The organism is Vibrio sp. GLN_1 (assembly GCF_043106015.1).
Classification (GTDB): Bacteria; Pseudomonadota; Gammaproteobacteria; order Enterobacterales; family Vibrionaceae; genus Vibrio; species Vibrio parahaemolyticus.
This window is the reverse complement of record NZ_JBICMD010000004.1, coordinates 230686-346028: the sequence shown is the minus strand read 5'-3', so window position 1 is coordinate 346028 and position 115343 is coordinate 230686. Positions and strand designations below refer to the sequence as shown.

Genomic DNA, 115343 nt, shown 5'->3' with positions numbered 1-115343 from the left:
TCACGCCTTTACGGATATCGAAAGTTACGCTCATTAGGTCGTCAGCCATTTTGAAGTTTTCAGCTAGACGGAATACCGGAGTGTTACCGTGCATTTCGTTGAAAACAACTAGTGGCTCGTAGATGAAGTCGGTTGTTGTGTGCAAGTTAGTTGCACCCAAGAAAGGGTTAAAGTTACGAACGAAAGTTGTAAACTCTTTAGGGTGGATAGTCAGTTCACTGCGTTCAGCCGCAGTAGCTACCGATGCAAAACCTGTAGTAGCTGTTGCAATAATTGCTGTTGCTAGTGCTGTTTTTTTAATATTGGCAAGCATAGCTGTTCCTTACTATTTGCTTTCATTTCACTAAATGGAATTGAATGTCATCAATTGATAAACACTCTCCAAGACCTACCTCTTCGTTTTTCGTTACTTACGCTTTTCACATTAAGTCTCGTTAAGAGTGGCCTGTAGGCCTTAGGCAGGAGTAAGAAAACACCTTATCCATAAAATAATCAAACTCGATTCCCGTTAAAAACGTTAAAAATACACTCGTCCACGTCATAAACGTCATTTTGTTTGCTTTTAGCTCGTTCTTGGTTGAAAAATGAACATTGATATGTGTCGCAGTTTATATCCGCGTTTTGTTTGTGTGTTAGTGGGTGCTAACGTTTAGGTGTAAGTTTTTAAAGGGTTCTCTCTGTCTATCTAAGGTTCAGAGATCTAGCTCACATGCGCTGAAAGCGTTAATTAATCAGGTGAAATTTAATCTGCCGTTCTGTTGTGATTGACTTCGCAATCTCTGTCAATTGTTGGTCAATTTCCGTTTGGAATATGAAAAATCGTCTTTTTTACCAGCGAAATTAAGGGAGGGATTATGCTTTTTTTACAAGAAAAATGAAGTCTAATTTCCCATTTATCAAAGAAGAATGGCGGATTGATAAATAGTGCAATACAACACTTTTTAACTACGGTGTTTTTTCGTTTAAAGAAGAGGAGAGTTCCGTCGAAGCCGCTAGGAAATGAGCTCAATTAAGAAGAGTGCTTGAGGTCGTCGCTAAGATTAATGGTGTTTGTGAAAATGTCAGCTTGTACTAGTTCGTTGAGTGCATAGGAGCATACATTCACCGTTTACATGTCATGCATTTTGTGTTTGAGAGGGGAGAGTGCGTACCACCCATAGGCAGAAAACAATAGGTATAAAAAGCCCCGCATTGAGCGAGGCTTGTATTTTATGAGAGGTTTAGCTAGTGAGCAGTCTCTGCAATTTATCGCGCTGTGCTTCGATGTAAGCACGTTCAGGGCTCTGTTCTTTACAGTGTTCAAGAATAAACTCAATCGAACTCAGAACCGTTCTCCAGCGCGGTGTTTTAGGCAGAGTTTCGATACGCATGTATTTATCGAGCGTGCGGGTTTGCAGTGTGCTTCGGTCGAGGTAGACGCGCCACAGTCCACTTTGTTCGGCAAACGCAAATTTACTTTCACCCGTAACAGACTCCCAATAGTCCAATGCATGCGTCATGGCATCGACCAACACTTCACGCATCAAATCTTGCTTATCTTTTTTGTTGCCCAAAGCCTTATCAGCCAAACGAGTAAACTCTCCGCCAAGCTCTTTGAGTTTCTGCAACTGGTCTCTATCACCATCGAATGCATAACTTGAGAGTACTTCTACCGCAGTTTCTAGGTTATGAATACGCGCGGCGTTAGCTCCACCACCGACATTAAAGATGTACATCACATCTAAGCCGGAGCCTTCTGGCAGTTTTAGAATGTCGGCTTCAATGTTTTGACGAATATCCTCAATGTAGATATCAATCTTGCCGCAATAATGAGGCTGCTTCACCGTCAAATATTTTGGTGCGATCAGTTCGTCAGCTGACGAGCGTTTAAGTTGCTCTAAACTGCGTTTGAATAGCTTACAAGCCGCTTCGTTGGCAAAACGAATACGCTGATCTTCTCGCAGACAAATAATAGCTTCCGGTGCAGATTCTAGCTGTTCTAACAAACGACCTTGAGTTTCAAGAAGGCTTGCTTCGACGACAGCACGCTGTCTAAGCTCTGACTCCAGCACTTTGTTTTCCATATGGCGCATTTCCGCTTTACTTGCTGTTAAATGCGCTTGGATACGTGCCGCCAACTCTTGTTTGTTGAATGGCTTCGATAAGTAGTCATTCGCGCCTGCTTCAAAGCCTCTCACTCGGTCTTCTGTTTGGCTGAGAGCGGTGAGCATAATGATCGGTAGCTCAGCATGATCATAGGTTTCACGTAGTTCACTACATACTTGGTAGCCGCTCATGCCGGGCATCATAATGTCGAGTAACAGCAGTTCTGGCTTTTCTTGTTCAACCAGCGCCAGCGTTTCTGGGCCATCTGAAACGGTACGAACGCGGTATCCTTCTAGGCGCAAGAAGCTTTCCAGTACTCGCAAGTTAACGGGTTCATCATCTGCGACGTAAAGCAGTGGGCCATCAGGGTTCTCTGGTAGCGATAAGTCGTCGCCATTTTCCAAATTAATCTCAGGAATTTGAAAGTGCCCGCGCGCCACTAAGGTTTGAGTTGCTTGGATTTCCTCTTCGCTGGCCAATGGCAAGGTGAAACTAAACGTGGTGCCGACCATCGGCTGACTGCTTACGTAAAGCGAACCGCCCATCAACTCAATCAGTTGGCGGCTAATCGATAGTCCCAGTCCCGCACCTTGACGATAGCGACTTGCATCTTGACCAGCTTGAATTAAAGGCTCAAAAATATGCTCAAGATGCTCTGCTGGAATTCCCTGACCAGTATCGACCACTTGCACGCGGACGTGATCGTCAACAATGGTAGCGGAAATGACGATCTTACCTTCTGAGGTGTATTTAATGGCATTGCCAATCAAGTTATACAGCACTTGTTCGAGGCGTTGCGGATCGGCCGAAACGGCTTTAAGGTCGGCGGGTACTTGGTTGATGATGCGAATGGTCTTATTGCCTAGCAGGTGATTAGAAAGCTCAAGCACCAAGCGTGTTGCACTGGCTAAGCTTACTGCCGATTTTTGTATATCCATGCTGCCATAGCGCATTTTGTGGTAATCCAATAAATCGTCTACGAGGTTAGCTAAGCGTTGACCACTCTTGATAATGATATCAAGTTGGTATTTTTGACTGGCGGGAATGACTCCATTTGCTCCTGACACGAGGGTTTCTGCAATCCCAACCATGCCATGTAGCGGTGTACGCAATTCGTGCGAGGTTGTTGCGAGGAACTCATCTTTCAGTTTATCAGCCAGTTGCAACTCATCATTTTGCTTCTGAATCAGCTTGATGTTGCTTTCAAGTTCTTCGTTTTGCTGTTTGATGGTTTGGATTTTTTCTCGAATCGAGCGCTGCATACGTTCGAAGCTGATAGCCAAGCGACCGATTTCATCTTTACGTTCGGTATTGAATGTCGTTTCGTCGAGGTCGCCAGCGGATACTTTCTCCGCCGCCCAAGTCAGCTTCAGCAGTGGTGATGTAATGAAGTTGGACAAATAATGCGATGCAATCACCACAAGAATGATCGCGATTAGCATGGCGATAACGAAGAGCTTTTCCAGTTGATGAATGCGTGAAAACGCCTCTTTTTCTGGAAGTTGAACCACGAGCGCCCATGTAATGCCGCGTGTTTGAATTGGGGCAAATGCAGCGATAATTTCTTCGCCAAGTCCATTGGTGTAGGTGCCAACGTCGGTTTGTCCCGCTAAAGCTTTATCGATGACTTCAAGACTGTTTTGAATACTGTCTTGCTTGGTATTAATCGTACGTGGTTGCTGATCGCTGCCGACCAGTAGAGTGTTGATGGACGATTCACGGTTTTTATCTGCGATCAGCTTGGTAATGCCGTTGTTTGGTAAACGGAACATAGCATAGCTGTGCAAATAGCCTTGCTGAACGATAGGTGCACCAAGCCAAGCGACTTGTCGACCATGTTCCAGTTCAAAATCAGAAATAATGACGGGCGTATAATCTTCATTCACTTTGCGGCGTTCGTTGACGTCATCAGCTAGACGTTTAAAGGTTTTACCTAATGCCGAGTCTTTATAGCGCCCCGTTAGTAGGTTAGTACCGTAGTTGTCGTCTTTGTTAATGGAATAGGTTACGTTGCCGTTAATATCGACCAGCAAAATATCATTAAAATCTGAGCGTTTGAGTAGCTCCAGATACGCCCAGTGATAACGTTTGTGGAGTAAGCGATAACGTTCACTGCCGACATAATTTGAGGACTCCGGTAAAATCGATGTTTTGATTTGGTCACCGCTGCCTTCGATATAACGTTGCTGAGCATTTTCACGTGCTTCTTCAATATCATTGCCTAAACGGCTAAATGCATTGACGAGGCCGTAAAAACGACCACCACTGGCATACGCGAGCTCAGAGCGTACAAATCCCATGACTTCGGTTTCTTGCGCTTCGAAGTAGTCGAGGATCTGTTGTTGTTTGGTATCACGAACAGAAAGCAGATGTGAAGTGCTCTGTTCTTGCAGATCTTTACTATGGGATTGCAGGAAAAAAATCGCAGTGATGGTAAGAGGCGTAATGCTGAGGACAAGAAACGCAGTCATCAGCGTACTCTGAAGGCGCTTAAATTTCTGTTTTTTGTAGAATTTAAACATGGATAAGATTACAACTCGTAAAGGGCTTGCATGGGTTGAAGGTGCTCGCCTAGGTTCTCGTTAAAAACGGATAAGAAGTTAAATTCGATAGAATTAACAAAATTAACGAGTTTTTTTTCTTTGACAAGAAAGTTAGTTGCAAAGCGTGCAGAGTCACGCAGTTTTTCTTAAAAATGGGGCAATTTTAGGAAAGAAGCGCGCAGGTTCTTGCCTGCGCGGCTCACAATTACGATTTTTTCGCGTAGTAGATAGAGAACTTATTGGTCTTATTTAGCGTCTCGCAATTATTGAATGCGTTCTCAATAATTGGTGGGTATTTCAGGAAGCTGTTCGCAACAATGATCATCTCACCATGGTTTGAAAGATGTTGTGGCGCGTGACCTAACAGAGTTTCAGCCGCGTTGTAATTGGTGTCTAAACCACTGTGGAATGGTGGGTTGCTGATGATAAATCGGTAGTCATTGGCCGTATCTGAGTAAATGTCAGACGCAAACACGCGACCAGACAAACCGTTGGCTTCAAGCGTTGCTTGGCTTGAGGTGATGGCATACGCGTTGATGTCACACATCTCAATCGCAATTTCTGGGTTTGCTTTCGCCATGAACGCGCCTAAAACACCGGCACCACAACCAAAATCGAGCACTTTGCCTGACAAGTTAGGTAAGGTTTCCAGTAGTAGACGGCTGCCTAAGTCAAATTCACCATGACTGAATACGCCCGGTAAACTTTTTACTGTAAGTGACTGCTCACCAAGGGTTACCGTGTAAGACTTAAACCAATCTTCTTGATTGAATGGCTTTGGCTCATTTAAGCAATTACCCCAGTAGAAAGAGCAGCGGCGAGCTGAGTCGTATTTGTTCACAGGGCCATATTCTTTGAACATCTTTTCAATGCTCTTTACACCGGAACGGTTTTCACCGACAACCACAATCTCCGCGTTCACGCCCAGTTTAGCCATGAGCATGGCAAGCAAATATTCGGCTTCTGCTTTCGCTTTTGGCCAATACAGCAGGAGCATGTCGGCTTGAGTTTCCACATCAAATTCAGAACCAAAATGGCTTTTTATTTTGTCTGAGTGACGGATTTGACGGAAATAGCTGTAGTTTGAAGTAAAGACTTCGACCGATTCACAGTGTGCGGTCAGTTCCAGAGGGAACATATCTTCGACTTCACCTGCAACTAAAACATGTTTTCCGTTGAAGTACTCTAGCTGACGCTGAGCGATTTGGCTTGGAGCGATATAGGCAGACATAAATTTGGTTCATCAGAAATAATTAGGGCCAGATTTTCGCACAATCTGGCCCAAGCTTGAAGCTGTTGCTTACTATTCAGTAGCGGCTAGCTGTTGTCTTGTTGGTTGAGGAAGTCTTTGAATTCCTCTTCATAGATATTAAACAGCACCATGGTGACCGCAAAAATCAGCGGGCCATAAATCAAACCAATCAAACCAAATAAGTGCAGACCACCTAATAATGAGAAGAAAATCATTAAGGTATTCATGCCTGCGCTGCCTTGCATCAACAATGGACGCAGCAAGTTATCAATCGAACCGACGATGACTACACTCCATGCGGTTAGGAAGATTGCCCACGTCATATCACCGGTGAGGAACAAGTACGCGGCGGCGGGTATCCAGATCAACGCCGTACCGACAACTGGAATGAAGGAAGCAAAGCCCATCATTGTTCCCCAGAATAGGCCAGGGAAGCCAGCTAGCCACATACCGATACCGCCCGCTAAGCCTTGCGCGATAGCCGTTAAAAAGGAGCCCATGACTGCGGACTTCGAAACTTGTTCTATCTCGGTCAAGATTCTATCTTCTTGGCTACGAGAGAGAGGCAGAATATGTCGAATTGCCGAAATGATTTTGTCGTGGTCACGTAATAGGAAGAAAAGCACAAACAGCATCAGGAAAAAATCCATCAAGAAGTTTGTTGCATCACCCAGAATTTTCGCACTGATCGCGACAAGGTTTGAACCAAAAGTGGTAGCAAATTGCCCGATTTTTTCGGCGATGGCTTTTGGCTCGATTTTATCGAAAGGCAAGTACTCATTAACAATGGATAGACCTTTGATAACCCAAGGATGTTGGAAGATGTCTTGAATGCCACCATTGGTGACCCATTTGTACGTATTCTGAGAAAAAACGGAGCCTTGTTGAACAATTGCAGCAAACACAAACAGTAGTGGAATGACAATAATGAAAGTCAAAACTACGCACGTGAGCAGCGATGCCGAATTTTTGTGTTTTGGCATTTTACGCTCAAACCATTCATGCACAGGAAACATAAGCAGTGAGATAATGAAAGCCATTACGATCGAATTGATGTAAGGCTCGACCAATAAATAGCAAGCAAAAGCAGCGGCGAGTAGAGCGATCATTAATACACGATGACTCGACGTGATTTTTACGTTGTTTGGCATGAGATAAATCCAACTTACGGATGACGTTTACAATGGCTCGCGTTGATATCAGCGCGAAACCTTTATTACTTTGCACCGGCTTTCCTTTCAGCCTTATGACACAGCTGAATTGGGAAGGGGTAAATGACCTTGTTATAATGACTACAAATCAGATGGTTATCAATCAAGAGATGAAAAATGGGTTGTTGTAACGGCGATAAGAAATGTAAATCTGAGAAGAAAACCAAACGTATTCCGTGGTTTGGCATTGTTCTAGGCGTGTTAGCTGTCTTGGTAATTTTGAACTGGCAATAAAAAAGGACCTTCCGGTCCTTTTCTTATAACTTGCGTATAGCGCTTATTTTGCTTCTGCCGCAATGATTGCAAAACAGCGATCCGCAGCTTCTAGTGTCGCGTCGATCTCTTTTGAACCGTGCGCTAGAGACGTAAAGCTTGCTTCGAATGCTGATGGCGCGAGGTATACGCCGTGATCTAGCATTAAGTGGAAGAAACGCTTGAATCGTTCGATGTCGCACTTAGTTACGTCTTCGTAGCAAGTTACTGTTTCTTGGTCAGTGAAGAAGAAGCCGAACATGCCGCCCACTTGGTTAACAACTAGTGGGATACCGTGTTTCTCTGCTAGAGACTTAAAGCCATCTGCCAGTTGCTTAGTTTTAGAAGCTAGGCGTTTTTCATTGCCTTCTTCTTTTAGAAGATTCAAACAGGCAAAACCTGCAGCCATTGCCACTGGGTTACCAGAAAGCGTACCAGCTTGGTAAACAGGGCCTGTAGGCGCAACGTATTGCATCACTTCTTTACGGCCACCGAAAGCACCCACTGGCATACCGCCGCCGATTACTTTACCTAGCGTGGTTAGATCTGGTTTGATGTTGTAGTGTGCTTGTGCGCCGCCAAGTGCAACACGGAAGCCTGTCATTACTTCATCAAAAATCAGCAGTGCGCCTTCTTTATCACAGATTTCACGCAGGCCTTCATGGAAGCCTTCTACTGGTGGGATACAGTTCATGTTGCCCGCCACTGGCTCAACGATGATACATGCGATTTCACCTTTGTTCGCTGCAAACAGTTCGCGTACAGAATCTAGATCGTTAAATGTTGCTGTTAGCGTGTGCTTAGCAAAGTCTGCAGGAACACCTGGAGAGCTTGGTTGGCCTAGAGTTAGTGCACCAGAGCCTGCTTTTACTAGCAAACTGTCTGCGTGACCGTGGTAACAGCCTTCAAACTTCATGATCTTGTCACGACCAGTAAAGCCACGAGCGAGACGAATCGCACTCATGGTTGCTTCTGTACCAGAGCTTACCATACGGATTTGTTCCATTGATGGTACGAGTTCAGACACTAGCTCTGCCATCGCGATTTCCATCTCTGTTGGTGCGCCAAAGCTCAGGCCACGTTGTGCAGCGTCGATAACTGCTTCACGAATAACGGCGTGGTTGTGGCCAAGAATCATTGGACCCCAAGAGCCAACGTAATCAATGTACGCTCTACCATCGGCATCAAAAATCAGTGCACCGTCTGCTCGTTCGATAAATAGCGGAGAACCGCCAACGCCGTTGAATGCACGAACTGGTGAATTTACACCGCCAGGAATGGTTTGCTGAGCTTTTTGATACAGCTCTGATGATTTGGTCATGGGGTTATCCTCTTTTGATTGCTCGGACCAAGTGGGGCGCATTGTACCTAGCTATAATCAAGTTAGAAACGTTTTGCTTAATTTATGTGTTGTTTCGCAGTGTAATCTTACATATCAGCGACCAATCTAAAGAATCGGCGGCGAATACTTGAACGAGTTTGTCAGGTATTGGATAATCGTCCTCAATTAGCACAAATTTGACGTCTTGCTCCAGGCTTGACGCATTACACGAGTGAGAGAGGTCTTCGTGAGCGAAGTAAACGTACCATTATCTTTTTCTGATGCTGCAGCATCTCGCGTTAAGGCACTGATTGCAGAAGAAGAAAACCCAGCATTGAAATTGCGCGTATACATTACTGGTGGCGGTTGTAGCGGCTTCCAATACGGCTTTACTTTCGATGAGAACGTAAATGACGGTGATACAACCATCGAAAACAGTGGCGTAACACTGGTTGTTGACCCGATGAGCCTGCAATACCTGATTGGTGGCATTGTGGATTACACCGAAGGGTTGGAAGGCGCTCGCTTCTTCGTTAACAACCCGAATGCAACAACCACATGTGGTTGTGGTGCATCATTTAGCGTGTAATTGACGCGATGACAGGCAGCCAATTGGCTGCCTGAGTTTTACGTAGCAGGATGTCACGTAAACATGCTCTCAGCGCTCCGCAGGAGAGAATAATAAAAAGGACTTTGTATGTCTGGAACTTCGTTTGGGCGACGTTTTGTCGAACGTCCATGGCTAGTATCTCTCATCCTTATTTTGCTACTTGTTGCTTGGTTGGCTGCTGGGCAGCTCAAAGCACAAGGTGACCACACCTCATCCCCATCTCTCCAATCTGAAAACACGCCCTTAGCTAAGGTGATGTTTGATACTTTCACCGCAAAACCTACCAGTAAAACGATAGAACTTTATGGCCGAACCGCACCTAATCGCCAAGCTCGTCTTGGTGCAGAAGTGGCCGGCAAAATTGTCAGTCTCAACATCAATAAAGGGCAACTTGTTAAGCAAGGACAAGTGATTGCTAACATTGATAAGCGGGATTTGGACAGTCAGCTCAAACGCGCTCAGGCCATGCTGCGAGTGAAAGAAAAGGAGTTTAATGCCGCAAAATCGCTCAAAAGCAGGGGGTTACAAGGCGAGGTAGCCTTTGCGACTGCGGAAGCCGCGTTAGTCGATGCAAGAGCGAACCTCAATAATGTCCAAACCGCTGTCAAGAATACCGAAGTTAAAGCGCCCTTTGATGGCATTGTTGATCATCATTTTGTCGAAGTGGGTGACTTTGTCGGTGTGGGCGATCCAATAGCGACAGTGATTGATTTAGAGACTCTGGTCATTGAGGCCGACGTTAGCGAGCGCCATATCCAGTATCTTAAAGAAGGTCTTCAAGCGGATGTCAGAACTATCAATGGTCAGCATCACTTGGGGACTTTACGTTATATTGGTCGCGTTTCCTCCGTATCGACCAATACGTTTCCGATTGAAATCGAAATAGATAATCGTAATTCGCTCATCCCTGCGGGGATCAGTGCGGAAGTGCAGCTCCCTTTGAATGAAGTGCTAGCGATTAAAATTACCGCTGCAATGTTGGCGTTAGATGAAGAAGGGAATTTAGGTGTCAAAACACTGGAAGATGAACACGTTAAGTTTGTTCCTATCCAGTTAGTCAAAGCAGAAGAAGATGGCGTTTGGTTATCTGGGCTTGGCGAGCAAGCGGACATCATTGTATTAGGACAGGGGTTTGTTCGTGATGGCGATACCGTGATTGCGAATAAAGTCGGTGATGTCGCTGCCGATGCGGCCGAAAAATAGGGAGGCAGCATGTTTAGCATAATTGACGCTGCGTTATCCCGATCAAGAACGATGTTGACCTTGTTGGTGATGATCCTCATCGCAGGGGTCATTACTTACGTCACTATCCCAAAAGAATCTAGCCCCGATATCACTATTCCTATCATTTACGTCTCTGTTGGGCATCAAGGCATTTCTCCAACTGATGCTGAGCGTTTACTGGTTCGTCCTATCGAACAAGAACTGCGCTCAATTGAAGGGGTGAAAGAGATGACATCGGTTGCCTCCGAAGGCCACGCCTCAGTCACTTTGGAGTTTAGCGTCGGCGTGGATCTCGATAAAGCGATGGCGGATGTTCGCGACGCGGTCGATCTGGCGAAACCTAAGTTACCTGCAGACAGTGATGAACCTACGGTCAATGAAGTCACTTTTGCTTCAGAGGAGCCTGTTTTAACTGTTGTGCTTTATGGCACGGTGCCAGAGAGAACCATTGTTCAAATCGCACGAACGTTGCGTGACAGACTAGAAAGCTTCCGTCAGATCTTGGAAGTCGATATTGCTGGTGATCGTGAAGATATTGTCGAGATCGTGGTTGATCCCCTTCTAATGGAAAGCTATGGATTGGATCAGGCCGATATCTATAACTTGATCGCACTAAACAACCGAGTGGTTGCGGCTGGTTTTGTCGATACTGGATATGGGCGCTTTTCGGTCAAAGTTCCGTCGGTATTTGATTCTCTGAAAGATGTTCTCGAATTGCCCATCAAAGTGAATGGCAAAGAAGTGATCACCTTTGGTGATGTGGCCACAGTTCGCCGAGCGTTTCGTGACCCAGAAAGCTTTGCCCGCTTGGATGGTGAGCCTGCCATTGTGCTTGACGTGAAAAAGCGTGCTGGCGAGAACATTATTGAAACCGTCGCGTTAGTTAAAGAGGTGATTGCTCAAGGGCAACTGCGAGCAGAGTGGCCAAGTAATTTGCAGGTTAAATACACTTGGGATCAGTCGGATGATGTCAAGCTAATGCTTAGTGATCTGCAAAACAACATTCTCTCGGCAATCATTTTGGTGGTCATCGTTATTATCGCGATCTTGGGGGTAAGAACGGCTTTGTTGGTTGGGATCTCTATTCCAGGCTCTTTCTTAACGGGGTTGTTAGTCCTCTCGGTTTTTGGTCTTACCGTAAACATCGTGGTGCTGTTTGCCTTAATCATGGCGGTCGGCATGCTGGTGGATGGTGCAATCGTCGTCACTGAGTTTGCCGATCGGAGAATGCAAGAAGGCACGCCGCGTAAAGAGGCATACCGAGACGCAGCCAAACGCATGGCATGGCCGATCACCGCCTCTACCGCGACTACGTTGGCGGCATTTGCTCCGCTTCTTTTTTGGCCGGATATTACCGGTGAGTTTATGAAGTACTTACCGTTAACGCTAATCGCGACGTTAGCGGCGTCATTGGTGATGGCTTTGCTATTTGTGCCTGTTATTGGCGGCATTATTGGTAAACCTCAGGTTATCAATCCTAAAGCCCAACAAGAAATGGTGGAGTTGCACAACGGAAACTTTGAGAAAGCGACAGGAATTACCAAGCTTTATTACAAAACCTTGTTTGTGGCGATTCAACATCCTTGGAAAGTGCTGCTGATCGCGGTATTGCTGGCGGGTGGTGTTGGATTTACTTACAGTAAAGCGGGGTTAGGAGCTGAGTTTTTCCCTGAAGTCGACCCGCCATTTTTCACCGTAAAAGTACGCTCTTACGGGGATCTTTCCATTAATGAGAAAGATATCGTAATGCGAGAAATTGAAAAGGTCATGCTGGGTCATGATGAGTTTGAAAGTGTCTACACTCGCACTGGATCGAGCGATAATGGTGACGAAATCGGTCAGATTCAAATAACTCCTGTGGATTGGCAATATCGTCGTAAAGTCAAAACGATCATTGAAGAGCTAAAATCTACCACTGACCAATTTTATGGCGTTGAGTTAGAGTACAAATTCCCGGATGCCGGCCCTCCGGTTGAACATGATTTGGTGATTGAAGTTTCTTCTCGAAGTAGGAGTATAGGCGAGCTAGATGACGCCGCGAAGCTCGTTAGGCTTTGGGCTGATAGCAACCCAGCACTGACTAATTTGAGTGATACCACCAATAAAGAGGGGATTGACTGGCAAATTGACATTCGACGCGACGACGCTTCTCGTTTTGCTGCCGATGCAACTTTGGTGGGAAATACAGTTCAATTTGTCACGAATGGTCTGAAAATAGGGGGCTATTTACCTGACGATGCGGATGAAGAAGTCGATATTTTGGTGCGCTACCCACAAGAGAAGCGAGATATTGGTCGATTCGATCAGCTAAGAGTGAAAACCGCTGCAGGTTTAGTGCCTATAACCAACTTTGCTCAAATTAAGCCAGACCACAAGCAAGATACTATCCGTCGTGTTGATGGTCATCGAGTTATCAACATTAAAGCGGATATGGTGGAAGGCTACAATTTGGCGCTTGAGTTACCAAAAATTGCGGCTGAAATGGAACAGCTCGGTTTACCGGAAGGCGTTGAATATAAGATTCGGGGTCAAAATGAGGAGCAGGAAAACTCATCAGCATTCTTGCAAAACGCTTTTGTTGTGGCTCTTGGCGTCATGGCGCTCATTCTCATCACGCAGTTCAACAGCTTTTATCAGGCATTTTTGATTTTGAGTGCGGTGCTGTTTTCAACGGTCGGGGTTTTTGCTGGGTTGCTTATTTTCCAAAAACCATTCGGCATCATCATGTCTGGCATTGGCGTGATTGCCTTGGCTGGTATCGTAGTTAATAACAACATTGTACTGATTGATACTTATAACCAAATGCGAAAAAGAGGACTGGACAAAGCAGAGGCTATCCTGCGGACCGGTGTGCAACGTTTGAGACCGGTGCTATTAACCACAATTACGACCATTTTAGGGTTGTTACCGATGGTTCTAGAAATGAACATCGATTTAGTTAATCAAAAAGTCGAATTTGGTGCGCCGAGTACGCAATGGTGGTCTCAGTTAGCGACGGCAGTAGCAGGGGGATTAGCATTCGCTACGGTGTTGACGTTGGTGCTTACGCCTTGTTTGCTTATGTTGGGAAGAGATCATCTTGCTAAGCCCGAACCTGATGAAAGCGAAGAGGCAGCGTAATGCTGCCTCTTTTTACTTTTCCGTTTATCTCATTGCCAGTAACTTACTGTAACGATCCAGCTTGTCCATACTGACTTTTGCATTCGCCATGAAGGTTTGTCTTGCTTTACCTGTTAACGATTTGGATTGCGGCAAATTCACTGTTCTTGGGTTTTTGTGCACGCCATTTACTAGGAACTCATAATGTAAGTGAGGTCCTGTCACACGACCTGTTCCACCAAGCGTACCGATAGTTTGACCTTGTTTAACACGTTGACCCGTTTTGACTGTGCGCTTCGTTAAGTGCAGATACTTGGTAATGTATGTGTTGCTGTGCTTGATGAACACGTAGTTCCCGTTGAACTTGTTGTAAGCCGATTTTTGCACCACACCATCACCAGCGGCCCAAATTGGCGTACCAACAGGTGCTGCGTAGTCAGTGCCTCGGTGAGGACGTACTCGACCCGTCACTGGGTGAAGACGACGTGGGTTAAAGTTTGAAGTCACGCGACGGAAATCCAGTGGAGCGCGCAAGAAGGCTTTTTTCATCGCTCGGCCATTTTCATCGTAATATTTGCCCGTTTTCTCATCTAAAATAGCCGTAAACGTATCGCCCTGGTTTTTGAATATCGCAGCGATGATTTTTCCGCGACCAATGACTTCACCTTCTACAACTTCTTCTTGATACAGCACTCGGAAAGAGTCGTTTTTGCGAATATCGAGTGCGAAGTCGATATCCCAGCCAAAAATTCCTGCTAGCTCCATGATTTGGTTGCCATTCAAGCCAGACGAAATTCCTGCGTTCCAGAAGTTGGATTTGATGGTTGCCTCGGCGTAGTTGAATTGGTAATCGACCTCTTTTTTATCGACCTCAGAAACGTATTTGCCGTCTTGCAGTTTGATGCGAAAGGTTTCAAATGCGCTTAGCGTACGGCGCAGTTGAACCAAGTCGTTTTTCTCACCAAAACCAAATTGCAATTTATCGCCCGGACGAAGACGAGTTAACTGCTGTTCAATTTCTTTATCGGAGGACACTAACTCGTGCAGTAGACGAGCAGAGAGTCCCACTCGATTAAATAGAATGGCGGCGCTCTCGCCATTTTTTACTTTGTAAGTTTCCCAGCGCAAAACCGAAGACATCTGAGAAGATCCATTTAATGTCGTCAATTCAAGTGAGATCGGCACAGGATAGTGTTGACCAACTTTTAATCGGCTTTGTTGCGGGTTGAGGTCTTGCGGATCGGGCAGAAAGAACAGTGCAATGATGATCAGAGCACTAAAAAAACCGATCAATACTTTGTGCAAGAGTGGAAGTCGGACAAAAATCGAATGCATGAGGTACTTGATTGCTAAATTAAACGGAAAAAGTGACAACTACCTAGTCTAACGTGTTTCAAAATGCATCGCTATTCAAGTAATATGTTCAGCTATTATATTTTTGCCAAATCTGTGGGAGTGAACAAGAATGGCGAGCATTGAAGCTGCACTAGCCGAGATTAAGCGCGGTGTTGAAGAGCTGATTCCAGAAGAAGAGCTAATCGCAAAACTAAAAGAAGGTCGTCCTCTACGTATTAAATTGGGCGCCGATCCAACAGCACCTGACATTCACCTAGGCCATACGGTTATTTTCAATAAGCTTCGCTTGTTCCAAGAACTAGGTCATGAAGTGACGTTCCTAATCGGTGACTTCACTGCAATGGTTGGTGACCCAACAGGTAAAAACACCACTCGTCCACCGCTAAGCCGCGAAGACGTATTGCGTAATGCTGAAACGTACAAAGAACAGGTGTTCAAAATTCTAGATCCTGCGAAGACTAAAATTCAGTTTAACTCTGAGTGGCTGTCTGAGCTGGGCGCAGAAGGTATGATTCGTCTTGCTGCAAACCAAACCGTTGCTCGTATGCTAGAACGTGACGACTTTAAAAAGCGTTACGCAGGCGGTCAACCAATTGCTATCCATGAGTTCATGTACCCACTTCTGCAAGGTTGGGACTCTGTCGCGATGGAAACGGACGTTGAATTAGGTGGTACAGACCAGAAGTTCAACCTTCTAATGGGGCGTGAACTGCAAAAATCTCACGGTCAAAAGCCTCAAGTTGTACTTATGATGCCGCTTCTTGTTGGTCTAGACGGCGAGAAGAAGATGTCTAAGTCTGCGGGTAACTACATTGGTATCAGTGAAGCGCCAAGCGAAATGTTTGGTAAGATCATGTCGATCTCTGATGACTTAATGTGGAGCTACTACGAGCTGCTATCGTTCCGTCCTCTAGAGGAAATCGAACAGTTTAAAGCGGATGTTCAAGCGGGTAAAAACCCACGTGATATCAAAGTGCTACTTGCTAAAGAGATCATTGCGCGTTTCCACAGTGAAGCCGATGCTGATGCGGCAGAGCAAGAGTTTGTGAACCGTTTCGCTAAGAACCAAATCCCTGACGAAATGCCAGAATTTGACTTTGATGCAGGTACACCAGTAGCGAATCTTCTAAAAGATGCTGGTCTGTGTGCGTCAACGTCTGAAGCAATGCGCATGGTAAAACAAGGTGCAGCAAAGGTTGAAGGCGAGAAAGTTGCCGACGCTAAATTTGCACCAGAAGCTGGTACTTACGTATTCCAAGTTGGTAAACGTAAATTTGCACGTATTACGATCAAGTAATCCATAATTTTTACGTATGGAAGCGCCCAATGGGCGCTTTTTTTGTTCCTAAAATTGGCAAAAAAAGAACAAAGCCCACCTGTAAATATGGATTAACTTTGCTACTATACTTGCGCTGCCAATCAGGGCAGCGATATCGGAGATTTACATGAACAATACCGACCATCCTCCCAGTCGTTGGGTGAGTAAGATTAAGGGAGCGAAATAACCCGCTTCGGTATTGGCGATCTCCGTCTTACCCGAGTGGTGAGGCATCTTTTCTAATTTTCTTCTCGTTATTTCCTTCATACATTCTGAATAGACAGTGCTTTTGCATTGGTGAATTCGCGTGTTTGTGTCATCTATCGGCATAAAGGCGTGATGAGCTTGTGCTTGTGTTGTCGATGGTCGTTACCAATGCCAATCGGGAGATTCGCCATGACGGTAATGAACAACACTTTTATTGAAACAACACCAAACTTTTCTGAAGTAGAAATTGGTGCAGCTCGCAATGCGTTTTTGAAATACGATCAAGAGCAGCAACTTCATTTGCTCACCATCATGCCAATAGATGAAGCGGTGGGGATTTTGAAGCACTGTTCTGTAGGGTATGTGAACAGTTTGATGTCTCAACTTGAGCATGCGGGTCATGATAAGCGTGCGCGTCACTATGCGCACCAATTGGGTTTGCATGTGTCGGAAGTTGATACTCCTGACGGTTACTTATCAACAGGCGTACTAGAGCATGTAAAGCAGCGAATCGGCTGGATTATTGCTCTCGCTTTATTGGGGATCGTTTCTGGGCTGATTATTGCTCAGTATGAAGATACATTGAGCCAACTGGTTTTACTTGCAGTGTACATGCCGGTGATTGCGGCGGCTGGTGGTAATACGGGTACTCAAGCGGCCACATTGGTCATTCGTGCATTGGCCACAGGTGAGCTTAAAAAGCGTCAGTGGTTAGCAGTACTTTGGAAAGAAAGTCGCGTAGCGCTGTGTCTCGCATTAGCGATCGCAATAGTTATGGTGGGGCGCATTATGCTTTTTAGTGCCGGCCAATCTACGGGGGGCTTTGAACTGACAGACATCGCACTTGCAATCGCCGTTGCTTTGTTTATTCAAGTCTCAATTTCCACAACGCTTGGCGGTTTGTTGCCAATAATTGCCCGTGCTTGCAAGCTAGACCCAGCCGTATTGGTGAGCCCTGTGCTTGCATCAATCGTTGATATATCAGGTATGTGGATTTACTTTACTGTGGTGAATTACTTCTTAGGTATCGCCTGACTAAAATTCACGATGTCACGGTAAAATAACTGCTCAAAATGCGTAATAGGGGCGATGACAGGTTTGTTATCGTCCCTTTTTTCTGGAAAGTAGTCTGAGACAAACTGGACGAAAATAGTATTCGGCTGGCCATTTTTATCTAAACCATAACCCGCCATGTTGTAGGTTCCGTACAATGAACCACTCTTCGCAATCAGTTGACCTTTAATTGGGGCATTCCGCATGCTTTGGCGGTATTGCAGCGTACCCGACTCGCCTGATTTAGGCATGATGGCAATCAGCTTCAGTGTTTTTTCGTTTTTCCAGATATAACGTAGGATTTCTGCCATTTTGGTCGCAGAAATACGGTTGTTTCTTGAAAGGCCCGATCCATCTTCCAAGCGTGCGTTACGGATATCGATGCCAGTGTTGGCGAAAATGATCTGTTTGATCGCTTCTGTGCCATTGGTAAAACTTCCGGGTTGAACAAAAAACTTCGCACCCAATGTTTTCGTTAATGTGTCTGCGATCAAATTGTCAGAATGCTTGAGCATGTCATCAAGTAAATCGGGTAGCGGCTTTGACTGATGTAATGCCATCAATTTACGTTGTTTCTGTGGCGCTGAACCAATCTTAATTTTGCCTTTGAGCTCAATTCCTAATTGCTTGAGTAACGTACTGATATTTTGACTGGTATAACGTTCAGGATCTTGAACCGCAAATTTGAGAGGTAGCGGCTTTTCTCGTTCAACTAAGCATCCTTTTAATTCGTAGTGATTGTCTGGGTGAGCAAGCAGGTCTAAATCGCAATGGCGGCTCTTTTGAATCGTCTTAGAAACGGTTTCGACCGAACTTTTAACACGAATAGGTTGATGCTCAGGCACATAGACTCGAGTCCCGCCATCTTTTTGCGTATAGATAGAAGCTTGGACGCAGTTGTTGTTGAGTGTAATGCTAGAAGCCGGAGCGCTGTAGCAAACCCCCAGAATGTCCCACGGCCAACCCACCGCTCGGTCATACCCTGTAAAGGCACTGTTGTCTAACCACAAGTCACCGTTAATGCGCGTTAAACCATTTTTTTTCGCCAATGACAGCAACGCTTTCAAATCTTGTGTTTGTAGGGTGGGATCTCCGACAAAGTAGATAACGGCATCGGAATTCGAGGTTTCAAGCTTTGTTCGAAATGCAAAGCTGTCCCCTAACTCTAATTTAGCAGCTAAGGCTGTGACAATTTTTAATGTGCTCGCTGGTGGAAATAGTTGGTCTGTTGGACGGATACCATCGAGCGTGGAACTTTCGTTTAGTTTTTCTGCAACTAAGCTGATACGGGCGCCCTCTGGCAATACCTCTTGATGAGGATACGCATAAGACAATAGCGGAAAAATAAGAGAAGAAATGAGTAGAGGCCAACGTAAACGCATAGTGTGATTTTCTAGGGTTAGTTATGTGATTGAGTATACGCAAGTCCACTCAATATGCTAGGCGCATCCAAGAATGCTTTGTTCATCATTAATATTGAGACAAAGTGGTTAGAAGAACGCGCTATTAAGATGAAAAATGAAAGATAAAAAAATGCCCGCAATAAGCGGGCACTGAGTATTCAAGTCTAAAGACTGGAATTAGAAGTCGTAACGTAGACCTAGAGCTAGCTCGTCTTCTGCATCAGCTTTAGATGCTGTAGTGTTGCCACCAACTTTACCTAGTTTATCGCCAGAGTCGATTAGGTTGAAGTTGTATGAAACGTAACCACGGAAGTTAGGCTTGAAGTAGTAAGATGCATCAACAGCGAAGTTGTTAGCAGAAGTTTCGTTGTTAGTTTCTGCGTTGTTGTACGTTGTTGTGAATACTGTTTGACCTAGAGTGTAAGCACCAGCTAGTTCGTAACCAGTGTAGTCACCTTCAGTTTTCGCTTTTTCACCGTCAGTGAAGATACCAGCGAAGTATAGGTCACCCATAGTGTAAGATGCAGCTAGCATGTATTCGTTAGCTTCGTCTTGGTCTGCGTAACCAGCACCTAGCTCAAGACCTGTGTCTGCTACTGCGTAGATTGCAGATAGAGAGTAACCGTCTTGTTTGTTGTCTGAGTAGTGATCAACGCGATCGTTTTCACCAGCAGGAGTACCGTCTGCTTTTAGCTCTGTACGGTCAGCAAAGCGGTAGCTAGCTTTAACGCTTAGGTTTTCGAATTGACCTTTGTAAGACATCATGTTGTCTGAACGGTCAGCCACTGCTAGTTTGTCAGCTGCTGAGTTACCGTGGTAAGCCATGATATCTGTGAAATCAGTGATAACGCCTAGTGCACCTTCGTTTTTACCGTAAGTGAACTCACCCCATGCACCGCCAAGACCAGCGTATGCGTAACGAGTGTCTAGGTTGCTGTTTCCATCTACACCGCCGTTTTCAGCTGTAGTAAACTCACCTTCCCAGAAACCAACACCGTAAAGGTTGTCGTTGATAGCTTGAGTACCAAGGAAGTTTAGACGGATACGAGAGTTGTCTTGAGCGTCGCCATCTTTCATAGATAGACGTGCTTCAGCGCGGCCGCCCATTTCTAGAGAAGTGCCGTCTTGGTTGTAAAGTTCAGCTGCGTTAACGCCAGTTGCCATAGCTGCTGCAGATACAGAAAGAGCAATTAGAGTCTTTTTCATCTTATTTGTCCTAGTTAGCTGTCCATAATCATTGTTGTATGGGGGAGAGATGACCTCTCACAAGTCATTGGTCTATATTTGGCTTCATCTGCGAGAGTTTTCCGCAACTGTAAGCCTTTGATGTAACAACTTGCTGGACATGTTTTACTGCTAAAGTTTCATGATGAGTTAGTAAAATGATATAAATCATGCTGATGAACACTGTTCGATTGTGACTGGTTGTTTGTTAAGTGGTTGGTTTTAATGAGTTAATACTTCAATGACATTGGCCTGACATTGATTAGTTTTTATGTTTTTTGATGTTTTTAGTGTAATGAACAGTGTTGTTTTTCAATAAATTGCGATAATGATTGGATCTAAAATTGATTCGGTTCGTTATGCTGCAAAGGCATAGCAATGTTGAATTTCGAATTAAGATGATTTCGCTCAGGAGTTTGTTTACACTAGTTGAAAATACATCTTTAACCGCACTACCTAGTCCTACGACTGGGTGGGCTTTTTATTGTCCAAAGACCCATTTGGGCTTGAGGTTACATAATGGAAAAAGTTCCAATGACACTACGTGGCGAACAAATGCTACGTACAGAACTAGAACGTCTACTTAAGCTACGTCCTCAAATTTCAGAAGCGATTGCTGAAGCACGAGAACTAGGTGATTTGAAGGAAAATGCTGAATATCATGCCGCTCGAGAAGAGCAGGGTATTTGTGAAGCGCAAATCCGTGACATTGAATATAAGCTATCTGTTGCGCAAGTAATTGATGTAACTAAAATGGAAAACACTGGCAAGGTTATCTTTGGTTCAACGGTGACTTTGATTGATGTCGATACCGATGAAGAAAAGACATATCAGATTGTTGGTGACGATGAAGCTGATATTAAAGCTGGCCGTATTTCAGTGAGCTCTCCAATTGCTCGTGGCTTGATCGGCAAGATGGAAGGCGACGAGGTTGCTATCCAGACTCCTGGTGGAGCGAAAGATTTCGAAATTGACCGAGTTGAATACATCTAAGTGGCATCTTGAATGCCCACTATTTGTTAAATGCAAAAAAGGTCGCCAATGGCGACCTTTTTCTTCAACAACGTAAGTGAATTACTTACGAGGAATTTCGATTTTACGCTCTTCAGACTGGCGGTATAGCACAAGCACTTTACCAATTGTCTGAACTTTTTCAGCGCCTGTCTCACGTACGATAGCGTCAATGATTAGCTGTTTTGTTTCACGATCTTCTGAAGCAACTTTTACTTTGATCAGTTCGTGATGGTTTAGAGCGATTTCAATTTCTGCTAGCACGGCTTCTGTAAGTCCATTTGCGCCCATTAGCACAACAGGTTTTAAACTGTGAGCCAGGCCTTTTAGGTGCTGCTTTTGTTTGGTGCTTAGGTTCATTACGCGGCCAATTTTCTTTAAAATAAGGGTTGAAAAAAGCTATTTTAACGCCATCTATTGCTGAAGACTATAATTTATTGAGTAATAGGTTGTGCCTATTAAAACAATAGCTCCTATTTGCGCCTTGTTGGGATTAAAATGAGTAAACAAAAACATTCGGCTAGTTCTGGTCGTTGGTTGAAAGAACACTTTGATGATAAATACGCGAATGAAGCCCGTAAAAAAGGATATCGTTCACGTGCGTACTTCAAGATTGATGAAATCCAAACAAAAGATAAGTTGTTAAAACCTGGCATGACAGTGGTCGATTTAGGTGCTGCTCCGGGTGGATGGTCTCAATATGCTGCTAAAATAGTAGGAGATAGTGGTCAGATTATTGCTTGTGATTTACTTCCTATGGATCCAATAGCTGGTGTAAGTTTCTTGCAAGGTGACTTCCGAGACGATGCCGTGTTAGAGGCGTTGCTTGATAGAATTCAACCATCAATGGTTGATGTTGTAATGTCTGATATGGCGCCGAACATTGCAGGTAACAACTCTGTCGATCAACCACGCGCAATGTATTTAGTTGAATTGGCTTTAGATATGTGTCGACAAGTTCTAGCGCCTAATGGTAGCTTTGTCGTAAAGGTTTTCCAGGGTGAAGGCTTCGATCAATATGTGAAAGAAGTCCGAGACATGTTTAAAGTCGTAAAAATCAGAAAACCAGACTCATCGCGAGCTCGCTCCCGAGAAGTCTTTGTTGTAGCCACTGGTTACAAAGGTTAACTATTTTGCTCTTTCGGGAGCGTGTTAACACTATAGCTACAGTGAGTGAACTGTAGTACCCTACCTTTAATTACAATTAGTTATCGAGAGGCTTACACCTTGAGTGACATGGCAAAAAATTTAATTCTGTGGCTTGTTATCGCTGTCGTATTGATGTCGGTATTCCAGAGCTTTGGCCCTGGAGAAAGCAATGGCAGAACCGTGGATTACACCACGTTTGTACAGGAAGTTGGCCAAGGCCAGATTCAAGAAGCAACTTTTAAAGACGGTGAAATTAGCTTTGTTCGTCGTGGCGGCGGTGCCAAAATGGTCACTTACATGCCTGTGTATGATCAGAAGCTTCTAGATGACCTAATTAACCAAAACGTGAAAGTGCAAGGTACGCCTCCTGAAGAGCAAAGCTTGCTTGGCACAATTTTCATTTCTTGGTTCCCAATGATCTTACTGATTGGTGTGTGGATTTTCTTCATGCGTCAAATGCAAGGCGGCGGCGGTAAAGGCGCTATGTCTTTCGGTAAGAGTAAAGCTCGTATGATGAGCGAAGAACAAATCAAAACCACTTTCGCTGATGTTGCAGGCTGTGACGAAGCAAAAGAAGACGTAAAAGAACTTGTTGATTACCTGCGTGATCCGAGCCGTTTCCAAAAACTGGGTGGTAAAATTCCAACTGGTGTTTTAATGGTTGGTCCTCCAGGTACGGGTAAAACGTTACTTGCAAAAGCTATCGCAGGTGAGGCAAAAGTACCGTTCTTTACTATTTCAGGTTCCGATTTCGTAGAAATGTTCGTTGGTGTTGGTGCGTCTCGTGTACGTGACATGTTCGAGCAAGCGAAGAAAGCCGCGCCTTGTATTATCTTTATCGATGAAATCGATGCTGTAGGTCGTCAGCGTGGTGCTGGTGTAGGTGGTGGTCACGATGAACGTGAGCAAACACTGAACCAAATGCTAGTAGAAATGGATGGTTTTGAGGGCAACGAAGGTATTATCGTTATTGCTGCGACCAACCGCCCAGACGTATTAGACCCTGCATTGCTACGTCCGGGTCGTTTTGACCGTCAAGTAGTTGTAGGTCTTCCTGATGTACGTGGTCGTGAACAGATTCTAAAAGTACACATGCGCAAAGTGCCATTAGCTGGTGACGTAGAGCCTTCTCTAATCGCTCGTGGTACGCCAGGTTTCTCTGGTGCTGACCTAGCAAACTTAGTTAACGAAGCTGCACTATTTGCTGCACGTGGCAACAAACGCAATGTCTCTATGGTTGAGTTTGAGCTAGCGAAAGACAAAATCATGATGGGTGCAGAGCGCCGTTCTATGGTGATGTCAGAAGAGACCAAAGAGTCAACAGCTTACCATGAAGCTGGTCACGCGATTGTTGGCCGTTTAGTACCTGAGCATGATCCTGTGTACAAAGTGTCTATCATTCCACGTGGTCGTGCACTTGGTGTAACGATGTACTTGCCAGAACAAGACCGAGTAAGTATGTCTCGTCAGCACTTAGAATCTATGATTTCAAGCCTGTATGGCGGTCGTCTTGCTGAAGAGCTAATTTACGGTCCTGAAAAAGTATCGACAGGTGCTTCCAACGACATTGAACGTGCGACTGATATTGCTCGTAAGATGGTGACACAATGGGGCTTCTCTGAAAAACTTGGTCCTCTACTTTATGCAGAAGATGAAGGTGAAGTATTCCTTGGTCGTAGCGTAACGCAGACTAAACACATGTCTGATGATACCGCTAAGCTGATCGATGATGAGGTTCGTCAAATCATCGACCGCAACTACGACCGTGCGAAAAAGATTTTGGAAGACAACATGGACATCATGCATGCGATGAAAGATGCGCTAATGAAGTATGAAACCATTGATGCTCGCCAAATTGATGATCTCATGGAACGTAAAGCGGAAATTCGTGAGCCAGCAGGCTGGGGTGATAACCCAATGAATAAGCCAAAGGATGACGATAAGCCTCAAGCAACGCCTGAAGTGAAAGAGGAAGAGAAAGCAACGGATTCTGCGAATGCCGCAGAGCAAGTTACTTCTCAAGATTCTGCTTCAAGTGAAGTTCCAGAAAAGAAAGACTCTGAATAAAGAGTGTTGATAATAATAAACCCCGAGTTAGCTCGGGGTTTTTGTATTTATTATGATTATTACAGCAAATAACAAATCTCTCGACCTTTCTCGTCCACATGTAATGGCGATTCTTAATGTTACCCCTGATTCATTTTCTGATGGTGGTAAATTCAATTCTTTAGAACTTGCTCTTGCTCAAGTTGAAAAAATGATTACCGCAGGGGTTAGCATCATTGATGTTGGTGGTGAGTCTACACGCCCTGGTGCGCCAGATGTCTCTCTAGAAGAAGAGCTGCAACGCGTTGTTCCTGTTGTAAAGGCCATCCGCGAAAAATACGATGTATGGATCTCTGTCGATACCAGTAAAGCAGAAGTAATGCGTCAGGCTATCGCTGTTGGTGCGGATCTAATTAACGATATCCGTGCGTTACAAGAACCTGGTGCACTTCAAGTTGCGGCTGCATCAAAACTACCTGTTTGCTTAATGCATATGAAGGGGCAACCTAGAACTATGCAGGAAAGCCCTCAGTACGAGAACTTGATGGATGACGTTGCTCAGTTTCTGGAAGAGCGCATAGCTGCTTGTGAAGCTGTAGGTATCAATAAGTCTCAACTTATCCTCGATCCTGGTTTTGGCTTTGGCAAAACCATTGAACACAATTATCATATGCTAGCTCATCTCGAGAAGTTTCATGAGTTCGGTCTGCCTATCTTGGCGGGCATGTCTCGTAAATCAATGATTTTCAAGCTGCTTAATAAGCCCGCAGCAGATTGCACTAACGCCAGTGTCGTTTGTGCCACGATTGCTGCCATGAAAGGCGCGCAGATCATTCGTGTTCATGATTTTGAAGAAACTATTGAAGCAATGAAAATTGTCGAAATGACGCAAAACAATATTTAAAAATAATAAAGGTAAGTTTATGTCGAATAAAAGACGTTACTTTGGTACGGACGGTGTACGCGGTAAAGTTGGACAGTACCCAATCACTCCAGACTTCGTACTTAAGCTTGGCTGGGCTGCTGGTCGTGTATTAGCAAAACAAGGCACAAAGAAAGTTATTATTGGTAAAGATACTCGTATCTCTGGTTACATGCTTGAATCTGCACTAGAAGCAGGTCTTGCTGCCGCAGGTCTGAAGGCAACTTTCACAGGTCCAATGCCGACACCTGCTGTCGCTTACTTAACGCAAACTTTCCGCGCAGAAGCGGGCATTGTGATTTCTGCATCGCATAACCCATATTACGACAACGGTATTAAATTCTTCTCATCTGAGGGCACAAAATTACCTGATGATATCGAGCTTGCTATCGAAGCTGAATTGGACAAAGACATTGAATGTGTTGAGTCTTCTGAATTGGGCAAAGCGACTCGTTTAAATGATGCTGCAGGTCGTTACATCGAGTTCTGTAAAAGCACATTCCCATCGACACTAAGTCTCTCTAACTTAAAGATCGTCGTTGATTGCGCTCATGGTGCTACCTACCATATTGCTCCAAATGTCTTCAAAGAACTTGGTGCAGATGTAATCGCGATGGGTGTTGAGCCAAATGGTATCAACATCAATGAAGAAGTCGGTGCTACAGACGTTCGCGCGCTACAAAAACGCGTTGTAGAAGAGCAAGCTCATCTTGGTCTTGCATTCGATGGTGACGGCGACCGTATCATCATGGTTGACCATTTAGGTAATAAAGTCGATGGTGACCAAATTGCTTACATCATCGCACGTGATGCTTTGCGTCGTGGTGAACTAAAAGGTGGCGTGGTTGGTACGTTGATGACTAACCTAGGTATGGAAAATGGCCTGAAGCAATTAGGCATTCCATTTGTTCGTGCAGCTGTCGGTGACCGCTATGTAATGGAGCAATTGCTGGCTAAAGGCTGGAAGATCGGTGCCGAAAACTCTGGTCACGTTATCTTGCTAGATAAAGTAACAACGGGAGACGCGATTGTTGCAGCTCTACAAGTGCTTGCTTCTGTTGTTGGTAGTGATATGTCTCTGCACGACTTGTCGCAAGGCATGACGCTTTACCCACAAGTTTTAGAAAATGTACGTTTCGCTGGTGAAAACAACCCTCTAGAAGCGCAAGCAGTACTGGCTGCTGTAGAAGAAGTTGAAGCTGAACTAGGCGATAAAGGTCGCGTTTTACTACGTAAATCAGGTACAGAGCCTTTGATTCGCGTAATGGTAGAAGGTGAAGATGCCGAGCTTGTTCAAAGCTCAGCGCTTAAGATTGCGGATGCAGTAAAAGCAAGTTGTTAATCATTGCTTTAACGTATTTAAAGAAAGAAAAGGGCAAGTTTTGCCCTTTTTTTGAGCGCTTAACCCGCCAGCATTGATTTTTTACTAATTTTCCCTTGTCAGCGTTACTTGCTTTCGCTAGTATTGCTCCGCCTCCCGTTAGGAGGTCGCTAGCCTTGTTCATTAACGATGTTTCGATATTGAACGGCGCTGGCTCAACAATTTGGAACATAGGTGGAAAAAATGTTTTCAGTTCTACTTGTGATTTACCTGTTGGCAGCGCTTGGTGTGATTGGCCTTGTGTTGATTCAACAAGGTAAAGGCGCAGATATGGGAGCCTCGTTCGGTGCTGGTGCTTCAAACACAGTGTTTGGTGCTAGTGGCTCAGGTAATTTCTTAACCCGAACAACTGCTATTTTAGCAACCGTATTTTTTGTCGTTAGCTTGCTACTTGGTCGTATGTCTACACACAAGACCGAGTCTCAATGGGTAGACCCAACATTAGGTCAACCAGTAGTTGAGCAAGTTAAAGACGCAGCGAGTGAAGTTCCAGCACCTACTGGTGATGAAATTCCTCAATAAGCTGTAAGGTTTTGTGCCGAGATGGTGAAATTGGTAGACACGCTAGCATGAGGTGCTAGTGCCTTAGGTGTGAGGGTTCGAGTCCCTCTCTCGGCACCATGTATTTACAAACTTGTAAATCACTTGTTTGCGAGTATAATGCTCAGCAAGTCGGACGCGGGGTGGAGCAGCTTGGTAGCTCGTCGGGCTCATAACCCGAAGGTCGTCGGTTCAAATCCGGCCCCCGCAACCAATCTCCTTCTTTGAATAAAGAAGTTGCAGATTGGCAAGTTTGCGTAGTGCTAACCACACTACGAGTTAAGAAAAGTAATTTTGACTATTCTTAACGTATCAGGGTCCAGCAGCATAAAACCCCGACTATCGGGGTTTTTTGTTATCTGAGTTTTTTAAATGACTCAGGTCACTGCTTGGTTTTTTGATTGGGCTCTGAGCCCTTTTTTTGTTTCTGGAGTGGTTTAAATGACTGGTTTAGAAAGACAACTTACTGAAATGCTTGAAGCGCCAGTAGAGGCATCAGGCTATGAGTTAGTTGGATTAGAATTCATTCGTGCTGGCGCGCATTCAACGTTACGCATCTACATCGACCATGAAAATGGTATTAACGTGGACGACTGTGCAGAAGTTAGCCACCAAGTAAGTGCAGTGTTAGACGTTGAAGATCCAATTTCTGTTGCTTACAGCCTAGAAGTGTCTTCTCCAGGTTTAGAAAGACCACTATTCAAAGCAGCACATTACGAGCAATTTATTGGTCACGAGGTCAGCATCGTTTTGAAAATGGCTGTAGCAAACCGTCGTAAGTGGAAAGGCATTATCCACGGCGTGGATGGCGAAACAGTGACAGTTACTGTTGAAGGTCAGCAAGAAGAGTTTGCTTTAAGTAACATTTCAAAAGCTAACCTGATCCCTAAATTTTAGGTCCCTAAAAAAGTTTAAGCTTAGAGGCTAAATACAATGAGTAAAGAAATTTTAGCGGTAGCAGAAGCGGTATCGAACGAAAAAGCGGTACCTCGTGAGCGTATCTTTGAAGCTCTTGAGATTGCTCTAGCGACTTCTACAAAGAAAAAGTACGAAATCGAAATCGACGTTCGTGTTGCTATTGACCGTAAAACTGGTGAGTTTGTAACTTACCGTCGTTGGTTGGTTGTTGACCAAGTAGAAAGCCCAACGAAAGAGATCTCTCTAGAAGCTGCTCAATATGAAGATGATTCAGTTGAGCTAGGCGATTACGTAGAAGATGAAATCGAATCAGTAACGTTTGACCGTATTACGACTCAAACGGCTAAGCAAGTTATTGTACAAAAAGTTCGTGAAGCTGAACGTGCACAAATCGTTGAGCAGTTTATCGACAACGAAGGTGATCTAATCACTGGTGTTGTTAAGAAGGTAAACCGCGACACAATCGTTCTTGACTTAGGTAACAACGCAGAAGCGGTAATCCTACGTGATGACCAACTTCCTCGTGAAAATTTCCGTCCAGGTGACCGTGTACGTGGTCTTCTGTACAAAGTTGCTCCAGAAGCGCGTGGTTTCCAATTGTTTATCACTCGTTCTAAGCCTGAAATGCTTGAAGAACTATTCCGTGTAGAAGTTCCTGAGATCGCTGAAGAAATCATCGAACTGAAAGGTGCTGCTCGTGATCCTGGTTCTCGCGCTAAGATCGCAGTGAAAACAAATGACAAACGTATTGACCCTGTTGGTGCGTGTGTTGGTATGCGTGGCGCACGTGTACAAGCTGTTTCTGGTGAGCTTGGTGGTGAGCGTATCGATATCGTGCTTTGGGATGATAACCCAGCGCAATTCGTTATCAACGCAATGGCTCCAGCAGACGTAGCTTCTATCATCGTGGATGAAGATGCACACTCAATGGACATCGCAGTTGAAGCCGACAACCTAGCACAGGCTATCGGTCGTAACGGTCAGAACGTACGTTTAGCATCTCAGCTAACGGGTTGGGAGCTGAACGTAATGACAGTTGCAGATCTTCAGAAGAAACACGCTGAAGAATCACAAGCGTCTATCGAAAACTTCATGAAGTACCTAGACATCGAAGAAGACTTTGCTCAGCTGCTTGTTGAAGAAGGCTTCTCTACTCTAGAAGAAATCGCATACGTTCCAGTTAACGAGCTTCTAGAAATCGACGGCCTAAACGAAGAGCTTGTAGAAGAGCTACGTGGTCGTTCGAAAGACGCGCTAACAACAATTGCATTAGCACAAGAAGAATCTTTTGAAGGTCTAGAGCCTGCAGACGATCTACTAGGTCTTGAAGGTCTAGAGCGCGAAATGGCATTCAAACTGGCAGCTAAAGGTGTAGCGACACTGGAAGATCTAGCTGACCAAGGCATTGACGATTTAGAAGGTATCGAAGGCCTGACCGAAGAACGTGCAGGCGAGCTAATTATGGCCGCACGTAACATCTGTTGGTTCGGCGAAGAAGCATAATTTCGGCAAGGAGGAAAGCGGCATGACACAATTAACAGTTAAAGCACTGAGTGATGAGATTGGTACGCCAGTCGACCGCTTGATTGAACAACTTGCTGACGCTGGCATGAAAAAGGCGAGCTCTGACAATGTAACTGATGAAGAGAAGCAAAAGCTTCTCTCTCATCTAAAGAAAGAACACGGTGATAAATCTGGTGATGCAGAGCCGACTCGCCTAACGCTTCAGCGTAAAACTCGTAGTACACTTAGTGTGAATGCGGGTGGTGGTAAGAGTAAGAATGTTCAGGTTGAGGTGCGCAAAAAACGTACATACGTGAAGCGTAGCACAATTGAAGATGAAGCTAAGCGCGAAGCAGAAGAAGTAGCAAAACGTGAAGCAGAAGAAGCAGCAAAACGCGTAGCAGAGGAAACTGCTAAGCGTGAAGCTGAAGAAGCTGCAAAACGTGAAGCTGAAGATGCTGTAAAACGTGAAGCGGAAGAAAAAGCGAAACGCGAAGCTGAAGAAAAAGCGAAGCGCGACGCAGATACGAATGCACAACGTAATGCTGAAGAAAAAGCAAAACGTGATGCTGAAGAGAAAATTAAGCAAGAAGCAGCGCGAAAAGAGGCCGACGAGCTTAAACGTCGTCAGGAAGAAGAAGCTAAGCGTAAGGCTGAAGAGGAAAGTCAGCGCAAGCTTGAGGAAGCTCGCGAATTGGCTGAAAAGAATAAAGAGCGTTGGTCTGCTGCAGAAGAGAAAAAGGGTGATATGGAAGATACAGATTACCATGTAACGACTTCACAATACGCACGTGAAGCCGAAGATGAAGCAGATCGCAAAGAAGAAGCCGGTCGTCGTAATAAGAAGAAGAAAAAACCTTCGACTAAAGACGAGCAGGCACGCAATAGCGGTCGTAGCCAACGTGGCGGTAAAGGCGGCCGTAAAGGTAAGCTAGCTAAACCAACATCAATGCAGCACGGCTTTGATAAGTCGGCGACTGTTGCTAAGCAAGATGTTGTGATTGGCGAAACAATTGTTCTTTCAGAACTTGCTAACAAGATGTCGGTTAAAGCGACAGAAGTTATCAAAGTGATGATGAAGATGGGCGCTATGGCGACTATCAACCAAGTGATCGACCAAGAAACAGCACAGCTTGTTGCTGAAGAAATGGGTCACAAAGTTGTTCTTCGTAAAGAGAACGAACTGGAAGAAGCAGTACTATCTGACCGCGATACTAATGCTGAATCAGTACCTCGTGCTCCAGTTGTAACGATCATGGGTCACGTTGACCACGGTAAAACGTCAACACTTGACTACATCCGTCGTACACACGTTGCTTCAGGCGAAGCGGGTGGTATTACACAGCACATCGGTGCTTACCACGTTGAAACTGAAAACGGTATGATCACGTTCCTTGATACTCCTGGACACGCGGCGTTTACTGCTATGCGTGCTCGTGGTGCTCAAGCGACAGATATCGTTGTTCTTGTAGTTGCAGCAGATGATGGCGTAATGCCACAAACAGTAGAAGCGATCCAGCACGCGAAAGCGGCAGGCGTTCCTTTGATTGTTGCTGTGAACAAGATCGATAAAGAAGATGCGAACCCAGACAACGTTAAGAATGAGCTAGCTCAATACGACGTAATCCCTGAAGAATGGGGCGGTGAGAACATGTTCGTTCACATCTCTGCAAAACAGGGTACAAACATTGATGGTCTGCTAGAAGCAATCCTTCTTCAATCTGAAGTTCTAGAACTTACAGCTGTGAAAGAAGGAATGGCGTCTGGTGTGGTAGTTGAATCTCGTCTTGATAAAGGTCGTGGTCCAGTTGCTACAGTACTAGTTCAATCTGGTACGCTACATAAAGGCGACATCGTACTTTGTGGTCAAGAGTACGGCCGTGTTCGTGCAATGCGCGACGAACTAGGTCAAGAAATCACAGAAGCAGGCCCGTCTATTCCTGTAGAGATCCTTGGTCTTTCAGGTGTGCCAGCTTCAGGTGACGAAGCTACAGTAGTACGTGATGAACGTAAAGCGCGTGAAGTTGCTAACTACCGTGCTGGTAAGTTCCGTGAAGTGAAACTTGCTCGTCAGCAGAAATCTAAACTAGAGAACATGTTCTCTAACATGACTGCCGGTGAAGTCGCAGAGCTTAACGTTGTACTTAAAGCTGACGTTCAAGGTTCTGTAGAAGCTATCGCAGACTCACTACTGAAACTATCGACTGACGAAGTGAAAGTGAACATCGTTGGTTCTGGTGTTGGTGGTATTACTGAGACTGACGTAGTACTAGCAGAAGCTTCAAACGCAATCATTCTTGGCTTTAACGTACGTGCTGATGCATCTGCTCGTCGTGCAGTTGAAGCCGCAGCAGTTGACCTACGTTACTACTCAATCATTTACCAATTGATTGACGAAGTGAAACAGGCAATGGGCGGTATGCTTGCTCCAGAATTCAAGCAAGAGATCATTGGTCTTGCTGAAGTTCGTGACGTATTTAAGTCACCGAAACTGGGCGCAATCGCTGGCTGTATGGTTACTGAAGGTCTAATTAAGCGCAACAACCCTATCCGTGTTCTACGTGATAACGTTGTTATTTACGAAGGTGAACTAGAGTCACTACGTCGCTTTAAAGATGACGTTCAAGAAGTTAAGAATGGCTACGAATGTGGTATCGGCGTTAAGAACTACAATGACGTTCGCGTTGGTGACCAAATCGAAGTATTCGAAATCGTTGAAATTCAACGTACTCTAGACTAATTGACTAAAATTACTCATATTATCTTTGATAGATAAGTAGTAATTGGTTGTTGAATACACCATGGGGGGCTGGCTTTGACCAACCCCCCATTCTTTCTATATAAGAGAAAAGATATGTCAAAAGAATTTAGCCGCACGCAGCGTGTTGCACAGCAGCTGCAAAAAGAATTAGCAATGATCCTTCAACGTGAAGTTCGTGATTCACGTTTGGGTATGGTTACCATTTCCGATGTGGAAGTCTCTCGTGACCTTGCTTACGCAAAAGTGTTCGTGACTTTCCTATGTGTAGGTGAGCAAACACCAGAATCATGCCTAGCGGCACTACGTGAGCATGAAGTTCACATTCGCATGATGCTTGGTAAGCGTATTCGTCTGCGTCTAACTCCAGAAATCCGCTTCTACTACGACAACACGCTCGTAGAAGGTATGCGTATGTCTAACCTAGTAACCGAAGTGGTTAACTCAGACAAGCAGAAGCAAAAGAACTCTGGCCGTGAGGACGAAGAATAATGGCCCGTCGTCGTAAAGGTCGTCCAATTAATGGTGTTATCTTGTTGGATAAACCAACAGGTATCTCTTCCAATGATGCACTGCAAAAAGTAAAGCGAATCTACTTTGCTGAGAAAGCGGGTCACACTGGTGCGTTGGACCCTCTAGCGACGGGTATGTTGCCGATCTGTTTAGGTGAAGCAACCAAGTTTTCTCAGTTCCTACTGGATTCAGACAAACGCTATCGCGTGATCGCAAAACTTGGCGAACGTACTAACACTTCAGACTCTGATGGTGAAGTGGTAGAAACGCGTCCAGTAGATGTGACTCTCGAGAAACTAGAAGCGAGTATCGAGAAGTTCCGTGGCGAATCTGACCAAGTGCCTTCGATGTTTTCTGCTTTGAAGTATCAAGGCAAACCTCTGTACGAGTACGCTCGTAAAGGTATCGAAGTTCCACGTGAGTCTCGTAAAATTACGGTATACGAAATCATTCTTCACCGTTTTGAAGGTGATGAAGTTGAGATGGAGGTGCACTGTTCAAAAGGCACTTACATTCGTACTATCGTCGATGACTTAGGCGAAATGCTCGGTTGTGGTGCTCACGTAACTATGCTGCGCCGCACAGCTGTAGCCAAGTACCCTTACGAGAAAATGGTGACTCTTGAGCAGCTTAATGAGCTGCTTGAGCAAGCTCATCGTGAAGAAATCGCTCCTCGCGAGTTGCTCGATCCACTGCTTATGCCAATGGACACTGCAGTCGAAGACTTACCAGAAGTAAACCTAATTCCTGAATTAGCGGATATGGTTCAGCATGGCCAACCGGTTCAAGTATTAGGTGCACCAGAGCAGGGGCCTCTGCGCCTGACTATGGGCGAAGAGCGTTTGTTTATCGGTGTTGGTGAAATGAACGATGATGGTAAGATCGCACCAAAACGTTTAGTCGTTTTCCGCGACGAAGAGTAATCTCTATCTCACTTGAAAAATACCGGCATTTAAGCCGGTATTTTTATATTGCGCCTATAAGCAAACTTCCTTATAATTCGCGCTTCTCGTGTCGGCTGAATCAGAGATTGGCTGGCACAAACATTAACTTACTCTTATTAGGAGAGAATTATGTCTCTGAATGCAGAAACTAAAGCAGCAATCGTTGCAGAATACGCACAATCTGAAGGCGACACTGGTTCACCAGAAGTTCAAGTAGCTCTACTTACAGCTTCTATCAACCACCTACAAGGTCACTTCAAAGCTCACAAAGGCGATCACCACAGCCGTCGTGGTCTTCTACGTATGGTTTCTCGCCGTCGTAAGCTTCTAGATTACCTAAAAGGTAAAGATCTAGCTCGCTACCAAGACCTAATCAAGCGTCTAGGCCTACGTCGCTAATAAGCGACTGCATAGCAGTTTGTCAAAAAAGGGGCTTTATGCCCCTTTTTTGTTGCCCCTAATTTATTTTTTGACTGCTATAGCTTAGCCAAATCATCCTTAAGCCGTTATAATACTGGCGGCTTAATCTTTTGATACCGTTTTAGATGAGTGATTAGTCGCTGATTAGTCTGGTATATTAGATTTTTATTAAACTCATAGCATTACAGTCAACCTCGTCGACCAAAAGGTCGCGGCTATTAAAAAGAAATTTAGGTAAGTTTCTTTTCACTAGTCGCGATTCGTAATGCCTTGAGTGTTTATTAACACACCTAAGCGGCTATTTATCGGTGCGCTTAGAAACAAGGAATAACAATGTTCGAAAAACCAGTTGTTAAAACGTTCCAGTACGGTAACCACACGGTTACTCTAGAAACTGGCGTTATCGCACGTCAAGCTACAGCAGCAGTTATGGTTACAATGGACGATACAGCAGTATTCGTATCAGTTGTTGGTAAAAAAGAAGCAGTAGCGGGTCAAGATTTCTTCCCACTAACTGTAAACTACCAAGAGCGTACTTACGCCGCAGGTAAAATCCCAGGTGGCTTCTTCAAACGTGAAGGTCGTCCATCTGAAGGCGAAACGCTAACAGCTCGTCTAATCGACCGTCCAATCCGTCCACTATTCCCGGACGCGTTCAAAAATGAAGTGCAAGTTATTGCAACGGTTGTATCTGTAAACCCAGACGTTCAACCAGATATCCCAACAATGATTGGTACATCTGCGGCTCTTGCTATCTCTGGTATTCCATTCAATGGTCCTATCGGTGCTGCGCGTGTTGGTCACATCGATGGTCAGCTAGTTCTTAACCCTAGCCAAACTGAGCTAAACGCATCGCGTCTAGACCTAGTGGTTGCAGGTACAGAGTCTGCGGTACTAATGGTTGAGTCAGAAGCTGACAACCTAACTGAAGAAGAAATGCTAGCAGCAGTTGTGTTCGGTCACGATCAACAGCAAGTTGTAATCAACGCTATCAACGAGTTCAAAGCTGAAGTTGCTACTCCAGCTTGGGATTGGGTTGCTCCAGAAGAAAATACAGCACTTAAGACTAAGATTGCTGAACTTGCTGAAGCTAAGCTTGTTGAGGCTTACCAAATCACTGAGAAAATGGCTCGTTACGACCGCATCCATGAGATTGCAGCAGAAGTAAACGAAGCACTGCTTGCTCAAGATCCTGAAGCGGATACTAAAGAAATCCACACAATCTTCCACGATCTAGAGAAGACTGTTGTGCGTCGTAGCATCATCGCGGGTAACCCTCGTATCGATGGTCGTGAGAAAGACATGGTTCGTGCGCTAGACGTACGCACTGGTGTTCTTCCACGTACACACGGCTCTGCACTGTTCACTCGTGGTGAAACTCAGGCCCTAGTTACTGCGACTCTAGGTACTCAACGTGATGCACAAATCATCGATGAGCTAACTGGTGAGCGTAAAGATCACTTCCTACTACACTACAACTTCCCTCCATACTGTGTGGGTGAGACTGGTTTCGTAGGTTCTCCTAAGCGTCGTGAAATCGGCCACGGTAAACTGGCTAAGCGTGGTATTGCAGCTGTAATGCCATCTGTTGACGAGTTCCCATACACAGTTCGCGTTGTATCAGAAATCACGGAATCGAACGGTTCATCTTCAATGGCGTCTGTATGTGGTACATCTCTAGCACTTATGGATGCTGGTGTGCCAATCAAAGCATCTGTTGCGGGTATCGCGATGGGTCTTGTGAAAGAAGGCGATGACTTTGTTGTTCTTTCTGACATCCTTGGCGACGAAGACCACCTAGGTGACATGGACTTTAAAGTAGCAGGTACTAGCACTGGTGTTACTGCACTTCAAATGGACATCAAGATCGAAGGTATCACTAAAGAGATCATGCAAATTGCGCTTAACCAAGCACAAGGCGCACGTAAGCACATCCTATCTGTAATGGATGAAGCGCTTGCTGGTGCTCGTGACGATATCTCTGAGTTCGCTCCACGTATCCATACAATGAAGATCAGCGCAGAGAAGATCAAAGACGTTATCGGTAAAGGTGGTGCAGTTATCCGTGCTCTAACTGAAGAGACTGGTACAACTATCGAAATCGAAGACGACGGTACAATCAAGATTGCAGCAACTGAAGGTGCAGCAGCGAAAGAAGCTATCCGCCGTATCGAAGAGATCACTGCTGAAGTTGAAGTAGGCCGTATCTACACTGGTAAAGTTGCTCGTCTAGCTGACTTTGGTGCGTTTGTAACGGTTCTACCAGGTAAAGATGGTCTAGTACACATTTCTCAAATCGCTGAAAAACGCGTTGAGAAAGTGTCTGACTACCTGACTGAAGGTCAAGAAGTTCAAGTTAAAGTTCTTGAAATCGACCGTCAAGGCCGTGTACGTCTAAGCATGAAAGAAGCGGTAGAGAAGCCTGCTGAAGAAGCAGCGGCAGAAGCACCAGCAGCGAAAGAAGAGTAATCTGAAACTCGCCTTTCGGTCTTTTATTAGCTTAAGAGCCTGAAAGCATGCTATAAAGGGGAGCATTTTCGCTCCCTTTTTTTTGGCCTGTTTCGAGGAGTTTGACCTCAAATGAGGTTATTTATCCTATAGTGCATTAAGGAAACAGACCCAAGGCGGTCCAAACAGGAGTATCAATTAGTGAAATGGTTTCAAACCGCAAGTTTATGTGTTGCTATCGCGCTGACCGGTTGTGCAAATACTTCTCAGCATTCAGCTCTGAAGTGGCTTTACCCACCAATGGCTGTGCCTTTACAACCGAGCGTTCAACAAGAAGTTCAAATTGCGCGTTTATCACAACTACTGCAGCGCCCTGATCTCAGCGATGAAGTGCGTGCCAAAATGCACTATGAACGTGGTAATTACTACGACAGTGTTGGCTTGCGTGACCTTGCTCGTTTGGATTTCAACCAATCATTGCAGTTGAACCCAGCTCAGCCAGATATATTTAATCTTCTCGGCGTTTACTTTACTCAGGTTGGAGAGTTTGATGCGGCATACGAAGCATTTGATTCAACACTCGAACTTGCACCAGATAACTCTTACGCAGAGCGCAATCGGGCGATAGCGCTATACTACGGCGGTCGTATTGATTTGGCCTTGGAAGATATGACCAAGCATTATCAAGAGATGCCAAGCGATCCATTTCGCGCATTGTGGTTATACATCATTGAAGCGGATCAAAACCCTGAGCAAGCAAAAGCAAACCTTCAGCAGCGTTACCAACAAGATCGCAGTGAAGAATGGGGTTGGGTGTTAGTCGCTCTTATGCTACGCGATGTTTCTGATGAAGCGGCTCTTGCTGCGATTATGGATGGGACGCGAGAAAACTATCGCCTTGCTCAGCGATTGACGGAAACCTATTTTTATCTCGGTAAACGTCATCAATTGGAAGGTGACATCGCCAGCGCGATTTCGTTGTATAAGCTCGCCATTTCGTTGAATGTGTACGAGTACGTTGAGCATCGTTACTCTTTCTTGGAGTTAGCACAAATTTATGACCAACTTCAGCAAGATAGGTTGGCCAAGCTAAAAGCCGCCGAGCAACAAGAACAACAATAATAATAAAGCCGCTTCCATAAGCGGCTTTTTTACGCTTGATGATTGAGATAACTCGCTTTAGAATAGTTAGCCTTGCTAACTAATTGGTGAATCTTTATGGCTTTAGAAGAGAGTTTGATCGATTTGGAGCGTTTTTGCGCCAAAGCTTGGCGTGTTTACGCTAAAGAAGATCCATTGTCTCATCTTAGCTTTAACGAATTTGATTACTTACGCGTAATTCAGGTGTTTCCTGAAGGCGTTCGTATTACTGATCTTGCTGACGAGTTACAGGTAACCAAACCTTCTGCCTCCAATATGGTGGTGCGTTTAGAAAAGAAAGGGTTAGTGAAGCGTATTGCTTGCAATGAAGATGCTCGCGCAAAGCGTGTCTTATTGACGGAAGAGGTCGCTGAAAAAATGTCTTTAGAACAAATTGTTTATAAGGATATTTCGGATCAAATGATGCTAAAGCTAAACGAACAAGAAGCCAAACAATTGCAGTCGCTACTCAATAAAGCGCTTGGAAATTAATTCAAAAATTCATTTATTTAACTATTTAGTTAGCTTTGCTAACTATTGGTGAGAATCATGCAAAACTCCATTTATAAACAGTTTTGGAAATATACCATTCCAACTGTCGCAGCCATGTTGGTCAATGGGCTGTACCAAGTCGTCGACGGTATTTTTATTGGCCGTTACGTTGGCGCTGACGGATTGGCGGGCATCAATGTTGCTTGGCCAGTGATTGGTAGCATTCTGGGAATAGGGATGATGGTTGGTGTGGGAACGGGAGCCCTGACTTCCATCAAGCAAGGAGAGCAAGATCAACAAGGTGCGAAACGGGTCTTAACCACAGGCTTGCTATTTTTGTTGGCCTTGATGCCTATTGTCGCAACGATTCTGTTTTTCTTTGCTGATGACTTTATTCGTTGGCAAGGCGCTCAGGGGCGAGTGTATGAGTTGGGCTTGCAATATCTCCAGATACTAATCGTCGCGTGTATTTTTTCACTTGGCTCTATTGCGGTTCCATTCTTGCTACGTAACGACAACAGCCCTAACTTAGCCACAATTTTGATGGTGATAGGTGCAATCATTAACATTGTGTTGGACTATGTTTTCATTGCTTGGATGAATTGGGAGCTAACAGGAGCGGCTATTGCGACCGCATTGGCACAGATGGTTGTCACCGTGCTAGGTGTGGGCTACTTCTTCTCTTCTAAAGCGAAGTTACGTCTAACATTTAGAGAGTTGAAAGTGCAATTGGATGCTATTCCTAAAATTGTGCTTATCGGGACATCCAGCTTTTTTATGTACGCTTATGGATCTACGATGGTAGCTCTGCACAACGCATTATTCGCACAATACGGCAGCCCGCTTTTGATCGGCGCTTACGCCATTTTAGGTTATATTGTGACGGTATATTACCTCGTGGCGGAAGGCATTGCCAATGGTATGCAGCCTTTGGTGAGCTACAACCATGGCGCACGAAATCAAGATAACATTCGTAAGTTGCTACAAATTGCTATGGGGGCATCGGTTTTAGGTGGTGTTGTGTTCGTGGTATTGATGAACCTTTTCCCGTACCAGCTCGTATCCGTCTTTAATGACGCGGATCAGCAGCTTATCGAAAGTGCTGTGGTGGGAATTCGTCTCCACATGTTCGCACTGTTTCTGGATGGTTTCTTAGTGGTAGCAGGGGCTTACTATCAATCGGTCAACAAAGGCAGTAAGGCGATGTTTGTGACGGTAGGTAATATGCTTATTCAACTGCCGTTCTTGTTCATCATGCCAAAACTGTTGGGTGTGACAGGCATTTGGATTGCATTCCCGCTATCCAACATTGCGTTAAGTCTGGTTGTGATGAGTATGCTTTGGCGTGATATCAAAAAGTTGATGGTGGATAGGCCAGTAGAACCGAGCATCCAAGCGTCTTAAGTTGGTAGCAGAAAAGCGAGGCTAGTGCCTCGCTTTTTACTTTGTCGGAAGAGTTAAATGTTCTTCACTTCTAAGCCAGCCAATTGATGCCAGTAACCGTTGCATTGGCGGCTTGATAGTTTGTCTGGATTTGAGCCTTGCTCGTTAGAACGGAAGCGATCCAGTTCTGAGAAGGTACTTACGCCTAATGGACTCAAGCGAACCACATCAACGAGTCCTTGCATGCTTTGCAGATCGTTGATCAGGTTGTAACAGTAGCCCGATTGCGTTTGGATGCCATTTAAGTTGAAGACTTCTTGTCCCTCTTGGCTGCTTACTTGGATACCGGTTGGGTATTTGATGCAGCAAGTTTCGCAATCATCCTTCGCTTTATTTTCTGCACGCGCCGTGAAGCAGCGAGCCGAGTAGGCTAATGGCAAATAGCCGTGGCTAAAGACTTCGACTTCGAATTTGTTACGAATCCCTAAGTCTTCACATTGTGTCAGAGTATCGCTTAGCCATTCACGAGATAGCTCAACCGGCATACACCAACGAGTCATCCCTTGTTTTAAAAACAGGTTCAAGGTGTGTGCATTGTAAGTGTTAATTGCTGGGCCAACGACAAATGGGACTTTGTGTTCAGACGCCAGTTGAACTGCGGACACGTCATTTGCTTCAATCGCAAAGTCACCATTATCGATATACTTCTTCATGATATTGACTTCGCTTGGTGCTTCCAACAATGCCATGGTGGAAAGCACCACTTGCTTACCGGATGCCGATAGGTCTTTGGCAATATCGAACCAATGAGCAGGTTTCATCTCGCGACGTTTTGAACAAACGGTTTCACCCAAGTAGATAATGTCTGCCGAGCTTTCTTTTGCTTGTAAGTAAAATGCTTCGATATCTTGTTTTGGCCAGAAGTACAGCAGTGGGCCAAGTGCGTATTTCATTGAATTTTCCATCTTAACCTCTACTGCCATTTACGGTGGTATGCACCCAGCGTGGTTTGCGTACCTTCAGAAACGTTCGCCAGTGCGGCATCCCAAGCTGATTCGACTTGGTAAGCTTCTGGGTTTGCTTGGTAACGATCAATTGCTGCGCGCCAAGTGCGAGTAACTTGCTCCACATAGGCAGGGCTGCGTTGACGGCCTTCAATTTTTACCGACGCTACGTTTGCTGCAAACAGTTCAGGAAGCATAGAGAGAGTATTCAAACTGGTTGGTTCTTCCAGCGCGTGGTAACGTTTTTTCTCGCCTTCAATTTCAGCTTCAAAGCGGCCTTTACAAAGCGTTGGATAGCCTGCGTTTTCACCTGCGCAGTAACGGTCGATCAAAATGTTGTTTAATCGAGACTCCAAGCCTTGTTCAGTTTCTTGCCAGCGCACGTATTTCGCTGGAGAGCAGGCTCCGACCGTATTTGGTGATTCACCCGTCATGTAAGACGACAAGTAACAACGACCTTCAGACATGATGCACAGACTGCCAAACGCAAATACTTCCAGCTCGACATCACTGGTGATGTTGCGCGACAGTTGTTTTACCTGATGAATGGACAACACGCGAGGCAATACCACACGTTTAACGTTGAAGTTTTGCTTGTAGAAATCAATCGCAGCTACGTTGGTAGCAGAAGCTTGCACGGAAAGGTGCAGCTCAAGCTCAGGGTATTTGCGAGCAGCGTACTCAAGAACAGCAATGTCAGCGACAATCAGTGCATCTACGCCCAATTCCGCTGCGTTATCGACGGCGTTCGTCCAGCGTTCAAAACCGTTTGGATGGGCAAAGGTATTGAGTGCAACGTGGATCTTTTTGTTGTGGTCATGCACATATTGCACGGCCTTTTCTAGCTTTTTACCGTTGAAGTTCAAACCAGCAAAGTGACGCGCGTTGGTATCGTCTTTGAAGCCGATGTACACGGCATCTGCACCGCAATCAATCGCGGTTTTTAGCGCAGGCAGGTTACCCGCAGGACACAAGAGTTCCATATGCTCACAATCATAGAGAAGGAAAAGGTGCCCGCATTTTATGAAGAATTATGAATAGCTAATTTGACCTAAGTTAGGTTTAGCTCAATAAACTCAATATTTACCCCTTGAGAGTAGGGGTAAAGGTTTGATTTGGCGAAGTAGGGGGGATCAGTTTTTGTGGCGGCGGTTTTGCACAAACAACTCTTCGATTTCATGTTTTGGTTGAGGTCGGTAGAAATGAAAACCTTGAATCGAGTTACATTGAAGGTTGGAAAGCAAAGTAGCTTGCTGATGCGTTTCTACGCCTTCTGCAACGACCGTTAGTTCCAAAGATTTGCCCAAGTTGATGATGTTCTCGATGACGGTCACCTGTTTTGGCAGGGCATCAATGTCATTAATGAACGCACGGTCGATTTTTAGTTCATCAATCGGGAAACGAGCTAAATAAGACAGCGACGAGTACCCAGTACCAAAGTCGTCGATCGACAAAGCAAAGCCCAGCTTTTTAATCGCATTCAGCATTTGCAGCGTATGTTCGCTGTCACTCATCACCGCGCTTTCCGTTAGCTCAAACGTGATGCAACTTGGATCAAGTTCGGTTGTGCGCAGCAGCTTCTCCATAAAGTCGATCAACTGAGGGTTGCCAAACTGTTCTGGAGACAGGTTGATCGCGACGCGACCCGGCAAAATGCCTTGTTGTTTCCAGCGTTTTACGGTGTTGAATACATCACGCATCACCACGCGACCCAGATGCTCAATCAAACCTGCTCGTTCCGCCACAGGAATAAATGATCCTGGGCTAATGTAGCCCTCAACCGGATGTTTCCAACGTACTAAAGCCTCTGCGCCATTGATACTGAAATCACGGGCGTTCACTTTGGGTTGATACCAAACTTCAAGACCATTTTGCTGCAGGGCTTTTTGCAGTTCGATTTCGAGCCACAAACGCATACGCGCTTCTTTGTTCATTTGGTCATTGAATTTGATCAGACGGTTTCGCCCGCGATCTTTCGCTTCGTACATTGCGGTATCGGCATTTTGTAGCAAGATACGAGCATCCTGCCCATCTTCCGGATAGCGGACGCTACCAATTGAGCAGGCAAGACGTTTACTGAAGTGGTGCAGATCAAAAGGTTGGTTTATCAAAGAAATAATGCGATCTGATAACACTTCTGCCATGCGCGAGTTTTCTGGCTCAGGAAGGATGATGCCGAACTCATCACCGCCAAGATGGCCGATGATCGCTTGGTTTGGCAGCAGTCGTTTTAAACGTGCAGAAACTTCTTGGATGACTTTGTCACCGATGTGATGACCCAGCGAGTCATTAATGTTCTTAAAGTTATCGATATCGAGGTAAAACACCAATAGCGGTGTTTGGCTTTTGATCAGTTGTTCCAGGCGCTTGGTGAAACCAAATCGATTATACAGTTTGGTTAAAGAGTCGATATGAGAGTCTTCACTGGAGGCCGACGACAAGTGTTTTGGTGTGTCATCCGCATCTTGGATAAGAATAATTTGAGATTCACTGCCTAGAATTGCCGTCGAGTCCGCATGTAATTGGACTTTGCGCTCAAATCCGCAACGCGCGCTGGTCAGGCAAACAAACGGTTTGTCCGAAATAAGCGTACTGAGTCGGTGACTGAAAACTTTTTTGGTGTTTTCGTCGATGAACAGACGAGAGAGTTCTTCACCGAGCAGTTCGTGAGGGGAGTTAAGCCCAAGCAGACGAGCCGAGGCAGGGTTTGCTGAGATGATGATGTCATCTTCAATCAGCAGCAGGCCATCGGGCAATAGTTGGGTCAGCTTGGCAAATTTGTTTTCGGCTTCTTCCAGAGAGCGGACAAGAATTTGCTTTTCGGAGGTGTCGACGGCGTGAAACACTACGAAACGTACCTCGTTACCTTCATACACTGGTGACAAACTAAAGTGAAGGCTGGTCTCTAAATCGGTTTCATCTAAGGTAATTTCAGCTTCGACATGCACGCCTTTGAATGCGCGTTGGTAGTAAGGTGCCAGCTTCTTATAAAACTGCTCACCTAGCACCTGGCAATCGTTTAACCCGATGATTTCTTCATGATTTAAGCCTGCAATATCGCAATAGCGGTCACTCACCATTCGATAATTGTGTTTTTTATCAAGAATGGCAAAAAAGAAAGGGCTATTTGAGGTTAGCGTGGCAAACCAATGTTGTAATTGCTGGGAAGGCATTAGGGTATTACCGATCTCCAATGAGCCAGATTAATTCGTCCGTGTAATCAAAAGCGCTACCCTGGCGAACATGCCGCCGTGCTTCTCAAGCCTGCATAGTGAGTCATTTTTAAGTGGTTGACTCGGCTTTATTCTGTGACTTGATATCACGAGGATACGCTCGGATAACTATAACTTTGAAAATACGGTTATTAAAGCGTTTATCAAGCTGTTCGCATCAATAATACACGTAAGGTCAAAAAACGACACGTTAGTGGACAATAAACCACCAACTGAAAACAAACAGTTTATTGATACATAACAGGTATCGCGGTGGTGCGATTGCGTAATATGAGCGACCTAATGACAAAGTAACGGATAATGAACGTGTTAAACAAGATTCGCAGTCAACTAGTAAAGAACGCAGCCAACATTTTGCGTTCTCCAGTCCAGTTATTACCACAAACAGTTCAACAAAAAGCCTTGCTTGAAGGGCTGAAAATGGTATTCAAAGAAGCGTTAGAAGATGGCGACTTTGAATTCCTTGAAGACAAGTGGTTAAAAGTTGCGATTAAAGACTTGAACTTAGCATGGTACATCAGCTATCAAGATGAAAAATTAGTCGTCGCTGAAAAACCAGTTCAGGAAGATGTGAGTTTTAGTGGTAATCTAAACGACCTAGTACTGATTGCTGGTCGTAAAGAAGACCCTGATACGCTGTTCTTCCAACGTCGCCTTTCAATTGAAGGTGACACTGAGCTTGGCTTAGAAGTGAAAAACTTGATGGACAGTGTCGACTTAGAGCAGTTACCAAAAGCAATGCAAGTAGCGCTGAACCAACTGGCTGACTTTGTCCAAAAAGGGGTTCAAGAGCCTGCACAACAACCCGGAGTAGCGAATGCTTATTCGAACTGAAGCCCCTGCGGACATTCTGACCATTGACCGCCTATTGAAACATGCGTTTCCAACCGATGCAGAAGCCAACTTGGTGATGCGTTTACGTGAAAACGGCAAGCTGACCTTGTCGCTGGTGGCGTGTACGGATGAAGGTGAGGTAATTGGCCATGCTTTATTTAGCCCAGTTACATTAAATGGTGAAGATTTGTCGTGGCAAGGGCTTGCACCATTGGCTGTTCATGAGAACTATCGCCGTCAAGGCATTGGTGCTGAACTCATTAAAGAAGGTTTCGAATCTCTGCGTGATTTCGGTTATCCAGTCTGTGTCGTGTTGGGTGAACCTAACTACTATGCACGACAAGGTTTCAATGCTGGTGAAGAGATGGGCTTTGAATGCGCTTGGGAAGTGCCTGAAGGTGCGTTTCGAGTAGCTGAACTCATCGAAGGCCAATGTGCAGGACGTTCTGGACGTATTGATTACGCGTCTGAGTTCTCAGAGCTTTAAATACTGAAACAGCCCGCTGAAATAGCGGGCTGTTTGCTTTTCATCAGTCAATCGACAAGCATGACGTTTATTGAGCGTTTTTGGTTCTTTTTTTGCCCCAGATTTCGACTTTTGCTTTTTTGCTGACACCCAACACGTCGAGCTTCATATTTCCCCAACTGCTGTATTTCATTTCAAGGTGCTTAAGTTTCGCGTCCTCCGCTCCTGGTAGTGTCCAAGCTCGCGTTGACATTCCGTTGGTGAGCGTGCCCATTGATGTGAGTTTTTTCTCGCTGCCGTCGGTCATGGTGACTTTGATGTCTTTTAAATCGACTGTGCCTTGAATGCACTTTATTTTGATTTTACTGAAGTTACGGTTTTTGAGAAGACTATTTGGCGTAACGGTGTCTGTCTCCGTTTGGAAGTTGACGGTCTTGGTTGCGATCAGCTCCCAGTCATCATTATTGCTGCTCGCAAATGTGGAAAAACTGATGGTCGCTACCATCATCACAGTAAAGAGTGATTGGAAAAGCTTCATAACACCTCTGACTTTTTGATAGGATTGCCTCGTTCAAACAGGTGACGAAAAATGTCAATTAACGAGAAACAGTATTTACACGAAATGGGAATCACCTCGTGGGAGTTGATTCATCCAGAAAGGTTGGCAGGCTATCAACCGCCAACTATAGATTTGCCAAGTTCTTGCAAACTTCTGCTGGTCTCACCTATCTGTCCTACGAATGAGACAGCGATACTGTTCGAGAAGATACTTAAAAGTATGAAGTTAACGCTTGAACAAGCCATGCATATCGAGCCTGAGCGCCTTGCAATGCTTGGTGAACATCAGTTGGAGTGGGTATGGTTTGCAGGCTGTGAAAGTAACAGCATGGAAAATGCTAAGCAGCTAACCTCGCCGTTATTGCAAGACATTGATGGCAACAATGAACAAAAACGCGCACTTTGGCAGCAAATTTGTTCTTACTCGTAACGTTTGTAAAAGATCGAATACCAAGCTCTATTGTGGCGCGGTATTTCGACCTAATAGGTTAAATCATGACGATTGAAATTCTCCCAATGTGCAGTGAGCATGTGGAGCAAGTTTGGCAAATTGAACAGCAAGCGCATTCTCACCCATGGGCAGAGTCGTTAGTGCGCGATTTGTCGAGTCGCGGTGCGTGCCATCACGTGATGGTCGAAGACGGCTCGGTAGTTGGCTACTTTTATGCACAAAATATTGTGGGTGAAGTGACGTTACTCAATATTGCGGTTGCCCCTGCGCTACAAGGAAAAGGCTACGGTCAAAAGTTATTGGATGCCTTTCTGAATCACTGTGAGCAAGCCAAAGCAGACAGCGCGTGGCTAGAAGTAAGAGAAAGTAACCATCCTGCGATTCATATTTATGAGCAAGCTGGTTTTAACGAAGTGGATCGTCGTTATGATTATTATCCAGCTAAAACAGGCAATGGAAAAGAAGACGCGATCATCATGAGTTATCTCTTCTTTAACTAGACGCACTACTCGGGAAGTTGCCCCTAAAGCAATAATAGGCGAGAATACCGCGCAAAATTGAATCTACAAAAAGCGTGTTTGCTTTTCAGCAGGCATTCAGACATCAAAGAAGACCAGTTTCATGTCAAATACACCTTTTCTAAGCGAAGTTTCTAAACGTAGAACGTTCGCTATTATTTCTCACCCGGATGCGGGTAAAACAACCATTACCGAAAAAGTCCTTTTATTCGGAAACGCGATCCAAAAAGCAGGTACTGTAAAAGGTCGTGGTAATGCACAGCACGCAAAATCTGACTGGATGGAAATGGAAAAGGAACGTGGTATCTCGGTAACCACTTCTGTGATGCAGTTCCCGTACAACGATTGCCTAGTAAACCTGCTTGATACTCCAGGACACGAAGACTTCTCCGAAGATACTTACCGTACTCTGACGGCAGTTGACTCGTGTTTGATGGTTATCGATGCGGCGAAAGGTGTCGAGGATCGTACTCGTAAGCTAATGGAAGTAACACGTCTACGTGATACGCCAATCGTAACTTTCATGAACAAACTTGACCGTGACGTTCGTGATCCAATGGAAGTATTGGATGAAGTAGAAAACGAACTGGGTATGATGTGTGCACCGATCACTTGGCCAATTGGCTGTGGTAAAGAATTTAAAGGTGTTTACCACATTCACCGTGACGAAACGATCCTTTATGAATCTGGCCACGGTCATGAAATTCAAGAAGTTCGCATCATCAAAGGTTTGGATAACCCAGAACTTGATGAAAAAGTTGGTGAAAGCCTAGCGGCAAGCGTTCGTGAAGAGCTTGAGCTTGTAATGGGTGCATGTCCTGAGTTTGATAAAGAACTGTTCCTAACGGGTGAACTGACACCAGTTTATTTCGGTACTGCCCTAGGTAACTTTGGTGTTGACCATATGCTAGACGGTCTGACTGAATGGGCGCCAGCGCCGAAAACACGTCAAGCGGTTGAGCGTGATGTTGAAGCGACAGAAGACAAGTTCTCTGGCTTCGTATTCAAGATCCAAGCAAACATGGACCCTAAACACCGTGACCGTATCGCATTCATGCGTATCGTATCGGGTACTTACACTCAAGGCATGAAGATGAACCACGTTCGTCTAGGCAAGCAAGTAAGTATCTCTGATGCGGTAACCTTTATGGCGGGTGACCGTTCACGAGCAGAACACGCTTACGCGGGTGACATCATTGGTCTGCATAACCACGGCACTATTCAAATTGGTGATACTTTCACGCAAGGCGAGTCACTGAAGTTCTCTGGTATTCCAAACTTTGCGCCTGAATTGTTCCGTCGTATTCGTTTGAAAGATCCATTGAAGCAGAAGCAGCTACTAAAAGGCTTGGTTCAGCTTTCTGAAGAAGGTGCGGTACAGGTATTCCGTCCACTGCAAAACAACGATCTGATCGTTGGTGCGGTAGGTGTGCTTCAGTTTGACGTGGTTGTGGCTCGCTTGAAGTCAGAATACAACGTTGAAGCAATCTACGAAGGCGTTAACGTAGCGACTGCTCGTTGGGTTGAGTGTGGCGATGCGAAGAAACTGGATGAGTTCCAGCGTAAGAACCAAGCGAACTTAGCATTGGATGGTGGTGACAACCTAACGTACATTGCCCCAACTATGGTTAACTTGAACCTTGCAAAAGAACGCTTCCCAGACGTTGAATTCCGTGCGACTCGCGAGCACTAATCAACCGCCGCGTTAAAGCAACTAGATTTTAAATCGCCCTTGGCTATAGACTTAGTCAAGGGCGTTTTTATATAAGGAAGAAAAATGAACTGGTTCAAACGTGGGTTAAAGCGTTACGACGATTGGTGCAAACAAATGGGATTAACGCCCGATCAAAAACGCAGCTGTGTCCCATATCGAAAAGATCCTGCCCATCAAAACGAAGAGAAGGGCGAAGCTCTGTCTTTTTCTGACTCTCCGTCTGCTGGCGTCGATAAAAAGTCTCAAGATGAAGTTCTTTGATACGCACTGCCACTTTGATTTTGATGTGTTTCAAGATGACTTTGTGCATCAACTTGAGCTTGCTCAAACGCAAGGCGTCGCAAGAATTCTGATTCCTTCCGTCGGCCCGCAAAATTGGGCTCGTATTCAAACGTTGGCAGAGAAACACACCAACTTGTATTACGCGCTCGGTTTTCATCCGTATTTTCTAGAGGATAATGTTGAGCTGCACCTTGCAGAGCTAGAACGTTATCTCAACCAAAAATCGCCACAGTGTGTGGCAATCGGAGAGTGCGGACTAGACTTTGCAGTTAACGTAGATCCTGAGCTACAAGAAAGGGCGCTTGAAACTCAATTTGAGCTGGCAAGGCGTTTCAATCTTCCTGTCATTTTGCACAGCCGGAAAGCACACAATCGACTCATTCAAATGGTCAAAGCGGCGAAGTTACCTCGTGGTGGCGTTTTGCACGCGTTTGCTGGTAGTTATCAGCAGGGGATGGAGTGGGTCAGATTAGGTTTTTTCATCGGTGTTGGTGGAACCATTACCTATCCGAGAGCCCATAAAACTCGCGACGCGATTCAAAGATTACCACTCGAAAATCTGGTTATAGAAACGGATGCTCCAGATATGCCTATACTTGGTTATCAAGGGGAGCCGAATCACCCTGCCAAACTCATTCATGTATTCAATGAGCTCGCAGAGTTGCATAGTGTGCGAAAGCAATCGATTGCCACTCAGCTGTGGGAAAATAGCAATTTTGCTTTCTCTATCTGTGAATAAAATCTAAAGATGTAGTCTGAAATAGAAAACGTTTCCCTGCTTATTGTGAGATAACTCACAAAGGTGGGTGAATCAATGATGAATCTTATAAGAAAGTGTGAGGGTGGCATTACTTTAATTGATTCTGCGTGAGTATAATTGCCCCCGCTTTATAGCTCCATTTTGTAACACGCCAATAAATAACTTATAAGGAAGTCATAAACTATGAGCCTGTTTATGAGCCTAGTCGGTATGGTAGTGCTTCTTGCTATTGCATTTGCATTTTCTAATAACCGTAAAGCTATCAATCTAAGAACTGTGGGTGGCGCATTCGCTATCCAATTCGCATTAGGTGCATTCGTACTTTATGTACCTTGGGGCCGTGATCTACTGAACGGTTTCTCTACTGGTGTTTCTAACGTTATCAACTACGGTAACAATGGTTCATCGTTCCTATTCGGTGGTCTTGTTTCTGACAAGATGTTCGAAGTATTCGGCGGCGGCGGTTTCATCTTCGCTTTCCGTGTTCTTCCTACACTGATCTTCTTCTCAGCACTGATTTCAGTTCTTTACTACGTTGGCGTAATGCAGTGGGTTATCAAGATTCTTGGTGGTGCACTTCAAAAAGCGCTTGGTACTTCTCGTGCGGAATCAATGTCAGCAGCAGCTAACATCTTCGTAGGTCAAACTGAAGCACCTCTAGTAGTTCGTCCATTCGTTCCAAAAATGACTCAATCTGAGCTATTCGCGGTAATGTGTGGTGGTCTAGCTTCTGTAGCTGGTGGTGTACTAGCAGGTTACGCATCTATGGGTGTTCCTCTAGAGTACCTAGTAGCAGCATCATTCATGGCGGCACCAGGTGGTCTACTGTTCGCTAAGATTCTTCACCCAGAGACTGATCAGCCTCACGAAGATATCGAAGAAGCAATGGACGGTGGCGACGACAAACCAGCTAACGTAATCGACGCAGCAGCGGGCGGTGCGGCTTCTGGTCTACAACTTGCGCTAAACGTAGGTGCAATGCTAATCGCATTCGTTGGTCTGATTGCTCTAGTTAACGGTATGCTAGGTGGCATCGGTGGTTGGTTCGGCATGCCTGAGCTAACTCTAGAACTAATCCTAGGTTACGCATTCTCTCCACTAGCATTCCTAATCGGTGTTCCATGGAACGAAGCAGTTGTTGCTGGTTCATTCATCGGTCAGAAACTAGTTATCAACGAATTCGTTGCTTACTTGAACTTCACACCTTACCTAGGTGACAGCGCTCAAGTAGTAGCAGCAACTGGTGAAGTAATGTCTGAGAAGACAACAGCTATCATCTCATTCGCACTATGTGGCTTCGCGAACCTTTCTTCTATCGCGATCCTACTTGGTGGTCTAGGTAGCCTTGCACCAAACCGTCGTTCAGATATCGCTCGCATGGGTATCAAAGCAGTTCTTGCAGGTACGTTGTCTAACCTTATGGCAGCGACAATTGCAGGCTTCTGTCTAAGCCTTGCAGCATTTTAATTAGAATCGGTTCTTAATATATAGACGCCGTTTTAAACCATGCCCTGTAGCAAGAGATTGCTGCGGGGCATTTTTCGTTTTTCAGGACCAAAATTTTTACGCTGAGTAAACCCAAGGCATTGGTTTACGCAGCCAATGGAATAGCGGCTTGGAAATTTTGAGATACAAACCGTTTGCGCTCTATTTGGTGCTACAGTTTTGCGGTGAATATCTATAATGTAGTAATCACGAGATCATGGTTACGATAACCACTTAATCATAGAGTGAATATTACATACTCGATGGGCAAATGAATTGCCCTGCAATATCAGATCTAATAGGCGTTTCGCTGTGTGATGTGATATTAAAGACACCGCAATCATAGATTGTTGTGCCATAGGCCAAACTGGTACTGTGCGGTGACAAGGATAGCAATTGGCATATGAATTTTTCGCTGTATATGCCGAGTCTTCAGGGAACCAAGTCCGTTCATAAATAGACTGTTTAGCCAATTTCTCACACTATCTCGACTTGTTGATTATAGTTAGAGAAGTGATGTGAGGCTGAGTAGTGAATTTTTTGAATATTGATCGGAGATAGAAATGAGCGATTTAAAAGCAGCAGCGCTACGTGCACTAAAACTTATGGACCTAACTACGCTGAATGATGATGACACTGATGCAAAAGTGATCTCACTATGTCATGACGCGAAAACAGCAGTAGGCAACACAGCTGCAATCTGTATTTACCCTCGCTTTATTCCTATTGCTAAGAAGACACTTCGTGAGCAAGGTACGCCAGAAGTTCGCATTGCAACAGTAACGAACTTCCCACACGGTAACGACGATATCGACATCGCTGTTGCTGAAACAAAAGCGGCTGTTGCTTACGGTGCAGACGAAGTTGACGTAGTTTTCCCATACCGCGCGCTAATGGCGGGTGATGAGAAAGTAGGCTTCGAACTAGTTAAGCAATGTAAAGAAGCTTGTGGTGACATTCTTCTTAAAGTGATCATCGAAACTGGTGAACTAAAAGAAGAAGCACTAATCAAGAAAGCATCTCAAATCTGTATTGAAGCCGGTGCTGACTTCATTAAAACTTCAACTGGTAAAGTGCCAGTAAACGCAACACCAGAATACGCTCGCATGATGCTTGAAGTTATTCGCGACATGGGTGTTGCAGAAACTGTTGGTTTCAAACCAGCAGGTGGTGTGCGCACTGCTGAAGACGCAGCGGCATACCTAGCAATGGCTGACGAAATCCTAGGTGACAACTGGGTTGATGCTCGTCACTACCGTTTTGGTGCGTCTAGCCTGCTAACCAACCTACTAAATACATTAGAAGTATCGGACGACGTCGCTGATCCAACAGCGTACTAATTCCAATAATACGTCTGAACGGTAGCACCTAAAAGGGTGCTACCAAACCTCTTCTATCCTACTACAACCATGGCTCAAAAGAGCTTGGGAGGCACTAATGTATTTACCACAAGAAATCATTCGTAAAAAACGTGACGGCGAAGTCCTAACAGCCGACGAAATCAACTTCTTTATTCAAGGCGTAGCGAACAACACGGTATCTGAAGGTCAGATTGCGGCGTTTGCTATGACGATTTTCTTTAATGAAATGACCATGGATGAGCGCATCGCCCTAACGTGTGCAATGCGTGACTCAGGCATGGTTATCGACTGGAGCCACATGAACTTCGGTGGTCCAATTGTCGACAAACACTCAACCGGTGGTGTGGGTGACGTAACTTCTCTGATGCTTGGCCCTATGGTGGCAGCATGTGGCGGTTTCGTACCTATGATCTCTGGTCGTGGCCTTGGCCACACAGGCGGCACGCTAGATAAACTTGAAGCGATTCCTGGCTACAACATCACTCCAACGAACGAAGTTTTTGGTCAAGTAACCAAAGATGCGGGTGTGGCGATCATCGGTCAAACGGGTGATCTTGCTCCGGCAGATAAGCGCGTGTACGCGACTCGTGATATCACGGCTACCGTAGACAACATCTCTCTGATCACGGCATCGATCCTGTCTAAGAAATTGGCAGCGGGTCTAGAATCTCTAGTGATGGACGTAAAAGTCGGTTCTGGCGCATTTATGCCAACTTACGAAGCGTCTGAAGAGCTAGCAAAATCTATCGTTGCTGTAGCAAATGGTGCAGGCACGAAGACTACCGCAATCCTTACGGACATGAACCAAGTACTGGCTTCTTCTGCGGGTAACGCGGTGGAAGTTCGTGAAGCGGTTCGTTTCCTAACAGGTGAATACCGCAACCCGCGTCTACTTGAAGTGACGATGGCATCATGTGCTGAAATGCTCGTGCTTGGCAAACTGGCTGAGAACACTGACGACGCACGCGCGAAACTGATGGAAGTGCTAGACAACGGTAAAGCAGCAGCTTGCTTCGGCAAAATGGTTGCGGGTCTTGGCGGCCCAGCTGACTTCGTCGAAAACTACGATAACTACCTAGAAAAAGCAGAAATCATCAAGCCAGTTTATGCGACAGAAACAGGTATTGTCTCTGCAATGGACACGCGTGCTATCGGCATGGCTGTGGTTTCTATGGGTGGCGGTCGCCGTGTTGCAACTGATGAAATCGACTACGCGGTAGGTTTTGATAACTTCATCCGATTGGGTGAAGTTGCTGATAGCGATAAACCTCTAGCAGTTATCCACGCTCGCAGTGAAGAGCAGTGGGAAGAAGCGGCAAAAGCACTACGCAGTGCAATCAAAGTGGGTGGTGAATACACGCCAACTCCTGAGGTTTACCGTCAAATTCGTGCAGAAGACATCTAAAAGATTAAGTAATTACATAAGGCCTACTCAACCATAATAATTCGCCGAGTGGGCCTAAGGAAAGAGCAATGAAAAGAGCATTTATTTTAGTACTAGACTCATTCGGTATCGGTGCAACTGCTGATGCAAAAGAATTTGGTGATGTAGGTTCAGACACTCTAGGTCATATTGCTGACCAGTGTGAAAAAGGCTTAGCAGATAACGACAAACGTCAAGGCGCACTTCGCCTTCCAAACCTATCTAAGCTTGGTTTGGCGATGGCACACAAAGAATCAACAGGTCGCTTTGCTCCTGGCCTAGACGCTGAAGCAGAAATCATCGGTGCTTACGGCCACGCTGCTGAGCTTTCTTCTGGTAAAGACACTCCGTCTGGTCACTGGGAAATTGCTGGCGTACCAGTTCTGTTTGACTGGGGCTACTTCACAGATAAAGCAAACAGCTTCCCTAAAGAGCTGACTGACCGCATTCTTGAGCGTGCAGGTCTAGATGGCTTCCTAGGTAACTGCCACGCATCTGGTACTCAAGTTCTTGATGACCTTGGTGAAGAACACATGAAGACTGGCCAGCCAATCTTCTACACCTCTGCGGACTCTGTATTCCAAATCGCATGTCACGAAGAGACATTCGGTCTAGATCGTCTACTAGAGCTTTGCCAAATTGCTCGTGAAGAACTAGAAGATTACAACATCGGCCGTGTAATTGCGCGTCCATTCATCGGTCCTGGTAAAGGTCAATTTGAGCGTACGGGTAACCGCCGTGACCTATCTGTAGAGCCACCATCAGCAACGGTTCTACAAAAGTTAGTCGAAGAAAAACAAGGCAATGTGGTTTCTATCGGTAAGATTGCAGACATCTACGCAAACTGCGGTATCACCAAGAAAGTGAAAGCGACAGGTATTCCTGCATTGTTCGAAGCAACGCTAGAGCAAATCAAAGAAGCGGGTGATAACACCATCGTATTCACTAACTTTGTTGATTTCGACTCCGCTTACGGCCACCGCCGTGATGTAGCGGGTTACGCTGCGGCGCTTGAGTACTTTGATGGTCGCATCAACGAAGTGCTCGAACTGATGGGTGAAGATGACGTGCTAATCCTAACGGCTGACCACGGTTGTGACCCAACATGGCCAGGTACTGACCATACTCGTGAGCACATTCCAGTATTGGTTTACGGTCAAAAAGTGCCAGCTGGCTCTCTTGGCCGCCGCGAAACGTTCGCAGATATCGGCCAAACATTGGCGAGCTACTTCGGTACTTCTCCAATGGATTACGGTAAGAATTTCCTATAATTAGGATATTAAAAACTAGGAGCTGAGTGCTCCTAGTTTTATGTTTGCAGTATGCAAGTACTGCTTGTCGGAAATGAGAATACTCTGGCTTACATCGCCTTAAGCGCGGAGCGCTAGAGAAAGGTTAAGGAAAAGAAAAATGGCAACTCCACATATCAATGCTGAAATGGGTGCATTCGCAGACGTAGTACTGATGCCAGGTGACCCGCTACGTGCAAAATACATCGCAGAAACCTTCCTTGAAGATGTTGTTCAAGTGTGTGATGTGCGCAATATGTTCGGTTACACAGGCACTTACAAAGGCCGTAAAATCTCTGTGATGGGCCACGGTATGGGTATCCCATCATGTTCGATTTACGCGACTGAGCTAATCAAAGACTTCGGTGTGAAGAAAATCATCCGTGTCGGTAGCTGTGGTGCGGTGAATGAAGACATCAAAGTACGTGATGTTGTGATCGGCATGGGCGCGTGTACGGATTCAAAAGTAAACCGCATTCGCTTTAAAGGCCATGACTTTGCGGCTATCGCAGACTACAAAATGGTTCGTGCAGCAGAAGATGCAGCAAAAGCACGTGGTATTGATGTGAAAGTCGGCAACCTATTCTCAGCGGAGCTTTTCTACACGCCAGATCCAGAAATGTTCGACGTAATGGACAAGTACGGCATTGTTGGTGTTGAAATGGAAGCGGCGGGTATTTACGGCGTAGCAGCAGAGTACGGCGCAAAAGCTCTGACAATCTGTACGGTTTCTGACCATATCAAAACTGGCGAGCAAACCACATCAGACGAGCGTCAAACAACATTTAACGACATGATGCTAATCGCGTTAGATTCAGTATTGCTAGGCGACGCAGAATAAGCGACAAAGATTCGTCTTCGCTTTCAAGAACTAAAAAAACAGCCCGCTCAAAGCGGGCTGTTTTTTTATTTGAAGTTGGCTGTTGGAATTACTTGGTCAGCAGCAAGTTTTCGGCTTTTTTACGGCGGATCGGCTGTCTACGTAAAATCATAATAAACAACATGCCACACACAAAACTCATCAAGACCATCATGTACATGTAACGATCACTCTTACGATAATGGTGATCAGAAATCGCCGTCACTCGGCCTGTCTCAAACGTCACACGTACAAAACCAATCACAGCACCATCAGCTAGGACTGGCTCGACCAATTGCTGGCGACCAATAGATGCGGTGGCCAGTGGGGTATCTAATCCTAGGACTTCACGGACAGACAGCGCCTCGTCACTCGATGCCAATCGCACACCTTGTGAGTCATAAATCGTGGCATCAAATACCAAACGGTCTTGCGCGAGCTGGTTGGTCAGTTTGAGCAATCGCTCTTGGTCTTTGGTTAATATCATTTCGCTGGCAGACAAAGATGCCTGCGAGATCAAAACCTTGGTGAGTGTTTCAAGCTGCTGCGCTTGAATCTTCTCGTTGCCCTTACTGATCACAACACTGTTTTTTATGGTGATGAATAACATCACGCACAGTAGGATTAGTGCCAGAATTCGCAGGGCATTCCTTACTGAGAACAAGGATTCACTCATGCTCTTTACTCATCCATTTAAAACAAAACAAAGACTTGCCTTTTTAGTTTGTTGAGGTAACGTTTTAGCAAAGTCATAAGGGATTATATACATGGACGCGTCAAAAAGCTTGCCTATCAGAAAACATACGACACTTTTAAACCGACTGCCCGAAACTCGATTTGCTACCCAGTTAGATAAAGCGAAAGCGAATTGGGTCGTTTTTGCTGAATATCTTTCCCCTCGCCACTTTGAAGATATCGACTTCTTTACTGGTTTCTATAACCCGGTGTTAGAAACATGGAAAGTCGGTCAGTATGAAGTAGCATTGATGGCGGGCGAATTAACATCTCAACACGAAACCATCTTAAAAAGCCTCAACATTGATTATGCTTCTCTGAATGAAGTGCCGGATCTCTCTGCGCCTGGCTTAGTGGTGTTCGATATGGATTCCACAGCGATTCAAATTGAATGTATTGATGAAATTGCCAAACTGGCTGGAGTAGGGGAAGAAGTCGCCGAAGTGACTGAACGTGCGATGCAAGGTGAGTTGGACTTTGAACAAAGCTTGCGTCAAAGGGTTGGTAAACTAAAAGGCGCAGATGAAGCAATTTTAGAACAAGTGCGTTCTGAGCTTCCATTCATGCCAGACTTTGAAGCGTTGATTGCGACCTTTAAAGCGCTCGGTTGGAAAACCGCCATTGCATCTGGTGGGTTCACTTATTTCTCTGATTACATCAAAGAGAAAGTCGGTCTGGACTTCGCTCGTTCAAATCAGCTTGAGATCATTGACGGAAAGTTAACTGGGCAAGTGATTGGTGACGTGGTATCTGCGCAAACCAAGTCCGATATTTTGGTTGAACTGGCGGATGAATACGAAATTGAACAGCATAATACCGTTGCCGTTGGTGATGGTGCCAACGACTTAGTGATGATGTCCGCCGCAGGCCTTGGTATTGCCTACCACGCGAAACCTAAAGTAGAGGCACAGGCACAAACCTCGGTGCGTTTTGCTGGGTTAGGTGGGGTGCTCTGTATTTTGTCTGGCGCACTCGTGAAGCAGCAAAAAATCAGTTGGAAAGCGAAGCCTTAATAGAATCAGAAAGAAAAACACCGCCTATCTTGGCGGTGTTTTTTTATTCCGTTAGTTCAAGTCGCACGACGACTTCTTCGGTTATGTCTTCAAACTCGCTGTAGCCAACCAAAGCCGTCAGCTCCTTTTCTAGTTTACTGGCTTGATGAACGCCAAACTGAGTAAGGTCACTCAAGTCCTGTCGTAGCAGCGACGTCATAGGATCAAAAATGGGTGCCGTGGACATTCGAAATACATAGAAATCGCCCATCATGCGCGCTTTTTTGATGAATTGAATTCGCTCTTTCACGCTATTAAATTCTTGGTGCAGTTTGGATTCGATAGCCGTGATCTTATTGCCGATTTTCGCCGCACTAATGTAGATGTCTTGGTGTTTTGCTTGTGCTCCGTCGACACGCTTAATTGGTTCTGCGATCAGCGTGCTAGAGCGGCCTTTAAAAATTGGCTCTAAAGAGAATTTTTGGTCGTGACCTAAGCGTGCAAACAACTCAATGTGTTTTGGTAACGGCAGGTTCATCCCAACCACCGGAGTTTTTAGTGCCGATGCTGTGCTTTTGCTGATAAAGATAGGTGTGCTTAACGTCCTTGATAGCAAAACGCTGTGCAGTCTTTCCAGTAATGCGTTGCTTGGTAACATCTCTTTTTGTGGGATCAGCTTATCTTGGTTGTGTTCAATGATGCTGTTGAAGAAAGCGATCACACGGATCGTTTTGCTGTTTTCATCAATAACCAATTGTACGCAGCAACCGTCAGGGCTGACTCGAATAACGCGATATGGAACGGCCATGAGAGGCAGCTTTTTATCGTAAAGTTGTAACTCACGAAAGTTAACTTGCACTTCTTGTCCCGAGCGTAACATCGTTGGCTCATCTAAACGAATCCCCAAGCCTCGCTTAGAAATATCAACGGTTGAACCTGCTGCTTTTAACTCACCCGAACTGAGTTCAAGCGGCGTTTTGAATCGATAGCGTGGTTCTTTACGGCGCGATTGAGCATCGAAATAGATACCTTTAGGGTTGCCAGTGATTTTTCGAGGATGACGAAAGGCATTTAACGTGTTGGCTGGCAAACGTGGCTTTTCTGTTAATAGGTAATCTTGCCCCGACTTTTCGTCAGCGATTTCTTGCAAAATTCCGATATGAGTCAGTGACTGAGAGGTTTCGGCTAACTCTGGAGAGAATAGTGCGAGATCTTCTTTCTCTTGCTCAGATAACTCAAAAATAGAAATTCGAAACGCACGCCAACTTTCTCGCTTAGCCCCTAAATGCCAAAACAGCTGGCGTTGTTCGCGAGTCGCTTCGGGTCTAAGCATCGAGTAGAAGTACGTTTTGTTTTCATGTTCATGAGTAAATGAGTACAAAACGTTACTGGTGCCTTTCACGCCTTGTTTGATCAAAGAAGCGACGCGTTGCTCGTTAAACAAGGAGCCAAACACTTGTTGATTTCTCTCATCGTGCCAGTACTGCCACAATTTTTGGTTGTTTGGTGTCAGCATTGCTAGCTTGAGTTCGTTACCATCAAAAAACAGTGGTAAGTTGCTCGTGTGTTTGAGTGCAATGTGCTCATAACCGCGTGTGCGTGCACGAATGATTTTATCTTGGTTGTCATGACGAGCGCGTTTGGCGGCACTGTTTAATGCTTCGTCGATGACGCGCGCAACGACATTGGTTTCCGTTAGACGAATGGTTCGTAGATAGCGCACTGCATCATTTTCATAGCAATCGTCTACGGCCAATACTCGATACGACAGTGGCTTTTCGATGCCTGCAACTTGCGACTTGCCTGCAAACTCGGTAAACGAAACTTGAATGATTTCACCAAGGTTGTATTTAAATGCGCTCGGGACTTTAAATTTTGCCCCAGAGCTCGACAAATCGATGCTTAATCCATGAAGGATTTGCCCTTTGGTGCGGCGAATTTCTACCTGAGACTGAACCTTCAACCGCTTTTCTTGGCGTTTTAAGTCGTAACCGAGGTGAACCGGTTCTGCGAGAAAGGGGCTTTTAGGATCGGTTAATGAATGAGACTTTTCCTGTGTGGCGAGCTTGCTCATCACACGAAAGTTATTGCGCGTGTTGACCAATGCTTCCCACATGCCTTCGGTGTAGGTGCCAAACTTTTTAATGTTCTTGTGATAAGCATTAAAAGCGACATCGTCCAACCAATGCGAAATGCCATCTAAAACATATTCACGACATTCGCCTTTGACGCGACCACGTAAATCAATGCTCTTCTTACATGGTGCCATAAGACGGTTCAGTTCCATCTTCACTAAGATTTTGGCCGACGGCGGCTCTTCCTCGGTCAATTGACCAAGGACAAAATCAAAATCTTCAGAACCATAAACGGGAATGAGTCTTTCAGCGAGCGAGAGAATTTCAGATTGCTGCATTATTTCTGTTAGAGTATGTCGTTACTTTAATTTGTATCGACTAAGTAAAGTAAAACTTAAGTATATCAATAGTTCATTTCATATTAGATCTGACTTGGCTGTGCTTGGTCACATTTGTAGAAAAAATCGAGGCATCATGGCGAAAGCAAAACGAGCGTATGTTTGTAATGATTGTGGCGCGGATTTTCCACGTTGGCAGGGACAATGTAATGCGTGTGGTGCATGGAATACGATCACAGAGGTGCGCATTGCTGCTTCGCCAACCGTTGCTCGCAATGAACGCTTAAGCGGTTATGCTGGTTCGGCGACAGAATCGAAAGTCCAAGCCTTATCTGAAATCGATCTGCAAGAAGTGCCGCGATTCACTAGTGGTTTTAAAGAGCTCGATCGTGTGCTTGGTGGTGGTGTTGTACCTGGTGCGGCGATTCTGATAGGTGGTAATCCTGGAGCGGGTAAGTCGACGTTGCTTCTTCAAACTATGTGTACGTTATCAGGGCTGATGCCGACACTTTACGTTACGGGTGAGGAATCGCTTCAACAGGTTGCGATGCGCGCGTCTCGTCTTGGTCTGCCAAAAGAGCACCTGAAGATGCTATCAGAAACCAACGTCGATAAAATTTGCCAAATTGCAGAGAAAGAGCAGCCCAGAATTATGGTGATTGACTCGATTCAGGTTATGCACGTTTCTGATGTTCAATCGTCACCGGGCAGTGTTGCTCAGGTGCGAGAATCTGCGACGGCACTGACGCGATACGCAAAACAGAACAATGTTGCGGTATTTATTGTTGGCCACGTAACGAAAGATGGTACTCTTGCCGGCCCTAAAGTCCTTGAGCACATTATTGACTGTTCTGTCTTGCTTGATGGCGGAACAGATAGTCGTTTCCGTACACTGCGCAGCCACAAAAACCGTTTTGGTGCGGTAAATGAATTAGGCGTGTTTGCGATGACGGGGCAGGGACTGAAAGAAGTAAGTAACCCATCGGCGATTTTCCTTTCTCGTGGCGAAGAAGAGACGTCAGGATCTTCGGTCATGGTTGTGTGGGAAGGTACACGTCCTCTATTAGTAGAGATTCAAGCGCTGGTGGACTACTCGCAATTGGCAAACCCTCGTCGCGTAGCGGTTGGTTTGGAGCAGAATCGTCTCTCCTTATTATTAGCCGTACTGCATAAGCACGGTGGTCTGCAAATGGCCGATCAAGACGTGTTTGTGAATGTGGTCGGTGGCGTTAAGGTAACAGAAACCAGTGCGGATCTTGCTTTAGTGATGGCGTTACTATCAAGCTTTCGCGATCGTCCGTTGCCAAAAGATGTAGTGGTATTTGGCGAAGTTGGTTTGGCTGGCGAGATTCGTCCGGTACCTAGTGGCCAAGAGCGTTTGAACGAGGCATTTAAGCACGGCTTCAAAAAGGCAATTGTCCCGGCTGCTAATATGCCAAAAGGTGGCATTCCGGGGATGCAAATCCACGGCGTTAAGAAGTTGTCAGAGGCTATTGAGGCTTTTGACGAGCTGTAATGCTGAAAAAGAATGGTATTTGTGGGCTCACAAACTGTTCATTCCGTCCTGAATATAGAACGAATAAAGTACATAAATCGCTATGTTTGACTATCCTTTGAGGACGGAAAATTCACGTTAAAATTTTTTTTCTTCCATCTGCACGCAAGGGTATCAGTATTGACAGAATGTGATATACTCTGCGCGCACTTTATACCTTATTAACAGAGTAAGACAATGACTGATTTATCAAAATACAGAAACATTGGTATTTTTGCTCACGTAGACGCGGGTAAAACTACCTCTACAGAGCGTATCCTAAAGCTAACTGGTAAGATCCATAAGATCGGTGACACTCACGACGGTTCAACTACTACTGACTTCATGGAGCAGGAAGCTGAACGTGGTATCACTATCCAGTCTGCAGCAACAACTTGTTTCTGGAACGATCACCGTCTAAACATCATCGATACTCCTGGACACGTTGACTTCACTATCGAAGTTTACCGTTCTCTAAAAGTACTTGACGGTGGTATCGGTGTATTCTGTGGTTCTGGTGGTGTTGAGCCTCAGTCAGAAACTAACTGGCGTTACGCTGACGAATCACACGTATCTCGTCTGATCTTCGTTAACAAACTAGACCGTATGGGCGCAGACTTCTACAAAGTTGTAGACCAAGTACAAAACGTTCTAGGTGCAACTCCTCTAGTAATGACTCTACCTATCGGTATCGAAGAAGATTTTGTAGGTGTTGTAGACGTACTAAGCCAACAAGCTTACGTATGGGACGAGTCTGGCCAGCCAGAGAACTACGAAGTTCAAGAAATCCCAGCAGACATGGTAGACAAAGCAGCTGAATACCGTGAAATGCTAATCGAAACTGCTCTAGAGCAAGACGAAGATCTAATGATGGCTTACCTAGAAGAAGGCGAAGAGCCATCTGTAGAAGACATCAAACGTTGTATCCGTAAAGGTACACGTGACCTAGCATTCTTCCCAACTTACTGTGGTTCAGCGTACAAGAACAAAGGTATGCAACTTATTCTTGACGCGGTAGTAGATTACCTACCATCGCCAACAGAAGTTGATCCACAGCCTCTAACTGATCCTGACACAGGTGAAGCGACTGGTGAAGTTGCAACTGTATCTGCAGACGAGCCACTAAAAGCGCTTGCGTTCAAAATCATGGACGACCGTTTCGGTGCTCTAACCTTCATCCGTATCTACTCTGGTAAGATGAAGAAAGGCGACACAGTTCTTAACTCTGCAACTGGTAAAACAGAGCGTATCGGCCGTATGGTTGAGATGCACGCAGACGAGCGTAACGAGATCGATTCAGCACAAGCTGGTGACATCATCGCTGTAGTTGGTATGAAGAACGTTCAAACTGGTCACACTCTATGTGATCCTAAACACGAATGTACTCTAGAACCAATGATCTTCCCTGAACCAGTAATCTCTATCGCTGTTAAGCCTAAAGATAAAGGCGGTTCTGAGAAGATGGGTATCGCTATTGGTAAGATGGTTGCAGAAGATCCATCATTCCAAGTTGAGACTGACGAAGAGTCTGGCGAAACTATCCTAAAAGGTATGGGTGAACTTCACCTAGATATCAAAGTTGATATCCTAAAACGTACTTACGGCGTTGAGCTAGAAGTAGGTGCTCCTCAGGTTGCTTACCGTGAAACTATCACTCAAGCAATCGAAGACAGCTACACTCACAAGAAACAGTCTGGTGGTTCTGGTCAGTTCGCGAAAATCGACTACCGTATCAAACCAGGTGAAGTTGGTTCAGGCTTCACGTTCAAATCAACAGTTGTTGGTGGTAACGTACCTAAAGAATTCTGGCCTGCAGTTGAGAAAGGCTTCGCTGGCATGATGGAAACTGGTGTTCTAGCTGGCTTCCCTACTCTAGACGTAGAAGTTGAACTATACGACGGTGGTTTCCACGCAGTTGACTCTTCAGCTATCGCTTACGAAATCGCTGCTAAAGGCGCATTCCGTCAGTCTATGCCTAAAGCTGGCGCGCAACTTCTTGAGCCAATCATGAAAGTTGACGTGTTCACTCCAGAAGATCACGTTGGTGACGTAATCGGTGACCTTAACCGTCGTCGTGGTATGATTAAAGACCAACAAGCTGGTACTACTGGCGTACGTATCAAGGGTGATGTACCTCTATCAGAAATGTTTGGTTACATCGGTACTCTACGTACAATGACATCTGGTCGTGGTCAGTTCTCTATGGAGTTCTCACACTACTCACCATGTCCAAACAACGTTGCTGAGCAAGTAATTGCTGACGTTAAAGAGCGTAACGCTAAGAAGTAATTCTTAAGTTAACTCTATGATTTTAAAGCCCCGCCTCGTGCGGGGCTTTTTATATCTATGGCCGAAAGTTGTTTGAAGAGTCATCACCGAACTTGGTCGTTCTCTTGCTGTTTAGCAAAACTCCTTTTGAAGTAAGACTGCTTATTTATCGAGCTCGATAATTTCAAAATCTTGTGTCACTGACTTTTCAAATGTGTCTATCTCTTCTTTTAACCACTGGGCAAATAGTTGTGCTTTTGGTCGCTTCAAGTAACCCTTGGGTGCACATAGGTAGTACGCAAATCTAGGTTTTATCGCGATGTCGCCAATACGAACCAGTTTACCCGTCCGAAAATATTGATACGCCAAGCTGTGTTTGACGAGCGCTACACCTTGTAGGGATAACGCAGCTTCCAACACTAAGTGCGAGCCACTGTATTTTAAAGCGGGCTTTGCCGCTGAGTGCCCAAGTCTTGCTAGCCACATGTTCCAGTCGAGATCGGGCCAAACGTCTTCGATGAGCTCTGCTTTGCTTAAATCTTCGATGCTATAGATGCCATGTTCCTTCTGATACATCGGATGACATGCTGGGTAAAAGGCTTCGTCCATCAGCCACTGCGATTCTAAATTTGGGTATTTTCCTAATCCGTAGCGAACGCACAAATCTATCTGACTATCTTGAAAAGAGACGAGATCATTTGTGGGCTCTAGTAATAGGGCAATATCAGGATGACGTTGACGAAAGGCGGTGATTTTAGGCACCAACCAATGGTGGGCAAAGGAGGGCAGTGTTGATATTGAAAGATGGTTCGGGTTTGGATCCTGGTTGACAAGGCGTACGCCTTGCTGCAAATGGGCAAACCCTCTTTCTGCCTGAGTAAATAGCAGTTCCCCTTCTGGCGTCAGCACAATTTTTCTGTGTTGACGAACAAACAAGTCCGTCCCTAAAAACTCCTCAAGCTGACGAATTTGTTGGCTGATGGCTGCGGGGGTAACAAATAGATTCTTGGCTGCGGTTTTAAAACTGCCTTCCTTTGCTGCGATGAAAAAATAGTACAAGCCCTGTAATGGTGGCATCCGATCTTTCACATTAGTTTTCCTTAACTCAATGGCAGATTCTATCGTTTGAGGATATCAGCGTAGTCTCCGATTATTAACTGGTCAATATTGTAATAGGAAGCCGCAACATGGAAAACGTGACGCAAACTTGTGAACAAGTGATCCCAGTCAGTCGTCAGACTTGGTTACAGTTAATTTATTCTAAACTGGTTGTTTGGCGAAGGAACTATCGGACGCGCCGACACTTGAAGGACTTACCTGAACATTTGTGGGATGACATCGGATTAGAAGCGAATGAGATTCGTAATGAAGTCAGCAAACCATTTTGGAGAGAGTAGTTTGAAGCAAGAATAAAGAGCACTCCCCAATGGCTTTGAGGAGTGCTTTGCTTGGTTACAAGTCTTCTTCCCACAAGACTAATTCATCTTTCGGCCAGTTGTGGCCAAGCTCGTGGTATTTTTGTTCCAATACATGACGTTTGATTTTAAGTGTTGGTGTCAACACACCATTTTCAATACTCCATGGCTCTTTGATCATCAATACGCCTTTGATCTGCTCATGAGAGGCCAATTCTTGATTCATGCGCGCAATGACTTTTCTTGTCGTACGAGCATAACGCTCCTTGTCGAAATGAGGAAAATCATGCGGCACCACGAGAAGAATAGGGCCAGGTAAACCTAAGCCAATCAGGCACATCATTTCTACACGGCTGTACTCGAAGAGTTTTTTCTCAATCGGTACTGGAGAGACAAATTTGCCCTTGGCGGTTTTGAACGTGTCTTTTTTGCGACCTTGAATGGTGAGGTAGCCATCTTTGTCAATTGCGCCAATGTCGCCGGTGTGCAGCCAACCGTCTGAATCAAAAGATTCTTGAGTTGCGATGTCATTCTTGTAGTAGCCAGAGAACAATCCTTTACCGCGCACCATGATTTCGCTGTCATCGGCAATTTTTAACTCAATGCCGGGGCCTGCGTTACCCACGGTACCAATTTTATCTGCCCTAAATGGGTAGTTTATGGTGCTGTAAGCGAAGGATTCCGTCATCCCCCATGCTTCGGTGATGTTTAGGCCAACGCTGTGGTACCAATCTAATAGTGCGGGTGATACCGGAGCAGAACCACAACCCAAAACTCGCGCTTGATCTAACCCCAGCCCTTCGGCGAGCTTTTTCTTAATCAGCGAATTTACGAACGGTATTTTTAGTAAGAAATTCAATTTTTTCTGTGGAAGTTTGTCTTGAATGCGTTGCTGGAACAGAGTCCATAATCTCGGTACAGAAATGAACAAGGTTGGGCGGTGCATTTTCACGTCTTCGATAAAAGTATCGAGCGACTCTGGGAAAGCCGTTGGCACGCCACCCATGATGGATGAACCAAAAATATAAACGCGTTCAGTAATATGTGCCAATGGTAGGTAGGAAAAGAGTCGGTCGTTAGCTTGAATACCGATGTGGTTGATCAGCTGTTGTACCGACCAACTAAACGCTCCGTAAGTCAGCATTGCGCCTTTTGGCAAACCTGATGTGCCGGAGGTATACACCAATGACATCAACTTATCATCGTAGTGTTGTGGACGCTCTTCACTTGGCACGGCATCCGCAATCAATGCGTTGAACTGGTATTGGCATTGTGGTGCTGAATCATACGGCAGCGCGATGCTGATAAGCTCTGGCATGGCATCAATGACTTGCTGAGTTGCTGCTGGGTCATCAAGCTTCCCCCCGATCAGCGCCTTACTTTCACTGTGAGTTACACAGTATTCAATCGTGTCGGCCCCTGCGGTAGGGAAAATAGGTACGCTTACGTAATCCCCTAGCATCATGGCCAAATCGCAGATAAACCACTCTGCGCAGTTTTTCGATACTAGTGCGACTTTATCGCCAGGCTGAATACCCAGCCCACGTAGTGCGCTGACGAGCTTGAGAGCCTGATCGGCGACTTCTGCGTAAGTAAACTCGACAAACTGTCGGTTAATGATTTGTTTTAGGTAGACCTCATTCGGGCGCTCCGCTGCCCATTTAAGAATCATTTCATTTGGTGGTGGGAGAGCGCAACCAGCAGTGCTATTTATTTTCGGCTGATTCATGTTTGGTGACTCCATGTCTTCTCGTTGTATTTATAATTGTTAATGCATTGTTAACTTTAGCATGTTGAATTACGACACGGGAACGCATTTTGATGAATTCTGTGGAGATCATAGCGATTTGCAATTGACGATTTTTTCTTCATCTCTAGTTGATGTCAAAGATAAGCGATTTATTTTAAAAACATTATTGCGAAATCTGAGAATCTATTCTAATCATTTATAAATGAGTAGTTTAATGTTGAATCACGATTCGGATACTTGTTGGAAGTGTTCTCATTATTGGCTCTACTATGAAAAGTAAGAGGCTTCTCTTTAAGGTGCAGCCCAAGTTTGCTTGGATTAGATCATTAGAAAAAGGAAAATGTGATGTTAAGGAAGAGTTTGTTAGGGAGTTATCTTTGTAGCTTATTTTTAGTTGGTCAAGCGTACTGTGCCGAGGGCGATGATATACCTCAGAGAGCACAAACAGTTGGTGATGTTATTGAGCGTCCAGGGGTCTTAACTCCCAAAGGGAAGTGGTCGTTTGATTCGTCTCTAAGTTATACGCAGAACTCTTCAAATAAAGTTTCTGTTGTTGGGTATACGGTGTTGCCAACGTTGATCGTTGGTCGCATCGAGGTTAGTGATTCGGATAGAACCACGGTAACAGTTGGATTAACCGCGCGTTATGGTTTAACAAATGCTACAGAATTAGAGATTCGAGTACCATACGTTTATCGTAATGATCAAGTTTCTACAAGACCTATTCAAGATGGATCTAATAGCAATGTGGTCAATACTACGGTAGATGGTGGCGGTCTAGGGGATTTAGAGTTTGCTTTGAGACACCAGTTTAACTTTGAATCTGCACCATACTGGGTTGGTGGTTTGAGAATAAAGTCAGACACAGGCCGCTCACCTTATGATGTGTCCATTGAAGATGGTAGCAACTCATTTAGTGATGTACCTACTGGCTCTGGTTTTTGGAGCTTTGAACCAAATTTGTCTCTTATTCATCCTGTTGATCCTGCAGTTTTGTTTGCTAGCATCAGTTACATCTACAACTTAGAGGATACTGTTAAGGTTGGTGACACAAAAGCTGATGTTGAACTAGGAGACACTATTTCTCTTTCGGGAGGGATGGGATTTGCTGTAAACCCTGATCTTTCCTTCTCATTAGGACTGAGTCATAAAACTATCTTGAAAAGCAAGGTGAATGGAAGCTCAGCAGATGATGCAAAATTGCTTCAACTAGATGCACTTACTTTTGGAATAAATTATGCGTTTAGCCAAAGATCGTCTATCAATATCAGTGCGCAGGCTGGGCTAACTGAAGATACTCCTGACTTTCAATTGACGGTTAGAGTACCGTTCAATTTATGATACTTAATTTCTGATAGCGTTTATGTATGTCGATCTAATTGAAGTACCATCGATGCACTTTTTACGTCAGGTTTACTAAGGTCTCATGTTGACCTTAATTTAGAGCATTTAATTTACAAAAACTAAGCATGTTAAATTGAGTTAGTGGTTATTTCTTCTTTAACGTTTAATCTACGATTTGAAAAAGTACTTATATTAGAAAAAATTTAATTAGGAACTGATATATCATATTTTTTAAAGTTATAAAATATATGACATAATAAGTAGTAGTCTCGGTTTATAGGCTAAATGACATTTTTATTGCAAATGATTCAATAAAGCATCTTCGAGTTGTTGGTTTGCTTTGATTTCCCGTATTACCCCATTTACTTGAGCATCAATGTCTACGAGCGTGCTAAGTCCAATAATACTGTTATCTTTCGTGTTTTGAATAATATTGATAATGCTTGAATTTATAAAGTCTGAACTTATTATATTAGGATTTTGAGACGAAGGCATTTTTGGTGAATCTATAGAATCATCTCCAATAATATTTCCTTCACCAAATTGTATGATGTTAACAATACCCTGGTTGAAAACATCTCCACTTTGATTTTCACTATTTGCGCTAATGTTTTTTAAATTACCATTTTCAATTACTAAGTTGGCAATATTTGTGTTCAAAATATCATCGCCATTTATAGTCGTAGTAATGCTTAATCCAATATTAATAATATACTCGTCCGTAATTTGGAAACCACCTCGATATTCTTCTAAAGATGAATTTGAAAGAGGAGTAAGCTCTTGTAGGCCAACATCTTTAGCATCCACATTAAAATGAGGTATTAGCATACAAAGCACTAACAAAAATTTATTGTAGTTCATAATGCAGGCCTTTCAGGTTGTTAGATTCTTAAAGTTATTTAAAATACTGTTAGATTAATTTTCACCGGAAACTGGTAGAGTAATGCTAAATACCCCCAAGGAATCTCTAGACACGCCTGTTTCTAATGGTGATCTTTGATATACGGTGAAATTATCATTGGTTATAAAGCTAGACCGTCCCATTTCCGCTTCGTTACGGACCAGTAACACAATTCCTTGGTAATATTTTTCAAACTCATCCAGTTTCATTATCATGGTTCCTCTAGAAGGGTCTCCTAGAATAACTGAGTGATTGTTTATACCTCTGATTACAACAAAATGCATATACCCATCGAAATTAACGAGAGTAATCCCAGGGACACCGACTTCTTTAATTTTCTCCAGTCCTACTTGAAAACCGTCAGAACGTAACCCTATGGAATCCAAGTAAAACTTCATTTCCAACAAAGAAAAACCTTTCTCTTTGATTTTTTCTTTATCACCTTTTTCAAACATGCTTTTGAAGATATCTTGTTCAGATGACTCTGTTGCATAATGAAAAGTGAGAAGAGAAGCCAGGGCGGCAGAGCCACAGCTGAAGTCATACTGTTGGCGAAAAACATCACCAAACACTATTTCTTTGTAGCTTTTAACAGGAACAGAGTAATGTGCTCGGTAAGGTAGCAGTTCTAATGAAATGGCTGATGCTGAATAAACGAGCATCAGCCAAATTAAGTTATTTAATACTTTCATATTGTTTACTTGAGTGTCAGGTTAACGACGGTAGAGTTCTGGATTAAAACGTTGTTTCCGCTGTTCTGAATTACGTTGGATATACCCGAACTGTCTGCGAACGCTCCACTTGATAGTATATTGTTACCACTCACGGTGTTTGACGCGACATTATCTGACGAAATACCATTGATATCTGATTCTGCATAAACCAAGTCGAGTTCAACATTTTGTCCACCTCTTGATTCATTCATGATATCCAAGCTAACTTCTCCGCCAGATAATGCAATGTCATCAGCGAGTGCAGTGCAGGCAACTATCATACTCAAAGTACAGATTGCCAAACGCATCGCTTTCTCCTACTAGTCGGTTACTCACCCCCAGTAAACACACTTGCATTAGTTGTAACAGATTGTTGTACAAGTGAATTTGAACCAGCATTCTGACCAACGGTAGTAATACCAGCAGCACCACCAAGACCACCAAGGGTGTTAATGTTTTCAACTCGAACTCGAGTATCATCTGCGTTAGTTGCATAAATAACTGATGCACCTGTAACACCACCCATTAGGCTTGAGCTCGCAACAACCATATCTGTATCCATATGGACTTGATTGAAGCTATCAACATTTGTTGAGCTCGAGTCACTTTGATAGTTACTATTGTCGTTAAAGCTGTTCGAGTTTGTTGTGCTTGAATCAGCGTAGCTACGGTTATCACTCTGGTTACGGTTGTCGCTTTGATTACGATTATCGCTGTTATCATTAAAGCTACCGTTGACGCTAGAGTCACTGTTGTCGTTGTGGCTTCTATTTGTATTGATACTTGAATCACTACTATCACTAGTTAAGCTCACATCAAGATCAGCACTGGTACTATTATCGTTGTGGCTTTGAGCGGTGTTCATGCTCGAGTTTGAATTGTCGCTGTTGTCATTAAAGCTGTCATCAACGCCAAGAGTTGCACTGTTGTCAGTATCGCTGTTATCGTTAAAGCTATCACCGATACCCAGTGAAGCACTGTTGTCACTGTTGTCGTTAAAGCTATCGCCAACACCCAATGAAGCACTGTTGTCACTGTTGTCGTTAAAGCTGCCTGATAAACCGATAGCAGTATTGGCGCTGTCAGTCCATTGCATATTATCGTTGCCATCATCGATCTCATTCGCGATTAGAGAGCCACTAAATAAAATTGCTGACATTGCTAAAGCAAGCCCTGTTTTGTTTAGAGTCATAACGATTACTCCATTTCCTATATATTCCTGATTAAAAATGACTGCATTTAACTTCTTGCTGCTTCCTTCAAATGTTGTGGGAAGCGATGAAATTATAAGAGAGGATCAGTGAAAGCTGTTCTCATTATTGAGAATGACACAGACTGGAAGGGAGTATTTAGGTGCGTCTCTTTAAGGTATTAAGGAAAAAAATAACATAATCAGAATGTTATTTTTTGTATTTACTTTAAGTATTCATCAAGTATGAAATGAAGCCAATATAAAGAAGTAGTTCGTTCTATTGCACTGAGCGGAGCAGTCATCCATTTTTTATAAATGGCATTTTATCCAATTATTATCTTTATTATTTAATATTATAAATCATGTCCTTATGCTAGCACAGGTTGAAAAGTATGGATAAAAATATAATAGGTTCATACTTTTTAAGTCTTTTTCGGTGCTGAAAAGCAATGCGATATCATTCTGAAGTGCTATATTTTCTACTTAAAATGAAGATAAATTCTCTTTGCTATCCCCAATTTATTTTTAAACAGGGGTTGGTGAAACAGGTAAGTTAATGTGGTGGGACTATGGAAAAGAAGCACTTGATACTGCTAGCTGAGAGTAATTTGCAAAGTAACTTAATAAAAAAACAGCTGTCTTCCATTCATGATGTCGATGTAAAAATAATGCAACCAGATGAAGTGGTGTTCAGAAGTCACTCACTCAGTATCGATTTGATGTTTATTGATTACGATTTTATGCGTCAGCTTGAAATGCAAGGAAAGTTACCAGATTTTGATCTATTTGGGTGGTCCTTTATGCTCCACAACGTCCCTTGTGAAAAAGTACAAACGGACTTACTGCATTGGAAGTTGTTAAAAGGAATTTTGCTCCGAAGCGCATCAGTGACACATATATGTGATGGCGCGGAATACGTACTGAAAGGTGGGTTGTGGCTGCCAAGAATGTACTTAGAGAAGTTAGTCCTCAATTATCGGCATGCAAATTTGTCCGAAGAACAGCAGTATGATGAGTTAACATGCAGAGAGAAGCAGATTCTAGAGCTACTTGTGTACGGCATTTCAAATCAACAAATTGCTTCAAGGCTTTTTTTATCTGAAAGTACAGTGAAAAGCCATATATACAAGTTGTACAAAAAACTCGATGTCCATTCTCGTCATGATGCGGTTAAGTTGGTACGAATGAACAATGGCTTAACCGCAAGAAGTTAAGTTGTAAAGCATACAAACCATTGATTAATGATTTTTTGATTTAAGGGTTGACGTGTCAGACAGGCATATCGTAGAAGTGATAAGGTCACATCCGCAACATTGGTGAGAAAAGGTTTAGGATATCTCAGGGTTCTGCTCGATATTGATAACTTAGAATGCATAGCACTCGCATTTTGAGAACATTTTGGTTTGATAATTAATTTCAAGGATATGCGTCAAGATAAAGTGTATATAAACGCATGACTTTTGCAACATAAAGGCGCGTTTCGGGAATTGGTAATTTCTGTGTGAGTTCAAAATATAGCGCTTCTTCACTCATTTTATTCACATTGCGTGAAAACATGAGTAACGAGTTAGTCCTGCTAAGCGTTTGCATTACGCGAGATAAACCACAATTATAGGCAGAAATCACGACAAGCCGCCGCTTTGTGTCGGACGTTATCGCTTGCAAATGAACATTGTTTAGAATGTGCAAATAAGCACTTCCTATATCTATGTTTACCTCGGGCCGATATAATCTCTCGCTCTCTACCTGATGTTCATCGTGGTATTTTTGTGCTACTTCTAACGCTGCACCTTGAGGCATTATTTGCATTAACCCAATGGCGCCTTTATCAGAGCGTGCTTTAGGATTAAACGCACTTTCAGCGTCAATAATGGCAAATATTAGCGCAGGTTCGATTTGCCACTTTTCTGCCGCTTGAGACACTAATGGAACGTATTCCCAAGCAGAAAGGAGTCTTCGTGAAAATTTTGGAGCGCGATTCTCTAGTATTTTTGCCTGGCCTTTTCCTTTAAGCTCAACCATCTGAGTAGCTGATAGAGACGGGGGCAGGGGAGGGAGAGTTTTACTTTCAAGAAAACTGTGTTGTTGCTTCTGGATTTCATCATGATCCAGTGTGGTTATTTTTGCTTGGGTAAATAGCGCGCAGCTAAGTAGCGTTATAGTCATGGATAAACGTCGTCGCCATTGTATGAGCTTGTTTAGCCTTGATAGGGGGAGTTTACTCCCATTTAAAACCATGTCTAATTACCTTACGTTTTTGTCCACCAATAACCAAATATTGAGATCTTGTTGGCTTATTGCTAAACGTGAGGGATGTTCCCTTTTAGCCTGTCATGCAACCATTGATTGTATTTACTGTACTCCGTATGAAGTGGCCAAATCAAAGAAGCGTATATTTGCTTGCTAAATAGACCCGTCTCATTGGGATATAGGGTCAGAATCTCAGCATATGGATTCTGTTCAAGAGCGTGCTGTGGTACAAAAGCAATGCCTTTTTGCGCGATACAAAGCTCAATCATTAATCTAATATCATCAAGCACCCAAACTAGATTATTGGCTACATTCGATAAATTTAGGATGTATTCGTGACCATCTAATAATAGTAGGCGAGATTTGTACGGTTTCGATACTTTGAGTTGTTGGGGATGTGTGACCCAATGACAATGTACGCAAAATAGCTCATCAATATTAAAGTTACGAGTAGTTCGGTGGTAAGGGTTGCCAATTGCTATGTCGATTTCATGTCTATCAATACAATCGACGAGCATGTGGCTAGGCATTGTTACAATGGTGAGCGCGAGCTCAGGAAAAGTATCGCACAAGGCAATCAAGGTCGATCTTACCTTAGGGCTAAAGACTAAAGGGTCAACTCCCAAACGTAAGCGCAATGATTGGCAATGCATTAATGACTCGGCGACGTGGTTCAAATCTCGGTATTTATTGACTAGAGGTGATACTAGTTGGTAGAGTTTTTTCCCCTGCTCCGTGAGCCCAATCTGTTGCGATTCGCGGTCAATCAAACGATAGCCAAGCATCCCTTCAAGGCTTTTAACTGCACCGCTTACGGTCGATTGTGATTTGCCCAACTTCCTCGCTCCTGCGCTGAATGAGCCACACGTTACCACTGCATGAAAAGAGATTAGATTGTCGAATGCTAGTTTCATCTTGTTTCTCCTGTATCTATTGTAAGCGTAATGGATATTATTCTAATCGAATAATTTCTGGTTTTTTTTGTGATCAATACCTTTTTTTATGTCATAGATATGTGACCTTTTTTTCTATTGCTTAACATGATTTGGTTCAAAGTGGCCTTATTGTCACTATATATTTATGATATTTAATATTTTTAGATATTCGTGGAATAAAAATAGTGAATTTCTATCGGTTTTACCGATGTGTCTTATTTATGAAACGGTAGCCTTCGAGCTAAGCTCATAGAGAAATACAATTTTATGCACACAAGGAAGAGGGTAACACCATGATTACTAAACTTTATGTAACCGCAAGCAACTACCTAAACAACCTAAGAAATGACGAGCGTGGCGTGACCGCGATTGAATATGGTCTTATAGCTATTGCTATGGCAACCATGTTGGCTTTAGTTTTTTACAACACTGGCAGCTTAGTTGATGAGCTTAAAATTGGCTTCGATAAAATCACTTCAGCGCTAAATTCAGCTAATAACTAGCCGCGACTGTAAACCAATATTAGTTAACCCTGTGTTACTGATTTATGTCCTACTGGCTCTGCTCTGTGCGATGGTATCGTTTTCTGACCTTCGCCATCGCACAATAAAGAATCATCACGTAGGCATGATTGCGCTCTTGGCAATCGTTATTGGCAGTGCGGACTATACACTCGACAGCTCTTGGATACTGGGTATTTGTTGGTCTGCGCTGCTTGTTCTTCACATTTTTAATGTAATGGGAGGGGGAGATGTAAAACTCATTGCAGCCTTTTCTTTGGCACTTCCAACCGCTTTTTTGCTGCCCGCTTTAATGCTTGTAGCTGTGTTTGGGGGCGTACTTACCACATTTTACCTGTGTAAACGTTGGTGGATAACTAAGAAAAGCGCGCAAGAGCATGTACAAATCGGCCTCCCTTACGGCGTTGCAATTTGCTGTGGCTTTTTCACAGCACTTCTATTGAATTCAGCCGTTTAATCGGTGGGAGGAGCGTATGCGATCTCGTATCGGGTTAGTGTTGGCACTGTTAGCACTGGTGATAGGTGGTTACGGGCTGTTTAGCCAAATGTCGACCCAAGCACCACAACAGGAAACCGTGGCCCAAGATAATAACTCTAATCAACCTCAAGTGCACTACGTTCAGGTATGGCGCGCCAAACACGATCTCACACGTGGCAGTGCCATCGGAATAGAAGACGTAGAAAGAGAGCAAATGCAGCTCGACATGGCATTGGAAGAGGGGATCAATAGCGATATTCAACTCGATTTTTCACCTTCTACGCTACTTATCAATGATGTGCCTCAAGGCAAAATTGTGTTTGCCGAATACCAAGTGGATGAGAGTGACCCAAGGCATATTGATGTGCTCATTACTGCAGGTAAGGAGCCGTATTCACTTTTGGTCAGTACACGTAACTTAGTCAAAGGTTATATTCGTCCTGGGGTGTATGTGGATGTGCTGTCAGTCGGTTCACCTCAAGAAAATCTTTCCGACGAGCGCAGGACGAGTATCGATTTTAACGGTGTGAGTGCGCGCCACATCTTACGTAACGTCAAAGTGCTCAGTGTGGGTAATTCCAAAGAGCCTGTGGACTCGCCTGTTAAATCCAACGTCAGCAGTGATGATGAAAAGCAGATCGTCATCGTGGTCGAAGTGGAGCCCAGTGATATCGCTAAATTATCCATTGCGCAAAAAACCATGTATCTCGAAGTATACAGAACACATCAATATCAAGAGCCAGTGTTCGCAGAAGTGCGTGACGTGATTGGAAATTACAGCGGTGTTGCCGAGTTAAGAGGCTCATCTCGACAATCAGCACAAGGAGAAGAGCTGTGATGGTAGGAATAATTAGAAACACTTGGCAATTTGGGTTGAGTGCATTGCTCTGCGTGTTGTTTAGCGCATCCCTGTGTGCTGCAGAGCAATACATTACCGTGGGGGATGGTCAGCACATCGCGGTAGAGGAAGCTATCTCTACCATTTTTATCAGCGATCCAGAAGTCGTGGATTACAACGTCGTAAATGAAAATACAGTAGTTGTGTTTGCCAAGTCTGTCGGGCAGGCACGGCTTATCGTTTACGGTAATTCGAAAAAAGTGCTGCTCTCGCAGAGGATCATCGTTGATGTGGATCTCTCGCTCGTGCGTCGTCAAATCAAGCTGATGTATCCAGATCTAAATGTCAAAGTCGAGTCGGTGGGGCAGCAAGTTGCAGTAAGCGGTATCGTCGATTCTGAGCAACAACGTGATGATATCTATCGCATGGTGGCGACACTACTGGGGCGTAAGAAGGTAGAGAAATGGGAAGATACCGACATTATTGAGTTTAAGGGCGATGGGTTTGATGTACAGGAACCTCAAAGCATGATCTTTGCTCGTAACATGACGTGGGAAGGCATTTTGGAGTTGCTAGAAGTTGCCACGGATCAGCAAGTTAACGTTAAGATCTCTGTAGCACAAGTGACTGAAAGTTTCTCGAAAACTGTAGGTGTTGATTGGTCTTCTGTTGGAGCTGATGTGGGGGAGTTCTTATTCCAACAATTTGATGCCGCAGATTTAACAACATTGATTACAGCACTCGGAAATGAAAACGTAGCGCAAATTTTGGCTGAACCCAATCTTACTGTGATTTCTGGTGAGTCGGCAAGCTTTTTAGTTGGAGGTGAAGTACCAATTGTCGTTAGTACTAATAGTAACATCAACATCACCTTTAGAGAGTTTGGTATTAAGCTTGATCTCACTGCCAAGGTGCTGCATGAAGACAAAATCCGTATGCGCTTGATCCCGGAAGTTAGTGAAGTGGAAAGATACATTCGTGCTGCAGGTATAGAAGTACCGCAGTTTGCTACTCGACGAGCCATGACCACCATTGAGCTAGGTGATGGCGACAGCTTTGTCTTGGGGGGCTTAATGAGCAGTGCCGATCTTGAAGAGTTACAGAAAACCCCTCTACTGGGTGATGTGCCTATCTTGGGAGCGGCATTTCGGAAAGCATCCACAGACCGACGCCATACAGAGTTGATCATTGTTGCCACAGTCAATCTTGTTAAGCCAATAAAGAATAAAGAGATTCAACTTCCATACATCAGAAAAACCTCAACTCTGCACCGTTGGTTTAACGTGGATACTAATGACGTTGGCAATAAAGGCAATGACCCCACCATCAAATTGCTTTCTCAGGGAGGATTCATCCAATGAGACGAACATTAATGACATTGTTAGGTATCATTCTACTCACTGGCTGTGCAGAGCGTTACTTTTCGGGCTCTGGCGTAGAGGCCCTAATTTACCCAGAAACGCATGTGTATCAATTAACGATAAAATCGGTATCGGAATCTGCAGAGCAGCTCGGAGACATCATCGACAAAGTCAGTGAGATCGATTCCGGAGGCCATTATTTATTGGAATATCGCAACAGCAAAGGGAAAAAAGTGGTACAGCATACCCTGAAAACGAGAGCTACATTACCTTTGCGTGCGGACTCGTTCGAACTAAAGCCTAATAGCACTATAGATAGCGATCTGCTACTAACAGTTACTTACCATGCCATGATGACACAAGCGTGTAAACCGGCAGAAATTGAACGCGCTAACCCAAGCCGAAATTGCTTTTCTGAAGTGGCTAGGATGAAGCAAGTCTCTCACAAGGAACGCATCGTGGAGGGGTTATAATGTTTGATTTAGGAAAATCTCTTAATCAAAGCAAACCAGCGGTCTTAGAAGGTAGTCATGGCCCTGTAGGTTGTGTTCTGCTCTATCAAAGTGACGAATGTGTTGCCTTGGTAAAAGAAATGTTTGAGTTTGAAGGTTGGGCAGCACCGACCTGCATCAAGCAGAGTGCGGTGCCGAAAAACTTTTATTCAGAGCAAAGCGGAAATATGGTCATTTTGGAGCTTTCTGAATCGCAGGATATTGTTACTGATGCGCAAAGGTTGACTAACCAAATGCCGACTCACAAAGGTATTGTAGTGATAGGTACGGAAGATTCGATCAGTGTATTACGTCAGTTAAAGGATATCGGGTTTTACTACCTGTTTTGGCCAATCAATAAGCATGAGTTTGCAGATTTCATTATGAACGTGCACCGCAATTTACAAACCTATACAGGGGTGAGTAAGCAGCGTCGGGCAAAGCGTGTGGCTGTTGTTGGTAGTAAAGGTGGAATTGGAACCTCTTTCATCGCGACCGAGATCAGCTCTAAATTGGCATCGAACGATATCGATAATATTCTTGTCGACCACCAGTACAACAACAGCAACATTGATGTGTTACTGGCGTTAGACGACTTTAAACCACGTTCGATAGACGAGTATGCCGTTCCAATACATGAACTTGATACAGAAGGTGCCAACAGCTATCTAACGAAAATACGTAAAAACTTGCGCTTACTGTCGTTAGGCAGTGATCGATCTCAAGCAGAGGTTTTTAATTACAGTCAGGCATTGTGTGAGTTACTCAGTCGTAATACCAATTTCATCATTGAGGACTTCTCTGGCAGTATTGATTTTCACGTCGAACCCCATATGTTGATAGAAAACTACGATGTGGTCGTCGTGATTTTTGAGCCTTCCATTTCATCGATTCGGAATGCTCGAACCCTACTCGAACAGCTAGAAAATAAGCAGCTCTCGATGAGCAAACGGATTCGTATTATTACATTGGCCAATCATCACCGACCAGAGAACAACTTTGTCATTGAGCAAAAAGAGCTAAAACGATACTTAGGTTCGGAGGTGAATCTTAATATGGCCTACTGTCGTTCATTGTCGCATCTATTGCTCGAAGGCAAACGCGCTCACAAACACGATCGCAGTATTAGCCATACTATTGATGATCTCACACGTCTTATTAACGGGCAGCCAGCTCAGCACACTGGCGGTTTTCTCGCTAGGTTGGGGGTCAAATGAGTTCTAATAAAGAGGTTTATTCAGCGTTTAGAGCACAGATCTTCGAGGCACTTGATGTCGAAGCGATACAATCTCTTGCGCGCCCTGAGATCGAGGGGCAAATTCGCAATGCGGTAGATGTGTTAGCGACTAACTTTGATCGCCCCGTGACTAGTATGATGAAAGCAAGCCTTGTGAAAAGCATGCTAGATGAGTTGTTCGGTCTCGGTCCAATCCAGCCGTTGGTGGATGATAAAGCGATCACTGACATCATGGTCAATGGGCCGAATAATGTTTTTTATGAAAAACATGGAAAACTAGAAAAATCGGACATTACGTTTATCGACGAAGATCAAGTACGTACGATAGCCAAGCAAATTGCCGCGCGCGTTGGACGTCGTGTGGATGAGCTCTCTCCCACAGTGGATGCCCGTCTTAGTGATGGTAGCCGGGTTAATGTAGTGATTCCGCCGATAGCGTTAGATGGCACCGCCATCTCTATTCGTAAATTCCGTGAGCAAAATATAGGCTTAGAGGAGTTGGTCGAGTTTGGTTCTATGTCCATGGACATGGCAAGGCTCTTGTCTATCGCGTCTCGCTGCAGGATGAACATCTTGATCTCTGGGGGGACTGGGTCCGGTAAAACTACACTACTCAATTCGCTCTCTCAATATATTGGTGAAGATGAGCGCATTGTAACCATTGAGGATGCCGCAGAGCTGCGCCTACAGCAACCGAACTTGGTACGCATGGAAACCCGAGCTGAGAGCATTGAACATACAGGGCTAGTGACGCAACGGGATCTTGTGATCAACGCGCTACGTATGCGACCTGACCGTATCATCCTTGGTGAGTGTCGTGGCTCAGAGGCGTTCGAGATGTTGCAAGCGATGAATACAGGCCATGAAGGTTCCATGTCTACTTTGCACGCAAACTCACCACGAGATGCGATATCTCGTGTCGAATCGATGGTGATGATGGCGAATTTAAACCAACCGTTAGACGCTATTCGTCGTGCTATTGTCAGCGCTATTGAATTGGTGGTGCAAGTTAGCCGCTTGCGTGATGGTTCGCGAAAAATCACGAGCATATCAGAAATCATTGGACTAGAAGGTGATAGCGTGGTGATGGAGGAGATCTTTCGCTTCCAATATGAAGAAGTTGGGTATGGTGAAGCAGTCCGAGGCCGCTTTATTACTGAAGGCTTAATGCAACGCTCCGAGTTGGTGAAAAAAGCCCACTTTTATGGTCTCTATGACGAGCTAATGAAAGCGTTTCAAGGAGAAAGAAAATGATCTTATGGATATCTTTCATACTATTTTGTGTCGCGATTTTGTTCTTATTGAGTGGCAAAAAGAGCAAAGTAGAAAACTATTTCCCAGAAGTGGAGGTGGAGGAAGATATCATTACCGCAATTAACCTTAATGTGTTAATCGAACAAAAGCCGTGGCAACGTTTTAAAAACATGGTATCACCGGCAATAAAAGTGCTCGGACCCAGAGCATATGTGATCATTTTTATTTTCTTGTGTCTCTCGGCTTATATCAGTTATTACGTCGTGTATCAGTTACTGAATGTTGATTCGCGCTTGATGTCGTTTCTCATTTTTACTTTTTCAGTATTTTGGGGATATTTCTGGCTGCAAAATCGACGTCGTTTAGATTTTGAGAAAAAATTCCCCGATGCGTTGAATATTTTAATGAGTGCGGTGACCGCCGGTGAAAGTTTAATGCATGCCTTTTCGTTTGTAGGCGAGAATATGGATGGCGAAGTTGGACGTGAATTTAGGGAAATGGGTGAGCGACTTAAATTGGGAGAAAACCCAGAGAAAGTATTATTGCGCTCGTGCAAAGCATTCCCTTACCCTGAGTACGTTTTTTTTACCATTACGGTACGTGCCAACCTGAACCGAGGAGGACAGTTAAAACATGTATTAGCGCGTTTAATTCGAATTTTAGTTGATGCAAGAACACTAGAATCGAAAAAAATGGCAATGACGTCAGAGGCAAGAATTTCAGCCAAAGTGGTTGCAGCGATTCCTTTGGTGTTCGCTATCATTATTAGTCAAATTAATCCCGACCATATTGAATTTGTGCTCAATGACCCACGTGGACAATTAGTATTGTATTATGTTGTCGGTAGTGAGTTGATCGGTCTGTTTATTGTTTGGCTTCTGGTAAAAGGAGTTAGGCGATGATTTTAGCAATAAGTGTGTTTTTAATTGTTTGCGCGCTGACTTTTGTCTTTTATGATTATTACTCGACACGCAAGCGTGAAATCGCACTAAATAAATATTTAAAACACCAATCCAAAAAAATGAAAAAGCAAAAAATGGAAACATTTATCGTTGCATTTGGGGAGAGTGGTAAAAAAGACTTAGAACAAAAATTGTTAAACGCGGGTTATTACAATAAGCAGCTAGCGAAGTACTACTTTCCTTTTAAAGCTTTTCTCTTTGTGGTGGCATCATTAGTCATTTTCTTTATTGATGTGGCCATTAATAGCAAAATCATTTTGCTCCTCATCGCAGTGGTAACCATTATTGTGTTACCTGACTTTTTACTCGAGTTACGCCGACGTTGGCTTGTGCGTAAAATTTCAAAAAACCTTCCCTACGTGCTCGATATTATGTCGGTGTGTGTGCAAACGGGTATGACCATTGAGGCATCTTTTGCTTATTTGGCCAAAGAGCTAAAAATCTTCGATAAAGATCTGTGCTATCAAATCAATAAGACGTCCGAGTCAGGGAAAGTACACGGGATTGAAAAAGCCTTGCATGATCTGTCGCTGCGCTTGCCTGCACCAGAGATCAATAGTTTTGTGCTTACCATTATCCAAAACTTACATTATGGCGCCTCTGTTGCTGGTGTATTAAGTGACTTGGCTGAAGACATGCGCCGAATTCACTTACTCGAAGTAGAAGAGCGAATGGGGAAACTATCAGCCAAAATGAGTGTGCCTCTTATTTTGCTGATCATGTTTCCAATCGTTATTTTTATCCTCGCTCCGGGTTTCTTGCAAATCGATTTCTCGACACTTTCAGGGAGTGGGTAATGAAAAAAATCGCATTGATGGCTTTAACACTTTTTTCTCTCATGGGGTGCAGCTCGACGGCGTACAACGAAGAAAGTACTGTTGAAAGCATGAAACGTGTACAAAATCATGCAGGCCTTATTGAGCATTACAAAGCACGCTTAGAACAAAAATCCAACGATGTACAAGTGATGCAGGATCTCGCTTTTGCTTATCTGGCAAAAGAGGATGTGGAGTCTGCAAAATTTTATGTTCAGCACTTATCTGAATTAGGAGTTGAAAATGCGCGACTTGCACAGCTAGGTGGGCAAGTTCATAGCCTCGAAGGCGAAGATGCATTAGCGTTGGAACAGTACCAACGTTCCATCGCTATGGGTAATAGTAGCGGAGAAATTCAGGTACTAACCGGCATTGCGTATAGTAACTTGGGTGAGTTCTCTTTGGCTATACGGGCTTTTAATCAAGCTCGCCTGAAGGGGTTTAATGATGTAGCCATTAAGAATAATCTCGCTGTGGTCTATTTAGCTCAGCAGCAATATCATGACGTAATCGCGCTGCTTGCCCCTGTTTATCAGGAGAACCAAAGCAATGAAAAAGTACGTTCAAACTTAGCCATTGCCTTTTTCAAGGTAGGAGAAGTATCGCAAGCCAAAGAGTTACTTGAGGGCACTTTTTCTGATACGCAAGTTGCGCAAATATCCAAAACGCTTCATCGATAAAAAGCGATAACGATAAGAAACGAAATCTATTAAAAAGTTACATCATTGAAATATGGCATGGGATACAGCGAAAGCCACAAAAGTGACACCGATAATTAGGGTGGACAATATGAAACGATTATTGACTCAATTTCAAAGAAATGTAGCCGCTAAATCTCGATCTAAGAGTAAGTCATCATCAAGGCGTTCACGGAAAAAAATACAAGGGGTTACGGCTGTAGAGTTTGCGCTCGGTGCATTGGTGCTAGCGATTTCACTGCTGATGTTGTTTGAGATGGGACTACGTATTTATACAATGAGTGTGGTTGAGTATGCCTTAAGAGAGACGGTGCGAAATACTAAGATATTTGAGGGTGGGAGTAACTATAGTAGCTATAATAATACATTGAGAGCAGCGTTAAATGAGAGCGGAACACTTTGGTCTGCGCTGACTCCAGCGGACAATTTTAGTATTTCGGGTAAGTACTACTTAACCTATCCGGATCTGATCGCAGATAGCAGCTTTTCAGATGCGGAAATGATGGAAGATGATTTGGGCTATCAGATTGCTGAGATTACGTTAACGTACAATTACCGTCCGGTTTTGAATGTGTTTTCTAGTGCCACTGTGCCTATTGTCAGAAGCACTTTGATCAATTTAGAGCACGAGGGTTGGGAGGAATAACCATGAAATTGCGTTCCCGACAAAAAGGCTCCTTCGCCATTGAGCTTTTCTTTGTGCTTATAGCGATCGTCACCATTTTTTATTTTATGACTGATCTGAGCGATAAATTGATGACAAGAGCAAAACTTGATCGCAGTAGTTTTGCCTTAGTAAACATACTAAAAGAGCGCACTCGGTATTACGATGAAAGAGTGAATTTAAATGCAATTGATACCTCCCACATGCAAATTTTGGCAGCGCGTTTGCTCGGTACTAGCCCCGATAGTATCGCTATTAAGATAGAAGCATTGCACAATAAAACCGTTTGGGAGCAGTTTGTAAGTACGGAATACGAGAACTTAGGCTGTAATGCTGTAGCGTTGAATGAAAAAGCTGATCTTGTCCCAGTTGAAAATAGCGTCGTCTTTCCTCTCTACCAAGTAACGCTGTGCCAAAAGGAAACGTCTTGGTTCGCGACGCTTTGGGGGAATAGCGGCGGGTCCACAATGACAATCTCATCCAGTTCTGTTGTGGTGGGGAGGTAACAATGGGTTTCATGAATAAGCCACAGTCTTGTCGCTCAACGTATTTTAGTAAAGCTACAGGTCGAGTCCTACTGGCAAGACGGTCCATGCGTCACCAAAAAGGGGTTGCCGCCATTTGGTTTGCAATTAGCCTTGTCCCTGTACTTGGTATCACGTTTTTTGCCGTAGAGGGCACTCGTTATATTCACGAGACAAGCCGTTTACGTGATGCTGCACAAAGTGCGGCGTTGGCGATTACGATTGACGATAAAGCAAACCAAGCGGACGCCTTAGCTACTCGATATATTCAAGATTATGTGCGGGATATTTCCCATGTCGATATTACTACGCTCAGAACATACCAAGAGCCGGATGAGGACGCTGGAGTCTTAGAAAAAATTCAATATTCAGTACAAGTGACCACAACCCATAATTCTTGGTTTGCCAGTAATTTGATCCCCTCATTTAAAGCGCAGGAGAAACTGGCAGGACAAGCCGTTGCAGCGAAGTATCCGTACTATTTGGGTGACAAAATCATTGACTTGGTTTTAGTGAGTGACTTTTCGGGCTCAATGAATTGGAAGTGGCAAGGTAAAGTCAAAATCAACTTACTAAAAGGAGCCGTTGAGCAGATATCTGACCGTATTTTAGTCCCGAGAACCGGTGAAACCGAGGTGCTCAATCGGGTGGCGATTGTGCCGTTTAACTTGAGGGTACAAGAGAAAATGCAGGGCTCTCTTTTTTCAAGTAGTCAAGTCAGATACAGAAACGATGTGAGAACAAATGTCTCATCGGTAACCTATGAACAAGTGGACTGGTCAGCTTGGGCTAGTTCCTCTGAGAGAGATGTAGAGCGTTGTGCCGCTTGGTGGAGTTGGTGGTGTAATAGCCAGCAAAAAGAACAAGCACGACGAGTTCTCGACGTATTAGATCAAAATGGCAGCAGCAACTATCTGGAGGTGCCGGTTTACATTGATTACGCTACATCGGTGAATGATATGTTTAACGATAAGGTGTCGGATCCGAACTTTAATTTCCATTTTGATTCCAACAACAACAACCTTTATAGAGATAGCTTAACAAGCCCTGGCAAGAATGGCTTTTATACTATTCCGCTTACTGCGGACAAAAGTAAACTTGCAGAAATGCAAGGAATGCGAGCCGGAGGTGGTACGGCTGCTTATCAAGGTTTATTGCGTGGTTTTCAAGCCATGGATAAAGGGCGTCCCGCCAGTGGAAGTACTGAGGATGAGATTGAACAATATAACGAGCGGCTGAAAATGCTGATCGTGATCAGCGATGGTGAGGAAGACCCATTTGGAAATATTTTGCCAAACCTTGTTGAACAAGGCATGTGCGATAAAGCGCGAGCGCACTTTGAATCAGCGAAGGGCTACTTATACATTGGCGTAATTGGGGTGGATTTTCAGGCATCGGCACAAAGCGGCTTCCAAGATTGCGTGCTGAACCCAGATGAAGACATTATTGATGTAACAGAAACGGAAGATTTTATTAAAAAAATCGAAGAATTAATTCAAAAAGGATCTCGTGGTACTGGTGAATCGAGACTATATGGGTGAAAGATATGACCAATAAAAAAGTAATGGCAGTAATGCTGGTGGTCGGTTTTACAACGTTAAATGCCAATGCCAATGCCAATGCCAATGCCAATGCCAATGCCAATGCCAATGCCAATGCCAATGCCAACGACATCAGTTCAACATTAACAGAGTACTGCGCCACTGCGTTTTATGAATATTCGCATTCAATCACAGTCGGAGAAGTGACGGGCGTTGGCACACATCGCAATGGTTTTTTGCAAGTGACCGAAAAAAGCGATGACCAAGCTCTTAAACAGGCACTGATGAAAAAATCATCACTGTTAACCGATCCGAGTGAATGTTTAACCTATATCTCAAACTTAGGTATTGCACAATTTAGTGGTGAAGTGGGTGACAAGGGACAACTGGTTGCACGGGTTCACTTTGCTTTTGATCGTTTCAATCTTTCATCATTGGCTAGAGATGTGTTAAGCAGTGTGGCGCGTCAATTGGCTCTAAGTAATTATCGAGTGACGGTTGAAGGGCATACTGACTGGATCGGTACCGATACTTACAACCAAGAGCTTGGCTTGAACCGCGCGCACAGCACCGCCAATGAATTGGTGAAATATGGGGTGAAACGGGAAAATACAGAGCTGAAGTCATTTGGTGAATCTGAACCGATTGCTAGCAATGAAACCCCCCAAGGACGCTCTAAAAACCGCCGAGCGGATGTCTACATACCAGCTGAAGAGCGAGAGTCACCAAGCCATAAAGCTATCCCATAACCGCTATATTACCCCCCCCCCCCGCGCTTCTACACGGGCGGGGGAGTTTTTTCCTTACTTCAACACATACTTCTATTAGAACTGGCGCTTTGGGGATCAATCTCAAACCGCCATGGTATTGCGTTTGATGAACCAACCAACTATCTTCCACAATAAAACAGTTAACAGCGTCCCCACATAGCCATCAATGGCGTAATGCCAACCTAAATGTACCGAGCCGATTTGTATCAGGATAGCAAAAGCGTAAGCAAAGTAACCGAGCTTTTTATTCAGTCTGCAAATGGACAACGCCATCAATACAGACATAGATACGTGCATACTCGGCATCGCGGAAATACCAGAGCCAAAACTATTGGCATTCTCTAGGTATTCATGCCACAGGTAGTCTTGTGTCGACAAAGACCATAAAGGGGATGCGCCAATGTTCTCCAGATACAGACTTTGAGCGGTGAGTAATTTCATCAACGGTGCGTACTGAGCGTCACCGGTCAAAAGTTCCATATAGCAAGGGCCTGCAGAAGAAAATAAGGTAGCGAACCATATACTATTTATCATCCATAGCAGTGCGAATGTGAGCAGAAATTGCAATCTCAATAATGGAAGTTTGTAATAGATGCAAAAAAAGAATGCGCTCCCCCACATTAGAAAAAACCATAGGTTGTAAGCAAAATTGATACTAAGTGAAGCCCACGGGCTAGAGAACAAGCTATGAGTCAATTCCCATGGTGCAACGCCAAAATGAAGCAGCCTATCAAGCTCAGCAAAGGTATGATCCCATTTGAATGGATTTATGAGTGGGATAAGCGATTTCAGAAACGTATGGTTAGTTACAATAAAATTGATAGCGAGCAACGATAAAAAAATAGAGATGGTTCGGTATAGAGGGAAAAATAGTTGATGAACTTTTTTCTTAAAACGATTCAAAGGACGCTTTTCTCGTTGGACCAGTAAATAGAAATAATAATACATACCTGCCCCTAAAATAGCGGCGCAAGTCGTAACTGTGAAGAGGTGGTAATAAGTAGAAAATGAGTAATTGATAGGGGAATCAAGGTACCAAGAGCAAAAGTAAATAATGGCAGTAGATCCGAAACTGTATAGATAAAAAATGATATCAGTACTCAGTTCATCCTTTACTGATTTTATCCAAGATGACGTTTTTTGCTGCCAACTGAGGTTGAGCTCGTAATTATTCTCTTGTTCCATCGATGCTCCCATCTTCTTATTTTTTATTAGAGGTATAAGTTTAGCTGAGAAAACGGGCATTTGTATTTAAGTGCCCGTTAAGAGTTTGTCGTTTAAGATTTTTAAATCATGCTCGTGACAAGGCCTGCCGCCACAAAAAACACGATCATCCACAGCACCGAAAGGTTGAGCTTTTTGTGTAGATAGCAACCCGCAACCACTAACGCCATGTCGATGGGAGCAACAACTGCGCTGCTAAATACTGGCTGGTAAAGTGCCGCGAGTAGTAACCCTACTACCGAGGCATTGACACCGTTGATAGCGCCGGAGACCCGCGGTTTGCCTGCCAGTGCTAGCCAGTTTTTAAGAACACCAAGCAGTAAAAGAAACCCTGGGAGGAATACGCCAAGCGTTGCGATCAGCGCGCCTAAAATTGGCGTATCCGAAAGCTCATAACCAATAAAAGTCGCAAAGGTGAACATTGGCCCCGGTACAGCTTGTGCAGCGGCGTAGCCTGTTAAAAATGCATCTTGGCTGAGCTGGTCGCCAACAATGTTTTGCAGAAGCGGCAGCACCACATGACCGCCACCAAACACTAAACTACCAGCTTGGAAAAAATCACTAAACAGCCCAAGCAAAGGCAATGAATGAGCTACTAATGGTAAGCCGAGTAAAAGCAACGCAAATAGAGCCAATGGCGCGATAGACGGTTTAAACGGCTCGGCTGATAGCGCGGAGTCTTTCTTCAGATATCGCGTACCGACAAAACCTGCTGCGACCAACACGAACATTTGCGTCATGATGCTTGGCGCCACCAGCAACGCAATTGCAGTAGCGACGCACAACCCCGCAGTCAGTTTGCTTTGGCAGAAGTTTTTGTACATGCCCCAAGTCGCATCCGCCACGACCACGACTGCGAGCAGTTTTAGGCCGTGAACGATGTTTTGGAACACTGCGGTGTCGGTGATTTGGCTGCTCACCATCGCCAGCGCCAACATGATGATCACCGAAGGAAGCGTGAATCCGACAAATGCTGCGCATGCGCCACCTAAACCGCCACGTTTATAGCCTAAAGCAAAGCCAACTTGGCTTGAGCCCGGTCCCGGCAAAAACTGACTGAGCGCGACAATTTGCGCGTACTCGCTGTCATCAAGCCATTTCAGTTTCTCAACAAAGGTTTGGCGAAAATAACCAATATGAGCCGCCGGGCCGCCGAAGCTGAACCAACCCAGCCAGAAAAAAGTTTTGAAGATGGTGAACATGTCGAGCCTGTTTATCTAAAAAGCATTGTTGCTAATTTATCGGATGCTCTAAAATGACTCAAATTGATAGATTTAATTTCATTTATGAATGAAATGGGATGAAGGTGTTGAGGTGAAAGAGGACATTCAGTGGCGCAACATTGACTTGAACTTATTGGTGACGTTTTCCTACTTGTATCGACATCGAAGCGTTAGCATCGCGGCAGAGAAAAGTTACGTTAGCCAGTCGGCGATGAGTCATAGTTTGTCTCGTTTAAGGTTGTTGTTTGACGACCCGCTTTTTGAGCGAAAAGGACACAAGATGGAGCCCACCGAGCACGCTCACCACATCGCGCCAACCGTGCATCATTTGCTTGACTCTATCGCCAAAGACTTGCTCACTAAGTCAGCCTTCCAACCTGAAAATTACGCGGGTGTATGTCGCATTGGGTTAACGGATTATGCCGAGTTTATTTTTGCTCCTCGGCTTTATGACGAAATACGCCAGCGCGCACCAGAGGCCCAGATCAGTTTTATTAACGTCAATCGTAGCAACTACGTGGCATTAACTGAGCACGAAAAGCTCGATGTCATTATTGGCAGCATGCCAGTGTTGGATGACAACTTTGAGAGCTTGTACTTGTACACGGAAAAACACGTGTGTATGTGTGATAAACAGGTATTGAAAGGGGAAACACAGCTGTCTCTGGAAGCGTTCGCGAACATAGAGCAAGCTCTGGTAAGTCCCGATGGGAGCTTAAAGACACAAGTAGACCAAAAGCTCGCAGAACATGGCTTGAGCCGTAAAGTCACCGTGGCGTCGCGCAACTTTCTCACCATTCGGCATCTATTGAAAAAGCGCGATCTCATTGCCATCGTGCCAGAAAAAATGGCGTTGGCGGAGGGCTTTTCGGACGATCTCATTACTATTAAGCCGCCGATCGCCGTTGCGGATTTTGATATTGCCATGCTATGGCATTCCAGCCGAAACAATGAAGACAAAGGCATTTGGCTACGCGAGTTGGTTTCTTCGACCATCACCTCTCACATATAAAAAGGGCACCAAAGGGTGCCCAGAATGTTTGTCATTGAGAGTCTGTGTTATACCGCTTGCGAAGCTGGCGCGGCTTCTTTTATACGTTCTTCCTGATTCAATGATTTTTCGTATTGGCTGTACTTCCACCAAGCAAAGCCAAGGAAAATCACGATACCGCCAACGTTGTAGAAAATGATGGTCATGATGTCGGCCCCTGTAGGGAAGGTCGATGCTAAGAAACCAACCGTAAAGATAGCGATCAGTACCGATACGGTAGCGATGCCCATTTTGCGTGAGCCCATTTTGAAATCACGCTCGACGTGATCCAGTTTCAAGCGCAGATTCAGGTACGCCAACATGATGAACAGCGGTGGTAGCATCGAGGCGGCTGCCGTCATGTTGATCACGGTGTTCATCAGATCTTGAGCGGTGTTAGAACCTAATGTTGGGATGATCATCAATGGGATAACGATAAGGAACTGATACCAAGCTGCGCGAGCTGGCACGCCGTTTTCGTTCAGCTCTACGGTTTCCTTACCAAAAATGCCTTCTGGAATCTCAGAGAAGAAGATTTTCACTGGCGTTGCTGTCCACATCAGTAGAGAGCCAAACATAGCGGTGAAGGATACCAAGCCTACGAAGCGGTTCATCAATATTTCTGGCAAACCAAAGTACGCAGCCAAACCTTCAAATACTTGAACCGATCCGCCCGTGTATTTTAGGGTTTCGCTAGGAACAAATACGTTAATCAAAACAGACGCAACTGAGTAAAGCACGCCGATAAAGATACCTGCGATGATGATGACTTTAACGAACGATTTCGAGCCGCCTTTCACATCGTTTACGTAAACCGCGACTGATTCCGCACCGCCTGCCGCCATAAAGATCCATGTAGTAATGCCTAAAAATGCCCAGCTGAAATCAGGGATCATCGCTTCTACAGTAATTGGGTCAGCCGGTTCTACGCCGCCGATCAACGCAGCGCCAGCCAGTAAAATGTACGACATTGTCAGTAGCAGCATGAGGGAGGAGGTCACCGACGTAATTGGCCCCAACATTTTCGCGCCGTTTGTCGATACGTAGGTCGCAAACGCAAACAAAATCATACTGAGCACGGTAGTGGTGAATGGCGTCAGAATGTATTCATAGCCCAAGAACGCGTAAGACGCATAAGCGATAACACGCGGCAGCAAGGACGTGAAGAAGAATAGGTTAACGAACCAGTAAGTGTAGGCAGAGATAAACGCCCAGCGACCGCCAAGTGAGCTTTTTACCCATGCGTAGACCCCCGCTTCAGAATCTTTATTCAGAGATACGAATTCTGCGATGATCAAACAGAAAGGGATGAAATAAAAAATGGTCGCCAGGAAGAACATTGGCGCAGACGCTAGACCGATCTCGATGTTGTTATTGATTACGTTATTAAAGCTAAATACTGCGGCAAAGGTGAGGGACAACAACCCGAATTTGCCTATCGTATTACGTTTGGATTCAGACATGTTCTATCTCCGGTGAATCACGTTGGAATTGTAGGGAGGAAGGGCTTGTAATGCTGTGACCACAGCCCTTCTCTTGTTTTATTTATTTAGGAAGTAGCCATCTTCGATGGTCACTTTGAGCACCACTTTTCTTACGCGGTTGTCTCCGTGGAAGCGGTACGCTTCACTGTTTTCAAAAATCGCCACTTGGCCTTCGCATAGCTCACGTGTTTCACCCTGACCAGAAAAAAATTCGCGGTCGGTTTCATCACGATAAGCTTGTTCTAGTGTCAACGCGGTTTTATCCGCGAACTCAACGGTTTCTCGACCTTCGAGGTAGTAATGCACATCGAAGTAACGACGGTTACCGATGAACATTTCGGTTTGTTTCGCGATGCCATCTTCAACCATGTAAATCAGTGAATCGCCAATCGAGTGCATCACGCCATTTTTGATGTTGCCGATGTTACCAATGGCTTCCACACAGCGGTTCCATTTACGACCGTTGCGATATACCTGTTTGAATTGCTCTAAGCTGGATAACACGATCATGGGTTACGCCTCGTTGACTGATTGAGTATTGGTTTGAGTGAAAAACGCGTTGTCGAAATCATGGTTTGCCATCACTTGTGCGTTGCAATCGCCTGCTTGCAGTGGCATCAGCGTCAAACCGTAACGGAACTCGTCCATGTACACGCGGTAAGAGTCGAGCACTTCGCTGCCCCATGAGTTCGAGCCTAACCCCATCACTTGATGGTCAAGGTTAAGGGTGATGTAGCCACTCTTTTCTAGCTCGATCGTATGTTGCGCTTCATGCAGATTTTGGTTGGTGTAGAACCACGCGCTGAAGTTGATTTCTTGCTGAGCTTTCACCAATAACCCTGTGCCATGACGGTTCGTGAGCGATGCCCAGCGCACGTGTTGGCGGTTGCCGTTGTTTTGCGGGAACGGGTAGTTCTCGAACATGTCTTCTACGGTGCTGTGGTAAACATCAATGAGGTTAGCTTGGCGACTGTCTTGGTAGTTTTCTTCTGGGCCGCGACCGTAGTAGCTCACTTGGTCAAAGCTGCCGTTGATGCCCAAATCCAAGCCGATGACCGGAATCACGTGAGGGTAGTCGCCGTAGCGCTCGCCACTCAGTTCCACGTTCAAATGGCCTTGAGCATTGATTTGATAGCGATAGGTACAACGCATGCCAAAATCAAAGACCGGCGGCGCAATGATGCTGGTGGTTGTAATCAAGACGGAATCATCAGTTGCTTCCACAGCAAGTGTGCGGAAGTGCTCCTGCATGATTTGCAGATGCGTTGGGTGCCACAAACCTTCATACTCTTGTTTGTGGTTATCAATCATCGGTTTGAAGAAGTTCAGTCTCGGCTCAGATTGAATGATCTCTTCGCCATTTACGCGCCAAGAAGTCAGCTTGCCGTTTACTTTCGAGAAAGTAAGCGTGAAGTTATGGCCTTCAATTATGTGTTCCAAACGGCTTTCGTTAATCACCAAAGGTTGTGCGTTGCGATTGATGAACGCAGGTGCAGACGCGGTGTTTTCTTTCAGTTGGAACTGATACACCGCAATTTCATGGTTGGCTTCGCTGTAAAGTGTGCGACTGTCTTTGCGTACGGTGAAGTTAACAAAGGCTTCGCGCTCATCCAATTCTGGCAGGTCGATGGTCACTTCACGTTCGCTGTTGGCGACCAAAGCTTCGACTTTAAACTGCACGCTTCGCAAGGTTTCACCTTCGGCACGCACGTCAGCAGTAATGGTGTAATCATCGAGGTTGGAGAACCACAATTTGTTCTCAACGATAAAGCGGTCATAGCAACCTTCAACGGCGCGGATTTTCACCGGTGCAATGACTTGTTTGTATTCTTTCAGGCCAGGGCCCGGGGTTTGATCTGGGTAAATCAGACCATCCATGCAGAAGTTGTAGTTGTTTGGGTAGTCGCCATAATCGCCGCCGTATTTGTAGAACTCTTGGTCGTGCTCATCACGTGCTAGAATGCCGTGATCACACCATTCCCAAACGTAGTGACCTTGAATGTGGTCGTGCGCATAGAACACGTTTTGGTATTCGGTTAAACCACCCGGCCCGTTCCCCATCGCGTGTGCGTATTCGCAGATGATGCGTGGCTTCTCGTGTGGGTGTTCGCCAAAGTAATTCATCAGTTGAGCGCGTGAGTACATCGTCGAAATCACATCGACGACTTCAGCATCGCGGTCTTCTTCGTAGTGAACCAAACGGGTGTCATCAATTGCTTTGGTCGCGGTATACATCGCACGGATGTTGCAGCCATAACCCGATTCGTTACCGAGTGACCACATGATGATAGAAGGGTGGTTCTTTTGCGCATGAACATGGCGCACTGCGCGATCGACAAACACCGCTTCCCATGCTGGATCGTTGGTGATGCGGCTCAGGTCGCCAACGTTGGCAAAGCCGTGGGTTTCCACATCGGTTTCTGCCATCACAAACAGGCCGTAAATATCACACAACTCGTAGAAGCGTGGGTCGTTCGGGTAGTGTGCGGTGCGAACCGAGTTGATGTTGTGTTGCTTCATCAAAATCAGATCTTTTTCCACGCGGTCCATGCCCACTGCGCGACCTTTTAGGTGGTCGTTGTCATGACGGTTTACACCATGCAGCATCACGTATTGATTGTTGATGTAAAACAGGCCATTGCGAACTTTGATGTCACGGAAACCCACGCGTTGTGGGATCACTTCCACTACGTTGCCTTGGTGATCTTTTAAGGTGATGAACAAGTGGTAAAGGTAAGGATTTTCAGCCGTCCAATGCGTTGGATTCACCATATCAATCGCAAAGCTTGTTGAGTGGTGGTTTTGGATAGTCAGTGAATCGCATTGACCACTGGCTACGACAGTGCCTTTGTCATGCAGCGCGTATTCCAGCGTGTAGCCAGACGCGATAGCGGTGGAAAGGTTTTCCAATTCGATTTGAGCACTGAGCGTCGCACTTTGGTAATCGTCGGCGAAATCGGTGCGAATTGTTAGGTCTTGGACGTGAACCTGCTCTTTGCCCACAAGGTAAACATCGCGGAAGATCCCCGCCGTCCACCACATGTCTTGGTCTTCAATGTAAGTGGAATCGGCCCACTGCATCACGCGTACAGACAGCAAGTTTTCGCCTTGTTGGACGAACTTGGAAATGTCGAATTCCGCTGTGAGTCGGCTGCCTTTACTAAAGCCGACGTACTCGCCGTTTACGTACACTTCAAAGTAGGTTTCCACGCCATCGAACTTGATGATGGTTTGTTGGTTATCCCACTGTGGACCAAGTGTAAATGTGCGTTGATAAGCGCCCGTTGGGTTGTCGGTTGGTACAAACGGGACGTCGATCGGGAATGGGAAGCCTTCATCGGTGTATTGCAGATCGCCGTGGCCTTCCATTTGCCACATGTTTGGGACGGTAATGTGTCCCCAGTCGTTCATTGTTTGTGAGTAAAACTCATCAGGTACCAACATTGGGTTGGTGAAATAACGGAATGTCCATTGGCCGCTGAGCAACATAAAGCGGCGACTCAGTTCACGTTGAAAGGTTTGTGCGCTCTGAACAGAGTCGTAGGAGAAAAAGTACGCACGCGGTGCCATACGATTCTCGTGTAAGTGTTGGAAGTTTTCCCAATTGTTCACGTTTTGATCTCCCCTCGGCTTGGTGCGCTTATGTTGGAGTGCGGATTGGTTTCATCGCGGCTCAACATCAGTGCAAAAACAACGGCCGATGTATTGTGAAAAATGTTTATGAATAATCTGAGAAAGATATTAGTAAAAGTTTTACTAAAATGAATTAGTGAAAACGTTTTACTTTAACTTGGTCACGTTTTAAATGACCAATGTTGAGCAAGATGTGATCAGAGTAAAGGAATGCGTTCTAGATTGTTTTGGAAAGTAAAAACAGTAAAAATTCGGTAGAAAATAAAAGAAGAAATAAAAAGCACTGAAAATTCAGTGCTTTATTTGAGCAATTTTGAGGGTGTTTTTATCGAGTTGTGCCGCGTAGCTTGAGCTTGCTTGGAACATACACCTGAAGGGGCAGTGCGCGTCCGTCACGGTATTTTTCTACTAACAAGTTCACGCCTTGAATCCCCATCATTTCAGAATGAATACGAACGGTAGATAGAGGAGGGAAGGTAAAGCGCGCGGTAGGAATGTCGTTCACGCTGATCAGCGCAATATCATCAGGAATGTTTAAACCAAACTCATGCACTGCTCGTAAAACACCAATCGCAATGGAGTCCGAAGCAATGAACATCGCTTTTGGGAAATCGCCTTTGGCCAGCATCTCTTTCGCTAAGTCATAACCGGACAAGCTAGAGAAATCGCCACGATAAATGTCGTTTTCAGAAACCACACCTTTTAGACTGCCGTAGTCCACAAACGCATTTTCACGAATGTCTGCGGTGTTGGGTTCGTCTTGTCCACCAATAAATCCGATACGCTCGTAGCCTTGTTGTACAAAGAAATCAACCACTTGCTTGCTGATTCTTACAAGGTCGATATCAACGCAATCGTAAGGACTAGTTGGATCTGAAAAGTCAATGTAACAGATGCTATCGGCTAGGCGTTTAGGTAACTTATTGACCACCTTTTGGTCGACTTTCCCGATTAAAAGGACACCCGTGATCTTTTGCGTTTCAACATCAATTTCGCTGTTGTAGCAATTGGTTAGCGTAATGCCGAGTTTGTCGCACTGAGTTTCAATCCCATGACGAATCGACAAGTAGTACGGGTCATTCACTTCTGCTTCTTGTTTGTAATTGTACAAGGCCAAAAAGTGATGTTTTTGCTTGGCTTCTTTGGTGGCTTTCTTCGAACTGCTGGTGCGGTACTCCAGCTTTTCTGCGATTTCTAAAATGCGGCGTTTGGTTTCTTCTTTAACGCTCAACGTCGGATCGTCATTCAAAACTCGCGATACAGTTGCAAGTGAGACGCCCGCTTCAGTGGCGATATCTTTTAGTGTTGCCATGTACATTTCCCGTTGGCATTGCTCACAGTCCAAGTGAGAACTCAATAATCTGGCTATTGTAAACAGCTACTTAGGGATGCACAAACTTTTAGTAAAATCGTGCGATCCATGAAAGAGAGCGGTATCTGCTCGACTCATCTTCACTGCTCATCATCTTCCTGGTTTAATTTAACTAAAGCCAGCATCTAAAATAAGGATTTTGTGTAATTTTGTGGAAACGTTTACACAATTTGAATTCGATCACGGATCTGGATCGAGATTGGTTGCTAGACTTTTAGCCAGTTAAGAAATGGGCGTACCGATTCGATGCAATAGCGATTGGCTTTTAGCGCATCAGAGTGAGGTGTGAACAGAAAGCAGCAAACGTGGAGAAGCAAAAAGTGAAAGTTCTTGTCACAGGCGGTATGGGATACATCGGTAGTCACACTTGCGTTCAGATGATTGAAGCGGGAATGGAACCTATCATCGTTGATAACTTGTGTAACGCCAAACTGGAAGTGTTAAACCGTATTGAAGCGCTGACTGGCAAACAGCCTGAGTTCCACCAAGGTGACATCCGTGACGAAGCCTTTTTGGATACGGTATTCGCGCAGCACGACATCCAAGCCGTGATCCACTTTGCTGGTCTCAAAGCAGTTGGCGAATCGGTGGCAAAACCACTTGAGTACTACGACAACAACGTCAATGGCTCATTGGTGTTAGCGCGCAGCATGCGTAAAGCGGGCGTGAAAAGCATCGTATTCAGTTCATCGGCAACGGTTTACGGTGACCCAGAAATAGTGCCGATTACGGAAGATTCACCAACAGGCGCAACCACCAACCCATACGGACGTAGCAAATATATGGTGGAGCAGTGCTTAAGCGATCTGTTCCATGCTGAAAACGACTGGAGCATCACCTTACTGCGGTACTTCAACCCAGTTGGCGCGCACTCATCGGGCTGCATGGGGGAAGACCCACAAGGTATTCCCAATAACCTGATGCCATTTATCGCCCAAGTCGCTGTTGGTCGCCGAGAAAAACTCGCGGTATTCGGTAGCGACTACCCAACCCCTGACGGCACTGGCGTGCGTGATTACATCCATGTGATGGATTTGGCCGACGGCCACATCGCCGCATTGAAATCGGTGGGTGAGAAATCGGGTTTGCACATTTACAACTTAGGTACAGGTAAAGGCTCGAGCGTACTTGAGATGGTGGATGCGTTCGCGGCCGCTTGCGGTAAACCTGTGCCTTACGAGTTATGCCCGCGTCGTCCTGGGGATATTGCTGAATGTTGGGCAAGCACGGAAAAAGCAGAGCGTGAACTAGGTTGGAAAGCAACACGCACGGTGGCTGAAATGACCGCCGATACGTGGAACTGGCAGTCAAAAAATCCCAATGGCTATTCCCCTGCGTAGTTTACGTCGCCGCATTATTGTCTGCACTTTCCAATTCCATTGAGAAATGCAGATGAAAGAATTCTTAAAAGTTGAGTAAGTAACATGTCGAATGTCGAATTTAACCCAGTGGATCATCCACACCGCCGTTACAACCCTCTGACTGGGCAATGGATTTTGGTTTCACCTCACCGTGCAAAACGCCCTTGGAGCGGCGCAGATGAAAAGCCCGCATTGGATGAGCTACCAAGCTATGACGGTAAATGTTTCCTTTGTCCAACCAACGAACGTATCTCTGGCGATGTTAATCCAGACTACCAAGGCACCTATGTGTTCAATAACGATTTTGCTGCGCTGATGGTGGATTCACCAGATGCACCAGAGTCAAACAACCCGCTATTCAAAACGCAAGGCGTGCGTGGTTTGAGCCGAGTGATTTGCTTCTCGCCAGATCACAGCAAAACCTTACCGGAGCTGCCAGTGGATAAAATTCGTGGCGTGATAGAGACCTGGAACGAACAAATTGAAGAGCTCGGCAAGGAATACGTTTGGGTTCAGGCGTTCGAAAACAAAGGCGAAACCATGGGCTGTTCTCAGCCTCATCCGCACGGTCAAATCTGGGCGAACAGCTTCTTACCAAATGAAATCGAGCGTAAAGAGCACAACCTAAAAGCCTACTACCAAGAACACGGCAGCAACTTGCTGGTGGATTACGTACAAGCGGAACTCAAAGACGGTTCACGCATTGTGGTGGAAACCGAACACTGGCTGGCGGTGGTGCCTTACTGGGCTGCTTGGCCGTTCGAAACCATGTTGTTGCCGAAAACGCACATTCGTCGCATGAGCGAACTCAGCGATGAGCAACGAGACGATTTAGCGCGAGCGATTAAGAAGCTGACCAGCCGTTACGACAATTTATTCCAATGCTCTTTCCCTTACTCGATGGGCTGGCACTACGCGCCGTTTTTTGACGAAGGCACAGACATCGACCATTGGCAGCTTCATGCGCTTTTTTATCCGCCACTACTGCGCAGTGCCACGGTTCGTAAGTTCATGGTGGGCTACGAAATGCTGGCAGAAAGCCAACGTGACCTGACCGCAGAGCAAGCGGCGCAGCGTCTGCGTGATGTGAGAGATGTCCACTACAAAGAATGCTAAGTCTTTAAATTGGACTGATTACGAATAACGGGATAGCGCGACTTTACAGATAGAAAGTTAGGCTCAACGCGCTATCCCACACAAATTACTATTTTAAGAGAACGTCCCTATGTCTGAACTTATCCAAAATGTGAAAGCGTCATTTGAGCAAGTGTTGGGCTACGCACCTAGCCATATTATTCAAGCGCCTGGTCGTGTGAACTTGATTGGTGAGCACACCGATTACAACGATGGTTTTGTCCTACCGTGTGCCATTAACTACCAAACGGTCGTGGCGGCGGCAAAGCGTGAAGACAATATCGTGCGTGTGGTCTCGGTCGATTATGGCAACGCAGTGGATGAATTCGATATCACGCAAGCCATTACCTTCCAGCAAGACAAAATGTGGGCGAACTACATTCGCGGCGTGGTGAAGTGTCTTCTGGCGCGTGGCTACCAGTTTACTGGGGCGGATATTTCAGTCAGCGGCAACGTACCTCAAGGCGCGGGTTTGAGCTCATCGGCGGCGTTGGAAGTGGTGATTGGCCAGACGTTCAAAGTGCTGTTCAATCTTGAGATCAGCCAAGCCGAAATTGCGTTAAACGGTCAGCAAGCTGAGAACGAATTCGTCGGTTGCAACTGCGGCATCATGGATCAAATGATTTCAGCGGAAGGGCGTGAAAATCATGCGATGCTATTAGATTGCCGTAGCCTTGAAACTGAAGCAGTCTCTATGCCAGAAGAGATGGCTGTCGTGATCATCAACTCGAATAAAAAACGTGGTTTGGTCGACAGCGAATACAACACTCGTCGTCAGCAATGTGAAGAAGCGGCGCGTATTTTCGGTGTGAAAGCTTTGCGTGATGTGACGATTGAGCAGTTCAACGAGAAAGTCGCTGAGCTGGATGAAATGGTGGCCAAGCGTGCACGTCACGTCATCACAGAAAATGATCGTACTGTGGAAGCGGCACAAGCGCTACAAGCACACGACATGAAGCGTATGGGCGAGCTGATGGCCGAGTCTCATGCCTCGATGCGCGATGATTTCGAAATTACGGTAAAAGAAATCGATACGCTGGTGGAGATAGTCAAAGAGGTGATCGGCGATCAAGGCGGCGTGCGCATGACTGGCGGTGGCTTTGGTGGTTGCATCGTGGCACTTGTACCGCCAGCACTGGTTGATGACGTGAAAGCGGTAGTTGAAGCGAAGTACCAAGCGGCTACGGGCTTAAAAGAGTCGATTTATGTTTGCCAAGCCAAAAATGGTGCGGGTTTGGTTGAAGTGCTGTAAGGAATGATGATGAAAGCCTATTTTCAACAACTAGAACAAGCGATGGCGCAAACGCCGTCGTTTGATGGCCAAACTGCGAATCTAATTCATTTGACCAACGCGAATGGTATGACAGCGTCGTTTATGGATATCGGTGCGACGTGGTTGAGTTGCACATTACCGGTAAATGGTGAAAACCGTGAAGTGTTGTTGCGCTCACCAAATATGGCTGAACACATGAAGCAAGACGCTTACTTCGGTTCCATTGTTGGCCGCTTTGCTAACCGAATTGCGAAAGGGCAGTTTGAGATAGACGGAGAGAAGTATCAACTTGGTATCAATAACGGTGAAAACTCACTGCACGGTGGGCTGGAAGGGTTTGATAAACGCCGCTGGAAGGTTGAAGAGCAAAATGATCAACAGGTCACTTTTTCACTTCGCTCCCCGGACGGTGACCAAGGCTATCCGGGAAACCTCGATGTGAAGGTGACGTACACGCTCACTGACGAGAATGAACTAGCTATCGCCTATGATGCTAAGACCGACAAAACATCACCAGTGAATTTAACCAATCACGCCTACTTTAACTTGGCTGGTGAGGCGAGCCGCGCAAAAAGTTTGGATCATACTTTACAGCTTAACGCTGGATATTACTTGCCAACGGATGCGGGGTTAATTCCTACCGGTGAACAAAAGCCAGTTTTGGGTACCAGTTTCGACTTCACCGAGCCAAAATCGATAGGCCAAGAATTTCTTGCCGAGCAAGATCAGAAAACTGCTGGTGGCTACGATCACGCCTTTCTATTCATACCTGAAGTGACCGATGGCGTGTCTGTCGCTGCGGTTTTAATTGCACCCAAAGAAGATGTGGTGATGAAGGTGAAAACCACCAAACCTGCCATCCAGTTTTATTCAGGTAATTTCTTAGCCGGTACGCCAGGTGCAAGTAAAACTTACGAACGCTATGACGGCCTAGCATTGGAAACGCAGTACTTTCCAGACGGGCCAAACAAACCAGAATGGGGACTCAACAATGGGGTGTTGAGCTCTGGGGATTGCTATCAGCATCAAACTACTTATCAGTTTGAATTTTAGATAGCACTTCTACCCTTTGAACTTGCAGCGGCAGCGATGCTGCAACTCCAACGACTTTGGGTGTTATGGTGGGCTACATGCCCACCTTTTTTGTTTTTGTCGAAGAGGTTCGAACGATGAGTTCACCCTCTACTTTGCGTTTGTTAGAAAGCAACGGTTGCCCTTCAATCAGTGCCATCAACGATTCGATTGCGAGTTTACCCATGTCTGAGTAGGGCAGTTCAACCGACGTTAATGCTGGGAAGCTTTCAGAGGCGATTTGCTGATTATCGTAACCGACAACGGCAACATCCTGAGGAATCTTCAACCCCAACTCCGCTATCGCTTGGTAGCACCCCATTGCCATATAGTCGCTGCCACAGAAAATCGCTTCTGGTGGCTGCTCCATATTCAGTAGTGTCAGTGTTTGCTGGTGCGCTTCTTTTAGCGACCAGTTTGCATCGACTAAATACTCTGAGTTAGGAATGATGTCTGCATCAATGAGAGCCTGACGATAACCATCGGCACGTTGCTTACTGGCTAGCATCCAACTTTCACCAGACAGCATGGCAATGCGACGATAACCTTGCGCTGTGAGGTGGGAAACTGCTTTGTAAGCTCCAATCATATCGGCCGGCAAAATACTTGGCGTTTCGGTGTGTTCTTCGTTGGTGCAGTTCAGCAGCACAGTCGGTAAGGAAGTTGTGACGCGTTGCTGCTCCAACTCTCGCGTCATACTGGATGCGTAAACCAAACCTGCGTAATCACCGCCGTTGATCTCCGACTCAATCTTGCTTGCCAACACTTCATCATGGCTGTAATTGAACGTCACCAAAATGTAGTCGTTCGACCACGCTTCTTCTCTCGCTGCATTGATGGCATCGATAAATGGGTCATAACTGGTTAAGCCGTTGATCACCAATGCGATCTTTTTAGGACGTCCCAAAGCATGGGCAACCTTTTTGTTTTTGTAGCCAAGTGATTCTGCGGTTTCGAGCACTTTACGTTTGGTCGCTTCCGCGATTTTTACGGAAGTTGAGCCATTCAATACCAGCGATACGGTCGACTGAGAGACGCCAGCCGCCGCCGCAATGTCGCTCATGGTGATTTTTTTAGCCATTCTGCTCTTTTACTTAATTTCGTTAGCTAAAGATATTAGCTAAAGATTAAGTTCGGATCATCCTTTAAAGATGAAGATCACAAAAGTAAGTCAGAGCAACTTAAAAGCTGTGATTTTCACCACGTTTATTCTTTGAGCACCTAGTCACTAAATTATTAATTAATATATTAGCTAATATTATTAGTTAATAATTTAGTTTTAAGGTGAGTAAGATGAAAAGATGGTCGGAAGAGAAAGCGTGGCAATGGCAAAAAGAGCATGGCTGGCTACGTGGCTTTAACTATTTACCGCGCACAGCGGTTAACTGGAATGAGATGTGGCAAGCGGAATCTTTTGCTCCAGAGGTGATGGAACAAGAGTTAGCTTGGGCGCATGATGTGGGTTACAACACTTTACGTACCAACTTACCATTTATAGTTTGGCAAGCGGATCGCGATGGTTTACATGCGCGAATTGAGCGCTTTCTGGATATTTGCGAACGCAATCAAATCAAAGTGATGCTCACGCCGATGGATGACTGCGGTTTTTCGGGCGACCACCCTTATCTTGGTGAACAAAAAGCGCCAGTACCGGATTTGCACAATAGCCAAGCAGCAGCAAGTCCTGGTCGCAATGTGGTGATGGACAAATCTATGTGGGGTGAGGTCGAAGCGTATATTCGCGACATCATCTCTACCTACAAAAATGACCCTCGAATCGTTATTTGGGATCTCTATAACGAGCCAACCAACCGCATGATTTTCACCACTACGGGTGAGATCGCTTACGACGAAGAAATGGAAATCTTTAGTCATGAGCTGATGGAACAAGCGTTTGAGTGGGCACGTGAAGAAAACCCAACTCAGCCTCTCACCGTTGGCGCTTGGCATGCGCCAAGCATTCTTGACCGAAGCCTGCCGATTTATGAACACCCAACCGATCGCAAAGCGATGGAGCTATCGGACATCATTACTTTCCACGCTTACTTACCACTCGAGCTGTTCCATAAAGCCGTTGAAATTGTAGAAAGCTACAACCGACCAATGATGTGTACTGAGTGGCTTGCTCGTCATGCGCAATCGTACATGCACGAACAGCTTCCGGTCTTTAAACAGAAAAACATTGGCTGCTACCAGTGGGGATTAGTGAAAGGAAAAACACAAACGCATCTGCCTTGGCCAGAGATAAAACGTAGCGATGCAAACTATGCGAGTCAATGGTTCCACGATCTGCTTGATGAGCAAGGACAGCCGTATGACGCAAGCGAAGTGCAATTGATCAAAACACTCGCAGAAGTGGATTAATTGCCTGTGAGCCGACTCTGAGAAATGGGTCGGTTTCTTATTTACAATAAAATCAATTGAGACGTGAACAATGACTACTCTACAAAACAAACTCACTAATAAGGAGCTGATGTCTTACTTCGGCTATGGGGTAGGCCAGTGCTTTAGCTTTGGTCTAGTTGGCTCTTTTATTCTTTATTTCTATACCGATATTTTGGGCATTTCTCCAATTGCGGCGAGTACGATTTTTTTGATTGCTCGTGTGTGGGATGCGGTGAACGATCCGCTCATTGCCGGATACATGGACACGTTAGACTCTCGCTTTGGTAAATTCCGCCCTTACATGCTGTTTACGCCGGTTCTGATTGTTCTGGTCACGGTTGCCGCTTTCTATAACATCGATGCTGATACATCGACAAAAGTGATGTATGCCGGTATCACTTACATTTTTTGGGGTACGCTTTACACTATTTCTGATGTGCCGTTTTGGTCTATGTCTTCTGTTATGACGGATGAACCACAAGAGCGAGCAAAAGCGGCAACTTGTGCCATGTTAGGGGTGAATGCGGGTATTGGTGCGACTTTGGTTGTGTTCCCAAAACTGAGTGCTTACTTCGCTGATGGCCGCGCAGATCAGGGTTACTTACCTGCTGTGATTGTGTTGATGATTGCGGGTTTGTTCTTCATGCTGAACGGTTTTTACAACACCAAAGAACGTATCTCGACGAAGAGCTGCGAAAAAGTCACGCTAAAACAAACCTTTCAAGCCGTTCGTAAAAATAAGCCGTTGTTTTTTATTCTGGCAGCGTTTTTCATGAATGTGTTTTTCAATCTAGTGAATGGCCTGTACATTTTCTTCTTCACATACAACATGGGAGATGCAGGGTTAGTCTCTCTGATTGGTACCATCACTTTGGTAAGTGCGATCGCATGTTTGGCTACGCCTGTGCTGACAAAGCGTTTCAAAAAACGTGACATCTTTATTGCGCTGTGTGTTTTAGAGATCATCGCTCGCATTGGGTTCTATTTTACTGGCTATGATAATCCAACGGTCGTGATGGCGTGGTTAGCGGTGATTACAGGCATCTTTATGATGACCAACCCTCTTATCTCGGCCATGATTGCAGACACAGTAGAGTACTCGTACTACCACAGTGGCAAACGTACCGCGGCGATCACGTTCTCGGGACAAACCTTTACAGGCAAACTTTCTGTTGCGGTAGCGGGCGGCTTAACGGGGGTAATCTTGACGATGATTGGCTATGTACCAAATGCGGCGCAAACGGAAACCGCGCTCAATGGCATGTTCTTCTGTATTGCGTTGCTACCCGCATTGGGAGCTCTAGTGCGCATCTTCATTATGTCTCGCTACACATTTACCGAAGACCAACATGCGATTTTACGAGAAAAATTACAGCGTGGTGAGTTTGCGCAAGGCGTTGACGTTAAGTCTGTAAAACCGCACGAAGCCTTGAGCTAGAATCCATATCGTCTCGACAAGTGCTTAAAGAAAAGCCCACTCAATAACCTGAGCGGGCTTTTCGTTTTCAAATTACAGATTATCCACCATCAACAGCGCTCAACAGAATTTCTTCGTACTAACGTTGGGCTAAAAATAATGGTTTCATCTTCAACTTTTTCGTCACGAGATAGCGCCAAAGCCAAACGGGCGGCGCGTTCTGCCATCATCTCGATTGGGTAGCGAATAGTAGTCAAGCTAGGGTGAACAAAGCGGGCGATTAAGCCATCATCGAACCCGACCATAGAAACCTTACTTGGTACGTCAATGCCATTTTGATCTAACGCTGCGAGTGCGCCAGCGGCCATGTAGTCGTTGTAGGCCACCACTCCAGTAATCTCCAAAGATTTGGTTAACAGGTTGGTCATCGCAACTTCGCCACCATCACTGTTGGGCTCACCGTATTCGATGTAGCTTTTGGAGAGTTCAATACCATGTTCTTTCAATGCGGCTTGGTAACCTTGCAAGCGTTCATCGGTATCTTCGATATCGTGGGATGAGGCAATGCAAGCGATTTTGCGATGCCCGTGACGAATCAAATATTCTGTCGCGAGGAATGCCCCCTTGCGGTTATCAAGGGAAATACAACGTTCGGCCAGTTCTGGGATATGACGATTGATAAGCACCATACCTTTCACTTCTTGGGCATAGCCAATTAGCTCCTCATCAGATAAGCCTTTCGAGTGGATGACTATTGCATCGCAACGGCTGTTGATCAGCAATTCTAGGGCTTGACGTTCATCTTCTGGATTATGGTAACCGTTGCCAATCAAGATATGTTTGCCATTTTCGCGCGCGACATTATCGACGGATTTGACCAGCGTGCCGAAGAAAGGATCGGACACATCACTCACCAACACACCCATGGTATTTGTGCTTTGACTCACCAGTGCGCGAGCTGCGGCATTGGGTCTGTAACCCAATTTGCTCATTGCTTTGGTGACCGACTCTACCGATGATTGACTGGCTTTTGGGGACTTGTTGATCACGCGAGAAACCGTTGCGACCGAAACACCTGCTTCTTTCGCGACATCCTTGATCGTTGTCATATAGAACCTTTAGTGGCTAAAAATTTTGACTGAAAGTATTAAACACCCATTGTGTAATAAGTGCAATTTGATAGAAGATTTGCTTTCGGAAATGAGATCTTTACCACTTGTATTTATTAAGCTTACTGATAGTGTAAACGTTATCTTTTTAGTAAAATTTTACTGGGGTTTTAATTATGGAAACTATCGCTTACTCTGATTTTGCCAAACTGGAAATTCGTACCGGAAAAATCATTGAAGTGGCTCGTCATCACAATGCAGACAAGCTGTATATTGTGCAAATTGATATTGGTGAAAAAACACTGCAAACCGTAACCAGCTTAGTGCCTTATTACACCGAGGAAGAGTTGATGGGCAAACAAGTGGTCGTGTTGTGTAATCTTGCCAAAGCCAAAATGCGCGGTGAAACCTCTGAATGTATGTTGTTATGCGCAGAAACGGATGATGAATCCGAAAGTGTGTTACTAACGCCAGAAAGAGCGATGCCGACCGGGGTGAGAATTGTTTAGAGTTTAATCAAGCAAACGTTTTATTGTTCGTGTTTATGTTTTGTGTCTCATTTTATAAATAAATCAATAGATATATATTCAACTATATTTATAATCTCCACGCTTTTAAAACTGTTTAACAGTATGAAAAATATAGGAAATTATAATGAAAAAAGTATTGCCACTATTGGTTTTAGGTGCAGTGGTTGCTTCAGCGTCAGTTCAAGCAAAAGGTAACTGGTATGTTGGCGCAGATGTTCTTAACTCTGATCTTAAAGTTGAAGGACACTCTTACAGCTCTTCGGCGACTGGCTTGGGTATTGCAGTAGGTAAAGAACTGCAATTTTCAAAAAACTTCAAATTGGCTTTAGAAGGTGAATACGTTTACTACGGTAGCTTCGAAGAAAAAAAATCGGGTGCGGGTAATTGGTTAGAAGCGACAGTTGAAGGTTATTCGTTCAACCTTAATGCTAAACCTAAGTACCAATTCTCTGGTACCGGTTTTTATGTTGGTGCCGTCGTTGGTCTTGGTGTAACGGGCGTTGATTTGGAGACAAAGTCAAACCTTTCTAGCCTTACTGGCAAGACTGATGGCAGCGATGCTGGCTTTAACTATGGTGCTGAAGTGGGTTATGAATTTGCTTCAGGCCTGATTGTTTCTGGTGGCTACCGTGCTTCTACAGTAACCATTGATGTTGAAGGTGGTGGCGATCTCGAATTTGATTTTGACAGCCTTTACGTTGGCGTTGACTACAAATTCTAAGTTCGCGTATGCAAACATAGATACTAAAAAGGAGCCATTAGGCTCCTTTTTTGATCAGATTATCAATCAACTCATAATGGTGCTCTTGCACGCCTGCAAGGTTGCCGTATTTGGGTTGGTGGCGGTCATTTTCTTTCGCGTGGTGCCAGCCAATGGTGTGACGCACAAAATGCTCCGCAAACGCATGGGATACCTCCAAGCAACCTGCTAGCACGGTATCAACATAGCTTTGCATGATTGGGCTGTTTGCGCACGGTGGTAGTGGCTCGTCTTTTACGTAAACCCAAATCTCATGTCCTTGGTTAAAGTTCGCGTCCGTTTCGATTTGATCTGGCTGAATTTGAATACGATGATAGCCACGTTCACGGCGATCGAATTCTGCGAGAGCTTCTTCATTCACTTCGAGTAAAACGCCATTAACCTGTCCATTGCCTTGGTTCACAACCAGTGGGGACAGAGTGTAGCTGTCATCAATCTTTCCCCAGTAGCGAACCAGTCCATGAGCAATGACGGGAATGGCTTCACCTGTTTGTCCGGTTAACTTGCGCGACGCGGAATTGATTAAACTGCCATAGCCAAATATGTACATCTTCGTTGCATCCCTTAACTCATTTTTTGTGTCTTGGACTGTTTATACCTAACCAGCCCATGAAGCACAAACTTTACCCCTTAAGTATAATCTTATTTTTTAACATGTATTTTTTATGCATGTTTATGGTAGCATCAACATCGTAGTTGAGTTAACCAGCATCGAGAGACGCTTGAGGGCAAGATAATGCTGAACATCACCGATAAAAAAGTGGAAGAAAAAATCCCCGCATGGCTGCGATTAGGCTTTCGGCCGTTTTTTCTATTTGGGTCGATTTACGCCATTGTTGCGATTGCGTTGTGGGTATGGATGTTCCAAACCGGACAGCCAAACGCATTAGCTGTACCGGCATTGTGGTGGCACGTACATGAAATGTTGTTTGGTTTTTCGATGGCGATTGTGGTTGGTTTTGTATTGACTGCTGTACAAAACTGGACGGGCATTAATGGCACCAAGCATTACACGCTTTTGGTCTTATTTGGCTTGTGGTTAGCGCCTAGAATATTGCTTTGGACGCCAGTACCCTTGTGGTTAACCAGCAGCATTGAAGCGGTATTTTTACTGTTTGTTGCCTATGAGGTAGGCATTCGTGTTTATCGAGCCAAAGGCTGGCGTAATTTGTTTTTTGTACCGCTGTTTCTTTTGGCCATCTTTGCGAACTTTGCAAGTTACGCGACGATAAAAGGCATGCCGCCGTTTACTTCTTCTGCTGTGTGGCAGGCGATGTTGTGGTGGTTTACGTTGTTATTGTCAGTGATGGGCGGACGTGTGATTCCATTCTTTACTGCGCGTCGATTTAATTTCGAAAAAGCACAACCACTGCCGTGGTTAGATTGGTTCGCGAACTTGCCGTTGGTAATGCTATTTGTGCTGAGCTTTTTCCCCGTGACGTTTGCAGAACTAGGCAATCCGTTGATGCTGTTTGCAGGTGTTGCTCAGTTGGTGCGTTTTGTTCGATGGAAACCTTGGTTAACCCTCAGCGAGCCTTTAGTGTGGTCGCTGCATGCAGCGTATTTGTGTTTGCCACTAAGCTTAATTTTGCGAAGCGCTTGGGGAGATGCATTTGCCAGCCATAACCTCATTCACCTGTTTGCGATAGGTGCGTTAGGCGGTTTGATTTTGGCGATGATCGCGCGCGTGACGATGGGGCACACTGGTCGCATGATCTACAAAGGGCCAAACATGAGCCTTGCGTTTGCGGCGATTACCGCGGCTGCTTTGGTTCGCAGTTTCGCCGTGATCTTTGACCCAGCGAACATGATGCTGTGGATTGATATCAGTGGCGGATTGTGGATTGTCGCGTTTGGGCTGTTTGTGTGGCGCTTTGGTATGATGCTCGTGACCCCTCGTGTGGATGGTCATCCGGGATAAAGCGTTTAGACTTGAGTGGTAAAAAAGAGGAGCGTGTCGCTCCTCTTTTGGTTTCTGCGCTTTAAGGTTTTATCGCTTATTCATCATCCGTTTTGTTCGTGAACCCTAAGCGTTTGAACAGCAACCACTCTAGGCCAAAGATCACAATCAAAGCGATGCAGAACCAAGTGAACGCCATGGAGGATTCTACGCCCGGCATGCCACCAATGTTGATACCAAGTAGTCCTGTTAGGAAGCTGGTTGGTAAGAAAATGGTGGCAACTAAAGTAAACAGGTAACTGTTTTTATTGGTCTTCTCGTCTCGGTTGTGTTTGATTTCGTCTTGGAAAAGCGCTACTTCGCCAAGGTAAAATTCAATCGTTTCGTTGATGCGAGTAATGTTGTTATGCGCGAAGCGATATTGGTGAGGTCTTGATGTTACTAATTCTGACTCTGACTCGATCAAATCACGAATCGCATATTGCTGAGGGCGAATAAAACGTTTGATGGAAATAAGCGCCTTTTGTGCCGCAATGTGGTTGTACGTTGACTCATCATTGACGTCAAACTCGTTTAACGTTTCTTCGATGGTGTCGAGATACAAGTCGATTTTGCCGTTCAACCCTTCGATGATTTGATTCAGTAAGCTCGCCAGGCTTTTCGGCCCTTTGTGCTCTGCTAATGCTTGGCGAATTTCCATGATTGCACGTGATGGGATCTTACGAGTCGAGATCAGTGCGCCCTGAAAATAGAGAATACGGATACTCAGCATGTCTTCCGGCGACGCATTCTCGTTCATGTTGATGCCTCGTAAGATCAGCATGAAGTTATCGTCATCCAAAGGATGGAAAGATGGTCGGCTCTCGTCGGCTAACAGATGATCGACCGTCGCACGTGGTACGTGATTGTCCTCTAACCAGCCACGAATATCGGGATGAAGCCTTTCACAGTGGTACCAATGATTCGGTTGAATGTGTTCCGCCGCTGTTGTTTCTTGAGTCGCCATTGGGGTTGAGAAATCCCAATGTTCAATCATAAAACCCATTTTCTTTTCCTTGTATGAGCCTATACCCCAATAATTTCCAGATGCTTGACTTAGCGAGAATGACTTAGCGCACTACACGCCGCAATGTTCTCACGCCTTCACATTGAAGTCATGGGGGATAATTATTCAAATGAGTATGATTGCATTTTACGCCAAATGTCTATGAATAATTGTTCTTATTGGTAAGCAAGTGAAGCAATAAGAACCGCACAGTAACAAGGGGAAACAAAAAGCCTGCAACGAGGCAGGCTTTGTCATAGGTGAGGGGGAGGAGCTTTTTAGCTAACCTGAGAAAGGTTGACCACTTTTTGTTGCAACTTTTCTTTCAGGTAGTCGGCAAGTGCCTGTTTTTCTTCGTCATTCATGTAAAGGCCAAGTTTAGTACGACGCCATAAAATGTCTTCGTCGGTTAGCGCCATTTCATGATTCATCAAGTAATCGATCTCGCGTTGGTACACGCCGCCTGCTTGCTCTGAGAACGCTTGGCCAAGATCGGCTTCACTGGATGCGCCTTCCATCAAATCCCACGTTTGCGTACCAAACTGAGTCACATAGCGCAGAATCAGCGCTTGCGGTGCCCATGAGTATTTCGCGTGAATTTGCTTCGCTAACTGTTCACGGGTGCAGCTAAAGTTACCACCTGGTAGCGTTTGATTTGCTGTCCAGTTACCACCCATTTGAGGTAGGTACGGTTCCAGTTTCTTCATCGCCGCTTCACCGAGTTTACGGTAAGTCGTTAGCTTGCCACCGAATACTGACAACAATGGTGCTTGGTCGTACTCTGCATCGAGCTCTAGCGTGTAGTCTCGTGTGATCGCTTGCGGTGAGTCAGACTCATCATCACACAGAGGACGTACACCACTGTAAGTCCAAACCACATCTTCACGAGTAAGCTGGTGGACAAAGTGTTGGTTCACGATGTCGATGAGGTAATCAACTTCGTCATCCGAGATCGCCACTTCACGTGGGTCACCTTTGTATTCCACATCTGTCGTACCGATGATTGAGAACTTATCTAGATAAGGAATCATAAATACGATGCGGTTATCTTTGTTTTGAAGAATGTAGGCTTGCGGTTCGTTGTGGATACGAGGAACAACGATGTGCGAGCCTTTGATCAAACGAATGTTGCGAGGGGAGGTTTGCTCCAATCCTTCATCAAAGAACTGTTTCACCCATGGACCAGCAGCGTTAACCAGAGCTTTCGCTTTGCGCTCGAAGCGTTGGTCTGTTGTTACGTCATGGATTGTTACGTGCCATACGCCGTTTTCACGGTGTGCTTTTTCAACGCGACAGTAGTTGCGTACTTCGGCGTGGTTTTCACGAGCCGCCATAACGTTCAGCAAGACTAAACGAGCGTCATCAACCCAGCAGTCTGAGTATTCGAAACCGGTTTTCATTTCTGGTTTTAGCAAGCCAGATTTTGCAAGGTTGACGGTTTTACTGCCTGGTAGAGTTGTGCGTTTGCCCAAGTTATCGTAAAGGAACAGGCCACAGCGGATCATCCAAGCTGGGCGTAGGAATGGGCGATGAGGCAAACGGAAACGCATTGGTAGAGCGACGTGTGGTGCTTTACGTAGAATCACTTCACGCTCTGCGAGCGCTTCCGAAACCAAACGAAACTCGTAGTGTTCAAGGTAGCGTAATCCACCGTGAATAAGTTTAGAACTTGCTGAAGACGTTGCTGATGCAAAATCGTTAGCTTCATATAAACCGACACTCAAACCGCGGCCAGCTGCATCAGCTGCAATGCCAGCCCCGTTAATGCCGCCACCGATAACGATCAAGTCTAAAAGAGTGGATGAGCTAGTTGTGGAAGTATTTTTTTGTATACTCATGAATTTGACCTCTTGGTGAGCGAACGAGCATTTTGGAACATGATTTAATCCTAGCTCAGGTTTCGTTTATGATCATCTATTATTTTCGTTTGTGAGCGTTTTGTGTGATTTGGGCATAAAAAAACCTCTATCTAATTAAGACAGAGGTCATTTTGAGGTTCAAATTTGAGCGATTTATCTATTCGGTGTCTGCTGATGTTACATTCGCTTCGACCACTTCGAGGGGAATTGCGGCGTCTTTTAAGATCGCGAGAATTTCTTCTGGTGGCTGTTTGTTAGTAAATATCATGTTCAGTTGTGCGATGTTGCCCAGTTTCACCATGGCATTGCGACCAAACTTGGTGTGGTCGACGGCGAGAAATACGCTGCGGCTGTTGTCGATGATCGCTTGCTTCACGCGTACTTCGTGGTAATCAAAGTCCAATAGGGAACCATCAAAATCGATGCCACTGATGCCGAGAATGCCAAAATCGAGACGGAACTGTTTCACGAAATCGAGCGTTGCTTCGCCTACGATACCGCCATCGCGGCTGCGGACTTCACCACCTGCTAAGATGACCTTGATCTCTGGGTTAGGGAAGAGAATGGTTGCCACGTTGATGTTGTTGGTGACTACGCGTAGCTGCTTGTGGCTCTTAGTGAGCGCACGTGCGACTGCTTCTGGTGTTGTGCCGATATCAATAAATAGCGTTGCGCCGTCAGGAATGTGTTTCACCACCTCTTCTGCAATGACATCTTTTTCATTGAAGTTAAGCGCTTTACGCGTGTTGTAAGATGTGTTTTCAGAACTGAGAGGGATGGTTGCACCACCGTGATAACGACGAATTTTGTTGTCGTCTGCGAGTTCGTTGAGATCGCGTCGGATGGTTTGTGGGCTGACATTGAATCTTTCTACCAACTCATCCGTGCTGACATAGCCTTGTTTTTTCACCAGTTCAACAATCTGCTGGTGTCTAGGTATTTGCTTCACTTACCACTCCCTTGTGCATTGGTAACGGCCAATGCTTCAAATTCGAAGCGCTATTGTGCTCGAATTTGCGCGTTGTGAGAAGTAAAGGCAGGTAGGAATCGGGGATAAGACGCAAAAAAGAGCGCTCAAATGGCGCTCTTTGTTCGTTTGGGGGAAAAATTAATCGTCTTCGTCGTGCAGTTCAGACCAAGTTTGCGCACATTTTACAGCGCGTTTCCAACCTTTGTAACGACGGTTGCGTTTTTCTTCGTCATCATGCGGTTCAAACGTACGATCAAGCACTGCTTTATCTTGCAGCTCATCAATGCTGTTCCAGTAACCAACCGCTAAACCTGCCAGGTATGCAGCTCCAAGAGCCGTTACTTCAGTCACTTGTGGACGGTGCACTTCTGTGTTTAATACATCCGATTGGAATTGCATTAGGAAGTTGTTTGCTACCGCACCGCCATCAACACGCAAGTTTGCGAGCTTGATGCCAGAGTCAGCTTGCATCGCATCCAATACGTCACGAGTTTGGTAAGCGATGCCTTCCAGAGTCGCGCGGATAATGTGGTTTGAGTTCACACCGCGAGTAAGGCCAACAATGGTGCCACGTGCGTAAGCATCCCAGTATGGAGCGCCAAGGCCAGTAAAGGCTGGTACTACATAAACGCCGTTCGATGTGTCCACTTTTGTTGCGAAGTATTCAGAATCTTCTGCGCCGTTTAGGATTTTCAGTTCGTCACGCAGCCACTGGATAGAGGCACCACCCATGAACACTGCACCTTCAAGTGCGTAAGCAGGCTCGCCTTTCGGGCCACAAGCTAGCGTGGTAAGCAGACCATTCTTCGAGGTGACTTTCTCTTGGCCAGTGTTCATCAGCAAGAAACAACCTGTGCCGTATGTGTTTTTCGCTTGGCCAGCTTCTACACACATTTGTCCGTATAGCGCCGCTTGTTGGTCACCTGCAATACCTGCGATAGGAATACGAGTACCGCCTTTACCACCGATGTTCGTTTTGCCGTAAATTTCCGAAGAACGTTTTACTTCTGGCATCATTGATGCCGGAATGCCCATCTCATCCAACAGCTTTTGGTCCCAACATAGGTCGTTGATGTTAAACAGCATGGTACGTGATGCGTTGGTGTAGTCAGTAACGTGAACGCGGCCTTGAGTCATCTTCCATACTAACCACGTATCGACGGTACCAAACAGTAGTTTACCTGCTTCTGCATCTTCGCGTGCGCCTTCTACGTTATCCAGAATCCACTTCACTTTAGTGCCAGAGAAGTAAGGGTCAAGCACCAAGCCGGTGTTGTCGCGAACGTAATCTTCTAAGCCGCGGCTTTTTAGGTCTTCACAAATGTCTGCGGTACGACGACATTGCCATACGATCGCGTTGTAGATGGGTTTGCCTGTTTCTTTGTTCCAGACGATGGTGGTTTCACGTTGGTTCGTAATACCAATAGCAGCTAATTGGTCGCTTCGGATGCCTGACTTAGCCAAAGCTTCAACTAATGTAGAGCTTTGTGTTGCCCAGATTTCCATTGGATCGTGCTCAACCCAACCTGCTTGTGGATAAATCTGAGTAAACTCTCGCTGAGCGACGCTTACGATATTGGCGTCGTGATCAAGAATAACAGCGCGAGAGCTTGTCGTACCTTGGTCGAGGGCAACAATGTATTTTTGCTCAGTCATGGTAAGAATCCTTTTGTTTCGTTATTTATATTTTAGTAATTGGCAAGCTGTTAAGCTCGAGCTTGTTCTGTTTCTTCTTCAGTATCACATTGGTTTGGAATGGTACAACCGTGACCTTGGCGAGGGAGGTATGCCGCGATCGCTTTTGGATATAACCAACCACCAAAGCAAGCACCCGCAATAGGAGCAAGAAGGGGAACGATAAAGTAAGGGATGTCTTTAGCGCCGGTCAGTGCGTAATCCCAACCTGCAAAGTACGCGAACAGTTTAGGGCCAAAGTCACGAGCTGGGTTCATCGCAAAGCCAGTCAGTGGACCAAGAGAACCACCAATAACCGCAATCAGAATA

At 45.0% G+C, this 115343-nt stretch carries 100 protein-coding genes and 2 tRNA genes (2 of these 102 only partly in view); 65 read left to right on the top strand and 37 right to left on the bottom strand.

Translation table 11 applies throughout. The annotated features are described in order from the left end of the window. From ACF8OV_RS01935 to hemL, 5 genes are all read right to left on the bottom strand, one after another. A protein-coding gene (locus tag ACF8OV_RS01935) for an ABC transporter substrate-binding protein (protein ID WP_005461274.1) crosses the window boundary here: on the bottom strand, positions 1 to 313 show its start. Its footprint begins 1370 nt before the window's first position; 313 of the gene's 1683 nt are visible here — the first part of the coding sequence; its start codon is at positions 311 to 313; the stop codon falls past the left edge of the window. A gap of 907 nt (positions 314 to 1220) precedes the next feature. Next, positions 1221 to 4607 (bottom strand): response regulator, encoded by a 3387-nt coding sequence (locus ACF8OV_RS01930; protein WP_005461251.1) that lies wholly within the window; start codon positions 4605 to 4607, stop codon positions 1221 to 1223. Between the two features lie 226 nt (positions 4608 to 4833). Further along, on the bottom strand, positions 4834 to 5859 hold the full coding sequence (rsmC, locus tag ACF8OV_RS01925) for a 16S rRNA (guanine(1207)-N(2))-methyltransferase RsmC (protein ID WP_005461281.1): 1026 nt from the start codon (positions 5857 to 5859) through the stop codon (positions 4834 to 4836). Between the two features lie 86 nt (positions 5860 to 5945). Continuing rightward, positions 5946 to 7031, bottom strand: coding sequence for an AI-2E family transporter (locus ACF8OV_RS01920; RefSeq protein WP_005461253.1), 1086 nt, complete (start codon positions 7029 to 7031; stop codon positions 5946 to 5948). Positions 7032 to 7368: 337 nt separating this feature from the next. Next, positions 7369 to 8664 carry a glutamate-1-semialdehyde 2,1-aminomutase gene (gene hemL / locus ACF8OV_RS01915; RefSeq protein ID WP_029807354.1) on the bottom strand — a complete coding sequence of 432 codons (1296 nt, stop codon included), beginning with the start codon at positions 8662 to 8664 and terminating at the stop codon, positions 7369 to 7371. Between the two features lie 247 nt (positions 8665 to 8911). Between hemL and erpA the strand changes: the two genes are divergently transcribed. The 3 genes from erpA (at position 8912) to vmeK (ending at position 13618) form a co-directional block, all read left to right on the top strand. Next, positions 8912 to 9253 carry an iron-sulfur cluster insertion protein ErpA gene (erpA, locus tag ACF8OV_RS01910; protein ID WP_005461279.1) on the top strand — a complete coding sequence of 114 codons (342 nt, stop codon included), beginning with the start codon at positions 8912 to 8914 and terminating at the stop codon, positions 9251 to 9253. Positions 9254 to 9361: 108 nt separating this feature from the next. Then, a complete protein-coding gene (gene vmeJ / locus ACF8OV_RS01905) occupies positions 9362 to 10477 on the top strand; it encodes a multidrug efflux RND transporter periplasmic adaptor subunit VmeJ (RefSeq protein ID WP_140353222.1) in 1116 nt (371 codons plus the stop codon). Positions 10478 to 10486: 9 nt separating this feature from the next. After that, positions 10487 to 13618, top strand: a complete 3132-nt coding sequence (vmeK, locus tag ACF8OV_RS01900) for a multidrug efflux RND transporter permease subunit VmeK (protein WP_203503842.1) — start codon at positions 10487 to 10489, stop codon at positions 13616 to 13618. 24 nt (positions 13619 to 13642) lie between these two features. Here the strand turns inward: vmeK and ACF8OV_RS01895 are convergent, their stop codons facing one another. Next, positions 13643 to 14932, bottom strand: coding sequence for a peptidoglycan DD-metalloendopeptidase family protein (locus ACF8OV_RS01895; protein WP_203503844.1), 1290 nt, complete (start codon positions 14930 to 14932; stop codon positions 13643 to 13645). Between the two features lie 130 nt (positions 14933 to 15062). On the opposite strand from ACF8OV_RS01895, the gene tyrS reads away from it, so the two are divergent. Continuing rightward, positions 15063 to 16250 (top strand): tyrosine--tRNA ligase, encoded by a 1188-nt coding sequence (gene tyrS, locus ACF8OV_RS01890; protein WP_005479092.1) that lies wholly within the window; start codon positions 15063 to 15065, stop codon positions 16248 to 16250. A 417-nt stretch (positions 16251 to 16667) separates the two neighbouring features. Further along, the gene (locus ACF8OV_RS01885) at positions 16668 to 17513 is read left to right on the top strand and encodes a magnesium transporter (protein WP_005494055.1); all 846 of its coding nucleotides are present in this window, start codon (positions 16668 to 16670) and stop codon (positions 17511 to 17513) included. Here ACF8OV_RS01885 and dacB read toward each other — a convergent pair. Both dacB and ACF8OV_RS01875 read right to left on the bottom strand, forming a co-directional pair. Further along, positions 17492 to 18913, bottom strand: coding sequence for a serine-type D-Ala-D-Ala carboxypeptidase (gene dacB / locus ACF8OV_RS01880; RefSeq protein WP_193229114.1), 1422 nt, complete (start codon positions 18911 to 18913; stop codon positions 17492 to 17494). The genes ACF8OV_RS01885 and dacB overlap by 22 nt on opposite strands. A 198-nt stretch (positions 18914 to 19111) precedes the next feature. Next, a complete protein-coding gene (locus ACF8OV_RS01875) occupies positions 19112 to 20140 on the bottom strand; it encodes a porin (protein ID WP_021486773.1) in 1029 nt (342 codons plus the stop codon). Between the two features lie 537 nt (positions 20141 to 20677). Between ACF8OV_RS01875 and greA the strand changes: the two genes are divergently transcribed. After that, positions 20678 to 21151, top strand: coding sequence for a transcription elongation factor GreA (gene greA, locus ACF8OV_RS01870; RefSeq protein WP_005485311.1), 474 nt, complete (start codon positions 20678 to 20680; stop codon positions 21149 to 21151). An 81-nt stretch (positions 21152 to 21232) separates the two neighbouring features. On the opposite strand, the gene yhbY is transcribed toward greA, so the two are convergent. Next, positions 21233 to 21529 (bottom strand): ribosome assembly RNA-binding protein YhbY, encoded by a 297-nt coding sequence (gene yhbY, locus ACF8OV_RS01865; protein ID WP_005380066.1) that lies wholly within the window; start codon positions 21527 to 21529, stop codon positions 21233 to 21235. A gap of 138 nt (positions 21530 to 21667) precedes the next feature. Here yhbY and rlmE point away from each other — a divergent pair, with 138 nt between their 5' ends. The 17 genes from rlmE to vmrA all read left to right on the top strand — a co-directional run bounded on the left by rlmE (position 21668) and on the right by vmrA (position 39747). Continuing rightward, a complete protein-coding gene (gene rlmE, locus ACF8OV_RS01860) occupies positions 21668 to 22297 on the top strand; it encodes a 23S rRNA (uridine(2552)-2'-O)-methyltransferase RlmE (RefSeq protein WP_005494062.1) in 630 nt (209 codons plus the stop codon). A 108-nt stretch (positions 22298 to 22405) separates the two neighbouring features. Next, positions 22406 to 24385 carry an ATP-dependent zinc metalloprotease FtsH gene (gene ftsH / locus ACF8OV_RS01855; protein ID WP_017447709.1) on the top strand — a complete coding sequence of 660 codons (1980 nt, stop codon included), beginning with the start codon at positions 22406 to 22408 and terminating at the stop codon, positions 24383 to 24385. A gap of 52 nt (positions 24386 to 24437) precedes the next feature. Then, entirely contained in the window at positions 24438 to 25268 is an 831-nt protein-coding gene (folP, locus tag ACF8OV_RS01850) for a dihydropteroate synthase (protein WP_021454076.1), read from the top strand. A gap of 19 nt (positions 25269 to 25287) precedes the next feature. Then, positions 25288 to 26628 (top strand): phosphoglucosamine mutase, encoded by a 1341-nt coding sequence (gene glmM / locus ACF8OV_RS01845; protein WP_005481562.1) that lies wholly within the window; start codon positions 25288 to 25290, stop codon positions 26626 to 26628. A 222-nt stretch (positions 26629 to 26850) separates the two neighbouring features. Beyond that, positions 26851 to 27189 carry a preprotein translocase subunit SecG gene (secG, locus tag ACF8OV_RS01840; RefSeq protein ID WP_005481580.1) on the top strand — a complete coding sequence of 113 codons (339 nt, stop codon included), beginning with the start codon at positions 26851 to 26853 and terminating at the stop codon, positions 27187 to 27189. A 15-nt stretch (positions 27190 to 27204) separates the two neighbouring features. Continuing rightward, positions 27205 to 27288, top strand: a tRNA-Leu gene (locus ACF8OV_RS01835). A 56-nt stretch (positions 27289 to 27344) separates the two neighbouring features. Next, a tRNA-Met gene (locus ACF8OV_RS01830) sits at positions 27345 to 27421 on the top strand. Positions 27422 to 27648: 227 nt separating this feature from the next. Further along, entirely contained in the window at positions 27649 to 28104 is a 456-nt protein-coding gene (rimP, locus tag ACF8OV_RS01825) for a ribosome maturation factor RimP (RefSeq protein ID WP_005456065.1), read from the top strand. A gap of 36 nt (positions 28105 to 28140) precedes the next feature. Beyond that, a complete protein-coding gene (nusA, locus tag ACF8OV_RS01820; RefSeq protein WP_203503846.1) occupies positions 28141 to 29628 on the top strand; it encodes a transcription termination factor NusA in 1488 nt (495 codons plus the stop codon). A gap of 22 nt (positions 29629 to 29650) precedes the next feature. Next, positions 29651 to 32368, top strand: coding sequence for a translation initiation factor IF-2 (gene infB, locus ACF8OV_RS01815; protein ID WP_005481598.1), 2718 nt, complete (start codon positions 29651 to 29653; stop codon positions 32366 to 32368). A 114-nt stretch (positions 32369 to 32482) separates the two neighbouring features. Continuing rightward, complete coding sequence (gene rbfA, locus ACF8OV_RS01810; RefSeq protein ID WP_005456060.1) at positions 32483 to 32878, top strand: 30S ribosome-binding factor RbfA; 396 nt, start codon at positions 32483 to 32485, stop codon at positions 32876 to 32878. Beyond that, entirely contained in the window at positions 32878 to 33822 is a 945-nt protein-coding gene (gene truB, locus ACF8OV_RS01805; protein WP_025441384.1) for a tRNA pseudouridine(55) synthase TruB, read from the top strand. The genes rbfA and truB overlap by 1 nt, the downstream gene beginning before the upstream one ends. Positions 33823 to 33972: 150 nt before the next feature. Next, positions 33973 to 34242, top strand: a complete 270-nt coding sequence (gene rpsO, locus ACF8OV_RS01800; protein ID WP_005456110.1) for a 30S ribosomal protein S15 — start codon at positions 33973 to 33975, stop codon at positions 34240 to 34242. Between the two features lie 354 nt (positions 34243 to 34596). Further along, on the top strand, positions 34597 to 36732 hold the full coding sequence (gene pnp, locus ACF8OV_RS01795; protein WP_005456067.1) for a polyribonucleotide nucleotidyltransferase: 2136 nt from the start codon (positions 34597 to 34599) through the stop codon (positions 36730 to 36732). A 180-nt stretch (positions 36733 to 36912) separates the two neighbouring features. After that, positions 36913 to 37833, top strand: a complete 921-nt coding sequence (gene nlpI / locus ACF8OV_RS01790; RefSeq protein ID WP_005481586.1) for a lipoprotein NlpI — start codon at positions 36913 to 36915, stop codon at positions 37831 to 37833. A 96-nt stretch (positions 37834 to 37929) separates the two neighbouring features. Next, positions 37930 to 38343: a MarR family winged helix-turn-helix transcriptional regulator gene (locus ACF8OV_RS01785; RefSeq protein WP_024702430.1), complete on the top strand. Its 414-nt coding sequence runs from the start codon at positions 37930 to 37932 to the stop codon at positions 38341 to 38343. A gap of 57 nt (positions 38344 to 38400) precedes the next feature. Continuing rightward, positions 38401 to 39747 carry a sodium-coupled multidrug efflux MATE transporter VmrA gene (gene vmrA, locus ACF8OV_RS01780; protein WP_021449991.1) on the top strand — a complete coding sequence of 449 codons (1347 nt, stop codon included), beginning with the start codon at positions 38401 to 38403 and terminating at the stop codon, positions 39745 to 39747. Positions 39748 to 39800: 53 nt separating this feature from the next. Here the strand turns inward: vmrA and ACF8OV_RS01775 are convergent, their stop codons facing one another. The 3 genes from ACF8OV_RS01775 to ACF8OV_RS01765 form a co-directional block, all read right to left on the bottom strand. Further along, positions 39801 to 40679 carry a U32 family peptidase gene (locus ACF8OV_RS01775; RefSeq protein WP_031778583.1) on the bottom strand — a complete coding sequence of 293 codons (879 nt, stop codon included), beginning with the start codon at positions 40677 to 40679 and terminating at the stop codon, positions 39801 to 39803. A gap of 20 nt (positions 40680 to 40699) precedes the next feature. Beyond that, positions 40700 to 41713 (bottom strand): peptidase U32 family protein, encoded by a 1014-nt coding sequence (locus ACF8OV_RS01770; protein WP_025516069.1) that lies wholly within the window; start codon positions 41711 to 41713, stop codon positions 40700 to 40702. Between the two features lie 150 nt (positions 41714 to 41863). Then, positions 41864 to 43903, bottom strand: coding sequence for a bifunctional diguanylate cyclase/phosphodiesterase (locus ACF8OV_RS01765; RefSeq protein ID WP_015297221.1), 2040 nt, complete (start codon positions 43901 to 43903; stop codon positions 41864 to 41866). A 366-nt stretch (positions 43904 to 44269) separates the two neighbouring features. Between ACF8OV_RS01765 and ACF8OV_RS01760 the strand changes: the two genes are divergently transcribed. Beyond that, complete coding sequence (locus tag ACF8OV_RS01760; RefSeq protein ID WP_005490392.1) at positions 44270 to 44797, top strand: SCP2 domain-containing protein; 528 nt, start codon at positions 44270 to 44272, stop codon at positions 44795 to 44797. Continuing rightward, the gene (locus tag ACF8OV_RS01755) at positions 44781 to 45284 is read left to right on the top strand and encodes a GNAT family N-acetyltransferase (protein ID WP_069532824.1); all 504 of its coding nucleotides are present in this window, start codon (positions 44781 to 44783) and stop codon (positions 45282 to 45284) included. The genes ACF8OV_RS01760 and ACF8OV_RS01755 overlap by 17 nt, the downstream gene beginning before the upstream one ends. 67 nt (positions 45285 to 45351) lie before the next feature. On the opposite strand, the gene ACF8OV_RS01750 is transcribed toward ACF8OV_RS01755, so the two are convergent. Continuing rightward, positions 45352 to 45801 (bottom strand): hypothetical protein, encoded by a 450-nt coding sequence (locus ACF8OV_RS01750; protein ID WP_005456073.1) that lies wholly within the window; start codon positions 45799 to 45801, stop codon positions 45352 to 45354. A gap of 51 nt (positions 45802 to 45852) precedes the next feature. Here ACF8OV_RS01750 and ACF8OV_RS01745 point away from each other — a divergent pair, with 51 nt between their 5' ends. The 10 genes from ACF8OV_RS01745 (at position 45853) to deoD (ending at position 55945) form a co-directional block, all read left to right on the top strand. Continuing rightward, entirely contained in the window at positions 45853 to 46251 is a 399-nt protein-coding gene (locus tag ACF8OV_RS01745; RefSeq protein WP_005456107.1) for a DNA polymerase III subunit psi, read from the top strand. A gap of 65 nt (positions 46252 to 46316) precedes the next feature. Then, positions 46317 to 46772, top strand: coding sequence for a ribosomal protein S18-alanine N-acetyltransferase (gene rimI / locus ACF8OV_RS01740; RefSeq protein WP_005494078.1), 456 nt, complete (start codon positions 46317 to 46319; stop codon positions 46770 to 46772). Positions 46773 to 46893: 121 nt separating this feature from the next. Further along, positions 46894 to 48483: a peptide chain release factor 3 gene (gene prfC, locus ACF8OV_RS01735; protein ID WP_005456063.1), complete on the top strand. Its 1590-nt coding sequence runs from the start codon at positions 46894 to 46896 to the stop codon at positions 48481 to 48483. Positions 48484 to 48567: 84 nt separating this feature from the next. Then, positions 48568 to 48765 (top strand): DUF5363 family protein, encoded by a 198-nt coding sequence (locus ACF8OV_RS01730; protein ID WP_005456108.1) that lies wholly within the window; start codon positions 48568 to 48570, stop codon positions 48763 to 48765. Next, the gene (locus tag ACF8OV_RS01725; RefSeq protein WP_060658219.1) at positions 48752 to 49525 is read left to right on the top strand and encodes a TatD family hydrolase; all 774 of its coding nucleotides are present in this window, start codon (positions 48752 to 48754) and stop codon (positions 49523 to 49525) included. The genes ACF8OV_RS01730 and ACF8OV_RS01725 overlap by 14 nt, the downstream gene beginning before the upstream one ends. 204 nt (positions 49526 to 49729) lie before the next feature. Beyond that, positions 49730 to 51013: a NupC/NupG family nucleoside CNT transporter gene (locus tag ACF8OV_RS01720; protein WP_005456066.1), complete on the top strand. Its 1284-nt coding sequence runs from the start codon at positions 49730 to 49732 to the stop codon at positions 51011 to 51013. A 581-nt stretch (positions 51014 to 51594) separates the two neighbouring features. Next, positions 51595 to 52371 (top strand): deoxyribose-phosphate aldolase, encoded by a 777-nt coding sequence (deoC, locus tag ACF8OV_RS01715; protein ID WP_005456105.1) that lies wholly within the window; start codon positions 51595 to 51597, stop codon positions 52369 to 52371. Between the two features lie 97 nt (positions 52372 to 52468). Further along, on the top strand, positions 52469 to 53797 hold the full coding sequence (gene deoA / locus ACF8OV_RS01710; protein WP_005494080.1) for a thymidine phosphorylase: 1329 nt from the start codon (positions 52469 to 52471) through the stop codon (positions 53795 to 53797). Positions 53798 to 53865: 68 nt separating this feature from the next. After that, positions 53866 to 55086, top strand: coding sequence for a phosphopentomutase (locus ACF8OV_RS01705; protein WP_025501113.1), 1221 nt, complete (start codon positions 53866 to 53868; stop codon positions 55084 to 55086). 139 nt (positions 55087 to 55225) lie between these two features. Continuing rightward, positions 55226 to 55945: a purine-nucleoside phosphorylase gene (deoD, locus tag ACF8OV_RS01700; RefSeq protein WP_005456104.1), complete on the top strand. Its 720-nt coding sequence runs from the start codon at positions 55226 to 55228 to the stop codon at positions 55943 to 55945. 88 nt (positions 55946 to 56033) lie between these two features. Here the strand turns inward: deoD and ACF8OV_RS01695 are convergent, their stop codons facing one another. Further along, on the bottom strand, positions 56034 to 56639 hold the full coding sequence (locus ACF8OV_RS01695) for a YtjB family periplasmic protein (RefSeq protein WP_005481596.1): 606 nt from the start codon (positions 56637 to 56639) through the stop codon (positions 56034 to 56036). Between the two features lie 91 nt (positions 56640 to 56730). Here ACF8OV_RS01695 and serB point away from each other — a divergent pair, with 91 nt between their 5' ends. Next, a complete protein-coding gene (serB, locus tag ACF8OV_RS01690; RefSeq protein ID WP_005456072.1) occupies positions 56731 to 57711 on the top strand; it encodes a phosphoserine phosphatase in 981 nt (326 codons plus the stop codon). Between the two features lie 43 nt (positions 57712 to 57754). On the opposite strand, the gene ACF8OV_RS01685 is transcribed toward serB, so the two are convergent. Beyond that, a complete protein-coding gene (locus ACF8OV_RS01685) occupies positions 57755 to 60103 on the bottom strand; it encodes a PilZ domain-containing protein (protein ID WP_317676126.1) in 2349 nt (782 codons plus the stop codon). Between the two features lie 136 nt (positions 60104 to 60239). Here ACF8OV_RS01685 and radA point away from each other — a divergent pair, with 136 nt between their 5' ends. Beyond that, positions 60240 to 61619 carry a DNA repair protein RadA gene (gene radA, locus ACF8OV_RS01680; RefSeq protein WP_317676127.1) on the top strand — a complete coding sequence of 460 codons (1380 nt, stop codon included), beginning with the start codon at positions 60240 to 60242 and terminating at the stop codon, positions 61617 to 61619. A gap of 216 nt (positions 61620 to 61835) precedes the next feature. Continuing rightward, on the top strand, positions 61836 to 63926 hold the full coding sequence (gene fusA / locus ACF8OV_RS01675; RefSeq protein WP_005456593.1) for an elongation factor G: 2091 nt from the start codon (positions 61836 to 61838) through the stop codon (positions 63924 to 63926). A gap of 141 nt (positions 63927 to 64067) precedes the next feature. Here the strand turns inward: fusA and ACF8OV_RS01670 are convergent, their stop codons facing one another. Next, a complete protein-coding gene (locus tag ACF8OV_RS01670) occupies positions 64068 to 64994 on the bottom strand; it encodes a LysR substrate-binding domain-containing protein (protein WP_024699390.1) in 927 nt (308 codons plus the stop codon). Between the two features lie 98 nt (positions 64995 to 65092). Here ACF8OV_RS01670 and ACF8OV_RS01665 point away from each other — a divergent pair, with 98 nt between their 5' ends. Further along, positions 65093 to 65302, top strand: a complete 210-nt coding sequence (locus ACF8OV_RS01665; protein ID WP_021449984.1) for a DUF1127 domain-containing protein — start codon at positions 65093 to 65095, stop codon at positions 65300 to 65302. Positions 65303 to 65357: 55 nt separating this feature from the next. Here ACF8OV_RS01665 and ACF8OV_RS01660 read toward each other — a convergent pair whose 3' ends face one another. Then, positions 65358 to 67049 (bottom strand): AMP-binding protein, encoded by a 1692-nt coding sequence (locus ACF8OV_RS01660; RefSeq protein WP_005456535.1) that lies wholly within the window; start codon positions 67047 to 67049, stop codon positions 65358 to 65360. A 366-nt stretch (positions 67050 to 67415) separates the two neighbouring features. Here ACF8OV_RS01660 and ACF8OV_RS01655 point away from each other — a divergent pair, with 366 nt between their 5' ends. Beyond that, positions 67416 to 68411: a transporter gene (locus tag ACF8OV_RS01655; RefSeq protein WP_023624279.1), complete on the top strand. Its 996-nt coding sequence runs from the start codon at positions 67416 to 67418 to the stop codon at positions 68409 to 68411. A gap of 297 nt (positions 68412 to 68708) precedes the next feature. On the opposite strand, the gene ACF8OV_RS01650 is transcribed toward ACF8OV_RS01655, so the two are convergent. From ACF8OV_RS01650 to ACF8OV_RS01635, 4 genes are read right to left on the bottom strand one after another with little or no spacing between them, the layout of a single operon-like run. Next, a complete protein-coding gene (locus ACF8OV_RS01650) occupies positions 68709 to 69275 on the bottom strand; it encodes a hypothetical protein (RefSeq protein ID WP_023624280.1) in 567 nt (188 codons plus the stop codon). A gap of 54 nt (positions 69276 to 69329) precedes the next feature. Beyond that, entirely contained in the window at positions 69330 to 70007 is a 678-nt protein-coding gene (locus tag ACF8OV_RS01645) for a C39 family peptidase (protein ID WP_045545318.1), read from the bottom strand. 5 nt (positions 70008 to 70012) lie between these two features. After that, entirely contained in the window at positions 70013 to 70336 is a 324-nt protein-coding gene (locus ACF8OV_RS01640; protein ID WP_005380167.1) for a hypothetical protein, read from the bottom strand. A 20-nt stretch (positions 70337 to 70356) separates the two neighbouring features. Next, the gene (locus tag ACF8OV_RS01635; protein ID WP_023624281.1) at positions 70357 to 71220 is read right to left on the bottom strand and encodes a hypothetical protein; all 864 of its coding nucleotides are present in this window, start codon (positions 71218 to 71220) and stop codon (positions 70357 to 70359) included. 569 nt (positions 71221 to 71789) lie between these two features. Between ACF8OV_RS01635 and ACF8OV_RS01630 the strand changes: the two genes are divergently transcribed. Further along, positions 71790 to 72434, top strand: a complete 645-nt coding sequence (locus ACF8OV_RS01630) for a response regulator transcription factor (RefSeq protein WP_392404321.1) — start codon at positions 71790 to 71792, stop codon at positions 72432 to 72434. A gap of 202 nt (positions 72435 to 72636) precedes the next feature. Here the strand turns inward: ACF8OV_RS01630 and ACF8OV_RS01625 are convergent, their stop codons facing one another. Together ACF8OV_RS01625 and ACF8OV_RS01620 are read right to left on the bottom strand one after the other, a co-directional pair. Further along, positions 72637 to 73386 (bottom strand): transglycosylase SLT domain-containing protein, encoded by a 750-nt coding sequence (locus ACF8OV_RS01625; RefSeq protein ID WP_161442947.1) that lies wholly within the window; start codon positions 73384 to 73386, stop codon positions 72637 to 72639. 134 nt (positions 73387 to 73520) lie between these two features. Next, a complete protein-coding gene (locus ACF8OV_RS01620; protein ID WP_045545315.1) occupies positions 73521 to 74384 on the bottom strand; it encodes a LysR family transcriptional regulator in 864 nt (287 codons plus the stop codon). Positions 74385 to 74698: 314 nt separating this feature from the next. Between ACF8OV_RS01620 and ACF8OV_RS01615 the strand changes: the two genes are divergently transcribed. The 14 genes from ACF8OV_RS01615 to ACF8OV_RS01550 all read left to right on the top strand — a co-directional run bounded on the left by ACF8OV_RS01615 (position 74699) and on the right by ACF8OV_RS01550 (position 86538). Beyond that, complete coding sequence (locus ACF8OV_RS01615) at positions 74699 to 74908, top strand: Flp family type IVb pilin (protein WP_045545314.1); 210 nt, start codon at positions 74699 to 74701, stop codon at positions 74906 to 74908. A 31-nt stretch (positions 74909 to 74939) separates the two neighbouring features. After that, positions 74940 to 75383: a prepilin peptidase gene (locus ACF8OV_RS01610; RefSeq protein WP_138938289.1), complete on the top strand. Its 444-nt coding sequence runs from the start codon at positions 74940 to 74942 to the stop codon at positions 75381 to 75383. A gap of 16 nt (positions 75384 to 75399) precedes the next feature. Then, a complete protein-coding gene (cpaB, locus tag ACF8OV_RS01605) occupies positions 75400 to 76242 on the top strand; it encodes a Flp pilus assembly protein CpaB (RefSeq protein WP_045545312.1) in 843 nt (280 codons plus the stop codon). Beyond that, positions 76242 to 77603, top strand: coding sequence for a type II and III secretion system protein family protein (locus ACF8OV_RS01600; protein ID WP_045545311.1), 1362 nt, complete (start codon positions 76242 to 76244; stop codon positions 77601 to 77603). Before cpaB ends, ACF8OV_RS01600 begins: the two co-directional genes overlap by 1 nt. Further along, positions 77600 to 78076 carry a hypothetical protein gene (locus tag ACF8OV_RS01595; protein ID WP_045545310.1) on the top strand — a complete coding sequence of 159 codons (477 nt, stop codon included), beginning with the start codon at positions 77600 to 77602 and terminating at the stop codon, positions 78074 to 78076. Before ACF8OV_RS01600 ends, ACF8OV_RS01595 begins: the two co-directional genes overlap by 4 nt. Further along, a complete protein-coding gene (locus ACF8OV_RS01590) occupies positions 78076 to 79311 on the top strand; it encodes a chromosome partitioning protein ParA (protein ID WP_141180366.1) in 1236 nt (411 codons plus the stop codon). The genes ACF8OV_RS01595 and ACF8OV_RS01590 overlap by 1 nt, the downstream gene beginning before the upstream one ends. After that, a complete protein-coding gene (locus ACF8OV_RS01585; RefSeq protein ID WP_045545308.1) occupies positions 79308 to 80585 on the top strand; it encodes a CpaF family protein in 1278 nt (425 codons plus the stop codon). Before ACF8OV_RS01590 ends, ACF8OV_RS01585 begins: the two co-directional genes overlap by 4 nt. Further along, a complete protein-coding gene (locus ACF8OV_RS01580; RefSeq protein WP_048852209.1) occupies positions 80585 to 81487 on the top strand; it encodes a type II secretion system F family protein in 903 nt (300 codons plus the stop codon). The genes ACF8OV_RS01585 and ACF8OV_RS01580 overlap by 1 nt, the downstream gene beginning before the upstream one ends. Further along, the gene (locus ACF8OV_RS01575; RefSeq protein ID WP_141180365.1) at positions 81484 to 82344 is read left to right on the top strand and encodes a type II secretion system F family protein; all 861 of its coding nucleotides are present in this window, start codon (positions 81484 to 81486) and stop codon (positions 82342 to 82344) included. Before ACF8OV_RS01580 ends, ACF8OV_RS01575 begins: the two co-directional genes overlap by 4 nt. Then, positions 82344 to 83042 (top strand): tetratricopeptide repeat protein, encoded by a 699-nt coding sequence (locus ACF8OV_RS01570; RefSeq protein WP_141180364.1) that lies wholly within the window; start codon positions 82344 to 82346, stop codon positions 83040 to 83042. The genes ACF8OV_RS01575 and ACF8OV_RS01570 overlap by 1 nt, the downstream gene beginning before the upstream one ends. Positions 83043 to 83151: 109 nt before the next feature. Beyond that, entirely contained in the window at positions 83152 to 83706 is a 555-nt protein-coding gene (locus ACF8OV_RS01565; protein WP_082063947.1) for a TadE family protein, read from the top strand. Between the two features lie 2 nt (positions 83707 to 83708). Further along, positions 83709 to 84230 carry a tight adherence pilus pseudopilin TadF gene (tadF, locus tag ACF8OV_RS01560; RefSeq protein ID WP_141180363.1) on the top strand — a complete coding sequence of 174 codons (522 nt, stop codon included), beginning with the start codon at positions 83709 to 83711 and terminating at the stop codon, positions 84228 to 84230. A gap of 86 nt (positions 84231 to 84316) precedes the next feature. Continuing rightward, the gene (locus ACF8OV_RS01555) at positions 84317 to 85789 is read left to right on the top strand and encodes a pilus assembly protein (RefSeq protein ID WP_141180362.1); all 1473 of its coding nucleotides are present in this window, start codon (positions 84317 to 84319) and stop codon (positions 85787 to 85789) included. A gap of 5 nt (positions 85790 to 85794) precedes the next feature. Then, positions 85795 to 86538, top strand: a complete 744-nt coding sequence (locus ACF8OV_RS01550; protein ID WP_392404320.1) for an OmpA family protein — start codon at positions 85795 to 85797, stop codon at positions 86536 to 86538. 102 nt (positions 86539 to 86640) lie between these two features. On the opposite strand, the gene ACF8OV_RS01545 is transcribed toward ACF8OV_RS01550, so the two are convergent. Beyond that, positions 86641 to 87744, bottom strand: a complete 1104-nt coding sequence (locus ACF8OV_RS01545) for a phosphatase PAP2 family protein (protein WP_138938282.1) — start codon at positions 87742 to 87744, stop codon at positions 86641 to 86643. Between the two features lie 101 nt (positions 87745 to 87845). Then, entirely contained in the window at positions 87846 to 88985 is a 1140-nt protein-coding gene (gene chrA, locus ACF8OV_RS01540; protein ID WP_141180360.1) for a chromate efflux transporter, read from the bottom strand. Between the two features lie 112 nt (positions 88986 to 89097). Between chrA and ACF8OV_RS01535 the strand changes: the two genes are divergently transcribed. After that, a complete protein-coding gene (locus ACF8OV_RS01535) occupies positions 89098 to 90018 on the top strand; it encodes a LysR family transcriptional regulator (protein ID WP_079771294.1) in 921 nt (306 codons plus the stop codon). A gap of 47 nt (positions 90019 to 90065) precedes the next feature. On the opposite strand, the gene ACF8OV_RS01530 is transcribed toward ACF8OV_RS01535, so the two are convergent. The 4 genes from ACF8OV_RS01530 to ebgR form a co-directional block, all read right to left on the bottom strand. Beyond that, a complete protein-coding gene (locus ACF8OV_RS01530) occupies positions 90066 to 91499 on the bottom strand; it encodes an amino acid permease (protein WP_141180359.1) in 1434 nt (477 codons plus the stop codon). 78 nt (positions 91500 to 91577) lie between these two features. Further along, the gene (locus ACF8OV_RS01525; protein ID WP_141180358.1) at positions 91578 to 92030 is read right to left on the bottom strand and encodes a beta-galactosidase subunit beta; all 453 of its coding nucleotides are present in this window, start codon (positions 92028 to 92030) and stop codon (positions 91578 to 91580) included. Between the two features lie 3 nt (positions 92031 to 92033). Next, complete coding sequence (gene ebgA, locus ACF8OV_RS01520) at positions 92034 to 95132, bottom strand: beta-galactosidase subunit alpha (RefSeq protein ID WP_141180357.1); 3099 nt, start codon at positions 95130 to 95132, stop codon at positions 92034 to 92036. Between the two features lie 346 nt (positions 95133 to 95478). Continuing rightward, complete coding sequence (gene ebgR, locus ACF8OV_RS01515; protein WP_141180356.1) at positions 95479 to 96465, bottom strand: transcriptional regulator EbgR; 987 nt, start codon at positions 96463 to 96465, stop codon at positions 95479 to 95481. Positions 96466 to 96845: 380 nt separating this feature from the next. On the opposite strand from ebgR, the gene galE reads away from it, so the two are divergent. The 4 genes from galE to galM all read left to right on the top strand — a co-directional run bounded on the left by galE (position 96846) and on the right by galM (position 101346). Then, positions 96846 to 97865 carry a UDP-glucose 4-epimerase GalE gene (galE, locus tag ACF8OV_RS01510; protein ID WP_063517848.1) on the top strand — a complete coding sequence of 340 codons (1020 nt, stop codon included), beginning with the start codon at positions 96846 to 96848 and terminating at the stop codon, positions 97863 to 97865. An 84-nt stretch (positions 97866 to 97949) separates the two neighbouring features. After that, positions 97950 to 99002, top strand: coding sequence for a UDP-glucose--hexose-1-phosphate uridylyltransferase (locus ACF8OV_RS01505; RefSeq protein ID WP_141180354.1), 1053 nt, complete (start codon positions 97950 to 97952; stop codon positions 99000 to 99002). A gap of 109 nt (positions 99003 to 99111) precedes the next feature. Further along, positions 99112 to 100272, top strand: coding sequence for a galactokinase (galK, locus tag ACF8OV_RS01500; protein WP_141180353.1), 1161 nt, complete (start codon positions 99112 to 99114; stop codon positions 100270 to 100272). Between the two features lie 9 nt (positions 100273 to 100281). After that, the gene (galM, locus tag ACF8OV_RS01495; RefSeq protein WP_169566750.1) at positions 100282 to 101346 is read left to right on the top strand and encodes a galactose-1-epimerase; all 1065 of its coding nucleotides are present in this window, start codon (positions 100282 to 100284) and stop codon (positions 101344 to 101346) included. Positions 101347 to 101419: 73 nt separating this feature from the next. On the opposite strand, the gene ACF8OV_RS01490 is transcribed toward galM, so the two are convergent. After that, positions 101420 to 102445: a LacI family DNA-binding transcriptional regulator gene (locus tag ACF8OV_RS01490; protein WP_025545631.1), complete on the bottom strand. Its 1026-nt coding sequence runs from the start codon at positions 102443 to 102445 to the stop codon at positions 101420 to 101422. A 212-nt stretch (positions 102446 to 102657) separates the two neighbouring features. On the opposite strand from ACF8OV_RS01490, the gene ACF8OV_RS01485 reads away from it, so the two are divergent. Together ACF8OV_RS01485 and ACF8OV_RS01480 are read left to right on the top strand one after the other, a co-directional pair. After that, positions 102658 to 103728, top strand: a complete 1071-nt coding sequence (locus tag ACF8OV_RS01485) for a cellulase family glycosylhydrolase (protein WP_020841209.1) — start codon at positions 102658 to 102660, stop codon at positions 103726 to 103728. A 70-nt stretch (positions 103729 to 103798) separates the two neighbouring features. Beyond that, the gene (locus ACF8OV_RS01480; protein WP_317676130.1) at positions 103799 to 105187 is read left to right on the top strand and encodes an MFS transporter; all 1389 of its coding nucleotides are present in this window, start codon (positions 103799 to 103801) and stop codon (positions 105185 to 105187) included. An 89-nt stretch (positions 105188 to 105276) separates the two neighbouring features. Here ACF8OV_RS01480 and ACF8OV_RS01475 read toward each other — a convergent pair whose 3' ends face one another. Further along, on the bottom strand, positions 105277 to 106275 hold the full coding sequence (locus tag ACF8OV_RS01475; RefSeq protein WP_140049824.1) for a substrate-binding domain-containing protein: 999 nt from the start codon (positions 106273 to 106275) through the stop codon (positions 105277 to 105279). Between the two features lie 176 nt (positions 106276 to 106451). Between ACF8OV_RS01475 and ACF8OV_RS01470 the strand changes: the two genes are divergently transcribed. Together ACF8OV_RS01470 and ACF8OV_RS01465 are read left to right on the top strand one after the other, a co-directional pair. Beyond that, positions 106452 to 106784 (top strand): tRNA-binding protein, encoded by a 333-nt coding sequence (locus tag ACF8OV_RS01470; RefSeq protein ID WP_005456696.1) that lies wholly within the window; start codon positions 106452 to 106454, stop codon positions 106782 to 106784. 145 nt (positions 106785 to 106929) lie between these two features. Then, positions 106930 to 107526, top strand: a complete 597-nt coding sequence (locus tag ACF8OV_RS01465; protein ID WP_070225533.1) for an outer membrane beta-barrel protein — start codon at positions 106930 to 106932, stop codon at positions 107524 to 107526. Between the two features lie 37 nt (positions 107527 to 107563). On the opposite strand, the gene ACF8OV_RS01460 is transcribed toward ACF8OV_RS01465, so the two are convergent. Continuing rightward, complete coding sequence (locus ACF8OV_RS01460) at positions 107564 to 108115, bottom strand: gamma-glutamylcyclotransferase family protein (protein WP_025534310.1); 552 nt, start codon at positions 108113 to 108115, stop codon at positions 107564 to 107566. A 186-nt stretch (positions 108116 to 108301) separates the two neighbouring features. Here ACF8OV_RS01460 and ACF8OV_RS01455 point away from each other — a divergent pair, with 186 nt between their 5' ends. Then, the gene (locus ACF8OV_RS01455; RefSeq protein ID WP_274014364.1) at positions 108302 to 109486 is read left to right on the top strand and encodes an NnrS family protein; all 1185 of its coding nucleotides are present in this window, start codon (positions 108302 to 108304) and stop codon (positions 109484 to 109486) included. 76 nt (positions 109487 to 109562) lie between these two features. Here the strand turns inward: ACF8OV_RS01455 and ACF8OV_RS01450 are convergent, their stop codons facing one another. The 5 genes from ACF8OV_RS01450 to ACF8OV_RS01430 all read right to left on the bottom strand — a co-directional run. Next, entirely contained in the window at positions 109563 to 110510 is a 948-nt protein-coding gene (locus tag ACF8OV_RS01450; protein WP_005494158.1) for a CorA family divalent cation transporter, read from the bottom strand. A gap of 278 nt (positions 110511 to 110788) precedes the next feature. Beyond that, complete coding sequence (gene glpD, locus ACF8OV_RS01445) at positions 110789 to 112348, bottom strand: glycerol-3-phosphate dehydrogenase (RefSeq protein ID WP_005456665.1); 1560 nt, start codon at positions 112346 to 112348, stop codon at positions 110789 to 110791. Between the two features lie 178 nt (positions 112349 to 112526). Continuing rightward, positions 112527 to 113318, bottom strand: coding sequence for a DeoR/GlpR family transcriptional regulator (locus ACF8OV_RS01440; RefSeq protein ID WP_140153433.1), 792 nt, complete (start codon positions 113316 to 113318; stop codon positions 112527 to 112529). 159 nt (positions 113319 to 113477) lie between these two features. Next, positions 113478 to 114995, bottom strand: a complete 1518-nt coding sequence (gene glpK, locus ACF8OV_RS01435) for a glycerol kinase GlpK (protein ID WP_141180351.1) — start codon at positions 114993 to 114995, stop codon at positions 113478 to 113480. Positions 114996 to 115045: 50 nt separating this feature from the next. Continuing rightward, positions 115046 to 115343: the 3' portion of an MIP/aquaporin family protein gene (locus ACF8OV_RS01430; protein WP_024702409.1), read on the bottom strand. Its footprint extends 557 nt past the window's final position; the window shows 298 of its 855 coding nt (coding positions 558–855); the start codon falls outside the window, past its right edge; the stop codon is at positions 115046 to 115048.

What these genes read in the sequence shown, in the direction of transcription:
- rimP (WP_005456065.1), top strand. Translation starts at nt 27,649, where the DNA reads ATGACTGGTTTAGAAAGACAACTTACTGAAATGCTTGAAGCGCCAGTA.
- infB (WP_005481598.1), top strand. Translation starts at nt 29,651, where the DNA reads ATGACACAATTAACAGTTAAAGCACTGAGTGATGAGATTGGTACGCCA.
- folP (WP_021454076.1), top strand. Translation starts at nt 24,438, where the DNA reads ATGATTATTACAGCAAATAACAAATCTCTCGACCTTTCTCGTCCACAT.
- pnp (WP_005456067.1), top strand. Translation starts at nt 34,597, where the DNA reads ATGTTCGAAAAACCAGTTGTTAAAACGTTCCAGTACGGTAACCACACG.
- ACF8OV_RS01765 (WP_015297221.1), bottom strand. Translation starts at nt 43,903, where the DNA reads ATGCCTTCCCAGCAATTACAACATTGGTTTGCCACGCTAACCTCAAAT.
- ACF8OV_RS01725 (WP_060658219.1), top strand. Translation starts at nt 48,752, where the DNA reads ATGAAGTTCTTTGATACGCACTGCCACTTTGATTTTGATGTGTTTCAA.
- ftsH (WP_017447709.1), top strand. Translation starts at nt 22,406, where the DNA reads ATGGCAAAAAATTTAATTCTGTGGCTTGTTATCGCTGTCGTATTGATG.
- vmeJ (WP_140353222.1), top strand. Translation starts at nt 9,362, where the DNA reads ATGTCTGGAACTTCGTTTGGGCGACGTTTTGTCGAACGTCCATGGCTA.
- serB (WP_005456072.1), top strand. Translation starts at nt 56,731, where the DNA reads ATGGACGCGTCAAAAAGCTTGCCTATCAGAAAACATACGACACTTTTA.
- glpD (WP_005456665.1), bottom strand. Translation starts at nt 112,348, where the DNA reads ATGAGTATACAAAAAAATACTTCCACAACTAGCTCATCCACTCTTTTA.
- tyrS (WP_005479092.1), top strand. Translation starts at nt 15,063, where the DNA reads ATGGCGAGCATTGAAGCTGCACTAGCCGAGATTAAGCGCGGTGTTGAA.
- ACF8OV_RS01625 (WP_161442947.1), bottom strand. Translation starts at nt 73,386, where the DNA reads ATGACTATAACGCTACTTAGCTGCGCGCTATTTACCCAAGCAAAAATA.
- rlmE (WP_005494062.1), top strand. Translation starts at nt 21,668, where the DNA reads ATGAGTAAACAAAAACATTCGGCTAGTTCTGGTCGTTGGTTGAAAGAA.
- hemL (WP_029807354.1), bottom strand. Translation starts at nt 8,664, where the DNA reads ATGACCAAATCATCAGAGCTGTATCAAAAAGCTCAGCAAACCATTCCT.
- ACF8OV_RS01655 (WP_023624279.1), top strand. Translation starts at nt 67,416, where the DNA reads ATGTTAAGGAAGAGTTTGTTAGGGAGTTATCTTTGTAGCTTATTTTTA.
- greA (WP_005485311.1), top strand. Translation starts at nt 20,678, where the DNA reads ATGGAAAAAGTTCCAATGACACTACGTGGCGAACAAATGCTACGTACA.
- ACF8OV_RS01930 (WP_005461251.1), bottom strand. Translation starts at nt 4,607, where the DNA reads ATGTTTAAATTCTACAAAAAACAGAAATTTAAGCGCCTTCAGAGTACG.
- ACF8OV_RS01730 (WP_005456108.1), top strand. Translation starts at nt 48,568, where the DNA reads ATGAACTGGTTCAAACGTGGGTTAAAGCGTTACGACGATTGGTGCAAA.
- ACF8OV_RS01595 (WP_045545310.1), top strand. Translation starts at nt 77,600, where the DNA reads ATGAGACGAACATTAATGACATTGTTAGGTATCATTCTACTCACTGGC.
- ACF8OV_RS01600 (WP_045545311.1), top strand. Translation starts at nt 76,242, where the DNA reads ATGGTAGGAATAATTAGAAACACTTGGCAATTTGGGTTGAGTGCATTG.
- ACF8OV_RS01875 (WP_021486773.1), bottom strand. Translation starts at nt 20,140, where the DNA reads ATGAAAAAGACTCTAATTGCTCTTTCTGTATCTGCAGCAGCTATGGCA.
- ACF8OV_RS01630 (WP_392404321.1), top strand. Translation starts at nt 71,790, where the DNA reads ATGGAAAAGAAGCACTTGATACTGCTAGCTGAGAGTAATTTGCAAAGT.
- rimI (WP_005494078.1), top strand. Translation starts at nt 46,317, where the DNA reads ATGACGATTGAAATTCTCCCAATGTGCAGTGAGCATGTGGAGCAAGTT.
- prfC (WP_005456063.1), top strand. Translation starts at nt 46,894, where the DNA reads ATGTCAAATACACCTTTTCTAAGCGAAGTTTCTAAACGTAGAACGTTC.
- rsmC (WP_005461281.1), bottom strand. Translation starts at nt 5,859, where the DNA reads ATGTCTGCCTATATCGCTCCAAGCCAAATCGCTCAGCGTCAGCTAGAG.
- ACF8OV_RS01615 (WP_045545314.1), top strand. Translation starts at nt 74,699, where the DNA reads ATGATTACTAAACTTTATGTAACCGCAAGCAACTACCTAAACAACCTA.
- ACF8OV_RS01635 (WP_023624281.1), bottom strand. Translation starts at nt 71,220, where the DNA reads ATGACTCTAAACAAAACAGGGCTTGCTTTAGCAATGTCAGCAATTTTA.
- deoA (WP_005494080.1), top strand. Translation starts at nt 52,469, where the DNA reads ATGTATTTACCACAAGAAATCATTCGTAAAAAACGTGACGGCGAAGTC.
- deoD (WP_005456104.1), top strand. Translation starts at nt 55,226, where the DNA reads ATGGCAACTCCACATATCAATGCTGAAATGGGTGCATTCGCAGACGTA.
- ACF8OV_RS01460 (WP_025534310.1), bottom strand. Translation starts at nt 108,115, where the DNA reads ATGTACATATTTGGCTATGGCAGTTTAATCAATTCCGCGTCGCGCAAG.
- ACF8OV_RS01720 (WP_005456066.1), top strand. Translation starts at nt 49,730, where the DNA reads ATGAGCCTGTTTATGAGCCTAGTCGGTATGGTAGTGCTTCTTGCTATT.
- fusA (WP_005456593.1), top strand. Translation starts at nt 61,836, where the DNA reads ATGACTGATTTATCAAAATACAGAAACATTGGTATTTTTGCTCACGTA.
- yhbY (WP_005380066.1), bottom strand. Translation starts at nt 21,529, where the DNA reads ATGAACCTAAGCACCAAACAAAAGCAGCACCTAAAAGGCCTGGCTCAC.
- ACF8OV_RS01665 (WP_021449984.1), top strand. Translation starts at nt 65,093, where the DNA reads ATGGAAAACGTGACGCAAACTTGTGAACAAGTGATCCCAGTCAGTCGT.
- ACF8OV_RS01470 (WP_005456696.1), top strand. Translation starts at nt 106,452, where the DNA reads ATGGAAACTATCGCTTACTCTGATTTTGCCAAACTGGAAATTCGTACC.
- secG (WP_005481580.1), top strand. Translation starts at nt 26,851, where the DNA reads ATGTTTTCAGTTCTACTTGTGATTTACCTGTTGGCAGCGCTTGGTGTG.
- chrA (WP_141180360.1), bottom strand. Translation starts at nt 88,985, where the DNA reads ATGTTCACCATCTTCAAAACTTTTTTCTGGCTGGGTTGGTTCAGCTTC.
- ACF8OV_RS01770 (WP_025516069.1), bottom strand. Translation starts at nt 41,713, where the DNA reads ATGGAACTCTTGTGTCCTGCGGGTAACCTGCCTGCGCTAAAAACCGCG.
- ACF8OV_RS01755 (WP_069532824.1), top strand. Translation starts at nt 44,781, where the DNA reads ATGCTTATTCGAACTGAAGCCCCTGCGGACATTCTGACCATTGACCGC.
- galM (WP_169566750.1), top strand. Translation starts at nt 100,282, where the DNA reads ATGAAAGCCTATTTTCAACAACTAGAACAAGCGATGGCGCAAACGCCG.
- ACF8OV_RS01745 (WP_005456107.1), top strand. Translation starts at nt 45,853, where the DNA reads ATGTCAATTAACGAGAAACAGTATTTACACGAAATGGGAATCACCTCG.
- galK (WP_141180353.1), top strand. Translation starts at nt 99,112, where the DNA reads ATGTCTGAACTTATCCAAAATGTGAAAGCGTCATTTGAGCAAGTGTTG.
- truB (WP_025441384.1), top strand. Translation starts at nt 32,878, where the DNA reads ATGGCCCGTCGTCGTAAAGGTCGTCCAATTAATGGTGTTATCTTGTTG.
- ACF8OV_RS01705 (WP_025501113.1), top strand. Translation starts at nt 53,866, where the DNA reads ATGAAAAGAGCATTTATTTTAGTACTAGACTCATTCGGTATCGGTGCA.
- ACF8OV_RS01550 (WP_392404320.1), top strand. Translation starts at nt 85,795, where the DNA reads ATGACCAATAAAAAAGTAATGGCAGTAATGCTGGTGGTCGGTTTTACA.
- ACF8OV_RS01475 (WP_140049824.1), bottom strand. Translation starts at nt 106,275, where the DNA reads ATGACAACGATCAAGGATGTCGCGAAAGAAGCAGGTGTTTCGGTCGCA.
- ACF8OV_RS01505 (WP_141180354.1), top strand. Translation starts at nt 97,950, where the DNA reads ATGTCGAATGTCGAATTTAACCCAGTGGATCATCCACACCGCCGTTAC.
- ACF8OV_RS01585 (WP_045545308.1), top strand. Translation starts at nt 79,308, where the DNA reads ATGAGTTCTAATAAAGAGGTTTATTCAGCGTTTAGAGCACAGATCTTC.
- ACF8OV_RS01565 (WP_082063947.1), top strand. Translation starts at nt 83,152, where the DNA reads ATGAAACGATTATTGACTCAATTTCAAAGAAATGTAGCCGCTAAATCT.
- ACF8OV_RS01485 (WP_020841209.1), top strand. Translation starts at nt 102,658, where the DNA reads ATGAAAAGATGGTCGGAAGAGAAAGCGTGGCAATGGCAAAAAGAGCAT.
- tadF (WP_141180363.1), top strand. Translation starts at nt 83,709, where the DNA reads ATGAAATTGCGTTCCCGACAAAAAGGCTCCTTCGCCATTGAGCTTTTC.
- rbfA (WP_005456060.1), top strand. Translation starts at nt 32,483, where the DNA reads ATGTCAAAAGAATTTAGCCGCACGCAGCGTGTTGCACAGCAGCTGCAA.
- ACF8OV_RS01695 (WP_005481596.1), bottom strand. Translation starts at nt 56,639, where the DNA reads ATGAGTGAATCCTTGTTCTCAGTAAGGAATGCCCTGCGAATTCTGGCA.
- ACF8OV_RS01590 (WP_141180366.1), top strand. Translation starts at nt 78,076, where the DNA reads ATGTTTGATTTAGGAAAATCTCTTAATCAAAGCAAACCAGCGGTCTTA.
- ACF8OV_RS01525 (WP_141180358.1), bottom strand. Translation starts at nt 92,030, where the DNA reads ATGATCGTGTTATCCAGCTTAGAGCAATTCAAACAGGTATATCGCAAC.
- ACF8OV_RS01620 (WP_045545315.1), bottom strand. Translation starts at nt 74,384, where the DNA reads ATGAAACTAGCATTCGACAATCTAATCTCTTTTCATGCAGTGGTAACG.
- ACF8OV_RS01555 (WP_141180362.1), top strand. Translation starts at nt 84,317, where the DNA reads ATGCGTCACCAAAAAGGGGTTGCCGCCATTTGGTTTGCAATTAGCCTT.
- ACF8OV_RS01785 (WP_024702430.1), top strand. Translation starts at nt 37,930, where the DNA reads ATGGCTTTAGAAGAGAGTTTGATCGATTTGGAGCGTTTTTGCGCCAAA.
- ACF8OV_RS01920 (WP_005461253.1), bottom strand. Translation starts at nt 7,031, where the DNA reads ATGCCAAACAACGTAAAAATCACGTCGAGTCATCGTGTATTAATGATC.
- ACF8OV_RS01885 (WP_005494055.1), top strand. Translation starts at nt 16,668, where the DNA reads ATGACGGTAATGAACAACACTTTTATTGAAACAACACCAAACTTTTCT.
- ACF8OV_RS01570 (WP_141180364.1), top strand. Translation starts at nt 82,344, where the DNA reads ATGAAAAAAATCGCATTGATGGCTTTAACACTTTTTTCTCTCATGGGG.
- glmM (WP_005481562.1), top strand. Translation starts at nt 25,288, where the DNA reads ATGTCGAATAAAAGACGTTACTTTGGTACGGACGGTGTACGCGGTAAA.
- glpK (WP_141180351.1), bottom strand. Translation starts at nt 114,995, where the DNA reads ATGACTGAGCAAAAATACATTGTTGCCCTCGACCAAGGTACGACAAGC.
- ACF8OV_RS01465 (WP_070225533.1), top strand. Translation starts at nt 106,930, where the DNA reads ATGAAAAAAGTATTGCCACTATTGGTTTTAGGTGCAGTGGTTGCTTCA.
- deoC (WP_005456105.1), top strand. Translation starts at nt 51,595, where the DNA reads ATGAGCGATTTAAAAGCAGCAGCGCTACGTGCACTAAAACTTATGGAC.
- ACF8OV_RS01645 (WP_045545318.1), bottom strand. Translation starts at nt 70,007, where the DNA reads ATGAAAGTATTAAATAACTTAATTTGGCTGATGCTCGTTTATTCAGCA.
- ACF8OV_RS01530 (WP_141180359.1), bottom strand. Translation starts at nt 91,499, where the DNA reads ATGTCTGAATCCAAACGTAATACGATAGGCAAATTCGGGTTGTTGTCC.
- ACF8OV_RS01455 (WP_274014364.1), top strand. Translation starts at nt 108,302, where the DNA reads ATGCTGAACATCACCGATAAAAAAGTGGAAGAAAAAATCCCCGCATGG.
- vmeK (WP_203503842.1), top strand. Translation starts at nt 10,487, where the DNA reads ATGTTTAGCATAATTGACGCTGCGTTATCCCGATCAAGAACGATGTTG.
- rpsO (WP_005456110.1), top strand. Translation starts at nt 33,973, where the DNA reads ATGTCTCTGAATGCAGAAACTAAAGCAGCAATCGTTGCAGAATACGCA.
- ACF8OV_RS01450 (WP_005494158.1), bottom strand. Translation starts at nt 110,510, where the DNA reads ATGGGTTTTATGATTGAACATTGGGATTTCTCAACCCCAATGGCGACT.
- dacB (WP_193229114.1), bottom strand. Translation starts at nt 18,913, where the DNA reads ATGCGTTTACGTTGGCCTCTACTCATTTCTTCTCTTATTTTTCCGCTA.
- ACF8OV_RS01575 (WP_141180365.1), top strand. Translation starts at nt 81,484, where the DNA reads ATGATTTTAGCAATAAGTGTGTTTTTAATTGTTTGCGCGCTGACTTTT.
- cpaB (WP_045545312.1), top strand. Translation starts at nt 75,400, where the DNA reads ATGCGATCTCGTATCGGGTTAGTGTTGGCACTGTTAGCACTGGTGATA.
- nusA (WP_203503846.1), top strand. Translation starts at nt 28,141, where the DNA reads ATGAGTAAAGAAATTTTAGCGGTAGCAGAAGCGGTATCGAACGAAAAA.
- radA (WP_317676127.1), top strand. Translation starts at nt 60,240, where the DNA reads ATGGCGAAAGCAAAACGAGCGTATGTTTGTAATGATTGTGGCGCGGAT.
- ACF8OV_RS01480 (WP_317676130.1), top strand. Translation starts at nt 103,799, where the DNA reads ATGACTACTCTACAAAACAAACTCACTAATAAGGAGCTGATGTCTTAC.
- vmrA (WP_021449991.1), top strand. Translation starts at nt 38,401, where the DNA reads ATGCAAAACTCCATTTATAAACAGTTTTGGAAATATACCATTCCAACT.
- ACF8OV_RS01490 (WP_025545631.1), bottom strand. Translation starts at nt 102,445, where the DNA reads ATGGCTAAAAAAATCACCATGAGCGACATTGCGGCGGCGGCTGGCGTC.
- ACF8OV_RS01775 (WP_031778583.1), bottom strand. Translation starts at nt 40,679, where the DNA reads ATGAAATACGCACTTGGCCCACTGCTGTACTTCTGGCCAAAACAAGAT.
- ACF8OV_RS01640 (WP_005380167.1), bottom strand. Translation starts at nt 70,336, where the DNA reads ATGCGTTTGGCAATCTGTACTTTGAGTATGATAGTTGCCTGCACTGCA.
- ACF8OV_RS01685 (WP_317676126.1), bottom strand. Translation starts at nt 60,103, where the DNA reads ATGCAGCAATCTGAAATTCTCTCGCTCGCTGAAAGACTCATTCCCGTT.
- ACF8OV_RS01660 (WP_005456535.1), bottom strand. Translation starts at nt 67,049, where the DNA reads ATGAATCAGCCGAAAATAAATAGCACTGCTGGTTGCGCTCTCCCACCA.
- ACF8OV_RS01545 (WP_138938282.1), bottom strand. Translation starts at nt 87,744, where the DNA reads ATGGAACAAGAGAATAATTACGAGCTCAACCTCAGTTGGCAGCAAAAA.
- ACF8OV_RS01650 (WP_023624280.1), bottom strand. Translation starts at nt 69,275, where the DNA reads ATGAACTACAATAAATTTTTGTTAGTGCTTTGTATGCTAATACCTCAT.
- ACF8OV_RS01895 (WP_203503844.1), bottom strand. Translation starts at nt 14,932, where the DNA reads ATGCATTCGATTTTTGTCCGACTTCCACTCTTGCACAAAGTATTGATC.
- ACF8OV_RS01750 (WP_005456073.1), bottom strand. Translation starts at nt 45,801, where the DNA reads ATGAAGCTTTTCCAATCACTCTTTACTGTGATGATGGTAGCGACCATC.
- ebgR (WP_141180356.1), bottom strand. Translation starts at nt 96,465, where the DNA reads ATGGCAACACTAAAAGATATCGCCACTGAAGCGGGCGTCTCACTTGCA.